The 113,257-nt window shown below is 71.6% G+C and carries 102 protein-coding genes and 1 pseudogene (1 of these 103 cut by a window edge); 41 read left to right on the forward strand and 62 right to left on the reverse strand.

What is annotated here, in order from left to right; translation table 11 throughout:
• Positions 1–119 precede the first annotated feature (119 nt).
• On the reverse strand, positions 120–6,305 hold the full coding sequence (locus tag AB0B14_RS12120; protein WP_357522428.1) for a S8 family serine peptidase: 6,186 nt from the start codon (positions 6,303–6,305) through the stop codon (positions 120–122).
• 247 nt (positions 6,306–6,552) lie between these two features.
• Complete coding sequence (locus AB0B14_RS12125; protein WP_357078245.1) at positions 6,553–9,507, reverse strand: AAA family ATPase; 2,955 nt, start codon at positions 9,505–9,507, stop codon at positions 6,553–6,555.
• Between the two features lie 122 nt (positions 9,508–9,629).
• Here AB0B14_RS12125 and AB0B14_RS12130 point away from each other — a divergent pair, with 122 nt between their 5' ends.
• Positions 9,630–10,400 carry an ArsR family transcriptional regulator gene (locus AB0B14_RS12130; protein ID WP_357522429.1) on the forward strand — a complete coding sequence of 257 codons (771 nt, stop codon included), beginning with the start codon at positions 9,630–9,632 and terminating at the stop codon, positions 10,398–10,400.
• Positions 10,401–10,415: 15 nt separating this feature from the next.
• Entirely contained in the window at positions 10,416–10,811 is a 396-nt protein-coding gene (locus AB0B14_RS12135) for a VOC family protein (RefSeq protein WP_357078251.1), read from the forward strand.
• Between the two features lie 24 nt (positions 10,812–10,835).
• On the opposite strand, the gene AB0B14_RS12140 is transcribed toward AB0B14_RS12135, so the two are convergent.
• Both AB0B14_RS12140 and AB0B14_RS12145 read right to left on the reverse strand, forming a co-directional pair.
• Positions 10,836–11,498, reverse strand: coding sequence for a response regulator transcription factor (locus tag AB0B14_RS12140; protein ID WP_357078253.1), 663 nt, complete (start codon positions 11,496–11,498; stop codon positions 10,836–10,838).
• Complete coding sequence (locus AB0B14_RS12145) at positions 11,495–12,601, reverse strand: sensor histidine kinase (RefSeq protein ID WP_357522430.1); 1,107 nt, start codon at positions 12,599–12,601, stop codon at positions 11,495–11,497. The genes AB0B14_RS12140 and AB0B14_RS12145 overlap by 4 nt, the downstream gene beginning before the upstream one ends.
• 191 nt (positions 12,602–12,792) lie before the next feature.
• On the opposite strand from AB0B14_RS12145, the gene AB0B14_RS12150 reads away from it, so the two are divergent.
• The gene (locus AB0B14_RS12150) at positions 12,793–13,122 is read left to right on the forward strand and encodes a DUF6223 family protein (RefSeq protein WP_357522431.1); all 330 of its coding nucleotides are present in this window, start codon (positions 12,793–12,795) and stop codon (positions 13,120–13,122) included.
• Positions 13,123–13,283: 161 nt separating this feature from the next.
• Here the strand turns inward: AB0B14_RS12150 and AB0B14_RS12155 are convergent, their stop codons facing one another.
• On the reverse strand, positions 13,284–14,132 hold the full coding sequence (locus AB0B14_RS12155; RefSeq protein ID WP_357522432.1) for a hypothetical protein: 849 nt from the start codon (positions 14,130–14,132) through the stop codon (positions 13,284–13,286).
• An 86-nt stretch (positions 14,133–14,218) separates the two neighbouring features.
• Positions 14,219–15,139, reverse strand: coding sequence for a cation diffusion facilitator family transporter (locus AB0B14_RS12160; RefSeq protein WP_357522433.1), 921 nt, complete (start codon positions 15,137–15,139; stop codon positions 14,219–14,221).
• Positions 15,140–15,285: 146 nt separating this feature from the next.
• On the opposite strand from AB0B14_RS12160, the gene AB0B14_RS12165 reads away from it, so the two are divergent.
• A complete protein-coding gene (locus AB0B14_RS12165; protein WP_357522434.1) occupies positions 15,286–15,630 on the forward strand; it encodes a metalloregulator ArsR/SmtB family transcription factor in 345 nt (114 codons plus the stop codon).
• Positions 15,630–16,331, forward strand: coding sequence for a cation transporter (locus AB0B14_RS12170; RefSeq protein WP_357522435.1), 702 nt, complete (start codon positions 15,630–15,632; stop codon positions 16,329–16,331). Before AB0B14_RS12165 ends, AB0B14_RS12170 begins: the two co-directional genes overlap by 1 nt.
• A gap of 67 nt (positions 16,332–16,398) precedes the next feature.
• On the opposite strand, the gene AB0B14_RS12175 is transcribed toward AB0B14_RS12170, so the two are convergent.
• From AB0B14_RS12175 to AB0B14_RS12185, 3 genes are all read right to left on the reverse strand, one after another.
• Positions 16,399–16,653, reverse strand: coding sequence for a hypothetical protein (locus AB0B14_RS12175; protein WP_357522436.1), 255 nt, complete (start codon positions 16,651–16,653; stop codon positions 16,399–16,401).
• Between the two features lie 112 nt (positions 16,654–16,765).
• Positions 16,766–17,239, reverse strand: coding sequence for a hypothetical protein (locus AB0B14_RS12180; protein ID WP_357078393.1), 474 nt, complete (start codon positions 17,237–17,239; stop codon positions 16,766–16,768).
• A gap of 37 nt (positions 17,240–17,276) precedes the next feature.
• Positions 17,277–18,113, reverse strand: a complete 837-nt coding sequence (locus tag AB0B14_RS12185; RefSeq protein ID WP_357522437.1) for a TIGR02452 family protein — start codon at positions 18,111–18,113, stop codon at positions 17,277–17,279.
• Between the two features lie 126 nt (positions 18,114–18,239).
• Between AB0B14_RS12185 and AB0B14_RS12190 the strand changes: the two genes are divergently transcribed.
• On the forward strand, positions 18,240–19,151 hold the full coding sequence (locus AB0B14_RS12190; RefSeq protein ID WP_357078281.1) for a GNAT family N-acetyltransferase: 912 nt from the start codon (positions 18,240–18,242) through the stop codon (positions 19,149–19,151).
• Between the two features lie 175 nt (positions 19,152–19,326).
• On the opposite strand, the gene AB0B14_RS12195 is transcribed toward AB0B14_RS12190, so the two are convergent.
• Together AB0B14_RS12195 and AB0B14_RS12200 are read right to left on the reverse strand one after the other, a co-directional pair.
• Entirely contained in the window at positions 19,327–19,902 is a 576-nt protein-coding gene (locus AB0B14_RS12195; RefSeq protein WP_357522438.1) for a hypothetical protein, read from the reverse strand.
• Positions 19,903–20,312: 410 nt separating this feature from the next.
• A complete protein-coding gene (locus tag AB0B14_RS12200) occupies positions 20,313–20,960 on the reverse strand; it encodes a GAD-like domain-containing protein (RefSeq protein WP_357522439.1) in 648 nt (215 codons plus the stop codon).
• Between the two features lie 163 nt (positions 20,961–21,123).
• Here AB0B14_RS12200 and AB0B14_RS12205 point away from each other — a divergent pair, with 163 nt between their 5' ends.
• Positions 21,124–22,692: a mucoidy inhibitor MuiA family protein gene (locus AB0B14_RS12205; RefSeq protein WP_357522440.1), complete on the forward strand. Its 1,569-nt coding sequence runs from the start codon at positions 21,124–21,126 to the stop codon at positions 22,690–22,692.
• A 32-nt stretch (positions 22,693–22,724) separates the two neighbouring features.
• On the opposite strand, the gene AB0B14_RS12210 is transcribed toward AB0B14_RS12205, so the two are convergent.
• The 3 genes from AB0B14_RS12210 to AB0B14_RS12220 all read right to left on the reverse strand — a co-directional run bounded on the left by AB0B14_RS12210 (position 22,725) and on the right by AB0B14_RS12220 (position 25,182).
• The gene (locus tag AB0B14_RS12210) at positions 22,725–23,228 is read right to left on the reverse strand and encodes a MarR family transcriptional regulator (RefSeq protein WP_357078290.1); all 504 of its coding nucleotides are present in this window, start codon (positions 23,226–23,228) and stop codon (positions 22,725–22,727) included.
• An 8-nt stretch (positions 23,229–23,236) separates the two neighbouring features.
• On the reverse strand, positions 23,237–24,484 hold the full coding sequence (locus tag AB0B14_RS12215) for an NAD(P)/FAD-dependent oxidoreductase (protein ID WP_357522441.1): 1,248 nt from the start codon (positions 24,482–24,484) through the stop codon (positions 23,237–23,239).
• A 164-nt stretch (positions 24,485–24,648) separates the two neighbouring features.
• Positions 24,649–25,182: a hypothetical protein gene (locus tag AB0B14_RS12220; RefSeq protein WP_357078295.1), complete on the reverse strand. Its 534-nt coding sequence runs from the start codon at positions 25,180–25,182 to the stop codon at positions 24,649–24,651.
• A gap of 365 nt (positions 25,183–25,547) precedes the next feature.
• Here AB0B14_RS12220 and AB0B14_RS12225 point away from each other — a divergent pair, with 365 nt between their 5' ends.
• Together AB0B14_RS12225 and AB0B14_RS12230 are read left to right on the forward strand one after the other, a co-directional pair.
• On the forward strand, positions 25,548–25,691 hold the full coding sequence (locus AB0B14_RS12225) for a hypothetical protein (RefSeq protein WP_357522442.1): 144 nt from the start codon (positions 25,548–25,550) through the stop codon (positions 25,689–25,691).
• Positions 25,692–25,752: 61 nt separating this feature from the next.
• Positions 25,753–26,463 (forward strand): siderophore-interacting protein, encoded by a 711-nt coding sequence (locus tag AB0B14_RS12230; protein ID WP_357522443.1) that lies wholly within the window; start codon positions 25,753–25,755, stop codon positions 26,461–26,463.
• 15 nt (positions 26,464–26,478) lie between these two features.
• Here AB0B14_RS12230 and AB0B14_RS12235 read toward each other — a convergent pair whose 3' ends face one another.
• Positions 26,479–26,883, reverse strand: a complete 405-nt coding sequence (locus tag AB0B14_RS12235; protein ID WP_357078301.1) for a helix-turn-helix domain-containing protein — start codon at positions 26,881–26,883, stop codon at positions 26,479–26,481.
• Between the two features lie 54 nt (positions 26,884–26,937).
• Between AB0B14_RS12235 and AB0B14_RS12240 the strand changes: the two genes are divergently transcribed.
• On the forward strand, positions 26,938–27,753 hold the full coding sequence (locus AB0B14_RS12240) for an alpha/beta hydrolase (protein WP_357078304.1): 816 nt from the start codon (positions 26,938–26,940) through the stop codon (positions 27,751–27,753).
• A gap of 61 nt (positions 27,754–27,814) precedes the next feature.
• On the opposite strand, the gene AB0B14_RS12245 is transcribed toward AB0B14_RS12240, so the two are convergent.
• Positions 27,815–29,179, reverse strand: a complete 1,365-nt coding sequence (locus tag AB0B14_RS12245; protein ID WP_357522444.1) for a BNR repeat-containing protein — start codon at positions 29,177–29,179, stop codon at positions 27,815–27,817.
• Positions 29,180–29,454: 275 nt separating this feature from the next.
• Between AB0B14_RS12245 and AB0B14_RS12250 the strand changes: the two genes are divergently transcribed.
• From AB0B14_RS12250 to AB0B14_RS12260, 3 genes are all read left to right on the forward strand, one after another.
• Positions 29,455–33,369, forward strand: a complete 3,915-nt coding sequence (locus AB0B14_RS12250) for a Pls/PosA family non-ribosomal peptide synthetase (RefSeq protein WP_357522445.1) — start codon at positions 29,455–29,457, stop codon at positions 33,367–33,369.
• On the forward strand, positions 33,366–34,709 hold the full coding sequence (locus AB0B14_RS12255) for a M1 family metallopeptidase (protein ID WP_357522446.1): 1,344 nt from the start codon (positions 33,366–33,368) through the stop codon (positions 34,707–34,709). The genes AB0B14_RS12250 and AB0B14_RS12255 overlap by 4 nt, the downstream gene beginning before the upstream one ends.
• 182 nt (positions 34,710–34,891) lie before the next feature.
• Entirely contained in the window at positions 34,892–36,097 is a 1,206-nt protein-coding gene (locus tag AB0B14_RS12260) for an esterase-like activity of phytase family protein (protein WP_357078317.1), read from the forward strand.
• Between the two features lie 108 nt (positions 36,098–36,205).
• On the opposite strand, the gene AB0B14_RS12265 is transcribed toward AB0B14_RS12260, so the two are convergent.
• The 4 genes from AB0B14_RS12265 to AB0B14_RS12280 form a co-directional block, all read right to left on the reverse strand.
• Positions 36,206–36,748 carry a hypothetical protein gene (locus AB0B14_RS12265; RefSeq protein WP_357078320.1) on the reverse strand — a complete coding sequence of 181 codons (543 nt, stop codon included), beginning with the start codon at positions 36,746–36,748 and terminating at the stop codon, positions 36,206–36,208.
• Positions 36,749–36,930: 182 nt separating this feature from the next.
• Entirely contained in the window at positions 36,931–37,692 is a 762-nt protein-coding gene (locus AB0B14_RS12270) for an ABC transporter permease (protein WP_357078323.1), read from the reverse strand.
• 409 nt (positions 37,693–38,101) lie between these two features.
• Positions 38,102–39,136, reverse strand: a complete 1,035-nt coding sequence (locus AB0B14_RS12275) for a beta family protein (RefSeq protein ID WP_357522447.1) — start codon at positions 39,134–39,136, stop codon at positions 38,102–38,104.
• A gap of 178 nt (positions 39,137–39,314) precedes the next feature.
• Positions 39,315–40,547 (reverse strand): MFS transporter, encoded by a 1,233-nt coding sequence (locus AB0B14_RS12280; RefSeq protein WP_357078329.1) that lies wholly within the window; start codon positions 40,545–40,547, stop codon positions 39,315–39,317.
• A 470-nt stretch (positions 40,548–41,017) separates the two neighbouring features.
• Between AB0B14_RS12280 and AB0B14_RS12285 the strand changes: the two genes are divergently transcribed.
• Positions 41,018–42,352: an amino acid permease gene (locus AB0B14_RS12285; RefSeq protein ID WP_357522448.1), complete on the forward strand. Its 1,335-nt coding sequence runs from the start codon at positions 41,018–41,020 to the stop codon at positions 42,350–42,352.
• Between the two features lie 121 nt (positions 42,353–42,473).
• On the opposite strand, the gene AB0B14_RS12290 is transcribed toward AB0B14_RS12285, so the two are convergent.
• The 3 genes from AB0B14_RS12290 to AB0B14_RS12300 all read right to left on the reverse strand — a co-directional run bounded on the left by AB0B14_RS12290 (position 42,474) and on the right by AB0B14_RS12300 (position 44,723).
• The gene (locus tag AB0B14_RS12290) at positions 42,474–43,295 is read right to left on the reverse strand and encodes an alpha/beta hydrolase (RefSeq protein ID WP_357078335.1); all 822 of its coding nucleotides are present in this window, start codon (positions 43,293–43,295) and stop codon (positions 42,474–42,476) included.
• Positions 43,296–43,314: 19 nt separating this feature from the next.
• Complete coding sequence (locus AB0B14_RS12295) at positions 43,315–43,884, reverse strand: DJ-1/PfpI family protein (RefSeq protein WP_357078339.1); 570 nt, start codon at positions 43,882–43,884, stop codon at positions 43,315–43,317.
• Positions 43,885–43,979: 95 nt separating this feature from the next.
• The gene (locus AB0B14_RS12300) at positions 43,980–44,723 is read right to left on the reverse strand and encodes a GntR family transcriptional regulator (protein WP_357522449.1); all 744 of its coding nucleotides are present in this window, start codon (positions 44,721–44,723) and stop codon (positions 43,980–43,982) included.
• 269 nt (positions 44,724–44,992) lie between these two features.
• On the opposite strand from AB0B14_RS12300, the gene AB0B14_RS12305 reads away from it, so the two are divergent.
• The 7 genes from AB0B14_RS12305 (at position 44,993) to AB0B14_RS12335 (ending at position 53,397) form a co-directional block, all read left to right on the forward strand.
• On the forward strand, positions 44,993–46,426 hold the full coding sequence (locus tag AB0B14_RS12305) for an extracellular solute-binding protein (protein ID WP_357078346.1): 1,434 nt from the start codon (positions 44,993–44,995) through the stop codon (positions 46,424–46,426).
• Positions 46,423–47,370: a sugar ABC transporter permease gene (locus tag AB0B14_RS12310; RefSeq protein WP_357078349.1), complete on the forward strand. Its 948-nt coding sequence runs from the start codon at positions 46,423–46,425 to the stop codon at positions 47,368–47,370. The genes AB0B14_RS12305 and AB0B14_RS12310 overlap by 4 nt, the downstream gene beginning before the upstream one ends.
• The gene (locus AB0B14_RS12315; protein WP_357078352.1) at positions 47,370–48,281 is read left to right on the forward strand and encodes a carbohydrate ABC transporter permease; all 912 of its coding nucleotides are present in this window, start codon (positions 47,370–47,372) and stop codon (positions 48,279–48,281) included. The genes AB0B14_RS12310 and AB0B14_RS12315 overlap by 1 nt, the downstream gene beginning before the upstream one ends.
• Positions 48,281–49,348 carry an ATP-binding cassette domain-containing protein gene (locus tag AB0B14_RS12320; RefSeq protein WP_357078355.1) on the forward strand — a complete coding sequence of 356 codons (1,068 nt, stop codon included), beginning with the start codon at positions 48,281–48,283 and terminating at the stop codon, positions 49,346–49,348. Before AB0B14_RS12315 ends, AB0B14_RS12320 begins: the two co-directional genes overlap by 1 nt.
• Complete coding sequence (locus AB0B14_RS12325; RefSeq protein ID WP_357078359.1) at positions 49,348–50,424, forward strand: ABC transporter ATP-binding protein; 1,077 nt, start codon at positions 49,348–49,350, stop codon at positions 50,422–50,424. Before AB0B14_RS12320 ends, AB0B14_RS12325 begins: the two co-directional genes overlap by 1 nt.
• A gap of 207 nt (positions 50,425–50,631) precedes the next feature.
• Positions 50,632–52,092, forward strand: coding sequence for an NAD-dependent succinate-semialdehyde dehydrogenase (locus tag AB0B14_RS12330; RefSeq protein WP_357522450.1), 1,461 nt, complete (start codon positions 50,632–50,634; stop codon positions 52,090–52,092).
• Between the two features lie 87 nt (positions 52,093–52,179).
• Positions 52,180–53,397, forward strand: a complete 1,218-nt coding sequence (locus AB0B14_RS12335; RefSeq protein ID WP_357078364.1) for an iron-containing alcohol dehydrogenase — start codon at positions 52,180–52,182, stop codon at positions 53,395–53,397.
• A 192-nt stretch (positions 53,398–53,589) separates the two neighbouring features.
• Here AB0B14_RS12335 and AB0B14_RS12340 read toward each other — a convergent pair whose 3' ends face one another.
• Entirely contained in the window at positions 53,590–54,510 is a 921-nt protein-coding gene (locus AB0B14_RS12340; protein ID WP_357078367.1) for an alpha/beta hydrolase, read from the reverse strand.
• Positions 54,511–54,590: 80 nt separating this feature from the next.
• Here AB0B14_RS12340 and AB0B14_RS12345 point away from each other — a divergent pair, with 80 nt between their 5' ends.
• Positions 54,591–55,157, forward strand: a complete 567-nt coding sequence (locus AB0B14_RS12345; protein ID WP_357078370.1) for a TetR/AcrR family transcriptional regulator — start codon at positions 54,591–54,593, stop codon at positions 55,155–55,157.
• 30 nt (positions 55,158–55,187) lie between these two features.
• Here AB0B14_RS12345 and AB0B14_RS12350 read toward each other — a convergent pair whose 3' ends face one another.
• Positions 55,188–56,297 carry a HAMP domain-containing sensor histidine kinase gene (locus AB0B14_RS12350; RefSeq protein WP_357522451.1) on the reverse strand — a complete coding sequence of 370 codons (1,110 nt, stop codon included), beginning with the start codon at positions 56,295–56,297 and terminating at the stop codon, positions 55,188–55,190.
• Positions 56,294–56,950, reverse strand: a complete 657-nt coding sequence (locus tag AB0B14_RS12355) for a response regulator transcription factor (RefSeq protein ID WP_357522452.1) — start codon at positions 56,948–56,950, stop codon at positions 56,294–56,296. Before AB0B14_RS12355 ends, AB0B14_RS12350 begins: the two co-directional genes overlap by 4 nt.
• Before the next feature lie 118 nt (positions 56,951–57,068).
• Here AB0B14_RS12355 and AB0B14_RS12360 point away from each other — a divergent pair, with 118 nt between their 5' ends.
• The 3 genes from AB0B14_RS12360 to AB0B14_RS12370 all read left to right on the forward strand — a co-directional run bounded on the left by AB0B14_RS12360 (position 57,069) and on the right by AB0B14_RS12370 (position 60,312).
• A complete protein-coding gene (locus tag AB0B14_RS12360) occupies positions 57,069–58,316 on the forward strand; it encodes a serine hydrolase domain-containing protein (RefSeq protein ID WP_357522453.1) in 1,248 nt (415 codons plus the stop codon).
• Between the two features lie 107 nt (positions 58,317–58,423).
• Positions 58,424–59,086, forward strand: a complete 663-nt coding sequence (locus AB0B14_RS12365) for a VanZ family protein (protein WP_357078376.1) — start codon at positions 58,424–58,426, stop codon at positions 59,084–59,086.
• A gap of 98 nt (positions 59,087–59,184) precedes the next feature.
• Complete coding sequence (locus AB0B14_RS12370; RefSeq protein ID WP_357522454.1) at positions 59,185–60,312, forward strand: hypothetical protein; 1,128 nt, start codon at positions 59,185–59,187, stop codon at positions 60,310–60,312.
• A gap of 25 nt (positions 60,313–60,337) precedes the next feature.
• Here AB0B14_RS12370 and AB0B14_RS12375 read toward each other — a convergent pair whose 3' ends face one another.
• The 3 genes from AB0B14_RS12375 to AB0B14_RS12385 all read right to left on the reverse strand — a co-directional run bounded on the left by AB0B14_RS12375 (position 60,338) and on the right by AB0B14_RS12385 (position 62,959).
• Positions 60,338–61,513 (reverse strand): zinc-dependent alcohol dehydrogenase, encoded by a 1,176-nt coding sequence (locus tag AB0B14_RS12375; RefSeq protein WP_357522455.1) that lies wholly within the window; start codon positions 61,511–61,513, stop codon positions 60,338–60,340.
• Complete coding sequence (locus AB0B14_RS12380; RefSeq protein ID WP_357522456.1) at positions 61,510–61,857, reverse strand: hypothetical protein; 348 nt, start codon at positions 61,855–61,857, stop codon at positions 61,510–61,512. The genes AB0B14_RS12375 and AB0B14_RS12380 overlap by 4 nt, the downstream gene beginning before the upstream one ends.
• A gap of 259 nt (positions 61,858–62,116) precedes the next feature.
• A complete protein-coding gene (locus AB0B14_RS12385) occupies positions 62,117–62,959 on the reverse strand; it encodes an aldo/keto reductase (protein ID WP_357522457.1) in 843 nt (280 codons plus the stop codon).
• A 231-nt stretch (positions 62,960–63,190) separates the two neighbouring features.
• On the opposite strand from AB0B14_RS12385, the gene AB0B14_RS12390 reads away from it, so the two are divergent.
• Positions 63,191–63,769, forward strand: a complete 579-nt coding sequence (locus AB0B14_RS12390; protein WP_357522458.1) for a type 1 glutamine amidotransferase domain-containing protein — start codon at positions 63,191–63,193, stop codon at positions 63,767–63,769.
• Positions 63,770–64,278: 509 nt separating this feature from the next.
• On the opposite strand, the gene AB0B14_RS12395 is transcribed toward AB0B14_RS12390, so the two are convergent.
• From AB0B14_RS12395 to AB0B14_RS12430, 8 genes are all read right to left on the reverse strand, one after another.
• The gene (locus tag AB0B14_RS12395; protein ID WP_357522459.1) at positions 64,279–65,769 is read right to left on the reverse strand and encodes an FAD-binding oxidoreductase; all 1,491 of its coding nucleotides are present in this window, start codon (positions 65,767–65,769) and stop codon (positions 64,279–64,281) included.
• Between the two features lie 146 nt (positions 65,770–65,915).
• The gene (locus AB0B14_RS12400) at positions 65,916–66,644 is read right to left on the reverse strand and encodes an HD domain-containing protein (protein ID WP_357522460.1); all 729 of its coding nucleotides are present in this window, start codon (positions 66,642–66,644) and stop codon (positions 65,916–65,918) included.
• A gap of 91 nt (positions 66,645–66,735) precedes the next feature.
• On the reverse strand, positions 66,736–68,121 hold the full coding sequence (locus AB0B14_RS12405; RefSeq protein ID WP_357522461.1) for a pectate lyase: 1,386 nt from the start codon (positions 68,119–68,121) through the stop codon (positions 66,736–66,738).
• 107 nt (positions 68,122–68,228) lie between these two features.
• Positions 68,229–69,401, reverse strand: a complete 1,173-nt coding sequence (locus AB0B14_RS12410; RefSeq protein WP_357522462.1) for a Gfo/Idh/MocA family oxidoreductase — start codon at positions 69,399–69,401, stop codon at positions 68,229–68,231.
• A gap of 60 nt (positions 69,402–69,461) precedes the next feature.
• Positions 69,462–70,955 carry a mannitol dehydrogenase family protein gene (locus AB0B14_RS12415; protein ID WP_357063256.1) on the reverse strand — a complete coding sequence of 498 codons (1,494 nt, stop codon included), beginning with the start codon at positions 70,953–70,955 and terminating at the stop codon, positions 69,462–69,464.
• Positions 70,946–72,250: an enolase C-terminal domain-like protein gene (locus AB0B14_RS12420; protein ID WP_357522463.1), complete on the reverse strand. Its 1,305-nt coding sequence runs from the start codon at positions 72,248–72,250 to the stop codon at positions 70,946–70,948. Before AB0B14_RS12420 ends, AB0B14_RS12415 begins: the two co-directional genes overlap by 10 nt.
• A complete protein-coding gene (gene uxaC, locus AB0B14_RS12425) occupies positions 72,247–73,680 on the reverse strand; it encodes a glucuronate isomerase (protein WP_357063250.1) in 1,434 nt (477 codons plus the stop codon). Before uxaC ends, AB0B14_RS12420 begins: the two co-directional genes overlap by 4 nt.
• A gap of 25 nt (positions 73,681–73,705) precedes the next feature.
• Positions 73,706–75,034, reverse strand: a complete 1,329-nt coding sequence (locus AB0B14_RS12430; RefSeq protein WP_357522464.1) for a Gfo/Idh/MocA family oxidoreductase — start codon at positions 75,032–75,034, stop codon at positions 73,706–73,708.
• Between the two features lie 238 nt (positions 75,035–75,272).
• Between AB0B14_RS12430 and AB0B14_RS12435 the strand changes: the two genes are divergently transcribed.
• The 7 genes from AB0B14_RS12435 (at position 75,273) to AB0B14_RS12465 (ending at position 81,775) form a co-directional block, all read left to right on the forward strand.
• Positions 75,273–76,388, forward strand: a complete 1,116-nt coding sequence (locus AB0B14_RS12435; protein WP_357063245.1) for a LacI family DNA-binding transcriptional regulator — start codon at positions 75,273–75,275, stop codon at positions 76,386–76,388.
• 35 nt (positions 76,389–76,423) lie between these two features.
• A complete protein-coding gene (locus tag AB0B14_RS12440) occupies positions 76,424–77,761 on the forward strand; it encodes an extracellular solute-binding protein (RefSeq protein WP_357063243.1) in 1,338 nt (445 codons plus the stop codon).
• A 30-nt stretch (positions 77,762–77,791) separates the two neighbouring features.
• Positions 77,792–78,769 (forward strand): sugar ABC transporter permease, encoded by a 978-nt coding sequence (locus tag AB0B14_RS12445; RefSeq protein ID WP_357522465.1) that lies wholly within the window; start codon positions 77,792–77,794, stop codon positions 78,767–78,769.
• Between the two features lie 2 nt (positions 78,770–78,771).
• A complete protein-coding gene (locus tag AB0B14_RS12450; RefSeq protein WP_357064475.1) occupies positions 78,772–79,638 on the forward strand; it encodes a carbohydrate ABC transporter permease in 867 nt (288 codons plus the stop codon).
• Entirely contained in the window at positions 79,622–80,401 is a 780-nt protein-coding gene (locus AB0B14_RS12455; RefSeq protein WP_357522466.1) for a hypothetical protein, read from the forward strand. The genes AB0B14_RS12450 and AB0B14_RS12455 overlap by 17 nt, the downstream gene beginning before the upstream one ends.
• Complete coding sequence (locus AB0B14_RS12460; protein ID WP_357063234.1) at positions 80,398–81,279, forward strand: PmoA family protein; 882 nt, start codon at positions 80,398–80,400, stop codon at positions 81,277–81,279. Before AB0B14_RS12455 ends, AB0B14_RS12460 begins: the two co-directional genes overlap by 4 nt.
• A gap of 121 nt (positions 81,280–81,400) precedes the next feature.
• Positions 81,401–81,775, forward strand: coding sequence for a cupin domain-containing protein (locus tag AB0B14_RS12465; RefSeq protein WP_357063231.1), 375 nt, complete (start codon positions 81,401–81,403; stop codon positions 81,773–81,775).
• Positions 81,776–81,937: 162 nt separating this feature from the next.
• On the opposite strand, the gene AB0B14_RS12470 is transcribed toward AB0B14_RS12465, so the two are convergent.
• The 16 genes from AB0B14_RS12470 to AB0B14_RS12545 all read right to left on the reverse strand — a co-directional run bounded on the left by AB0B14_RS12470 (position 81,938) and on the right by AB0B14_RS12545 (position 96,508).
• Positions 81,938–82,705 carry a hypothetical protein gene (locus tag AB0B14_RS12470; protein ID WP_357063228.1) on the reverse strand — a complete coding sequence of 256 codons (768 nt, stop codon included), beginning with the start codon at positions 82,703–82,705 and terminating at the stop codon, positions 81,938–81,940.
• A gap of 19 nt (positions 82,706–82,724) precedes the next feature.
• Positions 82,725–83,186, reverse strand: coding sequence for a hypothetical protein (locus AB0B14_RS12475; RefSeq protein WP_357063225.1), 462 nt, complete (start codon positions 83,184–83,186; stop codon positions 82,725–82,727).
• Positions 83,183–84,115 carry a hypothetical protein gene (locus AB0B14_RS12480; protein WP_357063223.1) on the reverse strand — a complete coding sequence of 311 codons (933 nt, stop codon included), beginning with the start codon at positions 84,113–84,115 and terminating at the stop codon, positions 83,183–83,185. Before AB0B14_RS12480 ends, AB0B14_RS12475 begins: the two co-directional genes overlap by 4 nt.
• Positions 84,112–84,627 (reverse strand): phage tail protein, encoded by a 516-nt coding sequence (locus AB0B14_RS12485; RefSeq protein ID WP_357063220.1) that lies wholly within the window; start codon positions 84,625–84,627, stop codon positions 84,112–84,114. Before AB0B14_RS12485 ends, AB0B14_RS12480 begins: the two co-directional genes overlap by 4 nt.
• Positions 84,608–87,316: a putative baseplate assembly protein gene (locus tag AB0B14_RS12490; protein ID WP_357522467.1), complete on the reverse strand. Its 2,709-nt coding sequence runs from the start codon at positions 87,314–87,316 to the stop codon at positions 84,608–84,610. The genes AB0B14_RS12485 and AB0B14_RS12490 overlap by 20 nt, the downstream gene beginning before the upstream one ends.
• Positions 87,313–87,747 carry a GPW/gp25 family protein gene (locus AB0B14_RS12495; protein WP_355028744.1) on the reverse strand — a complete coding sequence of 145 codons (435 nt, stop codon included), beginning with the start codon at positions 87,745–87,747 and terminating at the stop codon, positions 87,313–87,315. Before AB0B14_RS12495 ends, AB0B14_RS12490 begins: the two co-directional genes overlap by 4 nt.
• The gene (locus tag AB0B14_RS12500; protein ID WP_357063213.1) at positions 87,744–88,082 is read right to left on the reverse strand and encodes a hypothetical protein; all 339 of its coding nucleotides are present in this window, start codon (positions 88,080–88,082) and stop codon (positions 87,744–87,746) included. The genes AB0B14_RS12495 and AB0B14_RS12500 overlap by 4 nt, the downstream gene beginning before the upstream one ends.
• Positions 88,082–89,674: a contractile injection system protein, VgrG/Pvc8 family gene (locus AB0B14_RS12505; protein WP_357522468.1), complete on the reverse strand. Its 1,593-nt coding sequence runs from the start codon at positions 89,672–89,674 to the stop codon at positions 88,082–88,084. The genes AB0B14_RS12500 and AB0B14_RS12505 overlap by 1 nt, the downstream gene beginning before the upstream one ends.
• Positions 89,671–90,555: a hypothetical protein gene (locus AB0B14_RS12510; RefSeq protein ID WP_357522469.1), complete on the reverse strand. Its 885-nt coding sequence runs from the start codon at positions 90,553–90,555 to the stop codon at positions 89,671–89,673. The genes AB0B14_RS12505 and AB0B14_RS12510 overlap by 4 nt, the downstream gene beginning before the upstream one ends.
• Complete coding sequence (locus AB0B14_RS12515; RefSeq protein WP_357522470.1) at positions 90,555–92,102, reverse strand: hypothetical protein; 1,548 nt, start codon at positions 92,100–92,102, stop codon at positions 90,555–90,557. Before AB0B14_RS12515 ends, AB0B14_RS12510 begins: the two co-directional genes overlap by 1 nt.
• Positions 92,077–92,559 (reverse strand): phage tail protein, encoded by a 483-nt coding sequence (locus tag AB0B14_RS12520; RefSeq protein WP_357063203.1) that lies wholly within the window; start codon positions 92,557–92,559, stop codon positions 92,077–92,079. The genes AB0B14_RS12515 and AB0B14_RS12520 overlap by 26 nt, the downstream gene beginning before the upstream one ends.
• A gap of 1 nt (position 92,560) precedes the next feature.
• Positions 92,561–93,895 (reverse strand): phage tail sheath subtilisin-like domain-containing protein, encoded by a 1,335-nt coding sequence (locus AB0B14_RS12525; protein ID WP_357522471.1) that lies wholly within the window; start codon positions 93,893–93,895, stop codon positions 92,561–92,563.
• A 23-nt stretch (positions 93,896–93,918) separates the two neighbouring features.
• Positions 93,919–94,617 (reverse strand): carboxypeptidase-like regulatory domain-containing protein, encoded by a 699-nt coding sequence (locus tag AB0B14_RS12530; protein WP_357063197.1) that lies wholly within the window; start codon positions 94,615–94,617, stop codon positions 93,919–93,921.
• Positions 94,614–95,222 carry a glycine zipper family protein gene (locus tag AB0B14_RS12535; protein WP_357063195.1) on the reverse strand — a complete coding sequence of 203 codons (609 nt, stop codon included), beginning with the start codon at positions 95,220–95,222 and terminating at the stop codon, positions 94,614–94,616. The genes AB0B14_RS12530 and AB0B14_RS12535 overlap by 4 nt, the downstream gene beginning before the upstream one ends.
• Positions 95,223–95,235: 13 nt before the next feature.
• Positions 95,236–95,571, reverse strand: coding sequence for a hypothetical protein (locus AB0B14_RS12540; protein ID WP_357063193.1), 336 nt, complete (start codon positions 95,569–95,571; stop codon positions 95,236–95,238).
• 142 nt (positions 95,572–95,713) lie between these two features.
• Positions 95,714–96,508, reverse strand: coding sequence for a DUF3153 domain-containing protein (locus AB0B14_RS12545; RefSeq protein WP_357522472.1), 795 nt, complete (start codon positions 96,506–96,508; stop codon positions 95,714–95,716).
• Positions 96,509–96,747: 239 nt separating this feature from the next.
• On the opposite strand from AB0B14_RS12545, the gene AB0B14_RS12550 reads away from it, so the two are divergent.
• Positions 96,748–97,728, forward strand: a complete 981-nt coding sequence (locus AB0B14_RS12550) for an adenosine deaminase family protein (protein WP_357063188.1) — start codon at positions 96,748–96,750, stop codon at positions 97,726–97,728.
• Between the two features lie 9 nt (positions 97,729–97,737).
• Positions 97,738–98,205 (forward strand): NUDIX domain-containing protein, encoded by a 468-nt coding sequence (locus AB0B14_RS12555; RefSeq protein WP_357063185.1) that lies wholly within the window; start codon positions 97,738–97,740, stop codon positions 98,203–98,205.
• Between the two features lie 23 nt (positions 98,206–98,228).
• Here the strand turns inward: AB0B14_RS12555 and AB0B14_RS12560 are convergent, their stop codons facing one another.
• Positions 98,229–99,410, reverse strand: a complete 1,182-nt coding sequence (locus AB0B14_RS12560; RefSeq protein WP_357522473.1) for an FAD-dependent oxidoreductase — start codon at positions 99,408–99,410, stop codon at positions 98,229–98,231.
• Between the two features lie 66 nt (positions 99,411–99,476).
• Between AB0B14_RS12560 and AB0B14_RS12565 the strand changes: the two genes are divergently transcribed.
• Both AB0B14_RS12565 and AB0B14_RS12570 read left to right on the forward strand, forming a co-directional pair.
• On the forward strand, positions 99,477–100,103 hold the full coding sequence (locus AB0B14_RS12565; protein ID WP_357522474.1) for a TetR/AcrR family transcriptional regulator: 627 nt from the start codon (positions 99,477–99,479) through the stop codon (positions 100,101–100,103).
• Positions 100,104–100,244: 141 nt separating this feature from the next.
• Positions 100,245–101,366, forward strand: a complete 1,122-nt coding sequence (locus tag AB0B14_RS12570; protein WP_357522475.1) for an FUSC family protein — start codon at positions 100,245–100,247, stop codon at positions 101,364–101,366.
• An 84-nt stretch (positions 101,367–101,450) separates the two neighbouring features.
• Here AB0B14_RS12570 and AB0B14_RS12575 read toward each other — a convergent pair.
• Both AB0B14_RS12575 and AB0B14_RS12580 read right to left on the reverse strand, forming a co-directional pair.
• A pseudogene (locus AB0B14_RS12575) lies at positions 101,451–101,987 on the reverse strand (phospholipase); the annotation flags it as partial.
• 171 nt (positions 101,988–102,158) lie between these two features.
• Positions 102,159–103,148: a LacI family DNA-binding transcriptional regulator gene (locus tag AB0B14_RS12580; RefSeq protein WP_357522476.1), complete on the reverse strand. Its 990-nt coding sequence runs from the start codon at positions 103,146–103,148 to the stop codon at positions 102,159–102,161.
• Positions 103,149–103,308: 160 nt separating this feature from the next.
• Between AB0B14_RS12580 and AB0B14_RS12585 the strand changes: the two genes are divergently transcribed.
• Positions 103,309–104,568: an MFS transporter gene (locus AB0B14_RS12585; protein WP_357522477.1), complete on the forward strand. Its 1,260-nt coding sequence runs from the start codon at positions 103,309–103,311 to the stop codon at positions 104,566–104,568.
• A gap of 73 nt (positions 104,569–104,641) precedes the next feature.
• The gene (locus AB0B14_RS12590) at positions 104,642–105,538 is read left to right on the forward strand and encodes an aldo/keto reductase (RefSeq protein WP_357522478.1); all 897 of its coding nucleotides are present in this window, start codon (positions 104,642–104,644) and stop codon (positions 105,536–105,538) included.
• A 48-nt stretch (positions 105,539–105,586) separates the two neighbouring features.
• Here the strand turns inward: AB0B14_RS12590 and ileS are convergent, their stop codons facing one another.
• The 3 genes from ileS to AB0B14_RS12605 form a co-directional block, all read right to left on the reverse strand.
• On the reverse strand, positions 105,587–108,733 hold the full coding sequence (gene ileS / locus AB0B14_RS12595; protein WP_357522479.1) for an isoleucine--tRNA ligase: 3,147 nt from the start codon (positions 108,731–108,733) through the stop codon (positions 105,587–105,589).
• A 402-nt stretch (positions 108,734–109,135) separates the two neighbouring features.
• Positions 109,136–109,801 (reverse strand): hypothetical protein, encoded by a 666-nt coding sequence (locus AB0B14_RS12600; RefSeq protein WP_357522480.1) that lies wholly within the window; start codon positions 109,799–109,801, stop codon positions 109,136–109,138.
• Between the two features lie 23 nt (positions 109,802–109,824).
• Complete coding sequence (locus AB0B14_RS12605) at positions 109,825–110,352, reverse strand: hypothetical protein (protein WP_357522481.1); 528 nt, start codon at positions 110,350–110,352, stop codon at positions 109,825–109,827.
• A gap of 137 nt (positions 110,353–110,489) precedes the next feature.
• Between AB0B14_RS12605 and AB0B14_RS12610 the strand changes: the two genes are divergently transcribed.
• A complete protein-coding gene (locus tag AB0B14_RS12610) occupies positions 110,490–111,281 on the forward strand; it encodes an arginase family protein (RefSeq protein WP_357522482.1) in 792 nt (263 codons plus the stop codon).
• Positions 111,282–111,347: 66 nt separating this feature from the next.
• Here AB0B14_RS12610 and AB0B14_RS12615 read toward each other — a convergent pair whose 3' ends face one another.
• A complete protein-coding gene (locus AB0B14_RS12615; protein ID WP_357522483.1) occupies positions 111,348–112,058 on the reverse strand; it encodes a hypothetical protein in 711 nt (236 codons plus the stop codon).
• Positions 112,051–112,632, reverse strand: coding sequence for an RNA polymerase sigma factor (locus AB0B14_RS12620; RefSeq protein WP_357522484.1), 582 nt, complete (start codon positions 112,630–112,632; stop codon positions 112,051–112,053). The genes AB0B14_RS12615 and AB0B14_RS12620 overlap by 8 nt, the downstream gene beginning before the upstream one ends.
• A 118-nt stretch (positions 112,633–112,750) precedes the next feature.
• Between AB0B14_RS12620 and AB0B14_RS12625 the strand changes: the two genes are divergently transcribed.
• The gene (locus AB0B14_RS12625) at positions 112,751–113,086 is read left to right on the forward strand and encodes a hypothetical protein (protein ID WP_357081086.1); all 336 of its coding nucleotides are present in this window, start codon (positions 112,751–112,753) and stop codon (positions 113,084–113,086) included.
• Positions 113,087–113,097: 11 nt separating this feature from the next.
• Here the strand turns inward: AB0B14_RS12625 and AB0B14_RS12630 are convergent, their stop codons facing one another.
• A protein-coding gene (locus tag AB0B14_RS12630) for an MBL fold metallo-hydrolase (protein ID WP_357522485.1) crosses the window boundary here: on the reverse strand, positions 113,098–113,257 show its final stretch. It continues 548 nt past the right edge of the window; only the last 160 of its 708 coding nucleotides appear in the window; its start codon lies beyond the right edge, outside the window; the stop codon is at positions 113,098–113,100.

The following is a 113,257-nucleotide window of genomic DNA, read 5'->3' on the forward strand; positions in this document are numbered from 1 at the left end:
CCGGCAAGGCGGGAATTGGCCCGGATACCGGTGTTGTATCCGGGCCAATTCCCAACGCGGCCGGTCGTCGTCTGGGCCCGCCGCAGGCCGGCCAGAGGGGCTTTGACACACGCCCTAGCTCAGAGGCGCGGATCCTGCTGGACCATGAGGGCGTTGAGGATCGGGTCGTGCTCGCCCTTGTCGCGGCGCAGCTCGATCCTCAGGTCGCCACCGGCGTGCTCGACGGTGACCAGGTTGGTGTCCGCGGTCAGCGTGCCCACGGTCGCCTGTACGTCGTGGTCGTACAGCACGACCTTGCCGCCGACCAGGACGTCGAAGGCCCGCTTGCCGGCCTTGACCTTCTCGATTTCCGCGAAGTCGAGGGCGACCCGGTACTTTCCGGCCGGGGCGTTCTTGAACACGTAGCTGAACGTCTCGCCGGTCCGCTGGCTGCGGAACAGCGCGTCGTCCTTGGTGCCGGCGATGTCGGCCCTGGTGGTGCGCGCCTTGCCGCCGACGTAGCCCCACGGCCGCGAGCCCAGCGCCTGGTCGGGCGCCCAGCCGAAGCCGTCGGTGCCGACGTGCCCGGGCCCGCCGACGTCGACGCCCTTCCAGTAGGCCGAGGTCGCCAGGCGGACCGGCTTGAGCTGGGCTTCACCCTTGCCGGCGTTCGACGCCACGAGCACGTCGCCGACGAGTACGCCCGGCTTGACGCCGGCGTTGTCGGCCGTCGCCGTGACCGTGGTGGACGCGCCGACCGCGAGCGTGACCGTGCCGGTGGCGGCCGCGCCCGTGAGGGTCAACCACGGAAGGTCGGCCGCTTCGTGCCCGCCGTCGTCGGTGCGCTTCTGCTCGCTGATCCGCACGTCGAGCGGGGCGGAGCCGGTGTTGGTCACTGTCACGTCGGCGGTCGCCTTCTGGTCCTTGTCGAGGAGCCAGTCGAGGTCGCCGCCGGTGACGGTGGCGACGCCCGTGGTCAACGCTGTGTTGACCACCTCGGCCTGATCCTTCCTGGCGATGGTCACCGGGTGGCTGGCGGTGACGTAGTTCGGCGCCGAGACCTGAACGGTGTTTCCACCGACCAGCGCCTGGGCCTTCCACCGGCCCAACTCGTCGGTCGTGATGACCCGTTCACCGCTCGGTCCGCTGAGCGTGACGATCGCGCCCGCGATCGGCTTGCCGTCGTTCGCGTTGGTGGCCGTTCCCTCGATCGTGCCCGCCGCCGGGAGGGTGTATTCCAGCCCCAGGCCGGCCTTTAGGACGGGCTGGTTGAAGGAGTACTGACTCGCCGGGTTGCGCGTCAGGCTCTCCACGCCGACAGTCGCCGACGACCCTCGGGTGAGGGGGTTGTCGCCGCCGATCCCGTCGCCGTACCCGATCTGGATCCGCCCGTCCGCGATCAGGGTGACCGAGAAGCTCACCCGAGCCGTCCGGTCACTGTAGAAGGCGACGTCGCGCCACTCGACGACCTGCGCCGCCAGTCCGTCCACCTGCGTCGTGCCGTAGTAGATGCCTGCCTCGTCGTCGACGATGAGGTCGTCCCAGAGCGGGTAGATCGCGTCGATCGGGTACGGCGACGGCAGTGCCGTGTTGTTCCCCAGCGTGCTGGCGCGGTCGAAGGTCAGCGTGCCGTTCGTCGTCACGCACACGCCGTCCCAGGCCGTGTCGTAGAACGGAGCCAGGAAGCTGGAGTCGAACCACAGCGGGCCGCAGAGGTCGTCGCCGTGCCACCCGGACTCCTGCGTGCCCTGGCGGTAGAGCCCGTCGGTCACCTTCACCGAGTACGAGCGGCCGGCGGGAGCCACCGGCACGGGGCCCGGCTCCGGCTGCTCGGGTTGGGGCTCCGGCTCCGCCGCGTCGGCGCGTGGGTCGAGCGTCACCCGCAGCGCGGCAACGGTCGGGGCCTTCAGTCCCTTCGCGCCCCGCAGCTCCACGGTCAACGGACCGCCCTTGTGCTGCACGACGGCGGTGCGCCAGTCGGCGGTGTTCGGCCCCACGGCCGCCGCCGCGTCGTACGCGTACTCCGTCAGCGAGCCGTCCACGACGACGTCGAACACCCGCTTGCCCCTGGCCACCTTCTCGATCTCGGCGAACCCGAGATCGATCGCATAAGTGCCCTTGGGAGCGTCGGGGAAGCGGTAGAACAGCTCCTTCTCCTGGGTGGTGCGCTGCGACTGGAACAGGGCGTCGTCAGTCGTACCGTTGATGGCGGCCTTCGTGGCGGCGGTCTTCGTCCTACCCTCGTAGCCCCACGTCTTCTTGCCGGCGGCCTGGTCGGCGGCCCAGGTGAAGCCGGAGCCGTCGGTGAACGACGGTCCGCCGGCGTTGACGCCGACCTGGTACTTCGTGGTCGTGAGCGTCACCGGGACGTAGGTCTTGGACTGGCGTCCGGAGTCGGACCTGACCACGATGTTCGCGCCGAGGACTCCCGGCTTGGTGTCCTTCGAGGAGACCGAGACCTTGACGGTCGTCGACGCGCCCGGGGCGAGGGTGCCGCCGGTCGAGGAGAGCGACAGCCACGGCAGGTCGGTGATCAGGTCGTCCTCGACGTCGACGAGCACGACGTCATCGGCGATCTGGTCCGCCGCCCACAGCGCCCCGGTCGAGTCGGTTTCGAGGCCGCCGCCCTGGCCCGCCTTCTGCCCCGGGAACCACCACGCGTTCACCAGCGAGCAGTCGTCGGGGTCGACCTGCAACAGGCGGGTGGGCCGGTTCGAGGTGAGATCGGTGTACCAGATGGTGTCGGACGACTGGTTGTAGGCCAGGCCCATCACCTCGGGCAGCGGTGGGGCGCAGAACGACAGCAGCGCACCCGGCTTGTCGTGCGACGTCCCGGCGACGGTGCCGATCATGCCGTTCTTGCGGCCGCCGACGTAGAACACGTCCTGCGTCGGGTTGTAGGCGAGTCCGGTCAGTTGCAGCGTGGACCAGTCACCCTTGATCTGGCGGGTCTCCTTCCCGGTCGTCCGGTCGAAGCAGTGGATGTAGCTGGCCGGGCTGTCCTCCATCTGGCACATGTCGCCGGTCTTGGTGTCGAGTGCCATGTCGAACGCCCGGTACGCGGGGTTCCACGACGCGTCGAAGACCTTCCCGGTCGGCTTGCCGGTCACCGTGTACGCGGTGTTGGTCCGCGCGTTGTAGTCGTGGACCCAGACGTCACCGTCGTACCCGATGCCGGAGGGCTCCTTCTTCTCGATCGTGCCCGGGATGGCGATCCGGGTGATGACGTCACCGCCGGAGGTCGCGCCGACCTCGGCGGCCGCCTGTGCCTCCGCCGCCTTCACCGTCGCCGCCTTGCCGTCGACGTTCGACGGCTTCATGCCGCTCGCACCGGCCTTCCACGCGGTGAGGTCGATCGTGCTGGCCGCACCCTTGCCGGTGCGCGTGGTGGCGCCGGCGGCGTCCAGGTCGGGGTGCCGGGCGGCCTCGCCCAGGTTGTACGTGAGTGGGGCGGAACCGTTGTTGGTGAGCGTCAGCGAGCCCACGCCGTTCTGGTCGGTGCCCAGCACGGCGTCGAGGCCGTCGGCCTTCAGGCCGGCGACGCCCGTGGTCAGCCGCGCGTCGATCTTCGCTTTCGCGTAGAGCTTGTCGAGGGAGAAGGGGTACGCCGCGGTCGGGTAGTTCGGCGCGTCGACGGTCATGGTGTAGTCGCCGACGGGAAGCTGGCGATGCACGATGCCGGTCCCGTTGGTCGTGACGGTCTCCACGAGCCCGGACTTGTTCGTGAACGAGACCTTGGCCCCGGCGACCGGCAGTGCGTCGTTCTTGTCGACGACAGTCGCGTCGAGGTACCCGAAGTCCGGCAGGTCGTAGGTGACGATCATCCCGTCGCGCAGCACCGGGGCGCTGTCGGAGAACCGGATGCCGTCGACGCCGGCCCAGCCCTGGATGCCGGTGACGGCGTGGACGCCGGCGGTCACCGGGTCGTCGGACCCGACGCCGTCGCCGTACCCGAAGATCACGGTGCCGGAGCGGGTGAGCGTGGCCGAGAAGCTGACCGGCTCCGTGTACTCGGTCCGGTCCGGATAGGCCCAGAGTTTGGCGTCGCGGTACTCGACGACGAACGCGTCCTCGCCGTTGACCTTGGTGGCCGCCGTGAAGACTCCCCCGCCAGGGGCGAACTCGACGGGGGTCTCGACGTAGAACGGGAAGATGCCCGCCCCGCCATAGCCGGGTCCGGTGGCGCCGTCCGGGGCGATCACGCCGCGCAGACCGATGCCGAGGGTGTCGTGGCTGCCGTTGTAGAGCGCGATCGGGAACGGCAGCTTCACCGTCGCCCACACGCCGCTGCCGAAGGTGACCGGGTCGGTGCCGCGCAGGTGTTCACCCTCGGAGACGGCGCAGCTGTAGCCGCCCTCGTCGACGACGAGCCCGACGCGGATCTCGCGCGACTCGTTCTGCGCGCCGACGCTCAGCGCGACGCTCGTGGGCGAGAAGCAGGCGTTGGGCGTGACGGTGAGGGTGTACCCGCCCTCGGGGACGGCGCCGATCGTGAACGCGCCGTTGGCATCGGTGCGTACCGGCTTCAGCGGCGTGTCCCGGACGGAGACGTCGGCGTTCGGAACGGGCCGCGACTTGTCGTCGACGACCCTGCCGCTGATGTCGTGCCGCACGGCAGCCGTGAGCGGCAGCTTGACGGAGGTGTCCTGGCCGAGGGTGATCGTGACGTTCGCGGTCGCGGTCAGGTAGCCGAAGACCTTGGTGCTGAGCTGGTAGTCGCCGACCGGGAGGTTCGTGGTGAACCGGCCGTCCTTGTCGGTGCCGATCGACCGGCTGAACGGTCCGCTGATCGTCACGTCGGCGGCGGGGACCGGGGCGCCGTTGGCGGTGACGACGCCGGTGAGGGTGCCGCCCTTGCGGGGCGCGAGTTCGAGCAGCCGGACGAGGTCGAGCCGGCCTTCGCCAAACTTGTTGTTGACGTCGGCGGTGCCGCCGCACTCGGTGTCGTCGACGTCGACGGCCGACTCACCGAGCAGGCGGCGGGTCTCCTCGACCTGCCCGATGAGGGTCGGGTCGTAGCTCCACAGCGCCGCGACGGCGCCGGCAACGTGCGGGGCGGCCATCGAGGTGCCGGACATCTCGACGTAGCCGTTGCCCGGGTACGACGAACGGACACCGTCGCCCGGGGCGGAGATCTCCGGCTTGATCCGGCCACCCTCACCCTCGCCCTTGCGGGAGAACAGCGCGAGCGTGCCGTCCGGCCTGGTGGCGCCGACGGAGTAGGCGCTCTCGGCGGAGCCGGGCGAGGAGACGGTGTCACAGTCCGCGTACGGTGCGGTGTTGCCCGACGACCAGACGCTGAAGATGCCCGCGGCGCTCCAGGCGTCGTCGATGGCCTGGAAGAAGTTGTTGAAGCTGTGCTCTTCGGTCTGGCCCCACGAGTTGTTGATGACGTGCGGGCGCTTGGACGGGTCGGGGTTGTTCCCGTGCACGTCGGTCGGGGCGAGCAGCCACCAGCCGGAGCGCAGCAGCGATTCGACGCCGGTGCTTTCGCAGCAGCCGTTCGTCGCGATCCACCGCGCGTCCGGGGCGACGCCGACGTGGTTGGTGCCGTCGTCACCGACCATGGTGCCCATGGTGTGCGTGCCGTGGCCGTTGTCGTCGCACGGCGCGTCGGCGCACGTGCCCCGGGCGGCCATCCAGTTGTAGTTGTGGTCGACAGTGCCGTCGGTTTTCGTGCCACGGTACTTCTGCAGCAGGGCGGGGTGGTCGAACTGGACGCCCGAGTCGAGGTTGGACACGGTGATGCCCGCACCGGTGGCGCCCATGGCCCAGGCCTCGGGTGCGTGGATGGCGTCCAGACCCCAGGTGGAGGTGCCCGCCTCGGCGGCGGCCTTCGGGGCGGGGCGGGCCTCCTGGTCGGCGGGGCTCTGCTCGTCGACGGGCTTGACCAGCGCGACCTGCGGCGTCGCGTGGATCTCGGCGACCTGCGACTTCGAGGCCACGGTGCGGGCGAGCTTCTCGTTGCCGCCCTTGACGAGCACCGTGTTGGCGATCGGGTAGGAGGTGTACTTGACGCCGGCCCGGTCGAGCTCGGTGGACACGGAGGCCAGGGAGGTCTTCGCCGCCGCGGTCAGCGCGTCGTAGACGAACTGCCCGCGAGCGGTCCAGTCGGTGATCTTCTTCGTCGGCGCGAGGTCGGCCCTGGTGTCGAACGTGATCCAGAAGTCGGACTTCGGCTCCGCGCGGAAGCGGTCCTTCAGGTTCGTGGCGATCTTGTCGGTGGGGGCACCGGGATCCGGTTCGACGGCGGACGCCGGTGGCGCCTGGATCAGGCTCAGGCCGACCGCTACGGCAAGCGTTGCCGCGAGGGCTGTGATTCTCATGAGAGTCCTTCGACCTACAGGGGTTGGTAGGGGTCGTGGTTCATGTGGTCGTCGGTACCGTCGGCGTCATGGGCGTCGGGGGCGCTGACGTGCGGCTCGCGAGGCGGCTCAGGTGGTGGCGGATGCTCGATGGCGGCGTCGTCACGCGCGACTTGTCGCTCAGGCACGCATTGCCCAAGGGCTATGGATCATGCAGCCATGCTCGGCGGGCTCAGTGGCCGTCGCTATCCAGCGGATACGTCAATTTTCACGACGGGACGTCGAGGGAGTCCTCTTCGGCGAACACTCCGGCCTCCACCGCCTTGACCGCGAGCGCGGTCCGGGTGGTCACCTTCAACTTGCGCATCGCCGCACGCAACTGTTGATCCACGGTCGCCGGTGACTTGGCCAGGATCCGGCTGATCTCCCGGTTGGTCTTTCCGGCGACGACCAGTTGGACCACGTCGAGCTCGCGCGGTGAGAGCTGGTCGCCGTACCCTCGTCGGCCGCCACGCCACAGTCGCGGTACCTCGGCGCCGTGCTCGCGAAGCCGCTGTGCGACACGGTCCGCGTCGCCACGGGCCCCGAGCCTGAACAAGTGCTCGTACTGTGCGGCCAGCAACTCTCGGCCGTGGTCGAGCCGGCCGTGCGCGATGAGCGCCTCGGCTTGCCGCTCGCGGGCGAGCATGGCGTCGTAGGGACGCGGCAACGCGCTCCAGGCGCGCGCCGCCCGATCCCACGCTGTGGCCGCCCGGGCGTGGTCTCCGGCCGCGGCGAGCAGCAGGGCACGGCATCCGGCGAGCGCGGCGCGAGGTGCGGGCGCCGTACGGCCCCGCAGCCCTCTGGCGAGCTGGTCACCCAGGCGCGTCGCGGCCCTGAGGTCCCCCGCGGCGAGATGCGCCTCGATCCGGGCGGGGACCAGGTCCGTCGCCCAGATCCAGATGCCCTTCCTCCGGACGGTGTCCATCGGCTCGTTGGTGACCTGCAGCGCCCGGCCGCTGTTTCCGTCCGTCAGCCACAGTCTGGCCAGCGCGGCGGCGGCCTCCATCGTGTCGTCGACCGCGCCGAGACGGGCGGACTCCTCCAGGACCAGGCGGAACTGCTCCTCGGCGGCGCGCCGCCGTCCGGCTGCGGCGGCCAGTCGGGCCGCGAGCCGGATGCTGCCGAGGTAGTGCGCCGGACGGTCGCGGTCCGCGTCGGCGAGTGCCGCGCCCTGTTCGGCGAGACCCTCCCACCGGCCGGTGAGCCACGCCAGGTTGGCCTGTTCGAGTCGGACGTTGTGCTGCAACCGGGACGCCTGCTCGGTCTCGGCGAGGTGCATGGCCACGGCGAGGTGGTCGTCCGCGTCGGCGTACCGGCCCCAGATCACCGCGCCGGTCCCGACGTTCGTGTGGATGCGGGCCACGTCGAGACGCTCCGCCGAGGTCGCGCCGTCGACGGGCAGGCCGGCGACGACGTCCCACGCCTCCTCCTCGCCGAGCATGAGCAGCGCCGCGGCTCGGTTGCCGGCCAGGTTCAGCCGTTCCGCGGGTGAGGCGAATTCGGTGGTGAGTTCAGCGGCGCGATCGAGCCAACGCCGATGGGTCGACGCCGGCCACGGTCCCGCGTAGGCCCAGCCCAGGTAGGTCATCGCCCGGGCCGCCTCGACCGGGTCATGGTCGAGGTTGGCCACCGCCTGCTCAAGCTCGCCGAGTGCGGCCTGCGCCTCACCCGCGGTGATCAGGAGCCGACCCAACGGGTTGCGGATCTCGGCCTGCTGGCGGGCGGAGAGACCGGGGGTTTCCAACACCGAGCGCAGGGTACGGATCACCCGCTGGTGGACCTGGTCGACCGGTTCGCGACGGCCCAGTGCGGCTACTCCGGCGATGCGCGCTATCCGTGCCCGGTCCACCGGCGGCAGCACGGCCCACGACAACAGGTCGACGAGCATGTCGACAGCCTTGGTGTGGTCGCCCGACGCCATGGCCAGCTCGGCACCCTGCTCGGCGTAGCGCGCCCAGGACCGCGTCTCGCCGGCCTCGCGGAAGTGGTGGGCAAGGCGTGCCACCGGCGGCGGGTGGATGTTCTCCAGGGCCCGGCCGGCCAGCAGGTGGACGTGTCTGCGGTCGGTCATCGGGATCGCCTCGTAGACAGCCGTCGCGGCCAGCACATGCCGGAATCGCCACTGGCCGCGGTCGTCTCCGTCCAGGACACCGGCGCCGGCCGCCTCCGTGATGGCGTCGCGACACGCGGCGGGCGACAGGCCGGCGGTCACCGCGATCGTGGCCACCGACGACCGCTCAGCCAACGTCGCCGCGGCTCGCAACACCTGCTGCGCCGTCGGCGACAGACGGCCCACCCGCTCCCGGGTGGAGTCGCGCACCGTCGGCGGCACCCGTAGCTCGCGCAGCTTCAGCCGGACCCACTGCCCGTCGCGGAAGACGAGGTCGGCGCGGTCGTACATGAGGCGAACCGACTCCTCAAGCGCCAGCGGGACACCACCGGTCCGCTCGTGCATGAACGTGGCGAACTCCTGCGATATCGGGTTGCCGTCCAGCATCGAGGACACCAGCGCCGCGGTGTCGTCGGGTCGCATCGGCGCCAGGGCGATCCTCAGTTGGGTCACGCCGGCGGGCAACCGGGACGTCAGCCGCAGCAACAGCGACCCGTCATCCACCTCCTCCGGCCGGTAGGAGATCACGAGGCTGGGCCCGTCCGTCTGCTGCCGGGAGGTGACGAACAGCAGGAACTCCAGGGTCACCTCGTCGGCCCAGTGGGCGTCCTCGAGCACGAGAACGTCGACGTGCAGAGCGCGCAGCAGCTCGTCCAGGGCGCGGAACAGCCGATGCCGGGCTGCCTTCGCGTCGTCCAACGGCGGTAGCGCGGGCGGCAGGTCCGCGGACCATTCCGGGAACAGGGGCCGTAACGCACCCGCGAGCGCGGTGAGCGGCAGTCGCGACACCGGGTGGTCGATCCCACCGAACGCGTCGACGATCGGCCCCAAGGTCAGCGACTCGCGCAGCGGTGGGCACACCGAGACCAGGGCGGTGCGCTGGCCCGGCGCCGCCAACCACTCGCGCAGCAGTCGGCTCTTGCCGATGCCGGCCTCGCCCTCCACCAGCACGATCGCCGGTGGCCGGGCCAGGGCGCCCCGGAGCGCTGCCATCTCCCGAGCACGGCCCACGAAGTCCGGTGTGGAGACCGTCGGCGCGGTCCCGTCGTCCTCGGGCGAGGGGTCGAGCATGCGTGATGATCTCGCTTTTCGCTGCTCGGGCGCAAGTACCGGAGGCAGGTAGCACCCTGCCGCCAATCCATCAAAAACATTTGATGGATCGTCTCTGTCTGATGTATCTTTCGGTTGTGGCGATGTCGAGTCAAACCGCTCCGGCGTTCGTGCGTCTCGCCGCCCATCCGCTGCGGTGGCGGCTGCTGACCGAGCTCGCGGCCAGCGACTACCGGGTCCGAGAGCTGGTGACGCTCGTGGACGAGCCACAGAGCCTGGTCTCCTATCACCTGCGGCTGCTGCGCGACGGCGGCCTGGTCGCCACCACCCGCAGCAGCTTCGACGGCCGCGACAGCTACTACCACCTGGATCTGGACCGTTGCGCCAAGGCGCTGGCCGACACCGGCGGCGCGCTGCATCCGGCGCTGCGCCGGGCACCCGTCGCGCCGCACGTGGTCCCGGTGAACCTGGGGCGCGCACCCCGCCTCGGCGTGCTGTTCGTCTGCACCGGCAACAGTGCCCGCTCACCGATCGCGGAGACCCTGCTCCGGCACCACACCGACGGCCGGGTGGAGGTGACCAGCGCCGGCACCCGGCCCAAACCCCGCCTGCACCCCAATGCCGTACGGGTGGTCCGCGAGGAATTCGGTCTCGACATCACCGGCCAGCGCCCCCGGCACTGGGACACGCTGACCGGTCGCCGGTTCGACTACGTCATCAGCCTGTGTGACAAGGCCCGCGAGGCATGCCCCGACTTTGCGGGCCACCCCCGGCGAGTGCACTGGAGCATCCCCGACCCGGCCCCGGCCGACGTCACCGACCAGGCCGGCTACCCGGCCTTCCAGCGCACCGCGGCCGACATCGCCACCCGCGTCAGACACCTGTTACCCGTCCTCAGCGCCATCCGGCCCTGACGAAGAGATGCCGCCATGACACTGCCCGACCAGCACGCCAGCGTTCGCTACATTGTCGATGACGTCCAAGCGGCCATCGACTTCTACACCACCCGTCTCGGCTTCACCCTGCACAGCAGCGCCGTGCCCGCCTTCGCCGACGTCGTGCGCGGCCCGCTGCGGCTGCTGCTGTCCGGGCCGGCCAGTTCCGGCGCCCGCGCCACCCCTGACGACGTCACCGACGCCGGACGCAACCGCATCCACCTCGCCGTCGATGACCTGGATGCCGAGATCGACCGACTGCGCGGCACGGGCCTGTCGTTCCGCAGCGACGTGATCTCCGGCCCGGGCGGACGCCAGATCCTGCTCGCCGACCCCGCCGGCAACCTCGTCGAGCTGTTCCAACCCGCCCACCGGCCGGACGCACCCTGACCCCCACCACGAGCGGCACACGTCCTAGCTGTCGCGCGGGGTCACCAGACCGGACTCGTAGGCGATGATGACGAGCTGTGCGCGGTCGCGGGCGCGCAGCTTGGCCATGGCCCGGTTGACATGGGTCTTCGCGGTCGCCGGGCTGATCACCAGGCGGTTGGCGATCTGGTCGTTGGACAGACCCCTCGCGACAAGCGTGACGGCTTCCCGTTCGCGGTTGGTCAGGACCGTCAGCGCCAGGCCGGGATCCAGCTGCGGCGGTTGGGAGACGTAGCGGTTGATCAGCTTGCGCGTGATCGCCGGCGCGAGCAACGCGTCCCCCCGGGCGGCGACGCGGACGGCGTGCAGGAAGTCCTCCGGCCGGATGTCCTTGACGAGGAACCCGGCCGCGCCGGCTCGAAGTGCGTCGAAGACGTACTCGTCCAGGCCGTAGTTGGTCAGGATGACGACGTGCACCCCGGCCAGCGTCGGGTCGGCCGCGATGCGCCGGGTCGCCTCGATACCGTCCACGAACGGCATCTGAATGTCGATGAGCGCGATGTCCGGCAGATGCTGCCTGGCCAGCGCCACACCCGCGGCACCGTCGGCGGCCTCGGCCACCACCTCGATGCCGTCCTCGGCGTTGAGCAGTGCGCGGAATCCGCTACGGATGAGCACCTGGTCGTCGACGAGCAGGACCCGGATCACGGCGTGCGTTCCAGTGGAAGTTCGGCCTGGACGGTGAAGCCGCCCTCACTGCGCGGTTCGGCACGGAGGCGGCCGCCGAGGGCGGTCACCCGTTCGCGCATCCCCAGCAGCCCGACCCCGGCCACCGGCACCAGCTCCGGTGTGGCCCCGCCGTCGTCGTCGACCCGGATGGCCACCGTGTCGAGCCGGTAGTCGATCCGGACCGATGCCGTGGCGGCCGCGGCGTGCCGGACGATGTTGGTCAGCGACTCCTGAACGATCCGGTACGCGGTCCGGTCCACCGCGGCTGGCACGTCGGCGCGGTGTCCCTCGACGGTCAGGGTCGCGTCCAGGCCGGTCGTCCGGGCGCGCCGCACCAGGTCCGCGACGTGGTCGAGCCCGCACGACCGCGTGTCCGCGTCGTCGCGCAGCGCCTCCAGGGTCGCGCGCAGTTCGCGGGACGCCTCGCGACCGGCGTCCCGGATCGCCAACAGCGCGTCCGGCACCGGGTCGCCCCGCTTCCGGGCCAGGTGCACCGCGACCTCGGCCTGCACCTTGATCACCGAGATCTGGTGGGTGAGGGTGTCGTGTAACTCCCGCGCGATGTGCAGCCGTTCCTCGTCGGCACGGCGCAGCGCGCTCTCCTCGCGGGTGCGCTCGGCCTCGTCCGCCCGCCGCTCGGCCTGGCGCAGCGCCTCGCCGGCCGCACCCGCGGCGATCAACCAGGCCAGTTCGAGAACGCCTCGGGCCTGCGCGAACGCCTCGCCCGGGTCGTACCGGCCCGACGCCATGGCCGCGACGGGAAGGGCCACCAGCGTGATCACACTGGTCACCACAGTGCCGGTGCGGTGCCCCGCGCGTACGGCGGCGTACACCGCGAACAGGTACGCGACGGCCGGCACGTCGACCCCGGCCCACTGACCGGCCACGGCGCACAGCCCGGTGAACGCCAGCACGGGGATCGGGGCGCGGCGACGCGCGGTAAGTGCCAGGCCCCCGGCCGCCAGCAGCACACCGCCGAACGGTTCGAGGCCGCGCGGTTCGGAAAGCCCGGTGACCAGGACGACGGTCGCCACACCGACCGCAACCGCCCAGTCCCGGACGCCGATGCGGGCCCTGCTCATGTGGGCACTCTAGCGGGGAGTCCGCCCTGGTCGACTCATGCCCGCGCAGGAGTGGCGACCTACCGCACCCGCGGTAGTTCGTCACTCCTACCGCGTCCGCGGCAGCGCGAGGTGACCGCGCCCGCACGACGCCGACGGATGGTGCCGAGGGCCAGGATTGGGCAACGTCCCGCCCGATCGAAGGAGATCGCATGTCACTCCAGCACCTCGCCGCATCCACTGTCGACGCCTACACCCTCACCGGTGGACGCCTCGTGGCCACCACCGCCGCGTTCGTGGCGCTGGCCGGCGCGATTGCCGGCGGACTCGCGCTCGCCCGCCGTGTCGGACGCCGAGGAACGACAGGAGCCCTGGTGGCGGGCATGATCGGGACGGTCGTCGGTGGGTGGGTGGTGGCCACCGCCGACGGAGGTCCCGGCAGCGGCAGCGGAGTCGTAGGTGGCTACGCGGCGCTGGCGCTGGGTGTGCTCGCCGTGGTCCTCGGCGGGATCGCGGCGGCCCGATCCGCGCACCCCGCCTAGGGCGTGTGTCAAGCCCCTGGCCGGCCTGCGGCGGGCCCAGACGACGACCGGCTGCGTTGGAGATTGACCTGGATACAACACCGGTATCCAGGTCAATCTCCGCCTTGCCGGACCGCCGTCTGGACTCCGCCTCGGCTCGACCGAGGACGTTGACACACGCCCTAGGACACTGCCCGATGCCGTTCACCGGCTGGTTCGGTGAGGCCGACGACGAGCAGCAGGTACGCGGTCAACTCGGCCATCGCCGTGAGCGCCGGCATCGGTTGCGGCATGGACAGCGTGGGCGTGACGGCATCCCAGAAGAACCCGACGTTGTCGCTCCACAGGTGCAGGGGCATCGGGACCACGGCGATGCCGCTGTCCATCAGTGGCAGCGCCATGAGGGCCAGCAGCGCCGCGCCGGTCGAGGCGAGCCGCCGACCGTGGCCGAGAAGCGCCGAGGCGAGTGCCAGCGCGGCGATTCCGAGAACCAGGGGCGGCAGGACCGCCATGCTCACGGCCGTCGTCAGATCGGCCACGTCGGTGTCGCTCGCTCGCGGAGGTTCAGCGGCGGCGGTAAGCCAGGTGGCGACAACGCGCACGGCGGCGTACCCGATGACCAGCGCTGCCCCCACGACGGCCGGCACCGCCGTCCGCCAACGCCAACCACCGCGGCGAAACGCGACGAGCAGCACCAGGACCACGGTCAACGAAGCCCAACAGAGGGAGAGGCCGGACTCGAACGCGGACGGTGTCTCCGGGGCCGGGCCCGGCGTGAACATCTGCACGCCGTAGCCAGCGCTGTCCCGAGCGGTCGGCATCGTCCGGACCGCGTCGGCGAGCAGGATCGCGAGGGACACGCCCAGCGCCCAGCGGGAGACCGGCGATCGGCTGACCATGGCGTGGGCAAGGAGCAGACCGACGCTCAGCACCTCGGCGTAACGCCAGATCGGACGGGCCGTCAGGACGCCTGCGACATGGACGGCGGCGCACACCGCCGCGGCGGACAGGAGGAACAGCCGAGGACGCACGGGCGCATCCTGCCACGAGCCGCGTGAGCCGCCGCTGCGCGCCAGCGACCTGGGTGCCGGTCAAGCAGGGGCCTCGATTTCGCGGTTCAGGGGTGAGTGGGGTGTTCGTGATCGGCGTGGCCTGCCGGTTCGAGCTGGAACGTGGAGTGTTCGACGTCGAAGTGCCCGGCCAGGCAGGTCTGCAGGGCGTCGAGCAGTTGTGGGGCGTGGCCGTCGTGGAAGCAGGAGTCGTCGACGACGACGTGCGCGGTGAGGACGGGCAGGCCCGAGGTCACGGTGTGTACGTGCAGGTCGTGCACGCCAAGGACGTGGTCGACGTCGGTGATGTGCTGGCGGATCTGTTCGAGGTCGGCCTCCGCCGGGGCGGCTTCGAGCAGGATGTTGACCGCGTCGCGCAACAGCCGCAGCGCACGGGGGGCGATGACGAGGCCGATGAGTAGGGACACCATCGCGTCGGCGCGGGTGAAGCCGGTCAGCGCGATGACCGCGGCGGCGGCGAGGACGCCGACGGAGGTGGCGGTGTCGGTGGCGACCTCGAGGAACGCGCCGCGCATGTTGAGGCTCGCGTCGCGGGCCCGGTAGAGCAACGCCACCCCGACGAGGTTGCCGACCAGACCGATCGCGGCGAAGACGGCCATGCCACCGGGTCGCACGTCGACCGGTTCGAACAGACGCCGGACGCCCTCGACGAAGACGTAGACGCCCATCCCGGCCAGGATCAGGCCGTTGACGGCGGCGGCGAGGATCTCCGCGCGCGCCCAGCCGAAGGTGCGCCGCCCGGTCGCCGGGCGGGCGGCGAGCATGGCCGCGCCGAGAGCGAGGGCGACACCGCCGGCGTCGGCCAGCACATGACCGGCGTCGGCGAGCAGCGCGAGGCTGTCGGTGAGGACCGCACCGACGACCTCAACCGCGAAGATCACCAACGACACCAGGAGTACGCCGGCCAGGGCTCGGCGGTGCCGCCCGGTCGCCGTCACCTGGTGGCTGTGGCCGTGGTCGTGGCCCATCAGTGGGTCTCCCTCGCCGCTCCGGCACCGTCGCGCCGGCCGATCAGATCGGAAATCATGCTCACATGCGCATACTAAGATGATTGGTTCGCGCCACGTCAAGACTCGTGACCAAATAGTTCAGCATTCTGTTTATTCAGCGAACGATGTACCGTTGCGTGGTGGAGACTCTGACGCACGGGCAGGTCCTGGCCCGCTTCGGTCACGCCCTGTCCGACCCGGTCCGCGCCCGCCTCCTGCTCGCTCTGCGCGAGGGGCCCGGCTACCCGGCGGACCTCGCCGACCTGCTGGGCACGAGTCGGCAGAACCTGTCCAACCACCTGGCGTGCCTGCGGGGCTGCGGCCTCGTCGTCGCGGTGCCAGAAGGCCGGCGCAGCCGCTACGAACTGGCTGACGCCCGACTCGTGCACGCCCTCGGAGACCTCCTCGGCCTGGTCCTGGCCGTCGACCCGGCCGCCTGCCCCGCCGCCGAGTCCGAGGGGTGCTGCTGATGGGCACGCCCCTGCCGTTGGTGTCGCTCGGCCCGTCACCGGCCCGACAGTCGGTCTTGATTCGGCGGGTGCGCCTGTTCGTCGCGGCGACGATCACCTACAACGTCGTCGAGGCGATCGTGGCGATCACCGCCGGCAGGATGGCCTCCTCGACCGCGCTGATCGGGTTCGGCCTCGACTCCGTCATCGAGGTGACCTCCGCCGCCGCCGTCGCCTGGCAGTTCTCCGGACCCGACCACGAACGCCGCGAACGCGCCGCGCTACGCGTCATCGCGTTGTCGTTCTTCGCCCTCGCCGCGTACGTGACCGTCGAATCGGTGCGCGCGCTCGTCGGAGCGGACCGCGCGGAGCACACCACGATCGGCCTGGTCCTGGCCGCGGTGTCCCTGGCGGTGATGCCAGTCCTGTCGGCGGCGCAACGCCACGCCGGACGCGAACTCGGCTCGGCGTCGGCCATCGCGGACTCCAAACAGACCCTGCTCTGCACGTACCTCTCGGCGGTGCTGTTGGTCGGGCTCGCGGTCAACTCGCTGTTCGGCTGGTGGTGGGCCGACCCCGCCGCCGCCTTGATCATCGCTGCGGTCGCGGTGAAGGAAGGCCGCGAAGCCTGGCGCGGCGACACCTGCTGCGCCCCCGGCGCTGCCCTGCGCTCCCCCGCAGGCGGCGACGCCAGCGGGTGCTGCACCACCGACAGTCGCTGAGCGGACCTCCAGGAGGACCGCGTACCGGGGCGGCGACGCCGGCGGGTGCGGTGCCGTCAGGTGCCGGTCATCCCTCGGCGGTGGGTCGGCTGTGCACCACCAACTCGTCGATCTCCAGCCGGCCGACCCGCAACTCGCGCACGACGGCCCGGCGGATCGCCAGCCGCCCGATGGCCAGCGCCCCCACGGCCACGGCCCCGACCGCCAGCGCCCCCACGGCGAGGGCACCCAACGACGCCGCCCCCGCGGCCCGCGCACCCGTCGCCACCGCGCCGTCGGCGCGCGTCCCGGTCAACCGCATCAGGCGTACGTCTCGCTTCATCCCCCCATTGTCCGCGTATCGCCGGCCGCCCGCTGCCCACCCCGAGGCCCTGTCCCCCGTACCGTCCGCTCTGTTCACCTCCCGCTGCCGGGTGACCATCGGCGGCGCGCGTCTAGGACGTCAGCTGCTGGGTCAGCCGGTCCAGGCCGCCCCTGATCAGCTGCCCGTACTGGTCGTCGCCGAGCGCGCCGATCCCCGCCCGTGCCCGCTCGACGTATTCGCGGGCCCGGTCGAGATCGCCGAGCCTGCGGTGGCACTCGGCCAGGCTGAGGTGCAACGACGGATACAGACCCGCCACCGACATCGGCACCCCAGCCTGCGCCAAGCGGGCATCGGTGAGCAGGTCGGCCGCCGCCAGCGCTCGCTCATCCCAGATCAGCTCCTGCTCGACGTCGTCCTGCACGTCGGCCATCGAGTGTGCGAGGACGCAGACGTGCAGAGGATCGCCGCGGTCCCCGCCGATCTCGTCCCAGATCTGCGTGAACAGGTCGCGGGCAGCCGCACGCTGGCCCTGATGATGATGCAGCTGCACAGCGTGGTTGATCCGGGTCAGCGTCGCCTCGAAGGCCGACGGCTGCTCCTGCACAGCATCGTCTCGCGACGAGGGCGTGGATCCGCGCGGCTCACCCACGCTCGCTCCCCACCGCCGGATCCGCGGCGGCCCGCGGGAAGCGTGCCACGAACGTGCGGTACACCGGTGTTCCCGGCACGGTGTCGCGGATGGCGAACACCACGTGGTCGAAGCGGTCGACCTCGCGCAGCGCGTAGGCGAAGGCGTCGGCGACCGTAGCGGGATCGTTGCGGAACACGCCACACCCCCACGCGCCCAACACCAACGTCCGACGTCCGTGCGCGGCCGCGACCTCCAGCACCCGGCGGGCACGCCGGGCCAGCACCGCCGGCACGCCCGCGGCGTGTTCGGGCTGCTCGCGCAGGATCGCGCCCAGGTTCGGCGCCGCGGCGGTCAGGAACGACGTGGTGTACGGCTGGTCGAGCAGATCGCCCTCGTCGTCCCGGAACACCGGCACGTCCGGGGAGAAGATGACGCGGTCGCTGTACCGCAGGTCCCGCTGGTCGCGGTGGAACGCGTAGAACTCCGGGGCGGCACGGAGACACGCGTACAACGCCGAGGAGCGGGCGATGCTCTCCTCCTGCGCCTGCGCTCCACTCAAGAAGCCGCCACCCGGGCTCTTCGCCGAGGCGAACACCAGACAGGCCGCTCCGGGCGCCAGTCGACGGGCTGCCTGCAACGTCGACTCGTCCGTCACCTCCACCCTGCCTCCGCCGGGCTTCGCGTCGCCCGCCGCGGGCACCTCGTCTGGCAGGTGCAGACGAGTGCCGGCGACCGCGGCACGGACATCCTCGCCAACGTCGACCTCGGCACCGGCGCCAGTGCGATAGCGCCCCGAGTCAGCGATGGCGACAGTCTGCCGGGCAATCTCGCGGAGACGGTCGCTCACCCGGCGTACCCGTCCGTGCTGCGACCCTCGATCGTCACAAGCACCACGTTAGGCAGTCCCGCCCCGGCCGGCAACCAGGCCGAAATATCGGTGTCACCGGGGCGGGGCGGTGGCTAACGTACGCGGATGAGCACTGTTCCGATTGCCGGGCTGCGGCTGCGGTTCCACACCGACCCGGGCGAGTTCCTGGCCGCTGCGGGTGACTACCTGGGCGCCGATCCGGTCGTCAGCACGGTCGTGACCACGATCGCGCACCGGGTGCTGTCGCAACGGGCCGAGGGGATCGGACAGCCCGACCGCAACTGGTGGCTCGTGGTCAGCGACGACTCCGGCACGGTGGTCGGTGCCGGGATGCGCACCGCGCCGTACGCTCCCTACCCGCCATTCCTGCTGCCCATGCCCGACGAGGCGGCCGTCGCGCTGGCCCACGTGTTACACCAGCGCGAGGAGGAGGTCCTCGGGGTCAACGGGGCCCTGCCCGCCGCTGACCTGTGCGCCGCCGAGCTGACCCGGCTCGGCGGGGGTCGAGTCCAGGTCACCCAGCACACCCGGCTGCACGAGCTCGGCGAGCTGGCGTGGCCGCCGCCGGTGCCGGGCGGCCTGGTGGTCGCGACCGAGGCCGACGTGGCACTGGTCACCGAGTGGTGCGCCGCGTTCGTGGGCGACGCCGACGAACAGGCGGGCCGTCCGCGCGGTACCAGCGCGCACGAAGTGCCCGACCAGGCCGAGCTGCTGCGCCGGATCCAGGGTGGACGGCTGTGGTTCTGGGTCGACGAGACTGGGGAGCCCGTGCACCTCACCGGGGCCAACCCGCCGTCGTTCGGGGTGGCCCGGTTGGGCCCGGTGTACACGCCGCCGGCCCAGCGCGGGCGTGGTTGGGCCAGCAACGCGGTTGCCGAGGTTTCCCGACAAATCCAGGCCGAGGGCGCGCGGGTCTGCCTGTTCACCGACCAGGCCAACCCGACCTCCAACAAGCTCTACGCCGCCCTCGGCTACCGGCCGGTCGTCGACATGGCCAACCTGATCATCGTCCGCTGACGGCGTGGGCCGGCGAGATCGCCCGCCGATCGTCAGCCGGCGGCGGGCACCGGAAACGTGCGCGTGTACCTCTCCCTGACCGCCACGAAGAGCTTGGACCGCAGCCGGCCGCGAGCGGTTGCTCTGCTCCGGCCCAGCTTCACCCACGTCCGCCGAGAGGTCTTCGCTCCGCACATCATCCGGTCGTTCGACGAAGGTCGGTGAGGCGTTCGGTGTCGGGCGGCAACTGGGCGCTCACCGCTCCTGGCGCGAACGCGGAGGGCAGACCGAGTTCGGTCCGGGCCACCTCGATGAATCGGCGCTCGGCCTGCCACAGGGCGTCGAACCGATCGGCGGGCAACGCCTCGATGCCGCTACCCGCCCGCACGGCCGCCAACAGCCGGGCCTGGCGCACCAGCTCCGACGAGCCACTCACCACCTCTACCTGCCCGGCCACCAGCCGAAGCGCGGTCTTGGTGCTCTCCAGCCGCTCCCGGTAGCGGCTGCCCTCCTCGTCGAAGAACGGCATGAGATCACCGGGAGCACGTGGGCGCGGCACCGCGGTGATGCGGGCCGCCGGGTTGAGGACGAAGGCCACGTACTCCCGGACCGCGCCGATGAAGTCGGTGTACGCGTTCAGCCGGATGTCACGCCACTGGCGATCCTGGTCGCGCCGCCACAGCCGGTCCTGGGCCCGGACGGTGAGCCATCCGCCGATCAGGACCGCCAGCATCGTCGTCGCCGCGGTGACACCCGCCTGGATCAGACTCACCGGCTCCACCGTTCATAGTGATCGGTAACTCACCCTACCGTCCGTTGTCACCCCGCTCCGGCAGTCGCGCGACGGCGGTCACCCTCCTCCGGACGTGTCCTGCACAGCGAGTTGGTCAAACCTGACCCGCGCGGTCCTCGGCGCGGCGTTCCCGCTGGTCCGCACCTTCAGAGTGGCTGTCGGGCCGGGAGTGTCCTCGACGATGACCACGTCCGGCACGTCGGCCGGCAGGTCGGCCGGCCATCCCGCGTCGTCGGTCGGCTCACTGGTCAAGAGGCGCGCGGGACGTCCACTCAGGCCCGTCTCGGTGGCCCGCACCGGCCGCCACCCCGTCGACGCCGGTCCGGTCGGCGCGGCCGTGCTCAGTGGGTGCTCAGCTGCCGTCGGATCGTCGGCAGCGCCTGGGCCGGTCACTTACCGAGCCACATGTGCAGCAGGTCCTCTTTGTCCACGACGCGACGCTCGGAGAGCTCCGCGAGCAACTCCAGGTGGACGGGGCCGTCGAAGATCTCGGCCCGCTCGGGACGCAGCGCCCCGCCGAGGCCCAGGGCCGGGACGAAGCCGTAGATGGTGTCCGGGCCCACCGGGCCACGCAGTGCGCGTACCCGCTCAAACAACGGCTCCCTGTCAGCACCGTAAAGGTCGACACTGCGACGGTCCTGGCACATCAACAGCGCGTACAGCCGGTCATCGCGGCCGTCGTCGGACAGCGCGCGGTCGGAATGATCGGAAGGGATCACCCACCCGTGATGCGCACTGATCGTCAACCGCGAACCCGTCTGCTGCCCCCACACCTGCAGGTCGCCGAACGCACTGCGGCTCACCGCGACCCATCGTTCCGCTCTCGGCAGCTCGAGGCCGTCTGTCCATGCGTCGACCGCCGGCTGCCACACCTCCGGATCACACAACCAGAACGATCCGTTGCCAAAGCCGGCGAATCCGTACTCACGCCAACACGCCAGCAGCAGATCGGGCACGACACCGGCGAACTGAGTCAGCCGATCAGCGCGGACCGGAGCGGAACAGGTGGGAGGTCCCCAGATCTCAGCCAATTCCACTACTTCACCATGCGCCATCGCGTTGCCTTTCCTCGTACCGCGAACCAACTGCCTGCCCGACCAGAACACCGCAGGTCCAGCGGGTCACGGGCAGCAGCCTACGGTGCCACGCGCGAGGGGCCGCGCGTCGAAGACGACGTGGCGTTTGGACTACCCTCGCGCCGTGGAGAGCACCGAGATTGACGCACCCATCGTCGGCGTCACCGTCTACCCGGACCGGGCCCGGGTCACCCGCCGGGGCAGCCCTCGGCTGGCCGCCGGCGAGCACCGGCTACGCGTCGCGCCACTCCCACTCGGCCTGCGGCGCGACTCCATCCGGGTCGGTGGGCGGGGCGCGGCCACGGTGCTCGGTGTGGACGTGACCACCTGGCGGCAGGCCCGCAGCGCCGACCCGCAGATCGTCGACCTCGAACAGCGACGCCGCGAGCTGAACGACGAGTTGGCCGAGGTCGCGGACGCGGACGCAATCGAGGAGCAGCGCGGGGAGTTCCTCACCCGGCTGGCCGAGCGAGCCGGTGGCACGTACGCCAGGGCGTTGGCCTCCGGCGACGCGGCGCCGACCGACGTGGCGGCCTTCAGTGACTCGGTGGCCGGTCAGCTGGCCGAGTCACGCGGCCGGCGGCGCGGGCTGTCTCGGCGGCGCACCGAGTTGGTCGCGGAGTTGGCCGCGGTCGAGCGCGACCTGAACGCGGCGCGTGGCAAGCGGACGCCGGACCGGTTGGCCGCCGAGGTGACGGTCTCGGTGGCGGCCGACGGCGCGGAGGTGGAACTGGAGTTGACCTATCTGGTCGACGGTGCGGTGTGGCGGCCCTCCTATGACCTGCGGCTGGTCGAGGACACGATGACCGTCACCTGGTTCGGGTTGGTCAGCCAGAGCACCGGAGAGGACTGGCCGGAGTGCGAGCTCCAGCTCTCGACCGCCCGGCCTGCGGCGACGACAGGCGTACCCGAATTGTCGCCCTGGTATCTCGACCTGCTTCGGCCGGTGCCGGTCGCGGGCGCGGCGGCGGCCATGCCGGTCGGGATGCCGCCCCCGGCACCGGGTGGGGCGCCGGCACCGTCCGCGGCGCCCCGGCAACGGTTGCAGGAGAGCGTCGCCCAGGTCGAGCAGGGCGTCAGCGCGGCCACCTATCGGCCGGCCCGGCCGGCGGCGGTGCCGGCCGACGGCAGCGCGCACCGCGCCACCATCGCCGTGCTGGAGCTGCCAACCCGACTGGACCATGTGACCGTGCCGGTCCGTGCCGCCGAGGCGCACCTGCGTGCGACGGTACGCAACACGTCGGAGCACACGATGCTGCCCGGTCCGGCGGCGGTCTTCCACGGCGCCGATTTCGTGGCGGCCACCGGGCTGCCGATGTGGGCGCCGGGCGAGGAGATCGAGCTGGGGCTCGGGGTCGACGACCGGTTGCGGGTGGAGCGGAAGCTGCACCGGCGCTCGGAGACCAGGGCCGCGCTCGGGTCGACGCGGCGGCGGGAGGTGGACTACCGGATCACCGTCGCCAACCACACGCCGCGGTCGGCGACCGTCGAGGTACGCGACCAGTTGCCGGTGTCCCGCGACGAGGCGGTGGTGGTGCGGGAGACGAACCTGGCACCGGCACCGGCGGAGCGTACGGAGCTGGGAGAGCTGGCCTGGCGGCTGTCGCTCGCACCGGGCGACAGCGCTGAGATCGCCGTCGGCTTCCGGGTGGAACTGGCCAAGGGGGTGGAGCTGACCGGCTGGCGGGAGTAGGCACCGCATCTCGTCGTCGGGCAGCGGACCGGTCAGGCGATGCCGTCCCAGGCGGAGCGCTGTGCGGTGTCGCCGCTGCCCAGGCGGTCCAACTCGGCGAGGTACACGGCCTGCATGCGGTCGTAGTGCCGGAGCAGCAGCATGACCTCCTCGTCGCCGTAGCCCTCGATGAGCCGCTCCGCCCGCTCGGCGAATCGTTCGTACGGTCGCCTCAACTCGGCGAGCCGCTCCGGCCGCAGGGTGACGATCACCCGCCGCCGGTCCGCCGGATCGCGCTCGGCCAGCACGTAGCCCGCCTGCTGGAGCCGGCGGAGCATGCTGGTCACCGCCCCGGTGGTGAGGTTGGTCCGCTCGGCGACCTGCCCCGCGGTGGCCGATCCGACATCCGCCAGGTAGTCCAGGCACTCCAGGTCGCTCACGGTGAGGCCCAGCCGCTCCGCGATGGCGTACCGGAACACCATGGACAGCCGCGACATCTCCTGCCCGGCGCGCATGAGGTCGGCGATCGCGGACGCCCGGACCGGTTGGTGGGACATGCCCGCAATCATGCCTCCGGGACGGTGACCCGGTGCAGCCGAGGTAACACGCGGGTCAGCACCCAGTGCGGTGCCGCCGCACCCCCGGTGAGGCGGCGCATCAACCCGGCGGCGGTGTCGACGGCGCGGAAGGCGTAGGACACCATCTCGTCCTGGTAGCTGGCGATCGCCTCCTGCACCGGCGCGCCGCTCGCCCGGGCCTCGACCAGCCGGTGGCCGAGCAGGGCGGCGTCGCGCAGCGCCGTGTTGCCGCCGTGGGCGCCGAACGGCGGCATGGCGTGCACGGCGTCGCCCATCAACGTCGCCCGGGGCACCGCCCACCGGCGCGGGCGCCGGCCGGTGGCGAAGAGGTTGAGCACCGTGGCGTCCAGTTCGGCGCTGTCGACCAGCCGCCGGATCAGCGGGTGAAAGTCCGTACCTCTCCGGGCGGCCAGTCTCCACAGCGCCAGCAGGTCCCCGCGCACGTCGACGGGCACCTCCTCCTGCCGGAGCAGCAGTCCCCACATGACGTAGTCGTCGCCGGTGGGCGCATAGCTGCCCGGTGCCAGGCGCGCGAACGCCTCCGACGGGCTCTCGCCGAACCGCATGGAGGTGAAGAAGAAGGCGAGGCCCGGCCGGTCGGCGATGGCCAGGACCCCGCTGGAACGCAGCGCGTCCGGGATGACGCTCACGCCGTTGCGCCGCAGGGGCGACCGGCCGTAGATGCCCGCCATCGGGGTGTTCGCCGGGTCCGCGTCCGGCATGAGCTGCGCGCGCAGCGCCGAGCCGACGCCGTCCGCGCCCACGACGACGCTTGCCGTCGCGGCCCCGCCGTCGGAGAAGCGCAGCCGCGGCCTTGCCGGGTCGCCGCTGTCCACCGCGACGGCGTCCTTGCCGTAGTGGATGCGTCCGTCCAGCCCGGACTGCAGGATCGATCGCAGGGTCAGCCGGTCGACCTGGCGGGTCGCGTGCGGCTCGTCCTTGAAGGTGATGGTGAAGGCGTCCCGCAGCCGACTGTCGGTGAAGCGCAGGTGCCCGCCGGGCTCGTCACCGGTGGTCAGTGCCAGGTTGTACAGCGAGCGGGGCAGGCTCGCGCGCAGTGCTTCCAGCCCGTACCGGTCGAGAATGATCCGGTAGCCCTGCCGCCGGACGAAGGGGCCCGGGTCCCGCTCGTAGACGTGCACGTCGATGCCGGCACGCATCAGGTACTGGGCGAGGCAGAGGCCGGAGAGGCCGGCACCGGCGATCGCCACTGAGAAGTCCGTCGATGCAACCATGCAGTTATCTTAATGACTAAGATGATTTGGGCAAGGCTGCCAGCAGCCTGCCGGCCGTCGTCGGGGTGCCCGCACACCGGACGGCACATCGGCAGCGATCGAGGGCGGGGATGAGCTGTCGACGGCAGCGGGGACGGTCCGGTCTGGACCGCCCCCGCCGGGAATCATTCGGAGATGACGAACTGGGCGGTGCTTGTGGTGTCGTAGTTGACGCCGTTCTTCTCGGCGTGGTGGGTGCAGTTGACCGTGACCGTGCGGGACTGGACGGGAACGCCGGTGACCGGGACGGTCGGAGACCAGAAGGTCACGTCGACGAGGGCGCCGTTGTTCTCGGAGTCATAGTCGTGGGTGGCGTAGCTGAGCACGGTGGCGGAGCACCTGACGTTTATGTAGTTGGCGTCCACCCGGTCGTTGCCCCAGGTGGCGAGCCGGGAGTAGCCGCGGACCTTGATGCCACCCACACGCAGTGGCCAGCTTCCCTCGTGGCCGGTGTCTTCCAGTTGGATGACGCCCTGCAGGTTGTAGGCCGGGGTGGGTGGGGTGCCGCCGCCACCGCCACCGCCACCCTCACCGCCACCGCCACACTCCGAATCGACGGGGCATTCGGGGACCCACGCCTGCGCCGGCATGGCGGTCACGCCGCTGAACGCGAAGCAGGCCAGCAGGGCGACCCCCAGCGTGGAAGCGCGTCTAAGCACGTCATCTCCTGTCAGCAGACGCCCGGGCAGGTTACCCAGGGCGTTCGATTGGACGCGTAGAGTATGGCCACGGTTTTGGGGAGCGCGAAAGGCATTGCGCGCTACGGCGCGACAGGACTGTCCCTTGTTCGCTCATCGGATGTCGTCGGCCCTGCCCCTGCCAGTCGACAGGATCTCGACACGCCCTCGATCGGTGTGCGGCGTCATCCTTTGCCGGAAACGGCGTCAGCCGATTTACGCATTGCTGGATCGACGTGCATCGCGCGGTGGGCGGAATGGCCTGAGGTGGTTGGACGATCCGGCGCACTCTGGGGGCGGGCTCGGGACAGGGGGTGGTCGAGCGTCGCGCGGAGCGGGCCCAATCGATGTGTTCAGCTCGGTCGATCGGGCTGGCCGGCAAGCTCGCGGGCGGCGGTGGTCAGGGCACTGGCATCATCGGGTTGGGCAGGGACGAAGCGGCGGGTGCCCACCTCGGGTTCCGGAGCGAGGAGCCGATCGAGTACGACTGACGAGCTGGCCCCGGCGCGGAAGCAGTTGGCCGCACCACGACAACGCCTGAATTGAGGACCAATGCCCGGACTCGCCGAACGCCTGGCCGACCTCGCCAGTGGCGTGATGCTGGACGACGCCCACGTCACCGGCCTCAGCCACCTCTCCCCCGAGTTCGTCCGGATGACGCTGTCGGCCGAGGCGTTCCGAAAGGCGACCTGGGTGCCCGGAGCGAAACTCCAGCTCCGCCCGCGACGCGGTTCGATGAGCCTGCGCACCTACACACCAACGAGTTGGGACGCCGACCGGGGTGTGACGGAGCTGGTCGCGTACACGCACGGAAACGGTCCGGCGGCGCAGTGGTTCGAGCGGGTGACAGAGGGCCAGACCTGTGCGGTCTTCGGGCCACGGCGCTCCATCGACCTGCGCGAGGCCGCCGGTCCCGTGCTCTTCGTCGGGGACGAGACGAGCGTGGCGCTCGCCCACGCGTTGCGCACCATTCCCGCCGAGACGTCGTATGTCTTCGAGGCACGCGATCCGCTCGCGCTCACCGACGTACTCGCCCAACTGGGGATCACCGAACGAGTGGCGGTCGTCCCGAAGGCCGCCGACCGGGTCGAGCTTCTTCAGCACGGCCACACGGCGGCCGTCCAGGTGCCGTACACCCTCATCGTCACCGGCGACGCGGCGACGGTGCACGCGGTGCGGCGGGACAGCCGTGGGTGGGAGCGGAAACCCCGGCGGGTCATGGGCAAGGCATATTGGGCCGAGGGCCGCACCGGCCTCGACTGATCCGCGCGGGCACCACTACTGGCCAGGGCTGCGACGGTGTTCTTCGATTGTGGAGATGTGCCGCTCGGCCCAGGCCCGGACCACCGCCAGCGGGGCGTCCAGGGAGAGCCCCAGGCTGGTGAGCGCGTAGTGGACGCGCGGCGGCACGCTCGCCTCGACGCGGCGGGTGACCAGGCCGTCGCGGCACAGGCTCTGCAGCGTCTGCGACAGCATCTTGTTCGACACCCCGGGTGCGCGGCGACGCAGCTCCGCGAACCCGAGCTCGGCCGGATGGTTCTCCGCCAGCACCTTGATCAGCATCGACGTCCACTTGTCGCCGATCCGGTCGAGCAGTTGCCGGGTCGGGCAGTCCGGGCTGAAGAGGTCCCCGGTTACTCCGGGCTCACCGGGTGGCGCGAAAGTGCCCTCTTGCCAGGTCATCAGGCATCTCCCATGGTATGCAGGTAACCAATGGTAACCGCCGGGAGATCAGACATGGAATTGCGCAGAATCCGGACAAACGGCACGGAGTTGAACGTCGCCCTGGACGGCGAGGGCCCGCCGGTGCTGCTGATGCACGGCTGGCCGCACACCTGGCAGGTCTGGCGCGAGGTGCTGCCGTTGCTGGGTGGGCGGCGCCGCGTCATCGCACCGGACCTGCGCGGGCTCGGCGACAGCGCTCGCGCGGCGGACGGGTTCGACGCGGCGACCGGTGCCGGTGACATGCTCGGCCTGCTCGACGCGCTGGGGGTCGAGCAGGCCGAGGTCGTGGCCCTGGACGCGGGCGTGCCCGCCGCTTTCCTGCTCGGCGCCCTGCACCCGGCCCGGGTACGCCGCCTGGTGCTGATGGAGGCGACGCTGCCCGGCCTGCCTGGTGGCTTCCCGGCACCACCGTGGTGGTTCGGCTTCCACACGGCCCCCGGGCTGGCCGAGACGGTGCTCGAAGGCCACGAGGCCGAATACCTCGACTTCTTCCTGCTGGCCGGCACCTTCGAGCGCCGGGGGGTGCCCCCGGAGATCAGGGACGCATTCGTCAGCGCGTACACCGGTCGTGCGGCGCTGCGCTGCGGCTTCGGCTACTACCGCGCCGCCGAGCAGAACGCGGCGGCGATCTCCACGGCGGGCCGGCTGACCACGCCCACCCTGGCGGTCGGCGGCAACACCGTCGGCGACCTGCTCTACCGACAGCTCACCCCCATCGCCGACGACCTTTCCGGTGAGCTGATTCCGCACAGCGGCCACATCGTGCCACTGGACCGCCCGGACGCCGTCGCACAGTTGCTCCGCGTCGACTCCGCCACGTCCCGTTAGGGCCCGTGTCAAAGCCCCTGGCCGGCCTGCGGCGGGCCCAGACGACGACCGGCCGGGTCGGTCAGTTCCCGGCGCTTGTGAAGTTCAGGACGTCGATCCGGCTGCCGCCCCTGTGGGGTGCGAACACGCTGGCGATGTTGTTGGACTTCAGCAGGCGGTGGTCGAGCAGCGGATCCGAGGTGAAGCTCGCCGTGGACCGATAGCGGACGGCCCAGTCCGACCAACCCGAGGCCCGGGACGCGGTGGCGATCTGCAGCACACCCGTGTTCGACGCGGCGCTGACCACGAAGAGGTTGTCCTGGGAGTCGACGCCGATGTCACCGCGGCTGACGCCCGCCTGGTAGCCGAGGATTCGCTGGCTCCACTGGCCGGTCGCCGCCGCACGCCAGTAGTGCACGAGCACGGCGCTGGTGCGGGCGTTGGTGAAGACGGCGTCACTGGGCGCCGACGGCGGCAGGTGGGAGGCCAGGACGTGCACGTTCCCCGCCGAGTCCACCGTCTGCGATTCCTGGTTCATCAGGCCGCGGTTCTGCCCGATGCTCCAGAACCGCGCCGCGGCGGTGGTCGTCGAGATCGGACTGGAGTCGGCGGTGCCGATCAGCGCACCCGACCCACTGCGCCACGTTCGGCCGCGGTCCGCGCTGTACGTGTAGAAGAGATCGTGGTTGCTACTCGCGTCGAAGGTCTCCCGGACGGTCCAGGTCAGGTGCAGCAGACCCTGCGCGTCGTACTGGAAGCCGAACAGATAGGCGTTGTTGCCGAGCGTGGTGCCGTTCATGATCTTGCCGACGAAACTCCACGCACCGGCCCGATATTCGAACAGGACCTGGTTGCCGTTACCACTCTCCCCCGTCCGGATCGTCAGTTGCAGGTTGCCGTCGGGCATGGTGGTGAACTGGGGATAGGTCATGACGGCCATGTCGCGCCCGGCGAGGCTGTTCTGCACGGCGCCGAAGATGCCCGGTGACCAGGTGGCGGTGTCCGGCGCGGTGGCGATGCCGGCCACCGACTTGCGGTAGCGGAAACGCTGCGAGTGCATGTCGAACGAGAGGTGGATGCTTCCGTCCACGTGGGAGAGCCCGATGCTGATCACGTTGTGTGAATCGGTGGTGGTGGTGCGATAGTCCGTCAGTCGGATGGTCTGCCAGGTGCCGTTCGTCGGACGCCGGGAGACGTTGACGTAGCCCTGGGCGTCCCAGAACGCCGCGTACTGCCACCGGCGGTGCGAGACGATGCCGTCCTGCTGGAATGATTCGCCGTTCATCAGGCCCGTGTAGCTCTCCGCGGTGCGGCCCTGGGTGGTCAGCGTGGTCGTGGTCGGCGCATTCACCGTCGGCGACGCCGCCGAGGCCGCCGAGCCGCTGGTGGTGACCAGCAGGAGCCCGGCCAGCGCCACGCCCACCCGGTACCGCTGCACAACCGTCATCGAAGATCCTCTCTCGGCTGGGGCTGGTGACCATCATCGCGGCGATGCGGCCATCGCGCTGCCCGCGCCGAGGGCGTGGTGCCGACGGCGCGTCCGCGGCCATGTCGCGGTCGATCGGTGTTCGTGGAAGGGATCGCTGTGGTGGTGGACACGAAGCCGCTACTTCGTCGTCTCTTCCGGCCGGTGCGACGTAGCGTTGAGGGCTGCCCAGGGCGGGTCCGCATGCCGCATGCCTGGTTGACGCCGATCCCTGAGACGAAGATGGTGAACGCCGGGTGCCCGTGACGAGTGAACTCCAGGTGGTTGCGCTACCGCCGACAGCTGCCGCACCGAGGATCCCCGCGGTGTTCCGATCCTCCCCGGCGGCGGCCCGCCGCACGCTCGTCGACATTCTCGACGACTCCGTGCACACGCACGCCGAGGCTCTCGCACTCGACAACGGTGCCACGGCACTGACGTACCGCGACCTGGCCGACGAGGTCGAGGCCGTCCGGCGGTCGCTGGCCGGGCACGGCATCGGTGTCGGCGACCGCGTGGGTGTCCGGATCTCCTCCGGTACGGCCGAGCTGTACCTGGCGATCCTCGGCGTTCTCGCGGCGGGCGCGGCCTACGTACCGGTGGACGCGGACGATCCGGAGGAACGCGTCGAGCTCGTCTTCGCCGAGGCGGGAGTGGCGGCGGTGCTCGGGGACGGGCTGGCGGTGTCGGTGCGGCGTACCCCCGGGGGTCGGATCGCCCGGCCCGGCCCGGACGACGACGCCTGGATCATCTTCACCTCCGGCTCGACCGGCACCCCGAAGGGGGTGGCGGTCAGCCACGGCGCGGCGGCGGCCTTTGTCGACGCCGAGGCGCGGTTGTTCCTCGCCGACGAGGCCAGCGAGGCGATCGGCCCGCAGGACCGGGTCCTGGCCGGGCTGTCGGTGGCGTTCGACGCGTCCTGCGAGGAGATGTGGCTGGCGTGGCGGCACGGTGCCTGTCTGGTGCCGGCCGCGCGGTCGCTCGTCCGCAGCGGTGTCGACCTCGGGCCGTGGTTGGCCGAGCAGCGCATCTCGGTGGTGTCGACGGTGCCGACGCTCGCCGCGCTGTGGCCGGTCGAGGCGCTGGAGGAGGTCCGGCTGCTGATCTTCGGTGGTGAGGCCTGCCCACCGGAGCTGGCGCAGCGCCTCGCCGTCGAGGGCCGCGAGGTCTGGAACACCTACGGGCCGACCGAGGCGACAGTCGTGGCCTGCGCCGCGCGGATGACCGGCGAGGGGCCGGTCCGGATCGGACTGCCGCTGGCCGGCTGGGACCTCGCGGTGGTCGACGCCTCGGGCGCTCCGGTCGCGATGGGTGCGACCGGCGAGTTGGTGATCGGCGGGGTGGGGCTCGCCCGCTACCTGGACGCGGGCAAGGACGCCGAGAAGTTCGCGGCGCTGCCCGCGCTCGGCTGGCAGCGGGCGTACCGCAGCGGTGACATCGTCCGGGCGGAGCCCGAGGGGCTCCTGTTCGTCGGCCGCGGTGACGAACAGGTGAAGCTCGGCGGACGCCGGATCGAGCTGGGTGAGATCGACGCCGCGCTGCAGGCGCTGCCCGACGTCGCCGGTGCCGCCGCGGCGGTGCAGCGCACCGCCGCGGGCAACCAGCTGCTGGTGGGGTACGTGGTTCCGCACGACGGCGTCACGTTCGATGCCGCGACGGCGGCGCTGCGGATCCGTGAGCAGTTGCCGGCCGCGCTCGTGCCGCTGCTGGCCGTGGTGGAGGCGCTGCCGACCCGAACATCGGGCAAGGTGGATCGGGCCGCGCTGCCGTGGCCGCTGGCCACCGGGCAGGACACCGCAGGCGAGCTGACCGCGACCGAGGAGTGGCTCGCCGGCGGTTGGGCGGAAATCCTCGGCGTACGCCCCACCGAGGCGGACGCGGACTTCTTCACCCACGGCGGCGGCAGCCTGAACGCGGCGCAACTGGTGGCCTGGATCCGGCGCCGGCACCCCCGGGTCTCGGTGGCGGACATCTACCTCCACCCGAAACTGTCGCGGCTCGCGACGATGCTCGACGCGCTCGACAGCACAGCGGCGACACGCCGGGAGGTCCGGCCGACGCCGAGGCGCGCGGGGCTGATCCAGGCCGCGCTGATGGTGCCGATGCTCGCGCTGGTCGGGCTGCGCTGGCTGACCGTCCTGGCCGCCCTCGGCAACCTGCTCACCCTGCTCACGCCGGCACCGTGGGCGCCTGCCGTGTCCTGGTGGTGGGTGGCGCTGGGCTGGCTTCTGCTGTTCAGCCCGCTGGGCCGGATCGCCCTGGCCGCCGCGGGAGCGCGGCTGCTGCTGCGCGGGGTACGCCCCGGCAGCTACCCGCGCGGCGGCGGCGTGCACCTGCGGCTGTGGGCCGCCGAACGCCTCGCCGAGCTGACCGGCGCCACGAGCGTCGCCGGAGCCTCCTGGATGATCACGTATGCCCGGGCGCTCGGCGCGTCCATCGCTCCCGACGTCGACCTGCACTCCGCACCGCCGGTCACCGGCCTGCTGAAACTGGGCCGCGGCGCGGCGATCGAGCCAGAGGTCGATCTGACCGGCCACTGGGTCGACGGCGACGTCGTCCATGTCGGCAGGGTCCGCGTCGGCGCGGGTGCCCGGGTGGGTTCCCGCAGCACCCTGATGCCCGGCGCCCGCGTCGGCAAGGGCGCGCGCATCGCCGCCGGCTCGACAGTGACCGGCGCCGTACCGGCGAATCAGCGCTGGGCCGGCTCACCTGCCACCCCCGCTGCCAAGGATCCCGCCGAGTGGCCCGGTCAGCGGCCGGTGCGAACGCGACTGCGGTCTCGCGGTTGGCCGATCGCGTACGCGCTGACCGCCCAACTGCTGGGGCTGCTGCCGGTTGTGGCCGCCCTGCCGGCGCTCGCCCTGCTCGGCTGGACGCTCGCCGTCCGGCCCACTGTCGGCGCGGTGCTGGCCGCCGTCGCGGTGGCGACCGTCGCCTACCTGGTGGGCTATGCGCTGCTGGTGCTCGGGGCGGTGCGGGCGCTCAGCATCGGCCTGCGCGCCGGCTACCACCAGGTGCAGGGTCGGGTGGCGTGGCAGGTGTGGACGACCGAACGGCTGATGGGGATGGCGCGGGTCGGGCTGTTCCCGCTCTACGCCAGCCTCTTCACGCCGGTGTGGTTGCGGCTGCTGGGCGCCAGGGTCGGGCGCGGGGTGGAGGCGTCCACGGTGCTCGCACTGCCGGCGATGACCACCGTCGCCGACGGGGCCTTCCTGGCCGACGACACCATGGTCGCGACCTACGAGCTGAGCCACGGATGGCTGCGGGTCGCCCCGGCCCGCATCGGTAAGCAGGCCTTCCTCGGCAACTCGGGGATGGCGGCACCCGGGCGTTCGGTGCCCAAGCGCGGGCTTGTCGGCGTGTTGTCGTCGGCGCCGTTCAAGGCGAAGAAGGGCTCCTCGTGGCTCGGCGCGCCGCCGATGCCGCTGCGTCGGACCGTGGAAGCGTCCGACACCAGCCGCACCTTCGACCCGCCGCTGCGCCTGAAGCTGGCCCGGGCCGCGATCGAGCTGTGCCGGATCGTCCCGGTGATGTGCGCCGGTGCCCTGGCGGTCGGCGTCCTGGCCGTACTCGCGATCGTCTGGCGGGCCGGCGGGTGGTGGGCGGCGGCGCTCGCCGCCGGGCCGGTGCTGCTCGGCGCGGCGATCACCGCCGCCGCCATCGCGACGGCCGCGAAGTGGCTGCTGGTCGGACGCTTCCGGGTCGCCGAGCGCGCGCTGTGGACCTCCTTCGTCTGGCGCAACGAACTCGCGGACACGTTCGTCGAGGTCCTCGCCGCGCCGTGGCTGGTCCGCTTCGCGACCGGCACGCCACTGCTCGCGGCGTGGCTGCGCACGCTCGGCGCGAAGATCGGCCGGGGCGTGTGGCTGGAGACCTACTGGCTGCCCGAGTACGACCTGGTGCGCCTCGGCGACGGCGCGACCGTGAACCGCGGTTGTGTGGTGCAGACCCACCTGTTCCATGATCGTGTGATGAGCATGGACGAGGTGACACTTGGCGCGGGAGCCGCGCTGGGCCCGCACGGCATCGTCCTGCCGGGTGCGAGCATCGGGGCGCGGACCACCGTCGGGCCCGGTTCGCTGGTGACCCGCGGCGACGCCGTGCCGTGCGACAGCCGATGGTTGGGTAACCCGATCACCACCTGGCCGGCGCCAGCGGCACGGTCGGCATGAATCCGAAGGCGGCGTCGGCGTCGAGCGGCGCGACGCCCGGCGCCGGTCGCTCCGGCGACTCCTACCTGCCCGAGCACGGCAACGGCGGCTACCGGGTGCGGCACTACGACCTCGACCTGGACTACCGGGTCGTGTCCAACCGCCTCGCTGGCCGGGCGGACCTCACCGCGGTGGCCGGGCAGTCGTTGTCGCGGTTCACCCTCGATCTCGGTCGGTTGCGCGTCCAGGACGTCCGGGTCGACGGGCGCCCGGCGAAGTACCTGCACCGCCCGGACAAACTGCAGATCAAACCCGAGCGGCCGATCGGCGCCGGGGACACCTTCCGGGTGGAGATCCGGTACGCGGGAAAGCCGGTGCCCATCGCCGGCCGCTGGGGCACCCTCGGGTGGGAGGAACTCACCGACGGGGTGCTGGTGGCCAGCCAGCCGAACGGGTCGCCGTCCTGGTTCCCGTGCGACGACCAACCCGGCGCCAAGGCCACCTTCCGGGTGGCGGTCACGACCTCCTCCCCGTACACGGTGGTGGTGACAGGTGATCCCGTGCTCCAACGCCGGGCCGCGGGCGGCACGACGTGGGTGTACGAGCGGCGCGAGCCCACCTCGCCGTACCTGATGAGTGTCCAGATCGGCCGCTACGAGCTGGTGGACCTGGCGGTCGGTGCGGTGCCGCAGCGCGCCGCGATCCCGCCCGCGCTGCGCCGGAACGCCGCCCACGACTTCGGCCGGCACGGCCAGATCATGTCGGCGCTACAGCGGCTCTTCGGGCCGTACCCCTTCACGCAGTATGTCGTCGTGGTCGCCGACGACGACCTCGACGATCCGGTCGAGGCGCAGGGCATGGCGGTCTTCGGGCGAAACCACGTCGACGGGCGGCGCACCCACGAGCGGCTGGTGGTGCACGAGCTGGCCCACCAGTGGTTCGGCAACAGCCTCACGGTGGCCGACTGGCGGCACATCTGGCTCAACGAGGGCTTCGCCACGTACGCCGAGTGGTTGTGGTCCGGCGTCTGCGGCGACCTGCCGACAGACGCCCTGGCCGCGCAGTGGCACGCGTGGGTCGCGGATCGCCCGCGGACCGTCATCGTGGCGGATCCCGGCGTCGACCGGATGTTCGACCCGCTTGTCTACAAGCGGGGTGCGCTCGCGGTGCACGCCCTGCGCAAGCGGGTCGGCGACGAGTCGTTCTTCGCGCTGCTGCGCGCCTGGGTCGCCGAGCACCAACACGCGACGGTGACGACCGAGCAGTTCCGGCTGCACGCCCAGCGCTTCGCCCGCGAGCCCCTGGACGGCCTGTTCGCCGCCTGGCTCGACAGCCCGACGCTGCCCCCGTTGCCCCGCTGACCACCGACACGCCTCAAGGGCGTGTGGCAAAGCCCCTGGCCGGGCCGAGGACTTTGCCACACGCCCTAAGGGTCACCGCACGGCCCGGGCGCGGTTTCCCTGTGGTCAGTCCGAGTTCACCGCGTCTCCCTACCTTGCCATCGGATCACCCTGGTCCTTCGTTCCCGACGAGATGAGGATTGATGGCAGTAAGCAAGCGGGTCGGCCTGGGTGCTGCGGTGGCCGCGCTGATCCTGACGCTGCCGGGCGCCGCGTCCGCGGCCGAGCAGAGCACGCGGCACCGGGCCGAGCTGATCAAATTCGCCATGCTGCCGGCGGCGACATTCGTTCCCGGTAGCGAACCGGCCGGCTCGTCGCTGGGCACTGCCCCGATCAACGGCATCATCCCGCCGTTCGCCGACCAACCGGTCCAGGGGTTCAGCGGCGTCCTCCGCAACAGCGACGGCACCTTCGACGTGTTGTCCGACAACGGTTTCGGCAACAAGGCCAACAGTGCCGACTTCCTGCTGCGTGTCCAACGGGTCGCGCCCGGCTTCGCCAGCGGCACCGTCGACGTGGTCGGCGGCATCAACCTGACCGACCCGTACGGCAAGGTTCCGTTCGCTCTCACCCGCGCCGACCGGGTGCTCACCGGTGCCGACTTCGACGTCGAGTCGATCACTCGGACGGCCGACGGCACGTACTGGATCGGTGACGAGTTCGGTCCGTACCTGCTGCACTTCGACCGCGCGGGCCGCCTCCTGCAGGCGCCGGTGCAACTGCCGGGCGTGTTCGCTCCCGAGAACCCGACCCGCGGCACGACCCCGGCCAACCTGTCCAGCAGCAAGGGCTTCGAGGGCATGGCCCAGTCACCGGACGGCGGCACGCTCTATCCGCTGCTCGAGGGCACTGTCGCGGGCGACCCGGCGGGCACCCTCCGGCTCAACGAGTTCGACGTCCGGACCAACACCTACACCGGTCGGCGCTGGACCTACGCGCTCGACGCCGCCGACCACGCGATCGGTGACGCGATCATGGTCGACCGCGACCGCTTCCTGATCATCGAACGGGACAACGGCCAGGGTGCGACGGCGAAGGTGAAGAGGATCTACCTGGCCGACAAGCGCGACCGGGACCGGGACGGGCGCCTCGACAAGACGCTCGTCGCCGACCTGATGGACATCGCCAACCCCCGGCACGTCGGCGGGTTCGGCAGCACCTTCACGTTCCCGTTCCAGACCATCGAGGACGTGGTGATCCTCGACGACCGCACGATCGCCGTCCTCAACGACAACAACTTCCCGTCCTCCTCGGGCCGCACGGCCGGTCAGGCGGACAACAACGAGTTCATCGTGATCAAGTTGGACCGCGGCCTGGACGCCGACAAGCGCGTCCTGCGTCGCTACTGACCCGGACCCCCAGGGGGTGGGTGGCCTGTTCCGCCGCCCACCCCGCACCGGGACACCAGCCAGCGCATCCGCCGACAGGGGCCTCGGCGTGCGGCCCGGCCGGCCGGGTCACCTCCCCCGGGCGGGAGGCGTCACCCCACCGCAGGCGCCGATCGTGCGCGCGGCCGCGGCCTGGACCTGCGGGGACGGATCGGACAACGCCGCGGTGGCCGTGGCCAGCAGCGTCGGCACGATCTGCCGGCAGCCGAGTACGGCCCGGACATAGAGGGCGCCCTGCAGCCGCCCGTCCTCCCAGATCCCCTCCTCGTCGCCGTCGCGAAGTGCCTCGGCCAGAGCGGCGTCCACGTCGAAGTCCGGCTCGGGCAGGTCCCGGTCCGTGCTGCTGCCCGCCTCGGCCACCGCGGCCAGGAAGTTGAGCAGTTCGGCGCGCAGGTCGGGATCGGTCACCCGCGGGTCGACGAGCAGCGCGGCCACGTCGAGGGCGGCCGGCGGGGTCGCGGTCCACGGCGTTCCCTGGTGGACGATCGCCGACCGTAGGTGCTTGATCGCCCTCGCGCGGGCCGCCGGGTCGTCGCCGGCGAGCGCCGCCAGATGGCCGGGGGTGTCCCCGGCGAGGCCGTAGGCATGCAGCAGAGCGGCGTACTCGGTCACGCCTGGAAAATACCCGGCCGGCACCGCAACTGGCATCCGCGCACGCCGGTGAGCGGGAGTCTGGTCGGAGCCGCTCGGGCCGCCCCCTCCGGCGCGACACAGCGTCGTCGCCTGCTCGGCCGCCGTGTGTCGATGTCGCCGCGCGCCCGGTGCACACACCTGAGCGGCGAGTGGGGCGAAGGTCAGTGACCGGGCTGCGATCCGGCGGGCCGGAGACGGTCGCGGGCCACCAACTCGACGGTGAGGACGACGGCGACAGCCTCCACGGCAAGGAGCCCGACGAGCACCACCAACTGCGTCACCCCTGCGACGAGAGGGCTTCCTCCACCGAGCAGCACCCCGACGAAGGCGCCGGGCAGGGTCACCAGGCCCACCGTCCGGGTCTGGTCAAGCGCCGGGACCAACGCCTGTCCGGCCGCCGGACGGCACACCAGCAGCACCGCGTCGCGCGGCAGCAGGCCCAGGGCCAGGCCGGCCTGCACCTCACCACGCCGGCTGGTCAGCTCGTCAAGCGCACGACGACCCGCCAGCGACGTCGCGGTCATCGCCCCGCCGATCAGGATCCCCGCGACCGGGATGATCGCGATACCGCGCATCGGCACCAGGCCCGCCGACAGCAGCCCCGCCACCACCAGCATGCTGCCCGCGACAATCGGCGCACCCGCCCACCAGCCCCGGCCACCGCCGGTGACCCGCCGACCGGACGTGACCGTCGCCACCACGCACATCAGAACGACAAACGCGGCCGTGGCCCACAGCGACACCACGATGCCCACGATCAGCAGCGACACGGCACCCAGTTGGATCGCCGCACGGACGGCGGCGACCACGACCTGCCGACCGTGACCCAGCTTTCCGAGGGTCACGACCGCCGCCGCCACAAGGGTCAGGACAACCAGCGCGACACCGAGCTTCGGGCCGACCACGAGCATCGTCGAGGACATGCGACAAGTGTCCCTTCGGGCCCGGCCAGGGACGCACGCGCCGCCCACCCCAGCGGACCCGTTGGGCGATCGAGGAGTGCACTTGTTCTGTGCGCCCACGCCCACCTCATCGCCACCGAGGACGACGACGGCCGCATTTCTTGCACCTCGGCGAGGTCCGCGGACGCCCGGCCCCGGCGCGCTGGCGACCGGCCAACAACGCGATCAGCTCCTCGGTGCCGGAGGCATGAGCGGTGGTGCTGCATTCGCCAGAATTCGGCGTTGGCTGTCGGCACCTTGGTCGTCCTGGAACCCAGCGAGGACGCGGCCAACCTCAAGGTGGACCAGTCCCCCGGGCTGAGGTGATCATCGCCGCCACCACCCTTCCGTCTGCGACCACGCCGGAAGGTGCACCGTTGTTGGTGCGAGATCAGAATTTGGAGCGCAGGTCGCTGTATCCGGATCTGCCGAGTTGATCCATGACCTGCGCGAGGTGGTGCGAGGTTGTCCAGGCGCGCCAGTTCGCGGCGTTACCGGGCCCACCGACGCCATCGGCCCGCGTGGCGATCTCACGATCTCCCCAGGAAAAGCCTCGTCCTTGTGTAGGCCAATGGTCGGAGGTAACCAGTTCCTTGCACAGGTCGTACATCGGGTGCCTGTCGATCGCGCCTCGGGGCCAACGGTAGATCCACCACACCTCGTCATCGCTGTAGCGGAGACTGGGCATAGGCCGCCAAGTCGCTCCGCCCATCCCGGGATGGGCGATGCTGTAGTCCGCGTACTGGATGCCGAGGTCCTGCACACGTTGCCACAGCCGTAGGTCCCAGCGCCGCAGGGCTGTTGGTGTGTAGACCGGGAGTTGGGAGATGCTCTGCGGCATCGCACCTGCCGCGACCGTGACCGAACGCCAGGGGTAGCGCTGAGCACAGGACACGCATTTGCGGACGACCGGTTCGACCCTGGTCAGGTCGCGTTCGGATCGCACCTCGAAAACATCAAGGACCACGTGGCAATGCTCGATGTTCAGACCGATCTCGTTCCTAAGGCGTTCCAACGCCTCTTCGGCTTCCCCGTCGTCGGGGTCGCGGGTGTCACTGCCCAGCCGGAGAATCATCTGGCCGTTATGGAGGTCGGCCGCGTGTCGCACGTCCGCCAACCGTGCCGCGGTGTCGTACAGGTGGAGGACTGGCAGCATCGGGATCCCCCAGGCGGCGAGGTCTTCGGCGATGTCGCGCAATGGCCGACGCGCGCCGCCGGTTGGGTCGGTGAGATGCCGAACATCAACGGCGATCGTCAGATCGGCCGGCGCTGACTCGCGCACCTGGTTGGTGAATCGGTAGGCGTCCCTGATAGAGCCGTTGCCGCTCGGGACCACCTCAAAGATAGGCAACATGTGCCACACCAAAGCGGCGGGCAGTTGCGCGATCGCCCTGAACTCGCCTTCCCTGCCTTTGAGGATGGGCATGTACGTGACCATGAGTCCGCCCTTGCCAGTTTCATCCTGGGTCAGTCGCCTCCATCCATGGTCAACGATAGGTAGCAGGTTGACAACTCATCGTGACAAGTTGGCGGGCAGGCGGCGTGCTCGCGCGGGTGAGGTGATCGGATCACGGCATCACGTTTACGCGCTCCGATCTCGGGCATCAACCGACCGTCAGGTCGCGCATACCCTCGGGCCGGGTCGGCACGCGTGATGCCGAAGCGACGTCCCGATCCGCGCGACGCCAGAGGGCAATGGGCAGGGCGGCGAACAGGACGCTCGCAATCCCGAGCAGGCTGATGGCCGCACCGACGCCGAGCAGATCGGCGACCAGCCCGGCGAGGGCCGCGCCGAGTCCGTGCGCGGTGAGGTTCGTGGACGCCGCCAGGCCCAGCCCCCGGGCGCGCTGGCTGGCGGGGAGCAGTTCCGCGAACGCGGACACCGAGATGACGATGAGCACCGCCCACGCCGCACCGCTGAGACCGAAGACCAGCATGATCAGGTACGGGTCGTCCAGCGCGATGACGGCCAGCAGTGGCAGGCCGGGCGCCACGCACGCCATGGGGAACGCCCGCGGGTCATGTGCCACGACGGCGTACCTGGCGAAGAGGCCCAGGGCCACCACGGCGAACAGTCCGGCCGAGGCCATGAACAGGCCGACCCACCGCGGGCTGAGGCCCACCTCGGCCGCGAGCGCCACGGCCAGCGCCTCCGGGGCGATGAGGAACAGCGCCGAGAAGGTCATCAGGAAGATCGCGCGACGGGCCGGCGACCGCCAGATGAGGCCGAGCGTCGAGGTGATCGTCGTCGGCTCACCCGCTGTCGCGGCGGCCGGCCGACGCCTGACGAACAGCAGGATGACGATCGCCGACACGGCGAACGTGAGGCCGTCGACGACCAGGCAGATGGCCGGCGTGAAGGCAGTCGACAGGAAACCGCCGGAGGCGAACCCGGCCAGCGTCGCCCCCTGGTTCACCGACTGCCGCACGGCCATCCCGGCGCCGTACCGCTCGGGCGGCAGGATGTCGCGCAACAGCGCGAGGCGGGCGGCCTGGTAGGGGCCGCTCAGCAACGCCGACGTCGCCACCAGGCCGCACAGCAGCGGCAGCGGAGCACCGGGAATCGCCATGGCGAGGACGACCGCCGCCCGGATCCCGTCGATGACCACCAGAACCTCGCGGCGAGGCCGGCGGTCGGCCGTCGACGAGAGCAGGACGCCGCCCACCACGGTGGGCAGGTAGGTGAGCCCGTAGGTGAGCCCGCTGAGCCCGGCCGACCCAGTTCGTCCGAAGACCAGCAGGGCCAGTGCCACCCGGGCGAGCTGGTCACCGAGCACCGACAGCAGCTCGGTCACCGTGACGGCACGGAACTCCCGGTCCCGCAGCAGCGGCTTCATGGTGGCGTCCTTCCGGTCCCGACCCGACACCCCGGACGCTTCCATCGACCACTGCAGATTCACTGACGGCCAGGCGGGTGTCGCGTTCAGTGCCTGTCAAGTCGCCGACGGTTGACTCCGACTCAGTCGACGACGTCGAGGAGGTGGCCATGAAGAAGAAGTTCACGCCGTACTGGTGACCCGGAATGCAGCCGAGCCGGCCGGCGGAGTCTCCCTCCCGGAGACGCCGCCGACCGCGCTGCGGGCGGTCGAACGGGGGTTGACGACGACCGCGTTACCTTCGCACTCGTCCGGCGGGGCAAGGCTCGGGCGATGCGGGCTATCCTCGACGGCACCGATCCCGCCTGACGTCCTGCGTTATTTCCTTCGTTGTTCGGCCCCTACCAGCTTGTTTGCATGGTGGCATGGTCATGTCACCTTCTGTTGTCACGTCATCGCTCCATCGCGGCCTCACGTCGGGCCAGATCGGGATGCTCACGATCGGCGGGGTCATCGGCACCGGGCTGTTCCTCGGCTCCGGCCTCGCCGTCTCCATGGCCGGACCGACCGTGCTGCTCACCTTCGTCGTCGGTGGGCTTCTCGCGATCGCCCTCACCTACGCCGCCACCGAGATGGCGGTCGCCCATCCCGACCTGCACGGGTTCGGCGCGCTCGCCCACCGCTACCTCGGCCCCCTCGCCGGGTTCACCCAACGCTGGCTGTACTGGGGTGTGGTCGCGATCGGCGCCGGCACCGAGACCGTCGCGGTGGGAATCTACGTTCGGTACTGGTGGCCGCAGGTGCCGCTGTGGATACCGGTCACGCTCGCCGCCGCGGCGGTCATCACGGTCAACGTGTTCCCGGTGCGGGCCTTCGGCACGGTCGAGTACTGGTTCTCGTCCATCAAGGTCGCCGCGATCGTGGTGTTCCTCGTCCTCGGCGCTGTGCTCCTCACCGTCGGACTGCCCGACCGGCCGGCGACCGGCCTGTCGGCGGTCACCGACGCGCCGTCCTATCTGCCGCACGGACTCACCGGCCTCGTGGTCGCGCTGATCGTGGCGACCTTCAGCTTCGGCGGCACCGAGGCACTGGCGCTGACCGCCGCCGAATCGGCCGACCCGGGGCGCGACCTACCGCGCGCCGCGCGCGGGACGATTCTGCGCGTATGCCTGTACTACCTGCTCAGCATGGTGGTCATCGTATCGGTGTCGCAAGCCGTCGGCCGAGCGCCGGACGGCGCGCTGACCACGAGCCCGTTCGTGCTGGTCTTCGAGTGGACCGGGCTGCCGGCCGCCGCCGCGGTGATGAACTTCGTGGTGCTCACCGCCGCGCTGTCGGCCCTCAACACGGCCTTCTACGTCTCGACGCGCACGCTGCACTCGCTCGCGGTCGACGGCCAGGCGCCGGCCTGGGCAAGACGCGTCAACCGTCACGGCGTGCCGGTGAACGCGGTCGCCGCGTCGGCCATCGGGCTTCCCCTGGCGGTGACGGTGTCCCTCGTCTCGCCCGACGACGCGTTCGCGAAGCTGCTCGGCATCGCGTTGTTCGGCGTCGCCACGACCTGGGTGCTCATCTTCGCGACCCACGTGGCCTTCCGCCGCCGCCGGCGCACCGCCGGCGACGAGGCGCACCGGTCGCCGCTGTCGCTGCCCGGCGGTTGGCACACCAGTGCCGCGGCGGCGGTCGCGATGGCGCTGGTGGTCGTGAGCATGCTGTTCGTCGGGACGTTTCGGGTCGCGTGGACGGTCGGCGCGCCGACCGTGGCGGTGATCGTGGTGACGTACGCGTTGACCCGGACGGTACGGCGCCCACGCCCGCGACGGTAACCTGCGACGACATCGCCCTCTCCGGTCCGCAGCCGCGCCGCTTACCGGAGAGGGCGATGTCGTCGATCCAGTGGGCGTACTCGCCCGGCGTCGTGCCGCTCTGGGGAAGCTGCCGGTGTGTCTAGTGACCCCGGTCCCGGCCGAGGAAGCACGACAGCAGTTGCCTGAACTCGTGCGGGTGCTCGATCGCCGGCACGTGCCCGCAGCGGCCGAACACGTGCAGACGGACATCGGCCAGGTGGTCGAGCAGGGGCTGGGCTGCCGTCCCGAGCGGGGTGACCCGGTCCTCGGCGCCGTGGACGAGCAGCACTGGCGCGCGTACCGCTGCCAGCGTCTGCGCCGAGAGGGTGAGATCGTCGACCCAACGTGCCCTGGGCGGAGGGAACAACGACGCGTACGCCGCCTCCCCCGCTCGCATCGCGGCCGCACGGGCATCGACTGCCGAATCGGTCACGAGCGCCTGGTCGAGGACGAGGCGACTCAGCATGTCTCGTGCCCCGAGCGGGCCGGCGGGGGCGGCCCAGAGCGCGTCGAGATCGGCGGACAGCGGTGCCCCGGGGGCGCCCATCGTCGAGACCGCCACGACACGGGTGACCTGCTGAGGGCGCGCGGCCGCCAGCGCCAGCGCCACGGCACCGCCCATGGAGTGGCCCACCACGGCGTAGTGCTCGACGCCGAGAGCATCCATCAGGCCCGCGGCCTGCTCAGTCCACAGCCGCAGCCCACCCCTGGAGCCCGCCGGGACAGGTGTACGGCCGAACCCCGCCTGGTCAGGAGCCACCAGGTGCCAGGACGTGCCCAGTGCCTGCGCTGTCGTTGCCCAGGCACCGGACCCGGTCGTGCCGGGTCCGGAGCCGTGCAGCATCAGCACCGCGGGCCCGGCGCCGCCCTCGAGGACGTGGACAGGGGAGCCGTCGACCGTGACGGTCCGAAGTGCTGTCACCGGGGCAGGCCGGAAGCGCTCATGCCGATGCGGAGTTGACGGACTTCGCGAAGAGCTCCATCATCGCCCTGCCGAACTGCGGCATGTCGGGCCATCCCCGGCAGGAGACGAGGTTGCCGTCCACGACGTCGGGAGCGTCGATGACCGTCGCGCCCGCGTTCTCCATGTCACCGGTGATCGGCGGGAAGCAGGCCGTCTTTCGACCCTTGAGCAGGCCGTACACCGCGGGCACCTGCGCGCCGTGGCAGACCAGCGCGATGGGGAGGTTGCGCGCGAAGAAGTGCTCGGTGATGCGCCTGACGTCGGCGTCGACCCGGATCCACTCGGGAGCACGGCCCCCGGGGATGATGAGGGCGTCGTAGCGCTCGACGTCGACCTCGGCCCACGGCACGTCGACCGGCAGCTTCCGGCCGTTCTTCTCCACGTAGGCGTCGGAGTTGGGGTCGAACTCGTGGATGACCAGTTGCACGTCACGCAACGTCCGTGACGAGACGTCGACGTCCCAGCCGCCCTCCTGCACGCGATAGTAGGGATACATGGTGTCGAGCTCCTCGGCGGCGTCGCCGGTCAGGAGCAGTGCTCTGGGCACCTGCTTCTCCTCGCGTCCGGTGGTGGGTGAGGTGAGGTGAATCCAATCCGATCCGATCCGATCGATTGATAGCATTCCTCGGCCCAGCCCGCCCGTCAAGCCTCTACCGCCATTCCGTCCGCGGCCTTGACCTCGTCGAACAATCGTCGGAAACGCTCGCCGGATCGCAGGATGTGCCGACGCATCGCGTAGGCGGCGGCGTCGGGGTCACGCGCGGCGATCGCGGCCACCACCTCCTCGTGCTCGGCCATGGCCAGGTGGGTGACCTGGATGTCGTGGTGCAACCGGAAGAGGTGCACGTGACTGTGCAGGCGGGCGAGCGCTTCGCGGATGACCTGGTTCTCCGCGCTCAGGGCGACGAGATCGTGAAAGGCGGCGTCGCGTAGCCCGAAGGCGCCGTAGGCCGTGGGTCCGTTGCCCCCCTCCAGCTCCGCCATCTCCTCCAGCATTCGTCGCAGACCGGCCACCTGCGCGGAGGATGCGCGTTCGGCGGACCTCCGCGCCGCCGCCGGCTCGAGGAGCAGGCGAACCTCGAGCATGTCCTCGAATCGGTGCCGGGTGATTTGAGGGGGAATGCGGTAGCCGGCGTGGGGCACACGCACGACCAGGCCCTCGGCCTCCATCCGGTTCAGGGCGTCTCGGATGGGTGTCTGCGACACCCCCAGCTCGCGGGCCAGGACGTCGATCGTGACGCGCGAGCCAGGCTCGATCCGTAGCGACATCAGCTGTCCGAGCAGCGTGTCGTACACCTCGTCGGCAAGCCGGCCGCCAGCTCTTCCCGGCGGCGTTCCGCCCGGCACGGCCCTACGGCCCCGCGCGCTCATCGCTTCCTCGACCATCGTGACGTGAGGTCCTTTCGTGCGCCTTCGGGAACCTGTTGACATCAGTCACAACGCTGCGGGATGCTGACGCCCCCACGGGATCGTATAGGAAAAGTGCGGGATGCTCGCCATCCTGCACCATCGCGGAACCACCCCGCCAGCGCTCCACCTCGATCACCCGGAACTCCCCCGCGACAGCCCGGCAACACGCCTGAACAACCCAGCACCTGCTCGGCGAAGCACATAGCGAGGCTCTAGAAGTCCCCACTCAGAAAGCAGGCGAGAAGATGCGGCATCCGAAGCGCATAGGACGAATATCCGCTCCCGGGCGGAAGGTGCGGCTGGCGACGGCGGCCCTGCTGCTGGTGGCCACGACCGTGACGGCCTGCGGCGACGGCAAGGACGACGGTACGAAGGCGAGCGCCCCCAAGGCACCGGCGACCATCCCGGAACTCACCAAGGACCCGCTGACCCTCAGCTTCATCTGGTTCGACTGGCCGCCCGCCAAGGCACTGGAAGCCTTCGCGAACGCGGAGTACAAGAAGGAGCGGCCGAACGCGACCATCAAGGTCAACACCGTGCCGAACGCGAACTGGCACGATGCGATGTTCACCCAGTTCGCCGCGCGCAAGACCGACTTCGACATCGCGATCCTGGACTCGCAACACATCGGCGAGGCCGTGACGAACGGCAACATCCTCGACCTCACCGACTTCGTCAAGAAGAACATCGACGTCACGGCCTACAACCCGTACCTCCTGGCGGCCTACGGCCAGTACCCCCAGGCGGAGACCGGCAAGCGCGACGAGAACGCCAGCCTGTACGGACTGCCGCTGCTCGGCGACACCTGGACGATGATCTACCGCAAGGACCTGATCGGCGACAAGCCGCCGCAGACCTGGGACCAGATGATCTCCGCCGCCGAGAAGTGCCAGACGGAGAACCCCGGCGTCAGCGGACTGGCCTTCCACCAGGCCAACGGCTCCGACGCAGCGGCCGTCACCTACAACACGGTCAACGGCGTCTACGGCGGCAACCTCTGGGACCCCAAGGCGCGCAAGATCGAGGGCATCCTCAACGACACCGCGGGCCAGGAGGCGATGGACGTCCTGGTCAACAAGATGAAGCCGCTGACGGCCAAGGGCTCCGGCAACTGGTTCATCGACGAGGTGAACGCGGCGGTCGCCCAGGGCAAGGCCTGCATCGCGTTCAACTGGATCGCCGCGAGCGGCGGCCTGCTCGATCCGAAGGAGTCGACGCTCGGCACCACGCGGGAGCAGATTCTCGACAAGCTGGGCTTTGCCACCCTGCCGACCCAGAAGACGAACCTGGTCCCGCTCGGCGGTATGGGGATGCACGTGTCGGCCTACTCCTCCGCGGCGAACCAGGCCGAGGCCCTGAACTTCATGGAGTGGTTCGAGCGGGCCGACATCCAGAAGAAGTGGGCCGCGGCCGGTGGCGTGCCATCGCGTACGGACGCCCTGGAGTCGCCCGAGTTCCTCAACGCCGGGCCGTTCAACCAGGTGTACACCGACTCGGTGCCGCGGATGCGGGACATGTGGAACGTCCCCGAGTACGCGCGTCTCGTCAACATCGAGAACACCAACGTGAACGCGGCTCTCAATGGCGCGAAGAAGCCGAAGGAAGCGCTCGACGACATCGCCAAGGAGCAGCAGGGCGTGCTCGACACCGGCAACCGCAAGGGTGGCGGCGGACTGTGAGTGACTCCGTCCCTCTGACGACCGACCCCGGGCAGGTGGCGTCCGCGACGCCACCTGCACCGGGGCGGTCCCGCCGGCTGAGCGACCGCGGGCTCGCCGTGGCCTTCATCTCCCCCGCGCTGCTGCTGCTGCTCGCGATGTCGGTGTTCCCGTTGCTGTGGGCGTTGTACCTGTCGTTCACCGACTACTCGGCCACCCGCGGCGGGCCGGCCAACTTCGTCTGGTTCGGGAACTACACCGCCATCCTGACGTCGGCGCAGGTCCACACGAGGGCCCTGACGACGTTGATCTACGTGGTCGGCGCGGTCGGCCTGCAGACCGTGCTCGGTTTCGGCATCGCCTACCTGATCTCCCGGCGCACGCACGGGCGAGGAGTGCTGACCACGCTGTTCCTGGTTCCGATGATGCTGTCGCCGGTCGTGGTCGGGCTGTTCTGGCGGTTCATGCTCGACGCGCAGTTCGGCGTGGTCAACAGCATGCTCGGCTCGCTCGGGGTGGGGCAGGTGGAGTGGCTCACCCGGCAGCGAACGGCACTGATCTCCCTGATCGTGGTCGACACCTGGCAGTGGACGCCGTTCATCATGCTCATCGCACTCGCGGGTCTCACCGCGGTTCCCAAGTACCTGTACGAGGCCGCCTCGATCGACCGGGCGTCCGAGTGGTTCCGGTTCCGCACCATCACTCTTCCGCTGGTGTGGCCGCTGCTCCTCATCGCCGTGTTGTTCCGGGCCATCGAGGCCTTCCGGCTGTTCGACCTCGTCTACATCCTCACCAACGGAGGCCCGGGCGTCTCCACCGAGACGTTGTCGTTCCACATCTACAAGGTCGCTTTCCTGGGCTTCAACACCGGCACCGCCTCGGCGTACGGGATCCTCATGGTCCTCGTCGTCATCGTCCTCACGCAGCTCTACCTGCGCTACCTGAACAAGCTCAAGGAGGGCTGATGGCCGTCTCCGTCGACGAGGCCGTGGCCACAGGTCCGGCCCGGGATCACACGCCCCCGACGCGACGCCTGGGCGGCCGGGGCCGCTCGGTGCTGGAGATCGCGTTGCTGACCGTGCTGGCCGTCGTGATGCTCTTTCCGGTGCTGTGGATGATCGAGACGTCCATCAAGGAGAACCGGGACGTCTACGCCATCCCAGCCAAGTTCTTCGACTTCAGGGTCACCCTGGAGCACTACAAGGACGTGTTCGTCGCCCCCGGCGGCGGTCGCTCGGCCTTGTCCGTGGCGTTCCTCAACTCCGTCGTGGTCGCCGGGGTCTCCACGCTGCTGGCCACCCTGCTGGGAGTCCCGGCGGCCTGGGCCTACTCGCGCTTCGCGGTGAAGGCGAAGAAGGACCAACTCTTCTTCATCCTGTCCACCCGCTTCATGCCGCCCGTGGTCGTCGTGGTCCCGATCTTCCTCATGTACCGCCAGGTCGGGCTCATCGACAGCAAGCTCGGCCTGATCCTCATCTACGCCGCGTTCAACGTCCCGTTCACGATCTGGATGATGAAGGGGTTCGTCGACGAGGTGCCCGCCGAGTACGAGGATGCCGCCATGCTCGACGGCTACACCCGCTTGCAGGCGTTCCGGCTATTCACCCTTCCCCTGCTCGTGCCCGGCATCGCCGCGACGGCGGTCTTCGCCCTTATCTTCTCCTGGAACGAGTTCGTGTTCGCCACCTTCCTCACCTCCAGCGACGACGTCCGGACGGCCCCACCCGCCATCGCCGGCCTGATCGGCGGCACCACCACGGACTGGGGTCTGGTGGCCGCCGCCTCGGTGGTGTTCGCCCTGCCGGTGCTCGTCTTCGCCTACCTGGTTCGCAAGCACCTCATCGCCGGTGTGACGCTCGGGGCGGTGCGACGCTGATGGCGGGCATCGAGGTGACCGCGCTGCACAAGCGCTACCCGGACGGGACGGTCGCGGTAGAGCATGTGGACCTGTCCATCGGTGACGGCGAGCTGTTCGTCATGCTCGGCCCCTCGGGTTGCGGCAAGACGACCACGCTGCGGGCCATCGCCGGCCTGGAGAGGCAGACGACTGGCGACATCCGCATCGGCGACACGCTTGTCAACGACCTGCCGCCCGCCGAGCGGGACATCGCCATGGTGTTCCAGTTCTACGCTCTCTACCCGCACCTGAAGACCCGCGACAACCTGGCGTTCCCACTGCGCGCCGAGGGGCTGCCCAAGGCGGAGGTGCACAAGCGGGTCGAGGAGGCCGCCCGGCTGATGCGGCTTGGTCCACTCCTGGACCGGCGACCACGCCAGCTGTCCGGCGGGGAGCAGCAGCGCGTCGCGCTCGCTCGTGCCCTGGTGCGACGACCGCGCGCATTCCTCATGGACGAACCTCTCACCAATCTGGACGCGGAGCTGAGGGCGGACATGCGCACGGAGATCAAGCACCTGCAGGGGGAGCTGGGGGCGACGATGGTCTACGTCACCCACGACCAGGTCGAGGCGATGTCGCTCGGCCACCGGATCGCCATCCTCAACAAGGGCCGCGTCGAGCAGATCGGCACGCCACTGGAGGTCTACGACCGTCCGGCGAGCCTCTTCTGCGCCGCGTTCATCGGCTCCCCGCCGATGAACCTCATCGAGGTGGAGGTGGCCGACGGGGAGCTGCGCGGTCAGGGCGGCCTGGTCCTCACGCCACCGCCCGGCCTGCCCCGCGACCGTCGCCTGGTCGCGGGCGTCCGGCCGGAGGCGCTGGAGGTCACCGCACCGGGGGCGGAACGGTCGGTCCCGGCCCGCGTGGTCTCGGCGGAGTGGCTGGGCGACGAGATCATCTACGTGGTCGACCACAGCGGCCAGCGGGAGGTACGGGTTCGGATGCCACCGACCGTCCGTTTCGCCGCCGACGCGAAGGTCGGGCTGCGGCACACCGGTGGGACCCCGGCGGTCTACGACGTGCGCACGGAAGAGCTGGTGGCCTGATGGGAACCGTGGCAGTACAGGGGCTGTGCAAGTCCTTCGGTAAGGTCCAGGCCCTGGACGGGGTGACGCTGGACGTGCCGGACGGCTCGTTCTTCGTCGTGCTCGGGCCCTCCGGGGCAGGCAAGACGACGACCCTGCGAGCGATCGCCGGGCTGGACAAGCTCGACGCCGGGTCGGTGCATCTGGACGGCAGGGACGCGACAGGTGACACCCCGGCCGCACGCGACCTGGCCATGGTCTTCCAGAGCTACGCCCTCTATCCGCGACGCACGGTGTACGAGAACATCGCCTCGCCGCTGCGGGCACGCCGCTGTTCGTCGAGTGAGATCGCCGCCGCCGTCGAGCAGATGTCGAACCTGCTGCACATCGAACGTCTGCTGCAGCGTCGTCCCGCGCAGTTGTCGGGTGGTGAGATGCAGCGGGTCGCCCTGGCCCGGGCGCTGGTGCGTCGACCGCGCGCGTTTCTCATGGACGAGCCGCTGACGAACCTCGACCTCAAGCTCCGCGTCGAGATGCGTACCGAGCTCACCCGCATCCACCGCAGCCTCGGGGCGACCTTCGTCTACGTGACGAACGACCAGGTCGAGGCCCTGTCCATGGCCGACCAGGTCGCGGTCCTCAAGGAGGGGAAGGTGCAACAGGTCGGAACGCCGACCGAGGTGTACGAGCGTCCCGCCAACAAGTGGGTCGCCGGATTCGTCGGAAGCCCGCCGATCAGCCTGCTCGCCTGCCACGCCAAGGGAGATCGTCTGGTCGGTGCGCAGGGCTGGACCCTGCCGCGGCCCCGCTGGACCACGGCCGAGGACGGTCGTGCGCTTCTGCTGGGCGTGCGCGCGGAGGACCTGTCCGTCGAGCAGCGTGGGGACGCGTCGTTGTCAGGGGAGCTCTACGGGCTTGAGCCGCTCGGTGACCGCACGGTGGTCGACGTCCTCGTGGGGACGGAGATCCTCAAGGTCAAGGCACGACCCACAGTCACCGGTACGCCCGGCGAACGGCTGCACGTCACAGTCGACCTGGACCGTGCGCACCTGTTCGACGCGGGCACCGGGCTGTCGCTGTCCGAGGCTGGGCGCTAGGGCCTGTGTCAAAGCCCCTGGCCGGCCTGCGGCGGGCCCGGCGACATGCGCCAGCACGTGGCGGTCGAGCCTCGACGGACCGTCACCGGTGCGCACGACCTGACGACGCGGGGACGGCTGTGCTCCGACAGGGCGATCGGCGGCGCGGGGCGTCGCGATCGCTGAGGCACGCCGGACAGCACCAAGAAGATCACAGGAGGCGACGCAGTGAGTGACCCGATGAACGTCCTGCCCCCCGAGTACCGGCGGCTCCGGATCGGCGACGCCTGGCGCGACGCCGCGAGCGGAGCCACCTTTGCCGTCGAGGACCCGGCCACCGGCAAGACCATCGCCGAGGTGGCGGACGCCGGCGTCGTGGACGGCCTCGCCGCTCTGGACGTGGCGAGCAGGGCAATGGCGGAGTGGGCGGCGACACCGCCACGGAAACGGTCGGAGTTGTTGACCGCGACGTACCGGGCACTGACCGAGCGGTCCGAGGACGTCGCCCGGCTGATAACGCTCGAGATGGGCAAGCCGCTCGCCGAGGCTCGGGGCGAGGTGGCCTACGGCGCCGAGTTCTTCCGGTGGTTCGCCGAGGAGGCGGTACGCGTCGAGGGGCGCTACAGCACCGCTCCCACGGGTGGATATCGCATCCTCACCGTGCCGAAGCCGGTCGGACCGTGTGTCTTCGTGACGCCCTGGAACTTCCCGTTGGCCATGGGTGCCCGCAAGATCGCTCCTGCGCTGGCGGCGGGCTGCACGACGATCACCAAGCCAGCCGGCCAGACACCACTGACCATGCTGTTGCTGGCCCGCATCATGGAGGAGGTCGGCGTTCCCCCGGGCGTCGTCAACGTGGTGACCACCAAGCGTTCCGGTGAGGTGGTCTCCGCGCTGCTGGCCGACCGGCGGACCCGCAAGCTCTCGTTCACCGGGTCGACCGAGGTCGGGCGCGTGCTGCTGCGCCAGGCCGCCGACAACGTGCTGCGTACCTCCATGGAGCTGGGCGGCAACGCGGCCCTGATCGTGTGTGCGGACGCCGACCTGGACGTCGCGGTCGACGGTGCCATGGTGGCCAAGATGCGCAATATCGGGGAGTCCTGCATCGCGGCCAACCGGATCTACGTCGAGGAGCCGGTGCGCGAGGAGTTCACGGCGCGCTTCGTCGAGCGGATGGGTGCGCTCTCGGTGGGCCATGGTCTCGACGACGGCGTGCAGGTCGGGGCGTTGATCGACGAGGCCTCGGTCGCCAAGATCGACGAGCTGGTCGCCGACGCGGTCGAGCGCGGCGCCCGGGTCCTGGTGGGCGGCGAGCGACCGGACGGGCCGGGCCACTTCTACCGGCCCACGGTCCTCGTCGACGTGCCCGACGACGCGCGGATGCTGGCGGCGGAGATCTTCGGCCCGGTGGCGCCGATCATCTCGTTCACGTCCGACGAGGAGGTGCTGGCGAAGGCCAACGACACCGAGTTCGGCCTGGTCGGCTACGTCTTCACCCATGACCTGCAGCGCGCGCTGCGGTTCGCCGAGGGGCTGGACACCGGGATGGTCGGCATCAACCGTGGTCTGATCTCGGACCCGTCGGCTCCGTTCGGCGGCGTGAAGCAGTCCGGGATCGGCAAGGAGGGGTCGCACGAGGGCATCCTCGAATACCTCGACCTCACCTACGCGGCGATCGACCTACCGTGACCGGCCTGCTGCTCCGGGCGCCCGCCGAGGATCACCGCGCCCCGTGCGCCCCGCACATCGCCGCCGACGTTCCGGAGAGGCACCGACATGCTTGAGACCGTCCGCGGACCACGCCAACTGATCGTGGGCGAAGGGGTCGCGCAGAACATCCCGCGAGTGGTGGCCGAGAGTGGCTCGCGCGTCCTCATCGTGACCGACCAGGTTCTCTTGGGACAGCCGGGCGTGGCCGAGATCGTGGCCGCCGTGCGGGAGAAGGTCCAGGCCGTCGAGGTGTTCTCCGACGCGACGCCGGACGTGCCACTCGCCGATGTCACCCTGGCCGTCTCGGCAGCCGCCGAGGTGGACGCCGACGTGATCCTCGCCATCGGGGGTGGCACGGTGATCGACCTGGCCAAAATCGTCGGTGTCATCCGACGCCACGGTGGGACACCGCGCGACTTCTACGGCGAGTCGAAGGTGCCGGGGCCGACGATGCCTCTCGTCGCGGTCCCGACGACGTCCGGCACCGGCTCCGAGCTCACCCCCGTCTCGGTGTTGACCGACCCGGACCGCGAGCTGAAGGTGGGGGTCTCCAGCGTCCACATCGTGCCCGACTTCGCCATCGTCGACCCCGAACTCACCTACAGTTGCCCGGCGACCGTCACCGCCCACTCCGGCATCGACGCGTTCTGTCACGCGGTGGAGAGCTACACCGCGCGACCGCGGGCCCACGGACCGCGCGACCCGGTGGAGCAGGTGTTCCTCGGCCGCAACCCGATCACCGACCACTACGCGCTCCTGGCCGCGGAGCGGATCGCCCGTAGCCTGCGTCGGGCGGTCCGGGACGGCGGCGACACGGACGCGCGCGCGGACATGTCCTACGGGTCCATGCTCGCCGGGCTCGCGTTCTCCCACGCGGGCAACGCGGCCCCGCACGCTCTCCAGTACCCCATCGGCGCGGCCACGCACACGCCGCACGGCCTGGGCGTCGGGCTGCTCCTGCCCTACGCGCTGGACGCGGCCAGGGATGCCATCGCCGACCGGTTGGCCGTCCTCGCCGGGGTGTGCGGGCTCGACGTGGCCGACGCCTCGCACGCCGAGGCCGCGGACACGTTCCTCACCTGGCTCGACGGGCTCCTTGCCGACATCGGCATCCCTCCCACCCTGGCGGACATCGGCGTGGCACGCGCCGACCTCCCGCGCTTCGCGGAGATGGCCAGTGGCGTCACCCGCCTGATCCAGAACCATCCGGGCCCGACCGACACCGACAGCCTGACCGCGATCCTCGAAGCGGCCTGGGCCGGGGACCGGACCCGAAAGTCCTGACGTCGAGCAGGACTGACCGGACCGGCCGCGGTGGGTGCCCGCTCACCGCGGCCGACCCAGGGCTCGATCGACCATGTGAAGGCCGTGGTGTTGCGGACGGCCCATCCGGCGAAGGTGCGGGCCGGCCGGCCGAGGATCCGTTCGACGTGTGGGCTCACCTGTTGCTCGCCGATTTTCGGCGTACCCAGAATGTCAGCGGTGCGGCACGGCTGCTACCGGTTTGCCACCGAGGAAGTCCTTTAGGATCTCGGTGAACCGCGCCGGCTGCTCCTCGGCCGCGTAATGGCCGCAGCCGTCGATGACCATCCCGGTGACGTCGTCGGCCGCCAGCCGCATCGTCTCGGCGACCGCCGCGCCGGTGTACCGCGCGCCGCCGACAGCGAGCACCGGCAGCGTCAGCCGGGTCTTCTTGCGCTGCTCGTTCTGCGCGATCGTCTCGTCCAGCGCCCGGTAGTACGCGAAGCTCGCCCGCAGCCCGCGAGGATCCGCGACGATCGCATCGACGTAGACGTCGACGGCGTACGTGGGGATCGCGTCCGGGCTGGCGGCCTTATTGGCGAACTGGTAGCCGAAGAAGAGCCGCTCTCTCCCCCGGACCAGCTCCTCGTTGAGGTCGGTGAGGCGGTTGAAGCCGAAGTGCCAGAGCCGCTGGTTGACCGCGGCCGGGCTGAAGACCGACGGGGTAGGTGTGAGACCGGGGATGATGGCGTCGACGACGGCGAGCCGGCCCACCCGCTCGGGGTGATCGGCAGCGAGGGCGTATCCGGTCCACATGCCGATGTCGTGGCCGACCACGTCGAACCGGTCGTGCCCGAGCGCGGCCATCAGCGCGACCAGATCGGCGGCGAGGGTGCCGGCGTCGTAACCGTCGTCGGGCTTGTCGGAGAGCCCGGCCCCGCGCGAGTCGACGGCGACGACGGTGTGCTCGCGGGCGAGGGCGGGCATCACTTCCCGCCAGGCGTACCAGGTCTGCGGCCACCCTCCGACCAGCAGCAGCGGCGGGCCGTCCCCGCCGGTGACGGCGTGCAGCCGCAGCCCGTTTGCCTCCACGAGGCGGCTGGTGAAGACGTCGGTGAACCCGTCGGGCAGCCGTAGCGAACTCAGGTTTGTCATGCCGGTGACCATACGCATCTTGGAACGATCAGTACAAGACCCTTGGAACGATCGGTACAAGATGTGTAGACTCACGAACCATGGCGGGCCGCAAGCAGTTCGACGTGGACGAGGCGCTACGACGCGCGATGCACGTCTTCTGGCGCTGGGGATATTCGGAAGCGTCGATCGACCGCCTGACCGAGGGCACGGGTCTGGGCCGGGGCTCGCTCTACGGCACCTTCGGCGACAAGAGCACCCTCTTCCGCAAGAGCCTGCAACGGTACGCGCAGACCTACCACCCGCTGTACGAACAGGCGCTGTCCGGCCCCCACCCGAGCCCGAGCGCCGTTGTGGCCGCCTACCTGCAGGTCACCCTGAACCGCATCGCCGACCCAACGGTCCCGGACGGCTGCCTGCTCACGGTGTCGGCAACGCAGTTCCCGGCCCTCGACGCGGAGAGCCAGGTGGCGGTCCGCGCCATGATCGACGGTGTGCGGGCGATGCTGCGGCAGGCGTTGCTGGCGGCCGGGGCCGGTGAGCAGGAGGCGGCCGAGTTGGCGTTGTGCACACTGGCAACGAACAAATCCCTGGCGGTGCTGAGCCGCACCGGCTTCTCGGGCGAAGACCTGGCAACCGTCGCCGCAGCCGCCGCCCGTCACCCCTAGGGTCCGTCGCGGACATGCCGCGCCGAGGCCTCATCCGGAAGGACGCGCCTCCAGAGCCGGCGGCAGGTGTACGGCGATGTCCAGCCCGCCGGTCGGCCGTGCGGCGCTGGAGATCTCTCCACCGTGCGCGGTAACGACCGCCCGGACGATGGACAGGCCGAGCCCGGCCCCGCGGGTGCCGTTGCCGGTGCCCCGGACGAACGGCTCGAACAACCGCCGCTCCTCCTCCGGCGTGACCAGCGGGCCGGTGTTGACCACCCGCAGGAACGCGAGCCCGTTCGCGATGCCGGAGGTCACCGTGACGTCTCCGCCGGCGTGGTTGTAGCGCAGCGCGTTCTCCAGCAGGTTGCCGACCATCCGTTCCAGCAGCACCGGCTCGCCGCTGGCCGGCGCCGGCCGCAGGTCGGTACGGAGGGTGACGGCACCGTGCGCCGCCCGGTCGGCGGCGCCGGCAACTGTCGCGGCGACGTCGGCCAGGTCCACTGGCGTTCGGCGGGGCGGGCCGGCCTGGCTGCGGGCCAGGACCAGGAGTCCGTCGAGGGTGCGTTTGCTGGTCTCGACGGCGGTGGCGATGTCGCCGGCCATCGCGACGAGTTCGGCGCGGTCGGGTTCGCCGTCGAGGGTGACGTCGATGGCGGTGCGCATGGTGGTGAGCGGGGTGCGGAGCTCGTGCGCGGCGTTGGCCACGAACAGGCGTTGGCTGTCGAGGACCCGGTCGCGTTCGGTGATGCCGTGCTGGATGCGGTCCAGCATGCCGTTGATGGTGGCGGCCAGCGTGGCGAGTTCGTCGGCGGGTCGGTGGACCGGTATCCGTTCGGACAGTTTCTCCACGGACAGCCGGTTCGCCGTGCCGGACATCGTCCGGATCGGCCGCAGTATCCGCCCGGCCACCAGCCAGCCGGTCACCCCGGCCAGCGCGGTCACCACCAGCAGCGCCAGCGCGGCCCGCGCCACCAGATCGGCGATCACCTCCTCCCGCAGCCGCCCACCGATGTCGCCGTCCGGACCCGGGGAAGGCAGCCGCAGGTCGCCCCGCACCAGCAGCACGTACGTCAGCGCCAGGAGCAGGAACCCGGCGGCCAGCACCAGGCCGGTGTACACGAGCGTGAGCCGGCTGCGGGCGGTCAGTCGGCGGATCATGGGGCGATCCGGTACCCGGCACCGGTCACGGTCTCGATGAGCTGTGGATCACCGAGCTTGCGCCGCAGGGTGCTGACGGTGATCCGCACGGCGTTGGTGAACGGGTCGGCGTGCTCGTCCCACACCTTGTCCAGCAGCGTCTCCGCGCTCACCACGGCACCGTCGGCGGCGAGCAGCCGTTCCAGCACCCCGAACTCCTTCGGGGTCAGCGACAGCAGTCGGCCAGCCCGGTCGACGGTGCGCCGGGACGGATCGAGTTCGACATCCCGCGCGCGCAGCACCGGAGGGCGGGCCGGCGTGCTGCGCCGGGCCAGCGCACGTACCCGGGCGACCAACTCGGCGAACGCGAACGGCTTGGCCAGGTAGTCGTCGGCGCCCAGGGCCAGCCCGTCCACCCGGTCGGACACGGCACCGGACGCGGTGAGCATCAGCACCCGGGCTGCGCCGCGCTGTGCCAACAGCCGGCACACGGTGTCACCGTGCACGACCGGAAGGTCCCGGTCCAGGACCACCACGTCGTACGGGATGATGTCGCACTTGTCCAGCGCGTGCTGACCGTCGTGTGCCACGTCCACGGCGCAGCCATGCTTGGTCAGCCCGGCCGCGACGTACGTGGCCAGGGGTTGTTCGTCCTCGACCAGCAGCACCCGCATCCGCCCAGTATCCCCAGCAGCGCATATGGGTGGTGTATGGGTCGGCGATCGGTTGCCGATGCGCGGTCGTCGGTAGACCTGCAACGGTCCGTGTGTCGATCGGGAAAGGACCGTGCTCATGGAATCGACTTCGGTAGGTGGGATCGACCGGCGGCGGCTGGTCGGCTGGGGCGGTTTGGCCGCCGTCGGCGCGGTGGCCGGAGTGCCGCTGGTGGGCGCCGGGGTCGGCCACGCGGCCCCGGCCGCGACCGGCCCGTCCGGGCACGACCGGATCCCGCCGGACGCCCTGCCCGGCGGGGCCTACGACCGGTACGTGGCGCAACTGGCCGCGGAGGGCAGGTTCTCCGGCGTGGTGCTGCTGTCGCACCGGGGTCTGACGGTGCTGTCCCGCAGTTACGGCATGGCCGACAGGGAGAAGGGGATCCGTAACCACGAGGGGATCGCGTTCAGCCTCAGCTCGGCGGGCAAGCCGTTCCACGCGGTGGCCATGTTGCAGCTCGCGCAGCAGGGCAGGGTGCAGCTGACGGACCCGGTGGGCAGGTACCTGACGGGCTTCACCAAGGACATCGCCGAGCAGGTGACCATTCACCACATGCTGGCCGGCAACTCCGGGATGAACACCCCGGCCGAGGACACGGATCGCGTCTTCCAGAGCCGGGACGAGGTGCGCGAGTACTGCGAGCAGTGGGCCCGGCAGTCGAAGCTGGTGGCCCCCGTCGGCACTCCCACCGACCACGCCGGCGCCGAGGTCGCCATCCCCGCGCTGATCATCGAGGCCGTGACCGGCAGGACATACTGGGACTACGTCCAGGAGAACATCTTCCGGCGCTGCGGCATGACCGGCACGGCGTTCTCCACCAGGCCCCAGTGGCTCACCGACCGGCACCTCGCGCACCCGTACATGATGTTGGCCGACGGCAGCCGGGTCGACGCCGTCCGCAACCTGGACAAGAGCAGCCCGTACCTGGCCGGCAAGAACCCGGGCCGGGCCTTCATCGACGCCCCCGGGGACGGCGGCTTCGCCACCGCGCCGGATCTGGTCCGGTTCGCGCACGCGCTGGGCGACGGCACGGTGCTGAACCGGCCCTGGGCCGACCTGCTCACCGCGGCCAAGATCCCGCACGGGCCGGCGTCGTTCGGGTCTTACACGATTCCGGTCCGCATCGTCAACGGCCAGTGGATGTTCGCGCGTGCCGGCGGCAACCCCGGTGTCGGCGCCAGTTGGAGCATCTACCCGTACACCGGCTGGGTCGGCGTCATCCTCAGCAACAGCGACGGCGCGCCGCTGCAGGAGATGAGCCAGCGGGAGATGCGGGCCGTCACCGGGGGTTCGCCCGACGGCGGCGGGCCGGGTGGGGGCGGCTGACGCGACTCTCCGAACATTTCGTGGGTGGTTCAGGCCCGGGCCAGGAGCGGTTGGCTGGGCCAACCGCCAAGCAGGGGCCCGGGTGTACGGACGGAAGCGGGGTTGGCATGCGCATGGACTGGCACGACTGGATCGGCACCTTCACCGGCGTGGTCCACACCACGGTGGCCGCACTGCCCCTGGCCGCGCTGGCGGTGTCGGTTCTGGCACGCCGTCGCATCGCCACCGGCGCCACGCCCGCGCGCGCGTGGCGGATGTCGCTGGCGGAGGTCGGCATCGTCTACGGGACGGTGCCGTGGGTATGGATGATCCTGTTGCCGGGCACCCGGGCCGGGACGAGCCTGGTGCCACTGCGGGACCTGCTCACGATCCTCACCGACCGAGGGCCGGTGGCGCTGACGGGCCAGGTCGTCGGCAACCTGATCGTCTTCGCGGCACTGGGATTCTTCGCCCCGCTGCGGTTCGCGGCGCTGGCGTCGGTGCCGCGGATGGTGGCGCTCGCGGCGGGCTGCTCGGTCCTGGTCGAGACCGCGCAGTACGTCCTGCGGCTGGATCGGGTGTCGTCGGTGGACGACGTACTGCTCAACGCCGCCGGCGCCGGGCTGGCCGCGCTGGCGTCGCGTCGCTGGTGGCGCGCCACGGCCCGGGACCAAGCGCGGCAACTGGCTAGCAGAAACCACGCGAGAGGGCTGACCCACGTCGGCATGCCCGAGGTCCCGACGACGGCCAGCCGGGCGTCGGACGAGCGCCATCGACCAGCTTCCGACTAACCGTGTGCCTTCCTCCGAATCCGCCGCAGCCGTCGGGGTGGTCTCTTAGGCTGCGTTCACCGCCGGCGGCCGGGCCCGCCCAAAGGTGAGGAGCACCGATGACCCACAGCGAACGCCATCGCCCGGAGATCGTCGTCGGGCTGGTGGCAACCCCGCCGGACCACCCCGCCCGGGTGGCCGCACCGCTCAGGGCCGAGCTGGCCGGTGGGCTCGCCGAGCGGGTTGACGCAGACGTACGGTGGATCGTCCGGGAAGGCTGGGGCGACGTGGCGCCGCGCCGCGACCACGGCATTGAGGCACTGCTCGACGACCTTGCCCAGCGGCGCGCCGACGACCAGTGGGACGTCGCGATCTGTCTGACCGACCTGCCGCTGCATGCCGAGCGGGTGCCACTGGTCGCGCAGACCTCCGCTCGGCGTCGAGTCGCGGTGGTGTCCCTGCCCGCGCTGGGGCTGCGCCAGCTGCGAGCGGCCCGTGCGGCCGTCCCGGACCTGGTGAACAGGCTACTGACCGATGCTTCCGACAAGCGGGTGCCTCCGACCGGCCAAGCACCGGCTGAGATGGCACGCCGGATGCCCGCCGTTCACCGAGTGGTCGGCGAGGCCGACGCCGGCGAGCGGCGCTACGTCGCCTCGGGGCTGATCGGACGGGCGCGGCTGGTGACCGGCATGGTCCGCGCCAACCGCCCGGGGCGCGCCCTGCTGGGCCTGTCCAAGCTGCTGGTCGGCGCATTCGGCACGGCCGCGTTCGCGCTCACCACGGACACCATCTGGCAGATGGGCGATGCCCTCGGCGGACTCCGGCTCACCGTGATCATGCTGCTCGGCCTGGCCGCGTTGGTGACCTGGCTGATCGTCGCGCACGACCTCTGGGAAAAGCCAGGCCGCCGGACACCGACCGAGCTGGCACGGCTGTTCAACCTGGGTACCACCCTCACCCTCACGCTGGCCACGGCGGTGTCCTACGTGGTGCTGTTCGTGGGAACGGCGCTCGTCGGCGCGCTGCTGATCGACACCTCCGTGCTGGAACAAACCCTGCAGCGACCTGTCGACTGGACCGACTATCTGACGCTCGCCTGGATCACCAGCTCGCTGGCCACCGTCGGCGGCGCGATCGGCTCCGGGCTGGAGAACGAGGAGACGGTCCGGGCCGCCGCGTACGGCTACCACCCGCAACCGGATGGCTGGCGGGACGAGCAAGGCGGGCAGTCCCACCGCGGCAGGTAGGCGGCACCCATCCGAGTCGCGACGGTCAGCTGGTGGGCTGGAAGACGGCTCGTACGCAGCCGTCGATCTTCTGTTTGAACATCTCGTAGCCGCGCGGCGCTTCGTCCAACCGCATGGTGTGCGTCGCGAGATGTTCGGTGACCAGCTCACCGCGGGCCATCCGCTCCAGCAGCATGGGAATGTAGCGCTGTCCGTGCTGCTGTGCGCCGCGCAGCGTCAGCCCCTTGTTCATCACCGCTCCAAGCGGAAACTTGTCCACCAGGCCGGCGAAGACGCCCAGCACGAACACGCTGCCGCCCTTGCGACAGTTGTAGATCGCCTCGCGGGCAGCGATCGGGCGGTCGGACTCGATGCGCAGCTGCTGCTTGACCTGGTCGTACCAGAATTGCGGACCGCTGCTGTGCGATTCCATACCGACTGCCTCGATGCACACGTCCGGGCCTCGACCGCCACTGCGTTCCAGCAACTCGCCGCTGACGTCCTGCTGCTCGTAGTTCAGCGTTTCGACGCCGAGGTGCGTCTGGGCCATCTGGAGCCGGTTGTCGAGGCGGTCGATCACGATCACCCGGTCGGCGCCGAGCAGCACGGACGCCCGGGCCGCCATCTGTCCTACCGCACCGGCGCCCCAGACCGCCACGACATCACCCGGTTTGACCCCGGCGAGGTCGGCGCCCATCCAGCCGGTCGGCGCGGCGTCGGAGGCAAACAGCGCACGCTCGTCGCTCACCCCGTCCGGGACGGTGAAGGCACCCTGGTCGGCGTAGGGGACGCGGATGTACTCCGCGTGGCTGCCGGCGAAGCCCCCGAGTGCGTGCGAATAGCCGTAGCAGCCGCCCGGCGCGGCACCCCAGACGTTCTCGGTGATCATCGGGTTCGTGTTTCCGTTGTCGCACAACGAGAACTGTTGTTGCTGGCAGTACCAGCACTTGCCGCAGGAGACGAACGAACAGACGACGACCCGGTCGCCGACCTTGTGGTTGCGTACCTGCGGACCGACCTCGACGATGTCGCCGAGGAACTCGTGCCCGAGGACATCGCCGCGTTCCATGAACGGGATGTACCCGCCGAGCAGGTGCAGGTCCGAACCACAGGTCACCGTCCGACGGACCCGGACAATGGCGTCCTGCTCGTTGCGGATCTGCGGGTCCGGGACCTGCCGGACCGCGAGCTCGTTTGCTCCCTCCCACACCAGCGCCTTCACAGTCGTCCCTCCCGCCGACCCTGTTGGGTGGCCATCCGCAGTGGCTTGTTCATCGGAGTCGGCTCGGTGGTGGGTGGATAGTCCGGGTGCAGGACCTCACTGGTCTCGATCAGCTGCTTCGACTCTCGCAGCGCGGCCCGGATCGCCTGCTCCGGATCCCGGCCGGCGGCCCTCCGGGCGGCGGCGGCAACCGGGAGCCGGGCACCGTCGCGCAGCCGTACCGCGATCTCTGTCCCCCGGCCGCCGGGGGCAGGCCGGACCTGGACCTCGACGGCGTCGCCAAGCCCCGCCAGCGGCTCGGGGAGCTGTCCACCGGGAGCGACGTCACCGGCTGGTCGATTCACCGTCGCCACATGCCACCGCGGCCCGTGCCGCCGTGCCTGACTCCCTTGCCGGTGATCGTTGCCCTGGGCAGTCCCACCGAGCAGACGCCGGACGACCATCCCGCCGCCCACCACGACCGCCCCGCCGATCAACCACCTCATGTCCGCCCCCGTCGCTTGGCCAGCTTGGATGAGTGCCGTCGATATCCGCAGCCTTCACCGCAAACCCTTTCATAAAGGGCGGACCGCGCAGGGGTGTTTCTGGCACAGGAGCGAGTACCTACAACATCTCGAGCGGTTGCGGGCCAGCCGGCGGCGGGAACGCCGTGTCCAGTGCCGCCACGTCCTCCTCGGTCAGCTGCACGTCGTGCGCTTCGGCGTTCTCCCGGGTGTGTTCGGGCCTGGACGATCGGGGGATGGCCGCGACCGTCTCCTGACGCAGCAGCCAGGCCAGCGCGACCTGGGCGGGCGTGGCCTCGTGCCGGGCGGCGACCTCCGCGACCTGGGGATGGCCGAGCAGTCGACCCTGCTCGATCGGCGAGTACGCCATCACCGGGATGCGGTGCTGGCGTAGCCACGGCAGAAGGTCGTACTCGGGACCGCGGCGGGTGAGGTTGTACAGGATCTGATTGGTCGCGCAGGCGTCACCGCCCGCATCCAGGAGGTCCGTCATGTCTGAAAGATCAAAATTGCTCACGCCCCACTGCCCGATGTCACCGGCATCGACGAGTTCGGTGAACGCCTCGATCGTCTCCGCGAGCGGATGCGCGCCGCGCCAGTGCAGCAGGTAGAGGTCGATGTGGTCGACGCCCAGTCGTTGCAGGCTGCGGCGGCAGGCCTGCCCGGTTCCTCGTCGGCTGGCGTTCGACGGAAGCACCTTGTCGACCAGAAAGACGTCGGGTCGCCGTCCGATGATCGCCTCGCCAACGAGTTCCTCGGAAGCGCCGTCACCGTACATCTCCGCGGTGTCGATCAGGGTCATGCCCAGGTCGAGCCCGGCACGCAGGGCGGCCAGCTCGTCCTGCCGCCTTGCCGGGTGCTCGCCCAGATACCACGTTCCCTGGCCGAGCACGGGCATGGTCTGGCCGGTCGGCAATTCGATCGCATCGGCGGGCAGCGTCATGTCAACCTCTCCGGGTAGCAGCAAGTGGCCTGGGTTACCCGCCGCGACAGGCAGCACACGCGGGCAGCGCGGCCCTCTGCCCGCAGGCAGGCGCTGTGCCGCGGGCACGCCCGGGATTGTCCACCCCCGATCGGGCTTCGCCGCCAGTTTGCCGGTTCCCGCACCGGGAAGGCGACGGCGCACCAGCGATGCGCCGTCGACGGGGCGGCGCCGCAGAGGGAGGCCGCAGAAATGGCGCAGAGCCAGCCACTGACCGGCAAGCGGGTCGCTTGCCTCGCCGCCGACGGAGTGGAGGACGTGGAGTACACCCAGTCCCGCGCCGCCGCGGAGCAGGCGGGAGCCGAGGTTCACCTGATCTCGTTGCAATCCGGCGAGATCCAGTCGATGAACCAGGACATCAACCCTGCCAACCGCTATCGGGTGGATCGGACCGTGAACGACGTCAACGCGGCCGACTACGACGCCCTGTTGCTGCCGGGCGGGACGGTCAACCCCGACCGGCTCCGGATGAATCCGCAGGCGATGAACTTCGTCCAGGCGTTCTTCCAACAACACAAACCGGTGGCGGCGATCTGCCACGGCCCCTGGTCGTTGGTCGAGACCGGCATGGTCAACGGTCGGACCCTCACCTCGTTCCCCAGCCTGCGCACAGACATCCGCAACGCCGGCGGGAATTGGGTGGACCAACAGGTGCAGGTCGACAACGGTCTCATCACCAGCCGCAGCCCCAGCGACCTTCCGGCCTTCTGCGCCAAGATGGTCCAGGAGTTCGCCCAGGGCGAAGACGTCCCCCAGATGGCGACGGCCTGACCGATGGGGCTCAGGGGCCGGAGGATCAGGCCGGGTCCTGAGCCCGTGGCGGCGCGGGACGGCGGGCTGAGCCGCGGGACAGCGCCTGCCTCGCCCCGTCCGGCCGGCCGGCCCCGTCCGGCCGGCCGGCCCCGCGCGGCCCGGCGACGGTCGGCGGTCCCCGCGTCCTTTGCTCTGCACCCGCGGAGGCACCAGCTACAGACCGTGAGTGTCGCCTCCGCGGGTGCAGAGCAAAGGACGCGCCCCAAGGTGGGGTGGGGAAGGGCTGCGCAGAAGGTGGGTTGGGGTTGCGGCAGGGCTGGGCTGGGCCGGGCTGGGCCGGGCAGGGCAGGGCAGGGCAGGGCAGGGCAGGAGTAGGGGCAGGGCGGGCCGGGCCGGGCCGGGTCAGGGCGGGATGGGGTGGGGTGGGGTGGGGCCGCGCGCAAGCTGGGGTGGGGCTGGTTGGTGGGGGCGAGGTTGGGGGTGGCCGGCGGTGCGGGTGGTGTCACCCGGGCCGCCGGCCATCCAGGTCAGTGGGTCGCGGGTGGGATGCTCTGCTCGTACTGGAAGACGTTGTGCGGGTCGTACTTCGCCTTGATCTTGCGCAGCCGCGGGAAGTTGCGCCCCCAGTAGGCCTCCTCCCACTCCGCCATGCCGATGTTCGGCACGTTGACGTAGGCGCCGTCCACGTAGGGCCGCAGCGCCAGGCTGAACTCGGCGATCCAGGCCTGGGCGATCGGGGTGACGGCGTCGTCGCTGTCCGGCTCGCCGCGAGTGCCCCAGCCCGCGCCGGGCTCGGAGTAGAAGAGCGAGTCGCGGTGCGCGAACGCCGCGCCGCCGAAGGGCTCCTGCCGTTGGGCTCCCCGGCCGAAGGCCTGGGCGAAGAAGTTGCTGTCCGGCGACGGTGCCTTCTCCATGAACCGGCGGACGATGCTGATTGCCTCTGCCGGGAAAGGCTCCCTGGTGAACTGTGAGTAGAACTTCCACTTCCCCGGATCTTCGTCGCTCGGGACCTGGAATCCGGCGTACGTCTCGCCCCAGCCGCCGACCCGCACGGTGACCTCGGGGTTGCCGATCGAGAGGAGCGGCTCCAGCAGCCTCCTCGCCTCGGCCTCCGAACCCTCGGCGAGCACCGCGAAAAACAGGATCTCGCCCGGGTGGACCTCGACCTGGGTGCCGAGACGGGGGTCGGCGAACGGCGCGGTGTGCTGCCAGAGGTCGAAGATGTCGTGCAGGTTGTCGAGGCCCGGCCAGGTCGCCTGCAGGTAGGCGACGCTCTCCAGCGGAGCCACCTGGTAGGTCAGGGACGTGACGATCCCGAAGTTGCCGTTTCCGGCGCCGCGCAGCGCCCAGAGCAGGTCCGCGTGGTTCCACGGGTCCACCTGGAGCACCTTGGCGCCGTCGGCCCCCGCCGCGACGACGATCTCCACGCCGATCAGGTTGTCGCAGGCCATGCCGATGTAGCGGGTGAGGAAACCGAGACCGCCCCCGAGGGTCGCACCGGACAGGCCGACGGTCCCCTCGCCTCCGGTCGTCGCCGCGAGGTCGTACTCCCCGAGTGCGGCGACCGCCTCGGACTGGGTGAGCCCCGCGCCGAGCTTCGCCTTGCGGGCGGCGGGGTCGATGTGGACGTCCTTCAGCTCACTGACGTCGATCACGATGCCGTTGTCGACGTTCGACCAGCCTTCCAGACTGTGCCGGCCGCTGCGTACCCGCAGCGCCACGTCGTGCTGCCGAGCCCAGGTGAGTGCGTTGACGACGTCCTGGGTCTCCTGAGCGAAGACGATCACCAGTGGGTAGCGCACGAACAGTTCGTCCCAGCCGAGGCTCGCCGCCGCGTAGTTGGGGCTCTGCGGACGGACGATCCGGCCGGTCAACGTGGCGGGCGGGAACTTCTCACCACCCAAGGACGGGCCGTCCGCCGCCAACGCCGAACTGCCGGCAATCACTCCGGGGAGGGCGACCGCTCCGGCGCCGACGGCCGTCGCCTTGAGCAGGTCGCGACGAGAAAGGTCGCGCATGGTCCGAGTCCTCTCGATCGGGGTTACGTCAGAACTTCGATCGAGAGGACTTATGCCTCCCAACTGACGCAAAACCACCGTAATGCCGCAGGTTGCGGCAAAGATCCGAGAACTTGTCACGGAACCCGGTCGGGTGATGCGGCAGCTCAGTTGGGGTGCGCGGGCTGGTCCAGGATGGCGCTGAACCGCTCCTCGGCGAGGTCGAGCTGGCCGAAGATGTGCCGCTTCACCGCCGGCGACAACGGAGTGTCCGGCCGGCCGATCAGGTCCCGGAAGAGCGGCACCAGCGGCCGGTACTTCCGGGCCGACGAGACGACCTTCGGCCCGACCGTGTGGATCACCCCGACACCGTTGTCGGTGAAGTCCGACACCTTGATCACCCGGGCCCAGGGCTCCCGGTCCAGGCTGACCGCCAGGTGCTCCCGGTACTGCGTGTTGCGGTCCCGCTCGGGGTCGTACACCGGGTTGGTGACGGCGGCGACGAGCGTCGCGACGCGCGTCCCGAACCGCGCGGTGAGCGCGGCCAGCGCGGCCGCGGTCGGGTCCGGGCCGGGGTGGCCGTCGGCCAGCTCGGCCGGGTGGTCCTCGACGGCGTCGTGCAGCAGGCCGGCCACAATCACGTCCACGTCGCGCACCTGGTAGTGGTGCATCAACCGGATCGCCACCCGCAGCAGGTGGTTGAGGTACGGCTCACGAACGCGCCGGTCGTCACGGTGCAACTCGGCGGCCAGGTCGAGCGCGGCGGTCAACCGCCCGCGGACGGCGTCGTCGAACTGCTGGACCTCCAACCGGAAGCGCTCCAGCAGGCCCGGTTCGCCGTGGATCTCGGTGATCGCGTGCATCGGCATGCTGCCCAGGTGCGGCGGGAAGTCCATGCGTCACTTATAGCCGATCTTCACCACATCGATGAGCCCTTACGTCGCCGACCCGACCGCGCGATCAACGGCTGGCCGCGTGGTGCAGACGTCAGAGCGGCAGCCAGTCGGCGCCCGCGAGCGGATTCACCACGAGCGGAACCAGCGGCGTCGGGAGGACGGGATCACGGCGCAGGGTGGGCGTCCAGCCCGCGTCGGCGCCCAGGTCCGGGTCGTGGGTCGCGTTGTACGCCGCCAGCAGGTCGACCGGCCGGGCCGGACCGCCGCCCCGGCGCACCCAGGAGCCCCGCTCGGTCAGCGCGGTGCCACCCCAGTCGTAGAGCAGGTCCGCCGGGTCGAGCGACGGGTCCAGGGAGAAGAAGTTGTTCTGCGCGTGGATCGCCGACTGGACACCGACGCCGAGCGCGTACTGGAAGTCGTCACCACCGAGCCGGTAGTGGTTGTTGTAGACGTCGACCTGACCGAAGCGCACCCGGGGCAGCCGTTGCAGGACGCCGTCAAAGAGGTTGTGGTGCAGGGTGACCCTCAGCCGGCCCAGGTCCGGCCCGACGGTGTTGGAGGAGCCGATCAGCATGAGCTTGTCCCGCCCGGTAAAGCGGTTCCAGGACGCGGTGACGAGGCTGGCGGTGTGTGTGACGTCCAGCGATCCGTCGTGCACCTGGTAGCGACGTCCGAAGTGGACCGGCTGGGTACTGTCCGGGTTGTCGCCGTCGGAGAAGCTGTTGTGGTCGACCCAGACGTTCTCGCTGCGGCGGACCGAGATCTGGTCGTACTGGCTGTTCCAGTTGCCGTTCTCGCCGTCGGTCGGAGACCAGGCGGGGAAGCAGTCCCGGGTGTCGACGAGAGTCAGATTGCGGACGATGACGTTCGACGCCCGGTCGATCATGAGGGTGAGCCCGGTCAGTCGGGCGCCGTGCAGGCCGACGATCGTGGTGTTCGGGCCGACGTTGATCTGGGTCTGGTGGGTCTGGTTGGTCACCGAGCGCACCCGGGCCTCCTCCAGCGGCCCGCTCGGCGCCACCCGACCCCACACCGCCGGGTCGTACGCGGCCAGGTAGGCGTCCAGCCGGTACGCCGGGTCGGCCAGCTCGGCGCAGCTCAGCGGGGTGCCGTCTGGCCCTTCGAAGCCGTCGATGGCGCCGTCGACGTAGATGAGCTTCGGCGTGGCGTCGGTGGCGTTGCTGGCATTGTCGCCGCCCAACGCGGCGATCAGGTCAGCCCTGCTGTGGACCACGCGGGTCCGTTCGGGGGTGGCCGCCGAACCGCCGGTCGTGCCGGCGCCCTCGGCGGCCCAGCCGTCCCGCTCGGGCAGGGTCTGCCGTCCGAGTTGGCGGGCCAGCCAGGGGAGCCGGTCGACGGCGGATGGTGCGAGTCGCGGGACGGGGCCGGGCGGTGCCTCGGCGCGGACGGCGGCGCTGGCCGGGGCGGCACCGAGCAGGAGGGCGATCACCGTCGCGCCGGTGAGGGTTCTGCGCATCGACTCTTCCCATTCGCTGGTGGTGACAGGGCAGTCACCAGGAACGGTAGGTTCGCAGTTTTATGCAGGTCAATATGAATAGTGTGCAGGAATGTTGCAGTCGTCTCCTATCCCGCCAGCTCGGCGCGGTACGCGGCGGCCGCCCACGGCACCGCCAGTTCGCTCGGGAGAGCCCCCCGCTCGGCCGCCCGGCGCAGCACGTCGACCACCCCCCGCAGGTGGCGAACCCGCTGCCCACCCGCACCGACAGTGGTCACCAGGTCGCCGTCGAGCAATCGGGGCTCCGGGGCGGCCCGCAACGCGTCCAGCAGCGCGGTGAACGGCGCGGTCCGGGCCAGCGGGGCGATCAGCGGCACCCCCGACGGGTCGACCCGGTGCGCGAGCAGGTTCTCCAGCAACCCCTGCCGCCCCGGCACGCGGCGGGTCACCACGTCCCCGGGCATCCGCAGCCGGTCGGTCGGGTATTCCAGCACCGCCTGGCCCGCCGTGCCGGTCACCACCACCTCGCCCGCCACGAACTCCTCAGCCGCCAGGGTCACCGCCACCAGCACGGGTGGGCCGGCGCGGAACAGGACCCGCAGCACGGCGGTGTCCTCCACCTCGATCGGCCGGACCCGGTAGCGCTCCACCTCGATCACGGCCGGCCAGGGCGTCGCCCCGCCGAGCGCCTCGCCGATCGCCAGGCACTGCATCACGGCGTGCGCGAGCGGGTTGACAAGTGCGCCGTCCAGCACCGGCCGACCGTCCAGGCTCCGTCGACCGGCCCAGGGGGAGCGGGCGTAGTAGGCGTCCGGCCGTTGCCAGGCGGCCACGCTGGAGATGCCGGTGACCGTACCCAGCCGGCCGGCGGCCAACGCGTCGGTCAGCGCGGTGAGCGCCGCCGAGCCGAGCGCCTGGAAACCGACCTGGGCGACCCGGCCGGCGGCGGCGAGAGCCCAGGTCAGCTCCTCGTGCTCGGCCAGCGACAACACCGGCGGCTTCTCCAGCAGCAGGTCAGCACCGGTGGCCAGGGCGTCCCGGGCGATCGCCAGGTGGGTGTGCGGCGGCGTGCAGATCACCACCACCTCGGGGCGGGTGGCGGCGAGCATCACCCGGTGGTCGGTGAACACCCCGACCCCGGGCGGCACCGGCGCCGCCGGATCGTCCTCCACGGGCCGGACGTCGACCAGGGCGACCAGCCGTAACCGGCCGGTGGCGTGCAACGGCGCGAGCACCCGGCGGTGCCAGCGGCCGTGCCCGTTCGCCCCGATCACCGCCACCCGCGGCGGCGTCGATCTCACCCCGCCGCTCACCGCGCACCGGCCGGCCGTGGACTCACCGCGCACCGGCCGGCGGTGGACTCACCGCGCACCGGCCAGGGTAGCCTCGACACCGTGTCGTCCCAACGCGGTCAGCCAGGCGGTCACCTCGGCGCGGACCTCGTCGTCGGCGGCCACCTCCGCCGGGATGACCTCGCCCAGGGCGAAGACGGCGTCCACCGCGCCGGCCGGGGTCTGCGCGCCGGCGTCCAGGGCGGCCCGGATCGGCCCGGCGAGGGGGTCCTGCAACGGCAACGGTCGGCCGTCGTCGGCGTACCCCAGCGCGAAGCGCAACCAGGACGCCACGACCAGCGCGCCCCAGCGCGCGGACCGGCCGGACGCGCGCAGGTCGACGATGGTGTGCAGGATTCGTTGCGGCAGCTTCTGCGAGCCGTCCAACGCCACCTGCAGGGTGCGGTGGTGGATCGCCGGGTTGCCGAACCGGGCGAGGACCTGCTCGCCGTAGTCGACGACCCCGACCCCGTCCGGCGGGGTGAAGCTGGCCGCGACGTCCTCGGCGATCAACCGACGCAGCACGTCGGCCAGGTGCGGGATCTCCAGCGCCTCGGCGATCGTCTCCCGACCGGCCAGGGCGCCGAGGTACGCCACGGCCGAGTGCACGCCGTTGAGGGCGCGCAGCTTCAACCGCTCCCACGGGCCGGCGTCGCCGGTCAGCACCGCGCCGGCGTGCTCCCAGCCGGGCCGGCCGCCGGGAAAGTCGTCCTCGATCACCCACTGCGCGTACGGCTCGGCGGCCACCGCGGCCAGATCGGTCACGCCGAGCGCCCGGCGGGCCGCCTCGATCGTCTCCGGGGTGCTGGCCGGCACGATCCGGTCGACCATGGTGCCCGGGCAGGTGACGTTGCCGGCCACCCACTCGACAAGCCCGGCGGGCACCTGAGCGGCCCGGCCGACCGCCTGGTCGAGCATGCCGCGCAGTCGTCGCCCGTTGGCCGGCAGGTTGTCGCAGCTCACCAGGGCCACCGGCCCGGCGTCCGCGGCGGCCCGCGCGGCCAGCCCCCGCAGCAGCAATCCGGGCACGGTGGTTGGCGGTCGACCGCCGGCCAGGTCGGCCGCGAGCGCCGAGTCCGGGGACAGCCGGCCGGTCACCGGGTCGAGCTGGTAGGCCTTCTCGGTGACGGTCAACGTCACCACTCGCACCGCCGGGTCGGCGAGCAGCGCCACCACGGCGTCCGGGTCGCGAGGGGCGTGCCGTACGCCGCTCAGCGCGCCCACCACCCGGGTCTCACTGGCGGCGGCGGAGAGTGTGCTGACACTGAACAGGTTGTCCTGGGCGGCGAGCGCCTCGACCACGGCGGTGCTGCGCGGTGCGACGGCCACGATGCCCCAGTCGCCGCCGGCCGCGCCGACCGCCGCCTCGGTGTAGACGGCCTGGTGTGCCCGGTGGAACGCGCCCAGCCCCAGATGGACGATGCCGGCCGGCACGGTGCCCGGCCGGACCAGGGGGCGGGCCTCGGCGGGCAGTCGGCGCAGCACGCCCAGGCCGAGTCGGGAGGCGCCGAGTGTCACCGCCATGCCGGACCGTCCGGGAAGCGGAACTCGGCGATCGACGCCGGTTTCATGGTGGCGCTGTAACCGGGCCGCTCGGGCGGCAGGTAACGGCCACCGCGGGTGCGGACCGGGTCGACGAAGTGCTCGTGCAGGTGGTCGACGTACTCGATCATCCGCCCGTCCAGGCCGGTGCCCACCCGCAGGTAGTCGAAGATCGCCAGGTGCTGGACGTACTCGCAGAGGCCGACGCCACCGGCGTGCGGGCAGACCGGCACCCCGAACTTCGCCGCCAGCAGCAGCTCGGCGAGGACCTCGTTGACGCCGCCGACCCGACACGCGTCGACCTGCATCACGCCGATCGCCTCGGCCTGCAACAACTGCTTGAAGATCACCCGGTTGGCGGCCACCTCGCCGGTGGCCACCCGGCACCGCCCGCCGGTCAGCTCGTCGACCGCGCGGGCGATGCGGGCGTGCCCGAGGATGTCGTCGGCGTGCGTCGGCTCCTCGATCCAGTACGGATCCGCCTCGGCGAGTGTGGCCATCGCGGTGATCGCCTCGTCCACGTCCCAGACCTGGTTGGCGTCCATCATCAACAGCGCGTCCGGGCCGATCTCCGCCCGGATGATCCGGGCCCGCCGCAGGTCGTCGGCGAGCGGACCGCCGACCTTCATCTTCATCGCCCGCCAACCGTCGTCGTACGCCTGCCGGGTCAGCGCCCGCACCTTGTCGTCGGGGTAGCCGAGCCAGCCGACCGAGGTGGTGTACGAGGGGAAACCGTCACGTTCGAGCGTCGCCAGCCGGTCGGCCAGGCCGTCGCGCCCCTTGTCCAGGATGGTGGCCGCCTCGTCCGGGGTGAGCGCGTCGCTGATGTGCTTGAAGTCGACGCTTGCCACGAGCTCGTCGGTGGGCAGCTCGGCGAGGAACCGCCACATCGGCTTGCCGGCCAGGGTGGCCCGCAGGTCCCAGACCGCGTTGACGAGCGCACCTGTCGCCATGTGGATGACGCCCTTCTCGGGGCCCAGCCACCGCAGCTGCGCGTCGGCGCTGAGCGCGCGGCAGAACGCCACCGGCTCGGCGGCGATCTCCTCGATCGTGCGTCCCCGCACGTGGTGGGCCAGGGCGCGGACCGCCGCGCAGGTGATCTCGTTGCCGCGACCGTTGGTGAAGGTGAACCCCGCGCCGGTCGCCCCGGCGTCGGTGCCCAACTCCACGTACGTCGCCGAGTAGTCGCCGCGGTTGATCGCGTCGGAGCCGTCGCCCCGGGCGGCGGTCGGGAACCGCACGTCGTGCACCTCGACGGAGGTGATGGTGATGCTCACGTGTTGATGCCTCCGAAGTTGAAGACCCGTTTGGGCAGCCGGTACGCCAGGTCCACGATGGTCTCGGCGGCCTCGTCCATCGGCAGTCGGTGCTCGGCCACCAACCGGGCCAGGAAACCGGCGTCCACCCGACGGGCCACGTCGTGGCGGACCGGAATGGAGCAGAACGCCCGGGTGTCGTCGACGAACCCGGTGGTGTTGTAGAAACCGGCGCTCTCGGTGACCGTCTCCCGGAAGCGGCGCAGCACCTCGGGGGAGTCCAGGAACCACCAGGGCGCGCCGAGCAGCACCGCGGCGTACCCACCCGCGAGGGGCGCCAGCTCGCGGGTGAAGGTGTCCTCGTCCAGGGTGTAGAGCACCAGCCGCAGCCGGGGATCGTTGCCGTAGCGCTCCAGCAGTGGGGCGAGCGCGTGCACGTACTCGGTGGCCTGCGGGATGTCGCCGCCGACGTCACGGCCGTGCCGGGCGTGCAGCCACCGGTTGTGGTTGCGGACCGCGCCGGGGTGCAGCTGCATGACCAGGCCGTCGTCGAGCGACATCCGGGCGAACTCCACGAGCATGTGCGCCCGGAACGCCTCCGCGTCGGCGGCGTCGGCCGCGCCGCGCCGGCCCCGGTCATACAGCCGCTCGGCCTCCTCGGGCGTGAGGTCCAGCGTGCGCGCGGTGGGGTGGCCGTGGTCGGAGGACGTCGCGCCGGCGGCGATGAACGCGGCCCGCCGGGCCCGCAGCGCGGCCAGGTAGCCGGCGTACGTGCCGGTGTCCTCGCCGGCCCGCTCGCCGAGCCGGTCCACATTGCCCGCCCAGCCGTCGTACTCCATGTCCACCACGTCGTCCGGGCGGAACGTGGTCACCACCCGCCCGCCCGGCCCGCCCCAGCCGTCGGCGGCGAGCTTGGCGTGCTGGCTCAGGTCGTCAAGTGGCGACTCGGTGGTGGCGAGGACCTCGATGCCGAAGCGCTCGAACAGCGCCCGGGGCCGGAAGTCCGGCTCGGCGAGCCGGGCCGCGATCTCGTCGTAGAGGGTGTCGGCGGTGGTCGGGCCGAGCGGCGTGTGCACCCCGAACACGGTGCGGAAGGTCTGCTCCAGCCAGAGCCGCGACGGGGTGCCCCGGAACAGGTGCCAGTGCGCGGCGAAGCGTCGCCAGATCACCCGGCCGTCGGTCTCCACCGGGCTGCCGTCGCGGGTGGGCACACCCAGCTGCGCCGAGGGGACGCCCTGGCTGAGCAGCATCCGGGTCAGGTAGTGGTCCGGCACGATGAGCAGCCGTGCCGGGTCCGGGAAGGGTTCGTCCGCGGCCAGCAGGGCCGGGTCGACGTGCCCGTGCGGCGAGATGATGGGTTGCTCCGCCGCGAGGGCGTACAGCTCCCGGGCCAGGGCGCGCTGGCCCGGTTCGGAGGGCAGGAGCAGGTCGGTGTGGTCGGACGTCGGCACGGGGGATGGGCTCCTCGTCTCCAGGTCAGTGGGGGGTGAGCAGGTCGGCGACCCGGACCGGTTGGCCGGTCTCGAAGGACCGGTTGGCCGCCAGGCCGGTGAGCAGGGCCAACGCGCCGTCGTCGGCGGTCGCGGCGCGGTCCAGCGGGTCGGGTCGACCCCCGAGGAGCACCCCGGTCATCCGGGCGTCGGCGCCACCGTGGCCCTGCCGGGTGCGGCCCTCGACGGGGATCTGCCGGGGCGGTGCCCAGAACGGGCGCAGGGTGAGTGTCGCGCCACCGCCCTCGGCCGGCGCCTCGGTGCCGTGCAGGGCGGCACCCTTGACCGCGCCGGCGGTGCCCCGGTCGACGAAGTCGTTCTCGGTCACCTCCAGCTCCAGCCGGCCGCGACTACCGTTGATCATCACCCGGTAGCCCTCCCAGGGAGCGTAGGCGGTGAGGTGGTACGTCATCGTGGCACCAGTGGAGTAGCGGGCGAGCACCGCCATGTCGTCCTCGATGGTGACTCCGGGGGCGAACACGTTGCGGTCGCGTTGGTAGCCGTCCTCGGCCTCGGCATCGAGGTACAGCTCGCGCAGCCGGGGGTGGGCGTCCAACCGCAGCGCGAACGGGTCGTCGACCGCGTCGGGGGAGCCGTGCGCCCGGTCGTAGTCGCGGGCGTAGCCGTGCCGGCGGCCACCGTCGCCGTAGAAGAAGAGCCGGCCGGCCGCGTACACCTGCACCGGGGTGGCCGCCAACCACCAGTTGACCAGGTCGAAGTGGTGACTGGCCTTGTGCACCATCAGCCCGCCGGAGGTGGCCTTGTCGCGGTGCCAGCGGCGGAAGTAGTCCGCGCCGTGGCGCACGTCGAGCAGCCACTCGAAGTGCACCGAGCCGATCTCGCCGACCGCGCCCTCGGCGAGCAGCCGGCGGACCTGCTCGTGCAGCGGGTTGTAGCGGTAGTTGAACGCCACAGTCACCCGACCGCCGGTCTCGGTGACGGCGTCCAGGATGCGCCGGCAGCGCGGCGCGTCCACGGTCATCGGCTTCTCGGTGATCACCTCCCGGCCGGCGCGCAGAGCGGCCACCACGTACTCGTCGTGGGTGACGTCCACGCTGGTGACCAGGACGACGTCGACGCGCTCGGAGTCCAGCATGGCCGCGAAGTCGCCGGCCGGGTAGGTCGGCACCGGGCGGTGGCCCAGCTCGGCCAGCCAGCGGTTGTGCGCGTCCATCCGGGCCTGGTTGACGTCGGCGAAGGCGACCAGCTCGGTGGTGTCGGCGTGGTCGAGCACCAGCGCCCGCACGAACATCTCCGCCCGTGCGCCGGTGCCCACGATGGCGTACCGGACCCGCCCGTCGGCTCTCGGTGACATGCGCTCGCCTTCCCGGTGATGCTGCAAAGGTTTGCAGTGAAGTAATCACGATCAATGTGATCGCGTCAACGAGGGAGCGGCAACCGGTGGTAAATATCCGCGTTTGTGGGGCGGAACGTCACGGAGTGAAACATGGGCGTAGCACGGCCGCAGACATTGACCGTTGACACTGGCGCAACCGTTTGCATTAATGGGCCACACCCGCGTCACCGCCACCACATCGGACGAAGGGCCCGCCGTGCCAGTCACCATCCGGGACGTCGCCCGGGCGTCCGGTGTGCACATCTCCACCGTGTCCCGCACCTTCTCCGCTCCGCACCTGGTCAACCCGGACACCCGGGTCCGGGTGTTGGCGTGCGCGGAGGATCTGGGCTATCGACCCAACCGAGCCGCCCGGGCACTGATCACCGGGCGTACGCACAACATCGGGCTGATCATCGCCGACATCGCGAACCCGTTCTTCCCACCGCTGATCAAGGCGGCGGAGAGTCAGGCCCGCCGCCGCGACTACCACGTCTTCGTGGCCGACACCAACGAGGACCCGGCCACCGAGGAGGAGTTGGTCCACGCGTTGGCCAAGCAGGTGGACGGTGTGTTGCTGTGCAGCCCGCGGATGAGCAACAGCCTGATCGAGCAACTCAGCCGTGAGGTGCCACTGGTGGTGGTGAACCGCCAGGTGACCGGCCTGCCCTGCGTGCTGATGGACGTCGGGCAGGGCGCCCGCGCGGCGGTCGAGCACCTGGTCGGCTTGGGTCATCGCCGCATCGCGCTGCTCGGTGGCCCGCGCAGCTCGTGGACCAACCGGGAGATGCGCCGGGCCGCCGGCACGGCCGCCCGGGCCGGCGGCGCGGAGCTGACCGTGCTCGGCCCCAACGCGCCCACCGTGACCGGCGGTTCCGCCGTCGCCGAGCAGGTGCGACGCAGTGGTGTGTCGGCCGTGCTCGCCTACAACGACCTGATGGCGATCGGCCTCATCGAGGGGCTGGACGCGCTCGGGGTCCGGGTGCCGCAGGAGGTGAGCGTCGTCGGGGTCGACGACAGCACCCTGAGCCGGCTCACCCGCCCCAAACTGACGACGGTGGCCACCCCCACCGCGACCGCCGGCCGGACGGCCGTCGACATGCTGCTGCAACAGGACATCGAGTCACCGCGCGGCGCGCGGGGGCCCGGTGCCGGCACGGCGCTCGACGTCCGTCGTACCACCGCACAGGTAATGCTCCAGACCGACCTGGTCATCCGCGACTCGACCGGCCCGGGCCCGCACGCCCGACCGGCCCGTCCCCCGGCCGCGCCGCTCGGCCCGGACCCGCGTCGCCCCGCGGGCCCGAACAATCCCGAGCACGGCCACCGGTGACGTCGTCGCCTCCTACCGCCGAGGAGTGAGCGCACATGCACCCCACCACTGACGCGCCCGTCGGGCGCATCGACCGTACCCCGCTGTCTCGGCGGCGTCTGCTGCGCGGCCTGCTCGCCCTGACGGTCGCCGCGCCGCTGCTGGCCGGGGCCGCCGCGTGCGGCGACGACGACGGCGGTGCCGCCGACCCGAACGCCCCGGTCAAGCTCTCCGTCTTCTGGTGGGGCGGCGACGCCCGGGCCAAGCTGACCGAGGATGCCCTGGCGCTCTACACCAAGAAGCACCCGAACGTGACATTCGAGACGACCTGGCAGGCCAACCAGGGTTACTTCGACAAGCTGGCCACGCTCACGGCGGGCGGCAACCCACCGGACCTGTTCCAGATCGACGACAACTACCTGGCCGAGTACGCGGCCCGCAACACCACGCTCGACCTGACCTCCTACCAGAAGTCCGGAAAGCTGGACACCTCCAGGTTCCCGGAGAGTCTCTGGCAGTACGGCGTGGTCGACGGCAAGCTCGCCGGGCTGGCCTCCGGGGAGAACACCCAGGGCCTGGTCTACAACAAGACGCTGCTGGCCAAGCACAACCTGCCCGAGCCGACCACCGGGATGACCTGGGAGCAGCACATCGCCTGGGCCGAGCAGGTCACCGCCACGACAAAGGTGCCCGGCACGCAGGACCCGAGCGCCGACTACAAGGCGTTCTGGGTGTGGCTGCGGCAGCAGGGCAAGGATCTCTACAAGGGTAAGGAGCTGGGGTTCACCGCCGAGGACGTGACCACGTGGTTCGACCTGTGGAAGGGCGCCCGGGACCGGAGGGCCACACCGACCGCCGACGTCATCCACGAGGGCAACTCCAGCGACGTCACCAAGCAACTGGTGGTCACCGGCAAGTCGGCGACCTCCTGGGTGTGGGCCAACCAGATGCCGGACCTGAAGAAGAACACCAAGGACGAGTTGGGCGTCATCGCGTACCCCGGTGATCCGAGCGCCCAGTGGGCGCGGGCCTCGATGTACTGGTCGGTGTTCCGGGGCAGCAAGAACAGGGACGTCGCCGTCGACGTGATCAACTTCCTGTACAACGACCAGGAGGCGGTCACGCTGCTGGGCACCGACCGGGGCCTGCCGTCCAACCTGGACCTGCGCCGGCTGGTCAGCGAGGGCACCACCGACCCGGCCATGAAACAGTCGATCGCCGTCGAGACCGAGCTGACCCAGAAGTTCGGCCCCTCGCCGCAGGTGCCCATCAAGGGGCACAGCAAGGTCAAGTCCGAGCTGATCAAGGCCGCCGAGAACGCGCAGTACGGCCGCGCGAGCACCGCCGAGGCCGCCGCCCAGTTCCTCGAGGCGTGCAAGTCCGCCATCGCCTGAGTGCCCACCAGCCGAGGAGAGGAGCCGTTCGTGGCGTTGACCACGGCGCCCGACCCGACCCGACGCGGCCCCGGAGCCGCCCGCGCCCGCGGCCGAGGGCCCGGACGCGTCCGGCACGGCGAGGGTCGGGCGGGGTACGTCTTCCTGTCGCCGTGGCTCGTCGGCCTGCTGGGGGTCACGGCGATCCCCATGCTGCTGTCGCTCTACCTGAGCTTCACCAACTACGACATCCTCACCCCGTTCGCCGAGGTGCAGTGGGTGGGGCTGGCCAACTACGAACGGATGTTCACCGCCGACCCGTCGTACTGGCAAGCGGTGCGGGTGACAGTGACCTTCGCGCTGATCGCCGTACCGCTGAAGCTGGCCGCGGCGCTCGGCGTGGCGCTGCTGCTCAACCGTGCCTGGCGCGGCGTCGGGCTCTTTCGTGGGCTGTTCTACCTGCCGTCGCTGCTCGGCGGCAGCGTCGCGCTGGCCATCGTCTGGGTCAGCATGTTCAACCGCGACGGCGCGTTCAACTCGCTGCTGAGCCTCGTCGGCATCGAGGGCAAGCCGTGGGTCAACGACCCGGACTGGGCCCTGGAGACGCTCATGGTGCTGGCCATCTGGCAGTTCGGCGCACCGATGGTGATCTTCCTGGCCGGGCTGAAGCAGGTGCCCACCGAGCTGTACGAGGCGGCGTCGGTTGACGGCGCCGGCCGGTTCCGACAGTTTCGCAACGTCACCCTGCCGATGCTCTCCCCGGTCATCTTCTTCAACCTGGTGCTGGAGACGATCAACGGGTTTCAGGGCTTCACCGCGGCGTTCGTGCTCAGCAACGGCACCGGCGGCCCGGTCGACTCCACGCTGATGTACACGCTGAACCTCTACATCACCGGCTTCACCGATCTCCAGATGGGTTACGCCTCGGCGATGGCCTGGGTGTTCCTGCTCGCCATCGCGGTCATCACCGCGATCTTCTTCAGCACCGGGCGGTTCTGGGTGCACTACTCCGACGCGGAGGACCGGTGACGGTGACCCAGGGGCCGGTCGCCCCGCGACGCCCGACCGGCCGGCCGGTGCTGCGACTGCTGATCCTGGTGGCGATCCTCGCCGTGGTGCTCTACCCGCTGATCTGGATGGTGGGCACCTCGGTGAAGTCCCAGGAGGAGATCGTCAACAACGTCGGCCTGCTGCCGGAGCGCTTCTCCCCGGGCAACTACACCGCCGGGTGGTCCAACTTCGACGTGAGCTTCGGCCGGTTCTTCCTCAACAGCGCGATGGTCAGCCTGCTCACCGTCGTCGGCAACGGGCTCTCCTGCCTGCTGGCCGCGTACGCCTTCGCCCGGCTGCGGTTCCGGCTGCGCGGGGTGTGGTTCGCCGTCATGATCGGCACGCTGCTGCTGCCGCAACACGTGCTGATCGTGCCGCAGTACATCCTGTTCCGCACGCTCGGCCTGGTCGGCGGCGAATGGCCGTACCTGCCGCTGCTCATCCCGCAGTTCCTGGCCACCGAGGCGTTCTTCGTCTTCCTGATGGTGCAGTTCATGCGCGGCATTCCCCGCGAGCTGGACGAGGCGGCCCGGATCGACGGCGCCGGCCCGTACGGCATCTTCCGGCACATCATCCTGCCGCTGAGCCGCCCGGCGCTGGTCACCACCGCGATCTTCTCGTTCATCTGGACCTGGAACGACTTCTTCCGCCAACTGGTCTTCCTGTCCGAACTGGGGGACTACACCGTGCCTGTCGCGTTGACCCTGTTCATCGACTCGACCAGCCAGAGCGCGGTCGGGCCGATGTTCGCCATGTCGGTGCTGTCGCTGCTGCCGGTCTTCCTGTTCTTCGTCGCCTTCCAACGGATGCTCGTCGAGGGGATCAACACCGGTGGCATCAAGGGCTGAACCGGCGGAAACCGGCGGCCGGCGGGACTGGCGCGACGTCCTGCGCGACGCCGCCGACCTGGCGTTGCTCGGCATCCTGCTGACCCTCGCCGCGGCACCGCTGCTCACCGCGGCGGCGTCGGCCGGCACGGCCAGCGCGGCGGTGCACGACTGGACCCGTACCGGAAGCTGGCCGTCGGCACGTGTCACCCTGCGCCGGTTTCGTCGCGCGGCGCTGCCCGGCGTGCCGGTGAGCCTGCTGGCGCTCGCCGTGGCCGGGCTGCTCGCCGCCGACCTGGCGGCGTTGGCCACCGGCCGGGTGCCGGGCGGCCCGCCGGCGCTGGTGGTGACCGCGCTGGTCACGGCCGGTCTGACCGGGTACGCCGGGCTGGTCGTCGTCGAGGTAGGCCGCAACGGGGGTGGGCGGTGGCGGGCGGCGGCCCGGTCCGCCGCCCGTGCCTGCCTCGACGCGCCCACTCGCTGGGCCGCGTTCACCGGGGTGACCGCGCTGGCCGGGCTGCTCGCCGTGCTGGTCACCCCGGTCGCGGTGCCGATCCTCGCCGGCTACACCGTGGCCGCCCTGCACGCCGTCGCAGCCCGCCGGCCAGTCTCCGCCGGTCTCGTCGCCCGCCGGCCGGTCCCTGCCGGTGTCGTCGCCCGTCGGCCGGTCCCTGCCGGCGGCGTCGCCCGCCGGCCGGTCCCTGCCGGTGTCGTCGCCCGTCGGCCGGTCCCTGCTGGCGGCGTCAACCGTCGGCCGGCTACCGCCGACCCGGAGTCGCCGTGAGCGCCGAGCGGGAGCCGGTACGGCTGGTGGTCGGGGCGACGGAGGTGGCCCGGTACGTGGTCGACCCGGCGCTGGACGCGCGGCACGGGCCGCGACCGTACCTGCATCCGGTCCGCACCCTGGGTGGCACGGTGGTCACCGACGCGCTGCCCGCCGACCACGTGTGGCACCTCGGCGCCTCCCTCGCCGTGCAGGACGTCAACGGCAGCAACCTCTGGGGCGGGCGCACCTACGTCCGCGACGTCGGCTACACCTGGCGCGACGACCACGGGCGGATCGCGCACACCGGCTGGGCGCAGCGGTCCGCCGACCGGCTGGCGCACCGACTGGAGTGGCGCGACCCGCACGGGGCGGTGCTGCTCACCGAAGTCCGTCGACTCGACGCCGTCGCGCTGACCGGGGACGTGTCGGCCTGGCGGCTGGACCTGGACTACACGCTGCGGGCCCCGGCCGGGCAGGACGTGCGGCTGGGCAGCCCGGCCACCAACGGGCGCCCCGACGGCGCCGGCTACGGCGGGTTCTTCTGGCGGGCGGTCTCGAGCGGGCCCGCGTCGGTGTTCAGCGCCTCGGCGACGGGGGAGGAGGCGGTGAACGGTTCCGCCGAGTCCTGGATCGCGCTGGTCGGGACCGGGCCGGACGGGCGGGCGTACACCCTGGTTTTCAGTGGTCTCGGCGACGGCGACAGGTGGTTCACGCGGACCGCGATGTATCCGGGCGTCGGGGTGGCGTTCGCGTTCGAGCGGCCGGTGACCATCGCGGCCGGCACACAGCGGCGGGGCCGGCACGCGGTGGTCGTCGCCGACGGTGCCCTGGACCGCGCCACCGCCGCCGCCCTGGCCGCGAGACCGGGGCCGGCGCCGCCGCGTCCCGCGACCTGACCGGGGTACGGGGCTCGCTTTCTCGGCATCCCCGCCCCGACGGGTCCGCGGCCACCTATCCTCGGGAGGATCGCCAACCGTGGGCGGGTGCCGTCCGCACGGCGGCGTGCAGGAGGCCGAGATGAGTGGGACAGATCGACCCGAGGGCATCAGCCCGACAGCGGTGCAGGGGGCACCGGGACTGTGGCGCGTCGATCTCCAGAAACACGATCTCAGCATTCCTGGCCGGGAGGTCATCCAGAGTCGGGTGGAGTTCACCCCCGACTCGCCGCCGTTCAAGCATTTCCATCCGGGCGAAGAGATCATCTGCGTTCTGCAGGGCACCCTGGAGTACACCCTCGAGGGCCAGCCGCCGATCGTGTGCAATGTCGGCGACGCGCTGACCGTCCCCTACGGCGTCCACCACCAGGCCCGCAACGTAGGCGACGGCATAGCGGTAGAGCTGGCCACCTACGTGGTGGAAAAAGGCAAACCCCTCCTAACCAAGGTGGACTAAACCCGCCGCCGGGCCACGCGTCTCGCGCGTCGATCATGGAGTTGTTGCCACGACACGCCGCTCGGGAGGGCAATAACCTCATGATCACCGGGGGCCACCGGGGGCCACCGGGGGGACCGGGGGGACCGGGGGGACCGGGGGGCACTGGGGGCGGGAGGCGGGTTACCGGGGTGGGTGGGTGGTTGGCAGGGCGGCTGTTACCCGGACGGCCTTGACGATCGCCGGGATCGACCCGATCAGCAGCACCAGCCCCCAGATGATCGCGATCACCGCGAAGACCAGCGCCGCCACGTCGTCGACGATGCTGACCAGGATCACCGGTACCAGGTGGTGCAGGAACTCCAGGACGACAGTGCACAGCAGGGTGGTGAGGATCAGCAGGACGAGGCCCTTGTTCTGCAGGAAGCGCGGCTGGGCCAGCACCAGCAGCCCGGCCCACACCAGCTTGAGCAGCAGCACCAGCCCGAGCAGCACCGCCGCGTCGCCGACCGGGAAGAAACCCCACAGCGCCAGGTACGCGAGCGTGCCGAACGGGACAGCCAGGAACAGCGACACCATGATCATCAGCTCCACGAACGCGATGACGAGCGCGACCAGCCCGACGATGATCAGGATGATCGAGAAGATCAGGCTGGCGACCCCCTGCACCCGACCCTGGACCCGCTCGGGCAGCAGCATGCCCAGGCAGAACAGCCCGGTGCTCCAGACCGCCACCGCGTCGATCAACGCCAGGTAGCCGGTGCCCCGGCCGGACGGTTCGCTGACCCCGGACACCTCGTCGAGGTCCACGTCCAACGCGCCGGCACTGTCGGCCAGGGCCGCGCCGGCGTCAGCGCCGCCCAGCAACAACCCGGCACCCACCTCGACGCCGAGCGCCAGGACGATGGCGAGCATCGCCAGCAACAGGAACGGCTTGCGCAGGTCACCCATGTCGGCACCTTCCCTCGGGTCAGGACGTGGCCACGACGACCGTGCAACCACCGAGGCCGGGGCAGGTCAGGCCCACCTCGGTGGCCCGGTCGACGGCGACCTTCGCCACCGCCCCGGTGCCGTCGGACGCCGGCTCGACCTCGTCGCGGATGGTGAGCTCGGCGTCGCCGGGCGCCGGCGCGACGACCGTGAACCGCGCCGCGCTGCGCAGCACCAGAGTGCGCAGCCCACCCGGGTCGGCGACCCGCACCACGCACCTGCCGGAGAACGTCAACCGGCCGTTTCCGTCGGCGCAGTCGGCGTCGACGGTGGCCGGGTCCACCGCCGCGCGCTCGCCGGCCAGCGCACCCAACCGGTCGACCAACCCGTGTCGGGCACCCGGGTCACCCCGGTCGTCGCGGCCCGCGCCCACCGCGACCACGAACAGCGCCACCAGCAGCACGGCGAGCAACCCCAGCAGCGTCTTCTGCCGACCACTCATCGCGCCACGGCCTGCGCCACGACCTCGGTGAACCGGATCGTGTCCACCCCGGCGAAGTAGGAGCTCGTGCCCTGTGTCTTGCCCACCACCAGCAGCGTGACCTGGTGCGGCCCCTTGGCCAGCCGGACCGTTCCGACGTCCAGGAAGTCCGTCTTCTGCACCTTCGGGGTGAAGCCGAGGAACGTGCCGCCGACCTGGTTGCCGTCGATGGTGAAGACGGTGTTGGCGTAGTCGGGGGCCGTGGTCCGGGCCGTGGCGAACCGCCAGGTGCCGTCGGCCGGGATCTGCACCGTCACCGTCACCCGGTCGCCGATGGCCAGCCCCGTGAAGAACAGTTGCTTGTCGTCGGACCAGGTCACCCCGCAGCAGTTGGGCTGCGCCCCCACGGCCGCCTTGCTGTTCGGCGGCGACTTGACCACCACCGCGCCGTCCACCAGGCTCTCCGCCTCGACCGTGACCACCCGCGGCTCGCCGGGGGCCGGCTCGCCGTCGCGGGTCAGCAACACCACCGCCACGGCCACCACCACCAGCACCAACGCCGCCGCGGCGGCGATCCACAACCAGGGGGTACGCCGTGGCGGCGCGACCGCCCGCACCTCGTACGTGACCCGGCCGCTGGACCGGGAGCTCTCCTCCGGCGCGGTGTTCGCCGAGTACGCGAACCCGGTCATGTCGTAACGCCGCGGTGGCGTGCCCGCCGGCACGGCGAGCGTGACCAGGAACGACACCGAGCCCTGGCCGGGCACCACCCGCTGCGGCTCGGCGACGGTGAACCACGCCCGCTGGGAGCCGTCACCGGGCGCCACGTCGAACACCACCGTGTCCGGTGCGGTGCCCGGGTTGGAGACGGTGAAGGTCAGCTCGCCGCTGTTGCGCGGGTCGAGGGTGAACTGCTCGGCGGCGGCGACGACCGCCCATTCGGTGGTCATGACGACTCCTCTTCCAGGACGATCTCGACGGTGGTGGAGGCGGGTTTCTCCGCCTCGACGATGCGGGTGAGCACGGCGAGTTGGCCGGCGGCGGCAGCCGGGACCCGCACCACGACGTGGAACGGCTGCTCGGCCGGCTCGTCGATCGCGAAGCCCGGCACCCCGGTGGCCAGCTCCAGGGCCCGCCGCATGCCGTACGGGGTGCCGCGCCACCGGGCCAACAGCGCGGCGTTGGCCACCAGGTCGCGCAGCCGGCCCACCGGCAGCGGCAGGGGCGCGTCCGGCCGGGGCGAGGCCACCACGTGGTCCATCGCCACCCAGCGGGTCAACCGCACGACCAGCCCGTCCGGCGCCCGGTACGGGTCGAACAGGGCATCCACCTCGGCGAGGATCGCCTCGTCCGGGGCGTGCAGCCCCTCCATCACGTCCAGCAGTGCCCAGAGCACGCTGCCGGGCACGCAGGCCCGCTGGTAGGCGGCGGGCAGCAGCCGTTCAATCGCCGAACGTCGCATCCTGGCGCACCACCTCTATGTCGTGCTCGCCGGAGCAGAGCAGCCAGGTGTCCGGAACGGTCACCACGTCGGCGGTGGCCTGGTTGGCGCTGGGCGTCCAGTCCACGGCGGTGGCGCTGCGGTGCACACCGCGTTCGCCGCCGGCCAGGATCAGCCGCTCCGCCGCGCCGGAGCCGCCGGCCGTACCCCCGCCGGCCGTGCCCGTCGTGCCGCCGCCCGTGCCCGTCACGCCGGAGCCGCCGGCCGCACCGCCGGCGGTCGGACCGCTCACCGCGACGGCGTCGACAGGCACGAACCGGGTCCGGTCCCGCAGCGGCAACCCGCAGTTGACCGACACCGACTGCCACTGTGGCTGCGCGCCCAGGGTGTCCAACCGCAGCACCCCGCCGCTCTGCGTCGCCGCCACCGCGAGCTGGCCGGCGAACGCCAGGTCACGGCAGGTGCCGCCGACCCAGCCGGTCTGCACCGGCTGCCACTTCACGTCGGACTCGAACAACCGGGTGCGGTGGCAACCCTGCCCGGGCTTCTTCGGGTCCGGCTCGCCGGCACCGCTCCACAGCAGCGTCGCCGGGCCGTCGTACTGCACGGCGAGCACCCGGTTGTCCACGTTGGCCAGACCGACGTGCGCGAAGCTGCCCGGTCGGCCGCCGGCGGTCGACAGGTACACCCCGAAGCTGGCCTGCGCGGCCACCGCCACCCCCGGCGCACCCCGCTCCGAGACGAACGCGCGCACCGCGTAGAACCCCCGGTCGGCGTCGGTCGGGTCGACCAGGATCTGCAACGGCACCGCCCCGGGCAGCAGTGACACCTCGTACAGGCCGGTGTCGGTGGCCACCAGCAGCGCGCCCGCGCCGTCGCGGTCCAGCCAGGCCACGTCGGAGATCCGCGCGTCCAGGTCGGTCAGCAGCGACCAGGTCTCGCCCAGGTCGGTGCTCAGGTGCACCCGGGAGCCGCCGGAGGACCGCAGCGTCACCACGGCCACCGAACCGGGGCGCGCGACGATGCCCGGGCGCACCGGCGCCGGCGCGGGCGCCACCCGCAACACCGTCTCGTCGTCGAACCGGCCGGCCGGCTCCCACCCCGCGCCGCCGTTGCTCGAGCGGAACAGCACCGGGCCGCGCCCGGCGTACCAGGTACGCGGCTGGTACTGGTCGACGGCGAGGGCGCGTACCTCGGCGTCGGGGGCCTCGTCGACCACGAACCGCACCGACTCGACGTAGCGCACCCCCGGCTCGGCCTGCTCCAACAGTCGGTACACGTTGGACGCCCGCAGTGGCTCCCCGAACGGCCAGCCGGTCGGGTTCAGCGCCGTCGGCAGCGGGCTCAACGTCTGGTGCAGCCGGTCGTGGATTCGGCGGCGCACCGCGTCGGCGTCCTCCTCCCGGCGGACCACCACCCGGGCCCGCACCGACACCGCCTTGAACCGCGCCCAGGTGGCCCGGGACCGGATGCCGACCATCCGGCGTTCCTCCAGGTCAGCCTCCACCCGGCGACGTGCCTCGGGCACCTCGTGTTCGCGCAGCACCGCCACCGGCAGTCGGCCACCGGGGCGGGCCGCCGACGGCACGTACGGCACCAGCACCACCTCGACCTCACCGGGCCGGGCGAAGCTGTACACCGCCGCGCGGGTGAACGCCCGGGCCCGCGCCACCGCGCCGGAACTGGTGGCGAGGACCTCGAAGTCGCGGGCGGTGACCGCCCGTTGTTGGGCGAAGAACTCGTACGGGCCGCGCAGCAGCACCGACTCCAACGCCTCCATCTCCCGGCCGCCGGCCGCCGGCGCGGGGTTGTCGACGCGTACCCCGGGCAGTGGGTCGCGCAGGCTGGTCAGCGTGCCCGCCGCCACGTTGCCGGTGGGCCCACCGCCGGCCCGGTACCAGAGCCGGACCTGCCGCCCGGCCGGCGGCACCGCCGCCACGGTCACCGGGACGGAGGGCGGTGCCGGCGCCGTGTCGCCGGCCGTTGCCGGCGGTCGCAGGTCCAGGGCCGGGGCGAAGGTGACGGTGCCCGAACAGCGGTCCACCAGGTACGCCTTGGCCTGCGGGCCGAGCCCGGCGAAGCTGTCCACCGGTCGCCAGATCTCGAACGTGCGGCCGTCGTGCTCGCGGGCGGCCGCGCCCAACTCGACGGTCCCGGGCGGCACCTCCACGCCGAGGAGCAGGTCCAACGCCTCGGCGGTGTGCGTCAGCGGGGCGTGGGCGGCGCGCAGCACCTGGCCCGGTTGACCGGTGCCCACACCGAGCAGCTCCGCGTCGACGAGTTCGCAGTGGTGCATCCGTACCGTCACCGACGCCTCGTCGGCGGGCAACAGGGTCGGCTCGGTGGTGACGAACACGACCGGCCGGGGGTCCGCGCCGCGCGCCGCCGCGACCCGCAGGCCGGCCGGGATCCGGACCGCGGCGCGGTCGGTGCCGCCGCGGGTGAACCGGACGTCCGCCCAGGCCGCGGTGGGTGCGTGCCGGGTGACCCCGAGCAGGTTCAGAAACGAGACGTACGCCTTGTCCGGCAACTGGTTCAGCCGGTAGATCATCACCTCGGTCAGGTGCGCGAACGCCTCCACCAGGGCCATCCCGGGGTCGTGCGCCGACAGGTCGGTCCACGCCGGGCAGGACTGCCGGATCCGTTCCCGGGCCTCGGTGACGAGGTCGAGGAACCCGCGATCGTCCAGGTGCGGCACGGGCAGCGTCATGAGGGTCCTCCCTGCGCGGGTTCGTCGGCCGGGAGCAGGTCCACGGAGAACACCAGTTGCCCGGGGGTCAGGCTGGCCCGCACCCGGTAGTCCAACCGGATCACCAGCCGCCACGCGTCGTCCGGGTCCGGCCCGGCGTCCACGTCGATCACCTCGACCCGCGGCTCCCACCGGGCGATGGCCTGTCGGACGTAGTGGATGGCCAGCCCGGCCGTGGTGTCGTCGTTGGGCGCGAAGACGAGCCGGTGCAGCCGGGAGCCGTACCCGGGTCGCATCAACCGCTCGCCCGGCGTCGTCGACAGGAGCAGGAACAGCGCCTGCCGTACGCTCTCGTCGCCCTCGGTCATCGCCAGGCCGCCGGCCGCGGTGAGCGCCAGACCGCCGCCCCGGCCGGCGTCGAAGCCGGCGCCGACGAACCGGAAGGCCCTCACCGGTCCGCCCCCACGAGGCGCTGGCGCGGGTCGCGCACGACGTGGTCTACCGCGTTGGGCGGGGTGCCGTTGGTGAACCCCTTCAGGTTGTCGAGCACCACCCGGTGCCCGTCGACCCGCAGCCAGTCGCTGTAGCCGACGCGGAGGCTCTCCGTCCTCGTGCACGGCTTCACGGTCGGGCCGTAGTTCGGGCAGGCGACGATCGTGCGTCCCTCCGGGTCGTCGTCCACCAGCACGGGCACACCGGTGACGGTCACCCACTGCTGCGAGGGTCGGTTCTCGACCCGGCCGTCGTGATCGCAGGTGATCACGGAGTCACGGTGGATCCAGCGCATCAGCCGCCTCCTTCGTGGTGGGCGCGGGCCAGCGAACGGGCCTGCCGCGCCGCGGTCGTCGGATCCTCGGTGGACTCGGCTCGCAGGAAGTCCACGCTGCGGGCGCGGACCACCATGGACCGGCCGGGTGCGGAGATCACCAGATCGGACGCCGCGTGCAGAGTGGCCAGGTCCGGGGCCAGTTCCAGGAAGCTGCCACCCTCGGTGGCCAGCCGCAGACTGCGCCGCACGTCGTCGACGACTATCGACTGCCCGCCGGCGGTGCGCAGCGTCCAGCGGCGGGCCTTCCCGTCGTCCACACCCGTGTCGTACGGCTCGACGGTGCCGAACAGCGAACCGAGCACGATGCCCGCGGCCGGCTCGCCACCGGGCAGCACCACCAGCACGGTGTCGTCCGGATCCGGCAACGCCACCAGACCCTTGCCCCGCCCGGCACCGGGGCAGAGCACGGCGAGCCAGCCGGCGTCCAGATCCCCGTAGGCCGGCAGGGTCAGCCGGACCCGGCCCAATCCGTCCGGGTCGGCGACGTCGGTGATGGTGCCGAGGGTGACCACCGCCGCGCCGGGCGGGGCCGCCGGGGTGGCCGGCGGCACCGTGGAGAACCGCGTCAGGTGCCCGTTGCCGTCGACGGTGTGCACCACCTCGGTCAGCACGTACGCCCCGGCGACCGGCTCGGGCACCCCGCTCAGGTCGATCCGTCGGCCCGGCCGCAGTGCCGGATCACCCTCGGCCACCCCCTCGGCGGTGACCAGGGTGGCCGCCCGGGTGTCCAGCCGCGCCTGGGCCAGCGCCGCCAACTCGTCGTCGCTGCGACCCGGTTGGTCCACGGCGGTGCGGACCCCGTCGGCGCCCACGTCGGCCGGGTCCGGTCGGTCGAACGCCGGCCGGCCACAGCGCGCCTCGTCGACCCGCTGGCTGATCACCTCGGCCCGCTGCGGGTGCCAACCCAACGCCGCGCTGGCACCGCTGGCCTGGTCGGCGTTCGTGGACAGGCGCAGGGTGTGCACGTCCGCGCCGAGGGTCAGCGCGACCGGCTCCCCGTAGCCCGCGAGAGTGACCAGCCGGACCCCGTCGCCGTCGGCGGCCAGGTGCAGCCCAGCCCGGCCGGCCACCTCACGCAGCAGCTCCAGATCGCTGTGCCGGTGCTGCGACAGCCGCTCCAACCGTGGCCCGTCGACCTCCGCGCTCACCTCCAGCCCCACCGCACCGCACAGCTCCCGGGCCAGCTCGACGGCGGTCACCGAGGTGAAGACCCGCAACCCCTGCCGCTTGCGCAACCGGTGCAACCGGTCGTACGCCCGCAGCCGCAGCACCGCCGCCCCGTCACCGGCGTACTCCGCCTCCACGGCGGTGACCTCCCCGCCGAACAGGGCGTCGGCATGATCGGCCAGCCGTACGTCGAGGGTCGTCCCGAGGCGCACCGCCGGGTCGAACGCACCGACACCGGCGGCGGTGGCGAGCACCAACTCCGCCTGCGTGGGCTGGTCGAGCCGCGCCGCCACCCGCAGCGAGCGGACCCGCTGACGGGCCGCGCCGGCCAGCTCGACGCCGTCGAGCAGGACGACCAACGCCGGGGGCGCGACGCTCGTCACGGCGTACCCCCGGGGTTGGTGCTGGTGGCGGTGGGGCCCGACGGGCCCCAGGCGGCGGGCGCGGTGGCGATTGAGGCCCCGACGAACGATGCGCCGGCACCCACCGCGCCGGCCAGCGCCCGCGCGACTCCGGTCACCGCGTCCACCATCGATCCGCCGCCGCTTGGCGCACCGGGTGGTGGCACGGCGAGGGTGGTGCCGGCCGGCACGGCGAGGGGGTCGGTGATCCGGTTGTGTTCGGCCAGCAGACGCCAACGCAGCGGCGAACCGAGGGCGTCGTTGGCCAGCAGGTCGAACCGCACACCGGAACGACCTGGCTCGGCCGCGCCGTCACCGGCCGCGATCACCGCGCTGCCCGGCGCGGCGGTCGGGGTGTTCGCGGCGGCCAACTCCTCGGCGAAGCCGGCCTCGGCCTGGTCGGCGGTCTCGGCGGCGCGGACCAGCTTCAGCCGCAGCCAGGAACGCCGGGGCGAGCCGGTGCCGGTGAACGCGTCGAACCGTTCCGCCACCGCGACGATCACACCGGGCACGTTCCAGGTCTTTCCCCACACCAACCGGACCAGCGGCGGGCGCAGCCACCCATGCTCGGCTGTCGAGTTCTCCGCGAGCATCCACAACGGACGGGTGAGGACCCGCACGTCGGCCGGCCGAACCTGCGTCTGGACGAAGTCGACGTCGAAGAGCAGGTCGAGCACCAGCTCGGTCCGGCCGCCGCCGGTGAAGACCAACGGATCGTCGGCCAGCCCGGCCCCGGAGAGCTGCCCACCGGCGACACCCCGATGGCGTACGCCGGCGAGCCGGGTCACCTGCACCGTCTCCGGATTCAGCAGGCAGTCGACACGTTCACCGGAGGAGTCGATGAGGAAGGCGACACGTTCCATCAGTCGCCCGCCTGTTCCCGATCCAGCCGGCTCAACTGGGCAGTGTCCAGCGCCGCACCGGCAACCGACCACAGTGTGGTGTCGTCGGGCAGCGCCGGCCACCTGTCGAACGCCGTCGCGTCGGCCTGGTACGCCGCGCCGTCCGGCCCTCGGCCGCCGCCCTGATCGCGGTGCGTCGAACCGATCCAGGGCACACCCACGCCCGGACCGGTGCGGGGTGCGGCGTGCTGCCCAACCCGCTCGCCAACCTGCTGCCCCGACCGTGCCCGCTCGTCTGGCAGGGCCGGCCAGTGACCGCCGCCAGCCGCCGCCCCACCGCTGGCTGCCGTCCCGCCGGCGGCTGATCGCCCGTCCCGAGCTGCCGCACGGTCCGGCCTCGCCCCGCCGACATCGGCGGAGTCGGTTGTAGACCTTGGAAGGAAAGTGCCCTTGGAGGGGCCGAAATCTTCCAAGATCTCGGCAGGGGAGGTGCGGAGGCGAGAATTGGCCGAGGTGGTTGGCTCTCCGAGTCGGGGCCGCTCCTTCGTGTCGGTGGCCGGAAAGTCGTCCGGCGCCGGTCCTGTCGCCGCGCCCCGTCGGGCTGCGCGCAGGCGCCAAGCGTCAAGCAGCCGGCCCGGCGAACGTCGGCCCGCACCCGGTGCGAGGGGCGTGTTGGCGAACACCGCGACGGCGGAGGCATCGTTGCCGCCCCGGGGGCTGGTGCCACCCATCCGTGGGCCACCGGACCTGTCGTCTGCCATCGACGCGTACGTCGACCTTCCGGTCGCGCCCGTCGAGCGCGACCCGTCCGGCCTTCCCACCCCCCTCACCGCCTCCGGCCCGTCGACGCCGTACGCCACGTCCACCGTGCCGTCGTGCCCGACCGTGCCGTCACCCACCGTGCCCGCTCTGGCAAACGCCGGGCGGTCACGCCGGTAGGAGTGCGCGTCCGGGTCCGGGCCGCTCACGCTGGCTCCGCGGCCGTGCCCACCACCCGTGCCGTGCCCACCACCCGTGCCGCGCGCATGACGGCCCACCATGCCAGGGGCACGACGACCCACCGGGTCATCAGGCAACCAGGCATCCTCCCCGGCGGCCCGAGGTGGTTGCGTCACCGCGGTCCACCGGTCCGGTCCGCCGCTATCGACTCGATCGCCGAAGCCCGAGCCCGAGCCCGAGCCCGAGCCGGAGCCGGAGCCGAAGCCCGAGTCGGAGCCGGAGCCGGAGCCGAGGCCGAAGCCCGAGTCGGAGCCGAAGCCGCCGGTCGGGTCATCGCGCCCCTCCGTCGGTGCGGCAGCGGGCCGATCGAGGTCCAGGTCGTGCAGCAGGCCGGGCGCGTGGGCGGCGACCAGGTCCAGCCAGTGCTGTGGTGGTTCCCCGAAGCGGCGCGGTGAAGCCGCGGGCGTCTCCGGCGATGGCTGCGGCACCCGGTCCGCGGCGGGCGCCCAGTGCCCGGCGGGCGCACGGTCCTCGGCGGGTTCGACCCGCCCGGCGAGGCGCTGCGCCGCTCCGGCCGCCGCGCGTAGCCGGCCGGCCAGCCAGTTACGCGGGTGTCGGCGCGGTGGCACCGCCGGTCTCCAACTCCAGACTCTCGTAGCGCAGGGTCAACGCGGCGATGGCGATCTCGTGGCTGAGGGTGTTGAGGTGCGCGCCGCGCCACCGGGTGGGCCAGGCGTCGATCAGGTTCCACCGCAGCACCTCGGCGGTGCCGACCGAGTCGAGCAGCACCACGGAGACGTTGCGGCGGTTGAGGGTGCCCTGCGCGGTGGCGTTCACCCAGTCCCACAACTCGCGGGAGGCAGTGAGGCCGAAGTGCAGCGTCACCGGCTCGTACTCGGCCTGGCCGGGCACCATCCGCATCCGGCCCAGGCCGTGCTCCCGGTACGGCTGGCCGGGGATGTTCACCTCCAGCCCGGTCATCTCGGTGAAGTGGCCGTTGGTGACGCCGTTGATGAGCAGCCGGAAGTGGTACGCCCGGTACGGGTCGGCCGGCGCGCCGGGCTGCGGGGTGGCTGTGGTGGGCATGTCAGCCTCCGATCGTCTCGGTCTCGGTGCCGCCGGCCCACTGGCTCAGCTTGAACACCACGAACTCGGCGGGCTTGACGACGGCGATGCCGATGTGGGCGATCACCATGCCCGCGTCGCGGACGTCGACCGGGTTGGTCTCCTCGTCGCACTTGACGAAGAACGCCTCCTCCGGGCTGCGCCCGAGCAGTGCGCCGTCGCGCCACACCCGGGTGAGGAACGCCCCGATGTCGCGCCGGATCGAGCGCCAGAGGGTGAAGTCGTTGGGTTCGAAGACCATCCACCGGGTGCCGTTGGCGATGGCCTGTTCGATGGCGATGCTGAGTCGCCGGACGTTGAGGTAGCGCCACTCGCTGGCCTCGGCGGCGAGCGTACGGGCGCCCCAGACGCGGATGCCCTCGCCGGCGAAGTAGCGGATCACGTTGACGCCCTTGGGATTGAGCACGTCGTGCTCCGGTCGGGTGACCAGGTAGGCCAGGTCGACGGCGCCCCGTACGGGCTCGTTGGCCGGTGCCTTGTGCACGCCGCGCAGGGCGTCGGTGCGGGCCCAGATGCCGGCCAGGTGCCCGCTCGGCGGGGTCAGTTCCAACTCGCCGCTGATCGGGTCGCGGACCCGCAGCCAGGGGTAGTAGAAGGCCCCGAACTCGGACTGCCGGGGTCGGTACGCGGCACCCTCGTGCCCACCGGAGCCGCCCGGCTGCGCCGAGCCGCCGCCCGAACCACCGCCGGCACCGCCCGAGCCACCGCCGGCACCGCCCGAGCCACCGCCGGCACCGCCCGAGCCACCGCCGGGGCCGCCCGAGCCACCGGCCGTACCCTCGGCGGGTTTGGGGGGTTTGCCGGAGGACGGGGTGGCGACCCGGGTCAACGCGGAGATGTCGTCGATGTCCGGTGCCGGGTCGCAGATCGCGACCATGGTGCGGGTGCGCTCGGCCATGCTCAGCAGCGCCTCGTGCGACACCACGTCGTGGAAACCGGGCGCGGCGATGATGGAGATCTCGTCGATGGCCTCCAGCAGTTGCAGGCCACCGCGGCGTTGTCCGGTGCCGGTGATCGCGCCGCCCGCGCCGACGTTGACCACCCAGCAGCGGGCGCCCCCGTTGTCCAGGAAGCCGAAGACCGCCCGCGCCAGCGGCGTGCTCTCCACCCGTTCCCCGGCGGCGAAGAGTCGCAGGAACTCCGTCCAATTGTTGACCGGCACCGCCCTGCCCAGATGGGCGTCGCGGTCCGGGGCGAGGCCGACGAACGCGGCGATGCTGGTGCTCGCCGGGCCGATCGGTCGGGCGCCGCTCGGGACCTCCTCGACATAGATGCCGGGGGAGAAGTAGCTGGGCATCGGTCCTCCTGTGCGGGTGGGCGTCAGTGGGTCGGTGGCGCGCAGACGATGACGATGTCGTCCTCGTCCGCGTCGACGTCGGCGGTGAGGACGAGCCCGCGCCCGGTCAGCCGCAACCGGACCGGGCTCGGGTGTTCGGGGTCGTGCGGGACGCCGACGATCCGGAACCGGCCCTGTGGGTCGGTGCGGGTGGCGGATCCGGTGCCGGGAAGCTCGACCCGCATCGCGGCCAGTGGTTGGTCCTCGGGACCGACCACCCGGCCGGCGAGGGTCCGCACCTCGAGTTGCCGCAGCCGCAGCGGTCGTAGCACCGGCGGCGCGGCCGGGGTCGGGTGGTCCACCTGCGCGGCCACGTCGATCAGCAGCGCCGGTCGGGGTGCCGTGTCGAACGCCGTCCAGAGTGGTGGGTCACCCGCCTCCAGGACGACCGCGTAGGTGCCGTCGGTGGTCGTGGCGGTGAGCACCCGGTCCAGCCGGGGCAACCCGCCCGGCCCGGTCACGCAGAGCAGGAAACGGACCGTGAACCGGTACGGCTCGCGGACCGCGCCGCTGGAGCGGGTCTGCCGGGCCGGACGCAACTCCAACGGCCAGAGGGTCAGCCCGTCGGCGTCGTCGAACGGGCGGGGCGGGCCGATCGGGACGGGTTGCCCCGCCGAACTGGTCAGCCAGGCGGCCAGCTCGGCGGTGGCCGTCTCGATCGGCCCGCGCCCGTCGGTGCTCATCGCGGCGGCGTCCCCTGGATCCGGTACGCGATGGCCTCGTTCCACACGTGCGGGTAGACGCCGATCTCGAAGTACCTGGTGAACCGGTTGATCGGGGCGTTGGTGTGGTCGTGGTAGAGCAGCCACACCGGGGCGATGGTGAACAGGACGTAGTTCGCCAGCACCAGCGGGATGTAGAGCGGCCCGAGCAGGCGGCCCTGGAAGATGTGGACGTCCTCGTGCCGTTGGATGCCCGAGCTGGAGCCGGCGCAGACGGTGCCGATGGTGGTGGCGTAGCGGGGCGAGACCCCCTGCACCACGCTGACCCGGCCGCTGCCGGCCGAGGTGGGCCGGTCCAGCGAGTGCCCGAAGACCAGGTGCACGGTCAGGTAGATGGCGCCGACGACGGTGTTGAGCAGACTCCAGGTGTGGTCGACGACGAAGAGGAAGATGCCGCGGGCGTCCGGGGCGTACACCCCGGCGGAGGCCACCGCCCAGCCGAAGATCGCGCCGACCAGCAGGCCCACGACGGTGCCGACCACGAGCCCGATCGGGCCGCCGGCGAGGAAGCCGAACAGGGCGCCGAGGATGACCTGGACCGCCGCGCTGAGAACTCCGAAGACCATGACGTCACCCCCCTCAGACCCAGGAACGGAAGACTCGGGGCTCGCGACCGCTCGCGACCTGGGTGGGTGTCGCCTGCCGGTTGCCGGGCGGGAACTGGTTGACGCCGAGCGCGGCGGAGAAGATGACGAGCGCGTTGAAGAACGCGATGACCCACTTCTCACCGCCGGCCTCGTCGGCGAACGCCGCGGTCAGGTAGGACAGCAGCAGCGCGATGGCGATGGCGATCCACTTGCGGAGTTTGTCGCCGCTCGGGCCGATCAGCCCGCCGATGACGTTGGTGGCCAGCAGGGTGGCGGCGCTCGCGCCGGCGATGGTGCCCAGGGCGGCCCAGGTGAAGAGATCGTTCATGGCGATCCCCCTTTTCTGCGATGGTGCGACCGGGATGTGGTGGAGGTGCGGTGCTCCCTCGGGGGAGCACCGGGGCCGGTCGCCGTCGTCTCTGGGGGCGGCCGGGGCCGGGCGTGGCCGGCTCAGCCGGCCACCGGGTGGATCAACCGGGCCCCGGGGCGCCGGCGGGTGGCCCCGGCGGTGTCGGACCGGGCACGGTCGGGCCGGGGGCGGCCGGCGCCGTGGGGTGCCGGCGTCGCAGCAGGAGTACGCCCACCGCGGCGAGCACCAACAGGAGCAGGAGTACGCCGCCGAGGATCAGCGGCCAGCCGATTCCGCCGTCGTCGTCACCGGCGGCGGCCGGCGAGGCGGACGGTCGAGGTGGCGCCTCGGCGACGGCGCGCAGCTCGGTCGGCTTGTCCTGGTTGGAGTTGACCTTCCAGCTGACCGACCGGCCGTTGACGGTGCCATTGCTGTCGATCACCCGGCCGGGAAATGTCACCGAGATCTCGAACGACATCAGCTTGAGGAACGCCTGCTGTTGCTGCGGATTCTGCTGCGCGACCTTTCCGCCGTATTTCGACGGGTCGAGCGGCAACGTGAAACGGTACAGGTCGCCGTCCCGGACCAGTTTTACGCTCTCCGTGTCGAAGCCTGCCAGCGGCGCTTTTCGATAACTGATCTGGGAGCCGAAGAGTTTGTCGTCCTCGTAACGGGTCTCTTCTCCCGCGGGTAGGGCGGGAATGTTCTGCCGAAGCTCCGCGAAGGCCACCGGGATGTTCTTGTTGCGCGAGGTCAGCAGGGACTTCTCGGCGGTCAGCAGGAGCTGCCCATCGACCGTGTCGTCGGCGTTGACGGTGAGCCCCATGTTGAGTTGCATGCAGCCGCTGAGCGCGGCGACCAGAAGGAGACACACCGCGACGCGGAGTGCCTTACCGCGGTTGACGCTCCTGTTCATGGGCTCAGTGTGTGTGATCCATTTCACCACGAGCAGTCAGCGATCAGTCACAAACCAGTCGCCGATTGTACCGACGCGCTGTCATATGTGACCGAGGCGAATCGGGAGGCATTTGACTACTCTGGAGCTTTGGGGCCAAGAACAGTTTCCCGGTGATGATCCCCCGTGTGGGGGTGGTCGGCCCGCGCCGGGGTGCGGCAGGCTGGATCGCACCTGTTCGACCACCCCCGAGGACCACGATGACGCCGGCTCAGCGCCACACCCCGAAGATCGAACTGCACGTCCACCTGGAGGGAACGGTCCGCCCGGCGCTGCTCGCCGCGCTGGCCCGCGGCCATCACCTCCCGGTGCCGGCCGAGACACCCGGCCGTTTCGACGACCTGTACGACTTCATCGCCACCTGGAACGCGATGACGGCCGTGCTGCGGACACCGCGGGACTACCAGCGGGCGTTGCTGGCCTACGCCGCGGAAGCCGCCCACGACGGCGCCGTCCACCTGGAACCGATCGTGGACGCCGAGGAGCGGATCGGGTTGCCCGGCTGGGCGGACGTGCTCGCCGCCCTGGTCGACGCGGCGGCCGAGGCCCGCGAGTCGTACGGGGTGTCGATCGGGTTGACCCCGCAGGTCTGCCGGGGTCACGACGTCGACTTCACCGAGGGCGCGGCCCGGGTCGCCACCCGGTTCGCCGGGCGGGGCGTGGTCGGTTTCGGGCTGTCCGGTGCCGAGGGGCGGCACCCGACCACGCCGTACACCCGGATGGTGGAGCTGGCCCGCGACGGCGGCCTGCCGTTCGTGCCGCACGCCGGCGAGGCGGCCGGGCCGGAGGCGGTCCGCGAGGTGCTGGCGATGGGCGCGGTCCGGATCCGGCACGGGGTGCGGGCCGTGCAGGATCCGGAGTTGGTCGCCGAGTTGGCCGGGCGGGGCGTCGTGTTGGACGTGACGCCCACCTCCAACCTGCGCCTCGGCGTGGCCCGAGCAGACCTCCCGCACCCGTTGACCGTGCTGACCGACGCCGGGGTCGCCTGCTCGGTGTCCACCGACGACCCGGCCATCTTCGACATCACCCTGGCCGACGAGTACGCGTTCGCCGCCCGGCTCGGGGTGGACGCCGCGACCGCCTACGCCGCCGGCCTGCGCGGCCTGCTCGGGGACGCCGCCGACCGCGCGCGACTGGTGGCGCTGGGGGAGCGGGCGTACCGGGGCGGCACGCCCGCCTAAGCTGAGCCGGTGATCGTCGTCGCGTGTGTGCTGCTGGTGGATCCCGAGGGGCGGCTGCTGCTGCAACTCCGCGACGCCGACGCGATGTACCACCCCGACGTGTGGGGGCTGCCCGGCGGCCACGCGGAGGCGGGGGAGACGCCGGAGCAGACCGCCGAACGGGAGCTGTGGGAGGAGACCGGCCTGCGCGCCGACGGGCCGCTGCGCCTGATCACCGTGCAGCCGCGACCCGAGCTGGACCGGGAGATGCACTACTTCCTCGGCCGCACCCGGGCCCGACAGGAGGACGTGGTGCTCGGTGAGGGCGCGGCGATGGTCTTCGTGCCCGGCGACGAGGTGCTCAACGGTCGCCCCTGGACGCCGGGCACCCAGGAGGTGCTGACCCGCTTCCTCGCCGCGCCCGACCACACCGCGGCGTTCACCGGCCGCCCGCCCACCGAGCCCACCGGGCCGGCCGAGCTGGCGGAGCCGGCCTAGCCCACCGAGCTGGCCGGGCCGGCCTAGCTGGCCGAGCTGGCCGAGTCGGCCGGGGGGCGCCAGTCCGCGTACCGGGCCATGCTCCGCAGCATGACCCGGGCCGGGGTGATCCGCAACGCGGTGTTGCGCGCCGCGAAGGCGATCGGGTTGTGCAGCTGCTGTCCGAGCCGCCCGGCGACGTGGGAGGCCCGGGCGACGGACTGACTGCGCCCTCGACGCTGCCTGTCGTACGCGGCCAGGGCGGCGGGCACCCCGCCGGCGCCGTCGGCGCAGACCGCGCCGAGCACCACCGCGTCCTCGATCGCCTGCCCGGCGCCCTGCCCGAGGTTGGGCGTCATCGGGTGGGCGGCGTCGCCGAGCAGCGCCACCCGTCCGCACACGTACGAGGGCAGCGGGACGGGCAGGTGGTGGATGTCGTTGCGCAGGACGACGTCGGGTGGGGTCGCCGCGAGAAGCGCCGGGATGGGGGCGTGCCAGTCACCGAAGTGCTCCCGCAGGACCGCCAACTCGTCGGGGGCGCGGCCGCCGGGCGGGGCGTTCAGTGCGCCGTACCAGTAGAGTTGGCCGTCGCCGATCGGCACCATGCCGAACTCGGCTCCCGGTCCCCAGGTGATGGCGGCCGGGATCGGGTGCGGGAACGCGATGGCCGCCCGCCACGTCGTCGAGCCGGCGTACACCGGGCCGGGGTGTCGCGGCCAGAGCTGGGCGCGGACCCGGCTGCGCAGGCCGTCGGCACCGACCACCAGGTCGGCTTCGAGGGTGTGCGGGCCGTCGGGTCCCTGGTAGCGCACCTCGGCGTGGTCCGGGCCGGACTCGACGTGTTCCACCTTGGCGTCGGTGTGCAGCCAGGAGGCCGGCAGGGCCTCGCGCAGGGTGCGGTGCAGCGTGGCCCGGTGCACGCCGAGCGCCGTGGTGCCGAGCTGCCGGATCATCTCCGCGGCGTCCACCCGGGACAGCCACCGCCCGTGCCGGTCGCGGATGCCGCCGGGCGCCTCGCCGTGGCCACCCCGGCGCAGGGCCGGGCCGAGGCCGAGGGCGTCCAGTCCGCGCACCGCGTTGGCCATCAGGCTCAGGCCGGCACCGACCTCGCGCAGCTCGGCGGCGCGTTCCAGGACGGTGACCCGCCACCCGCGCCGGTGCAGGGCGAGCGCCGCGCTCAACCCGCCGATTCCGCCGCCCACCACGACCGCGTGTGAGTCGTTCATGTCGACCACCCTTCTACATCTGTAGAAGAGCGATACTACCTGCGGACCCCGAGAAGAAGGAGTGCCATGACGGCGCGGGCGAACCGGATCGCGACGCTCACCGACGCGGCCATCGAGTTGATCGCCGAGGGTGGCATGCGAGCGCTGACCCACCGTGCGGTCGACGGCCGCGCCGCGATGCCACCCGGCACCACCTCCGCGTACCTGCGCACCCGACAGGCGCTGATCGAGGCGGTGGTGGGTCGGCTCGCCGAACGGGACCGGGCCGACCTGGCGCGGCACGACCTACCGACCGGCCCGCCCCCGACAGCCGCACCCCGACTCGACGGAAACGATCTCGACGACCTCGCCGCCGGCGTCGCCGAGGTGCTCGACCGCTGGTTGACCACCGGGCGCAGCCGGGCCCTGGCCCGCTACGCCTGCCTGCTGGAGGCGGTGCACCGGCCCGAGCTGCGCGGCATCCTGCAACACGGCACCGGTCTGCGGGTGCAGGCCCGGGACCTGCTCACCCGGGCCGGGGCCGCCGACCCCGATCGGCAGGGCGACCAGTTCGTCGCGTTCGTGGACGGCCTGCTCTTCGACCGGTTGGTCGGCGCGGGCGCGCTCAGTGCCCCACAGCCCGGAGGCGCGGCCAGCCGTGCCGACCTGAGCGCCGCCGTCCGTACGCTGCTGCGCGCCCTCACCGGCAGCTGACCCGCCGTCCCGGTCGGCGATCGCGCCCCCGGCTTCGTGGTGTAGTGATCAGGTGATGAAAAGTAGGTCGAAAGAACTCCTGGGACCTACTTTTCATCACCTGATCACCGTTGGCGGCGGGTGGGGAGGAGGGTGGCGGTGATGCGGTTCAGTGGCCTGCGGACGGCCGGTGGGCGGCTGCGGCACGGTTGGCGGCCGGTGCTGGAGGCGACAGTCGCGGCGACCGTGGCGTGGCTGCTGGCCACCCGGCTGCTCGGGCACCCGCAGCCCTTCTTCGCACCCGCCGCCGCGCTGATCGTTCTCGGTCAGGCTCGTGGTCAACGGATCCGCCGGGCCGTCGAGGTCGTGCTCGGCGTCGCCGCCGGGGTGCTCGTCGCGGACCTGGTGGTGCAGGCACTCGGCCCGGGCAGCACCTGGACCGTCGGCACGGTCATCCTGCTCACCGTCCTGCTCGCGGTGGCCTTCGGCGCCACCGGTGTGACGCTGGTGCAGGCCGCGGTCTCCGCGCTCTACCTGGTGGTGGTCGCCCCGCCGGACGGGTCGTTGGTGCCGTTCCGCTTCGTCGACGCGCTGGTCGGCGGTGCGGTCGCGCTCGCGGTCAGCCTGCTTGTCGACGCCCGGCACCCCCTCGCGCCGCTGGTCGCCGAGGTGCGGCGGACCTTCGACGACCTCGCCGGGCTGCTCGTCGAGATCGCCGACGCGCTGGACCAGCGCGACGAGGCCGCCGCGGTCGCCGCGCTGACGCAGGCCCGCGGGATGGACGCCCGGGTGGACGGGCTGCGCGACGGGGTGCTGGCCGCCGGTGAGGCCCTGCGGCTCAACGTACGCCGACGTCGGCACATCGGCCGGCTGAGGTCGGTGGACGAGTCGATCCGGCAGATCGACTACGCGGTCCGCAACGTCCGGGTGCTGGCCCGTGCCGGCGTGACGCTCAGCCGGCTGCACACCCCGGCGCCGCCCGAGCTGGGCGCCGCGCTGCGCTCGCTGGCCGAGGCCGTCCGCCAGGCCGGTGCCGCCCTCGCCGCCGACCTCGACGGCCAGGACGAGACCGCCGACCGGCACGGCACTCGCGCCGACGAGGCGGCGTTGGCCGCCGTGCACACCGCCGGGCTGCTCTTCGGCCCCACGCAGACCCTGCCCCTAGCCATGATCATCGGTCAGGTCCGGGCCACGGCCATCGACCTGCTGCGGGGCGTCAACCCGGAGGACGACGCCGCCGTCCTCGCCCGCGTCGACGAAGCCCTCGGCCTGCCCGCCGTCTGAGGGCGGCACGGGGACGCCCGGAGGGTGGGGTGCGGCGGTGAGCCATCCGGTGGCACGGTCGCGAACCGGTGCGGGGATCTCGTGGCCGCCCGGGAACTCCTCGTAGGTGACGTCGTAGCCGAGGCCGCGCAGGTGGGGAACGAGACGGCGGCTGCACACGTCGACGGGCAGCACCCGATCGTCGACACCGTGCGCGACGAACAGCCGGGGTCGGCCGTGGGTGGTCGGGGGCGCGGCGAAACCGGGGGAGAAGGCCACCACCGCCTCGACCAGGTCGCCGTTGGCCAGGCCCAGCGACAGCGCGTACGAGGCGCCGTCGGAGAAGCCACCGAAGGCCACCTCGCGTACCGGGTAGCTGTCGAAAACGGTCGTCAACAGCCCGTCGACACGCGTCACGTCCGCGCCGAAGCCACCGGCGACCAGGTCCCAGCTGGCCGCCGACGACTGTGGCGCCACCAGCAGCAGGTGGTGCGCGTCCGCGACGGGCAGCAGCAGGTCCAGGCCCTGCCGCGCCGAGCCGCCCGCACCGTGCAGCAGCAGCACCAGCCGGTACGCGGACCCGTCGGTCGCCGGCCGTGGGGCGTACGCCATCGCCAGCCGTTCACCGTCGGGGCCGGTCATCGGCACCAGCCCGGTGGGCCCCGGTGCCACCGGTGGGTGGGGACGCGCGGTCAACCGCCCGAGCCGGGGATCCCGGCGCGGCTGCGCGGAGTCGGACACGGCCTGCGCTCCTCGCGGTCGGCGGAAGGTCCGACGCGGTTACCCGGCCCGCCAGGGGTTAACCGTCGAGGCTCAGGTGCTGGACCGGGCCACCAGGGTGGACGGGAAGAGGGGCACCCGGGTGGCCGGACGCCCGTCCAGCAGGGCGGTGGCCGCGGCGGCGGCGATCCGCCCCACCGGATGGCTCGCGGTGGTCAGCGCCGGTGCGGTCATCCCGGCCAGCGGAATGTCGTCGAAGCCGGCCACCGCGACGTCGCCGGGCACCTGCACGCCGACGTCACGCAGCCCGGCGATCACCCCGAGGGCGCTGTCATCGTTGATCGCGTAGATCGCGTCGACGTCCGGCCAGCGCCGCAGCGCCACGCCAGCCGCCGCCCGACCGCGTGCCGCCGTGAAGTCCCCGGGCAGCACCCGCTCCGGCAGGCCCGCCTGGTGCATGAGTCGGCGGTACGTCTGGACGGGGCGCTGCGCGCAGGGCAGCCACCGGGGGCCGGTCACCATGGCGATCCGGCGGCGACCCGTGGCGTACAGGTGGCGCAGCACCGCCTCGGCGCCGGCGGCGTTGTCGACGTCGAACGACGGCACGGTCGCCGAGCCGTAGCCGATCGAGACCACCCGACCGCGCAGCGACGCCGGCACCGCCGCCAGCAGGTCCTCGGTGGTGTTGACCAGGAGCACCCCGCAGACGGTGCGATCCTCGCCGAGTTGGTGCAGGCCACGGGTGTCGCCGAGCGGCAGCCAGTGCAACGCCACCCCGACACCGGCGGGCGTGCACACCCGGGCGGCCGACCCGACCACCTGATGCATGTACGGGTCCTCCAGCACCGCCGCGCTGGTGCCCATGACGGTCACGACCAGTCGGAGGCCGCCGCCGCGGACCAGCGCCCGGGCGGCCGGGTTCGGCACGTAGCCGAGCTGGTCGACGGCGGCCGCGACCTGTTCCCGGGCGGCCGGCGACGCGAACCCGCTGCCGGCGATCACCCGCGACGCGGTGGACCGCGAGACCCCGGCGATCCGGGCGACGTCCTCCAGCGTGGCCGGTCGCTGTGCCGCTGTCGTCATCGTCGCCTCCCCGCGCCGGCCCGTCCGGTCGGACAAACGCCTGTTCACATCATGCCCCGGCCGGTCCACCGCCGGTAAGGGGCGGTGCCCGGTTGTGGTGGTAGCGCTCTCAGGTGTGCGATCGTGCCAGAAGATCACCCCGAGGAAGAGGACCGACCCCGTGAGCGCCCCCACCAGCAGACCCGTATCCCCGGACACCGCACCGCCCGCGCGGGCGGTGCTGATCGCCCGCAACGGTGTCGCCGTCACCTTCACGCTCAACGGGCTGGCCGTCGGCAGCTGGTTCTCCCGGGTGCCGGCGGTCCGCGAGGCGTTGGACCTCTCCGCCGGCCGGCTCGGGCTGCTGCTGCTGGCGATGAGCGTCGGCGCGCTGCTCGCCATGCCCACCTCCGGCCTGCTCGCCCAGCGACTCGGCGCGGCCCGCACCGTGACCCTGGCCACCGTGCTGGTCGCGGTCGGCCTGACCGTGGCCGGGCTGGGTGCCACGCTGGCCGGGTCGTTCGTCGTCGTCGCCGTGGGGCTGGTCGCCCTCGGCTACGGCTCCGGCGCCTGCGACGTGGCGATGAACATCGAGGGCGCGGCGGTGGAACGACGACTCGGGCGCACGATCATGCCCCGTTTCCACGCCGGGTGGAGCCTCGGTTCGGTGGCCGGAGCGGGGCTCGGCGCCGCGGCGGCCCGCTTCGACGTGTCGGTCGGCGTCCACCTCGCCGCCGTCGCGGTGGTCGTGTTGACCGGCACCGCGCTCGCCGCCCGGACGTTCCTCCCCGCCGCCGGCGATCACGCCGGCGACCCGGCGGACGCCACCCCGGCCGGCCGCCGCCGGGCGCAGCTCGCCGCCTGGCGGGAGCCGCGCACCCTGCTGATCGGTCTGTTCGTGCTGGTGGCGGCGTTCACCGAGGGCGCGGCCAACGACTGGCTCGCCGTCGCGTTCGTGGATGGACGGGACCTGAGCGAGGCGGCTGGTGCCGCGGTCTTCGGTGTCTTCGTCGTGGGCATGACCGCCGGGCGCACGGCGGGCACCGTCGCGTTGGACAGGTGGGGTCGGGTGCCGGTGCTCAGCGCCACCATCGGGCTCGCCGTGGTCGGTGCCGGCCTGGCCGTGCTGGCCGGTCCGGGGCCGCTGGCCATCGTCGGCGTCGCGCTGTGGGGCCTCGGTGCGTCGCTGGGCTTCCCGGTCGGGATGAGCGCGGCCGCCGACGAGGAGGCCCACGCGGCGGTGCGGGTGAGTGTGGTCGCGGTGATCGGCTACACCGCGTTCCTGGGTGGGCCGCCGCTGCTGGGGCTGCTCGGCGACCAGGTCGGCACGCTGCGCGCGCTGCTGGTGGTGCCGCTGCTGCTGCTGCCGACCCTGCTGTTGGTGCCGGTGCTGCGTGCCCCGCACACCGCCGAGCCGGCTCCGCCAGTACACAAAAACTAGCCCACAACGCCGCCGGGCGGTATCGGGTGCGCGGCCGACTGCGCCGCGTACCCGCGCTGGTTAGGGTCGCCGAATGCCAATCGACGAGATCACCGCCGCCGCGGCGGGCACCTGGACCCTTGGCGACCGCACCGTGCGCCGGATGGGCTTCGGCTCCATGCGGATCACCGCCAACCCCGACCCGGACCAGGCCGTGGCCCTGCTGCGCCGCGCCCTGGAGTTGGGCGTCAACCACATCGACACGGCCGCGTTCTACGTCTCGCCCGGCGGCACCCTGCGGGTCGGCACCGGCCCGGCCCGCTACGCCACCGAGCTGATCCGCGCGGCGCTCGCCCCGTACCCGGACGACCTGGTGATCGCCACCAAGGTCGGCTTCGGGTACGACCCGGAGGCCGGCTTCACCGAGGCGTTCACCCCGGCGCAGTTGCGCGCCCAGGTCGAGGAGAACCTGCGGCGGCTGGGCCGCGACCAGCTCGACGTGGTGAACCTTCGCCTCGGCCGGGGCCCCGGCGCGGTACCGCTCGTCGACCGGTTCGGTGCCCTGGCCGAGTTGCGGGCCGCCGGGCTGATCCGGCACCTCGGGCTCTCCGGTGTCCGGCCCGAGCAACTGGACGAGGTGGCCGGCATCGCGCCGGTGGTCTGCGTGCAGAACAACTACGGGGTGGACGCCTATCGGGCGCAGGACGGGCTCGTCCGGCTCTGCGGTGCGCGGGGGATCGCCTTCGTGCCGTTCTTCGCGGTGGCCGGCACCGGTCGGGAGAGGGGCGCGAGCGCCGCGCAGAGCGAGGCCGTCGAGGCCGTCGCCCGCGCCCACGGCGTCACACCGCAGCAGGTACGCCTGGCCTGGACGCTGCACCAGGGCCCGCACGTGCTCGCCATCCCCGGTACCGCGAACCCGGACCACCTGGCGCAGAACGTGGCGGCCGGAGCCCTCCGCCTGACCCCGGAGGACCTGGTCCAGCTCGGTTGAGCGCCCACCGTGGCGAGGCGCACGGTGGGCGCCCGACCTCCCGCCCGGTCAGGCCCGCACGACGTGCACGACGATCTCCTGGCCGTCGCCCACGGTGCCGGCGAAGCCCTCCGACAACGCGTTGACCACCGTCAGCGTGCGCGCGAGGGTCTCGTGCGCGATGAGCGACTGGTGCGTGGCGATCGCCGCCGCGACGTCGGCGGGTGCGGCGATCGCCACCGTGATCCGGTCGGCGACCTCGAAGTCGGCGTCGCGGCGGGCCTGCTGGACGAGGCGGACGACGTCGCGGGCGACGCCCTCGGCTGCCAGCTCGGGGGTGATCTCGGTGTCCAGCGCGATCGTCACCCCGCGCTGGGACTCCACGACCCAACCGGTGCGCGGCACCTCCGTGACCAGGATGTCGTCCAGGCCCACCTCGACCGGGGCGCCGTCGACCGACAGCGGGAACGTCCCGTTCGCCCGGACAGTGTCGACCAACTCCCGGGGAGCCACGGCGGCGATGGCCTTCGCGACGTGCTGGGTGCGGTTGCCGTACCGGCGGCCCAGGGTCCGGAAGTTCGGCTTGACCCGCACGTCGATGACCCCGCTCTGCGGGTCGAGCAGATCGAGGACCTTGACGTTCAACTCGTCGCCGATGTCGTCGAGCAACACCTGCGGCAGCACGGTGCCGGCCGGCAGTCCCACCAGCGCCCGGCGCAACGGCTGACGGATCCGCAGACTGCTCGTCTTACGCGCCGACCGGCCCGCCTCGGCCAACGCCCGCGCCGTGGCCACCTGGGCCGACAACTCCGTGTCGATCAGGCTGCTGTCGGGTGTGGGCCAGGTCGCCAGGTGCACCGACTCCGGTGCCGAGGCGTTGCCGCGCCGGACGACCTGCTGCCACACCTGCTCGGTGACGAAGGGAACGAACGGCGCGAGTAGCCGGGTGAGGATGTCGAGGCACTCGTACAGGGTGGCGAGCGCGTCGGGGTCGCCCTCCCAGAAACGCTGCCGCGACCGCCGGACGTACCAGTTCGACAGGTCGTCGATGACGTCGGCGAGCAGCCGGCCGGCGCGCGCCGTGTCGTAGTGGCGCATCCGGTCGTCCACGGTGGCGGCGAGGGCGTGGACCTCGCCGACGATCCACCGGTCCAGCACCGGGCGTTGGGCGACCGGCTGCGCCAGGTGCGGCGCCCACGTGCAGTTCGCCGCGTAGAGGGAGAAGAACGCCGCGGTGTTCCAGTAGGTCATCAACACCTTGCGGACGATCTCGTCGAGTGGGCCGGGCCCGATCCGGCGCGGCGACCACGGCGAGCCGGAGCAGGCCATGAACCAGCGCACCGCGTCGGCGCCGTGGGTGTCCATCAACGGGATGGGCAGCAGGATGTTGCCCAGGTGCTTGCTCATCTTGCGGCCGTCCTCGGCCAGGATGTGCCCGAGGCAGACGACGTTCTCGTACGGGGACCTGTCGAAGACCAGGGTGCCCACCGCCATCAGCGTGTAGAACCACCCCCGGGTCTGGTCGATCGCCTCGCAGATGTACTGGGCCGGGTAGGTGCGTTCGAAGGCCTCCGTGCTGCCCGGCACGTGGGGGTATCCCAACGACGCGAACGGCATCGCCCCGGAGTCGTACCAGGCGTCGATCACCTCGGGTGCCCGGGTCGCGACCTGGCCGCAGTCCGGGCAGGCGAAGGTGATCTCGTCCACGTACGGGCGGTGTGGATCCAGCTCGGACAGGTCGGCGCCGGCCAGCTCGCCGAGCCTCCGGCGGGAGCCGACGGCTGTCACGTGGTCGTCCGGGCAGCGCCACAGCGGCAGCGGGGTGCCCCAGTATCGGGAGCGGGACACCGCCCAGTCGATGTTGTTCTTCAGCCAGTCGCCGTAGCGGCCGTGTTTGATGTGCTCCGGGAACCAGGTCGTGTTCTCGTTCTCCCGGGTCAGCTCGTCGCGTACGGCGGTGGTTCGGATGTACCAGGACGGCTGGGCGTAGTAGATCAGCGGGGTGTGGCACCGCCAGCAGTGCGGGTAGGGGTGCTCGAACGGCTCGTGCCGGAACAACCGACCAGAGGCCCGGAGTCGGTCGATGAGCAACGCGTCGGCGTCCTTGAAGAACACCCCTCCGACCAGGTCGATGCCGTCGTTGAACCGCCCGTTGGGGGCGACCGGGTTGACCAGCGGCAACCCGTAGGCGCGGCAGACGGCGAGGTCGTCCGCGCCGAAGGCCGGTGCCTGGTGCACCAGGCCGGTGCCGTCCTCGGTCGTGACGTAGTCCGCGAGGACCACCCGGTGCGCGTCCGGGATGTCCACCAGGTCGAACGGCCGCTCGTAGCGCAACCCCTCCAGGACCGACCCCGGCACCGTCGCCAGGATCTCCGCTTCGTCACCGAGGACCCGCCGGGTCAGCGGTTCGGCGACGACGAACGTGCCCCGCTCGGTGCGCGCGAGGGCGTACGTCACCGTGGGATGGACGGCGACGGCGGTGTTGGACACCAGAGTCCACGGGGTGGTGGTCCAGATCAGCAGCTCGACACCGCTGTGGCCGGCGACCGCCCCTTGCACCGGGAAACGCACGTACACCGACGGGTCGGTGACCGTCTCGTACCCCTGGGCCACCTCGTGGTCGGACAGGGTCGTGCCGTCGCGGGTGCAGTACGGCGCGACCCGGAAATCCTCCACCAGGCGCCCGCTGTCGTGGATCTGCTTCAGGGACCACCAGACGCTGTCCACGTACTCCGGTGACATCGTCTGGTACGGATGCTCCAGGTCGATCCAGTAACCCATCCGCTCGCTGAGCTCGACGAACTCGTCCACGTGCCGGAGCACCGAGGCGCGGCACCGGGCGTTGAACTCGGCGACGCCCAACTTCTCGATGTCGGGCTTGCCGCCGAGCCCCAGCTCCTTCTCCACCGCGAGCTCGACCGGCAGGCCGTGGCAGTCCCACCCGGCGCGGCGGGGCACCGAGAAGCCGCGCATGGTCCGGTACCGGGGAAAGAGGTCCTTGAAGACCCGCGCCTCGATGTGGTGGGTGCCGGGCGTGCCGTTGGCAGTCGGCGGGCCCTCGTAGAACACCCACGGCGGGCCGTCGGCGGTCTGCGCCAGACTCCTGTTGAACACGTCGTTGGCCTGCCACCACTGGATGACCGCGCGGTCCAGCGCCCCAAGATCGATCTTGGTGGGCAGTGGCACGAATGGTGACTTCGACGGATCGTCCGTCATCGACGCTCTCCCTACACTCCACATCCGCTGGCGTGGGCATCAACGCACCGCCCACGCGGGGACGAAGTGTCGGGCGTATGGCCAGGACTCCGCGGTACCACCCCGCTTGCGCCCCGATGGTGCGGGCGCCGCTCAATTCCCACGACGTGACGTGCCGCTACGTCCGGGTCTACTGGGGCGGTTGAGCTGCCCGTTCTTCCGGAGGCTCCCCGGTGATGGCCGGATCGGTGCCGATGCCGCCCAGCATAGCCGTCGGAAGGCGGACCCAGGGCGTCGAGGGCGCGGACCCAGGGCGTCGAGGGCGCGGACCCAGGGCGTCGAGGGCGCGGACCCAGGGCGTCGAGGGCGCGGACCCAGGGCGTCGAGGGCGCGGGCGGCAGCGCGCCCGGTGCGCCCGAAGCCCTAGGGGTGCAGCCAGACGCGCAGCGGGCCGGTGGGGGTGAAGCCGGTTTCCAGGGCGGGGGCCAGGTCCGCCGCGGTTTCGTAGCCGACCAACGCCGCGCCGGGCACGGTGGCGCACACCGCGCGCCAGATGTCGTGGGCGCGGTCGGTGCGGGCGAACAGGTTGGAGACGCCGCACGGGCCGTCGCCGCTGAGCACCGCTCCGCCGGTGAGCACGCCCCGATCGTCGTGGTGGGCGAGCACCCGGACCCGGGGGTCGGCCAGCAGCGTGGGCCGGAACACCTCCCCGCCGCCGTGGGCCGCCGCCCAGGCCGTCAGCTCGTCGGCGGTGGTGACCGGGGTGAGCGGTTCGCCTGCCCCCGGCGCAACCGGTGGCCGGTAAATCCACTGCGCGTCGAAGAGCACCCGGAACCCGTACCCGGACAGGTCGACGTCGGCGAAGCTGTCCTTCACCGACGCGCCGGGCCCGACGTCGATCCGGGCCAGCAGGGCCCCGGCGTCGACACCCGGCCGCAGGGTGACCGCGTCCGGGTACCACGGTGGCGAGCGGTGGGGGACCGACCAGGCGTCGGCGTCGGTACGGCCGGCCAGCCCGTGGCTGCCGCAGACGATGTCGCACCACTCGGCGTTGTTGCGGGCCGCGGCCACCCGCGCGTCCTCCCGCACCCCCGCAAGCCTAGGGCGCGCGGTCACGGGGCGTAGACCAGGTCCATCGTGTCGGTGTGCCCGGACCAGCGCAGGTCGAGATGCCAGCATCCGGCCTGCGGCATGTCGATGATCGACGGCCCCGGACCGCCGGCGACCTCCCGGGTCACAGTGGTGTCGGTGCCGTCCAGCGTCGCGGTGATCACCAGCGTCGCCGGTGCGGTCGGGTTGGGCGAGGTCGTGGCGGCGCGGGCCACCCACAGGATCTTGTTGTTGGACCCGTCCTCGCGGACCTGGCGCAGTGGATGAGCGAACAGCACCGCCACGATGTCACCGGTCTTGCCGAAGACGTGCGGGACCTGGCTGCCCCCGTGGAACCCGGCGTCCGCCCAGTCGGGCAGCGACGTCGTCTCGACCGGCGAGTGGCAGCCCGTCGCGGCGCTCGCGCTCGCGGCGCTCGTGGTGCTCGCCGTGGTGGCGCTCGGCGCGGCCGACCCGCCGCTGGCCGTGGTCGTACACCCCGCCAGCAGAACCACAGACGCTGCCAGCAGCAACCCGCCCCGTGAATCCATCTCGCCCCTTCCGGTACGCCTCGACGGCTCGTCGCATTGTCATGACACCGGTCGCGCCCACCAGGTTCCGAGGCACGCTCCGCGATACCGAGAAAGTGATCTGGTTCTCCGCGGTCAACGTCTCGTAGTGTCGCCGGATGACGACAGTGCTCTGCGTTCCACAATGGCAAGGCTCCGCATCCCCCAAGGCGTCACAGTTGATGGTCGGTGCCCGTCGTGCTGCCACACTCGTTCCGGCCGCCGAGGTGGTCACCGTTCCGGTACTCGAGACCAGTGGGGAGAAGATCGCCGGGATTCGAGCGCTAGACGTACTCGTGCAGAATCAGCGGCTGACGCAGAAAACCCTGGCCGGGATCGATGACCAGGTGATTACGGTGGGCGGCGACTGCTCGGTCGACATCGCGCCCATCGCCGCGGCCCGCGCCCGTTACGGTGACGCCTTGCGGGTGCTCTGGATCGACGCACATCCGGATGTGTACAGCCCGCAGACCCTACCGTCGGGCGCCTTTCACGGGATGGTGGTGCGCGCACTGCTCGGCGATGGGCCGGCCGGGCTCACACCGGATCAGCCGCTCACACCACAGCAGGTGATAATCGCCGGGGAGCGGGCGAATGTCCCATCCGAGCACGCCTTTCTGGCGAAGACCGGCCTGCGTAGGCACGGCGTAGACGACCTGGACCGGGCACTCGACGATCTCCGGGGCCCCGTCTATGTGCACATCGACCTCGACGTGTTGGAGCCAACGGTCTTCGGTTCGACCTGCTATCCGGAGCCGAACGGCGTACAGCCGCAGCACTTGATCGACCTGGTCACGCACATCGACGACATCGTCGGCGCCGCTATCACCGAGCACGCGCCAGCCGACGACGTTGTCGACGCGGGGGAGTCCGAAGTGATCCGCCGGTTGGCCGCCGCACTGGCACGCTGACGGCCAGCCCTCTGGCCGGTCACACCTGGTGAACACCAGACGATCGCACCGTCAGGCATCAATGATCTACCGCAGCGAGCGGGCGATCTCGATCGCCTCGGCCTGGGTGAGGGCGCCCTCGATCCGGTAGCTCACGTCGGCGTCCTGCCAGATCAGGGTCGAGGCGGCCAGCCGGGCGCTCTCCTGGCGGACATTCCCCGCCCGGTCCACGTACGACAGCACGTGCGGGCCGTCGACCCACACGGCGAAGTCGCCGTTGACCTGGACCCACTCCGCTCCCGGCGGGGTGACCTCCTTGTGGAAGGACAGGTTGAGGCGACCGTCGAACGCGTCCACGCGCAGCGCGCCGCCGTCGTAGAGCAACGTCGCCACCCGGCAGGTGCCCGTGGGGTCGGGGTCGGCGACCAGCACCCGCTCGGGCGGCCCCAGCTTCGCCGGCAGTCGGATCGGGAACCGTACCGCCCGCTGTGCCTCGTCCAGGCCGGCGGGGCGCTGCCCCGGCAACGGCGAGGCAGCACCGCTGGGCAGCGTCGACGGGGGCGAGGTGGCGATGCTGACGCCGGCGAAGCGCAGCAGCCCCGTGACGGCGTCGGCGACGGCGGCCCGGGTCGGCGGCAACACCGCCACGATCAGGGCGGCGAGCGCCGCTGCGGCGAGCGGGCGCCACCGGCGCACGGGCCGGTGCAGCCGTACGCGGACGGGGGCGCGCACGTCGGGCGGCTCGGGCGTGTCCAGCCAGGCGGACAGCTCACGCAGCTCCCGTTCGAGGTCACCCATGCCGGACCTCCTCCCGATCGAGCAGGCCGCGAAGCTTCGCCAGCGCCCGGGAGGTGCGCGACTTCACCGTGCCCCGGGGCCAGCCCAGCGCCGCCACCGTCTCCTCCTCGCTGAGATCGAGGAAGAACCGGCAGACGATCACCTCGCGGTCCCGTACCGGCAGTTGACGCAGGGCCCGCACCAGCGCGGCGCGGCGCTCCCCGGCGAGGACCGCGTCGACCGCCCCATCCTCGGTGATCTCCGACATCGGGTCCGCCGCCGCCGCCCGCAGGACGAGTCCGTCGCGTCGGCCCCGGGAGCGGTGCAGGTTGCGGGTCTCGTTGGCGACGATCGCGAGCAGCCACGACCGGAAGGACGACTCGCCCCGATAACGGGACAGCTTGCGGTACGCCTTCACAAACGCCTCCTGGATGACGTCCTCGGAGTCCGAGCCCGCGCCGAGCAGCACCGCCGTCCGGTAGGCGGACGCGGTGTGCCGGGCGACCAGGAGGTCGTACGCCTCCAGGTCACCGGAGCGGGCGCGGGTGACGAGCGCGTCGTCGTCCAGGGGAACCTCCGTTCGGATCACACTCATGACACCGCCCACCCGCCGCGGGTTCCAGCCCTCGTCGGATCAGCTGTCTCCCATCGGGCGTGCAGCGTATTGCCAGGAATCGGTGCTGCACTGGAGGGCGTCGAGGGAAGGGGTTGGCATGAGCTGGTTCAGTCGCCGGTCACGGGGTGCCGAGGCGACCCCGACGAAGCTGGACCGGGAGGCGACCCGGGACGATCTCGCCGCCCTGGAGGCGTTCGTCACGAGTCGGCGCGGGGTGGAGTTCTACCTGGAGCCGGAGACCACCGCGACGGACACCACGGTGGTGGCGATCGCCCACGACGGCGAGTGGATCCGTCGCCGTACCGGCACACCACGCGCGGCCGGGTCCATCGCCCGCAAGCACGCGGTGCCGCTGTACGAGGCGGGCCGCACCGGCTACCCGGAACGGATGCGGGTGTGGAACCGGGCCCACCCGGAGCGCCACGCCCGCTGAGGCTCGACCGCTCAGCCGGCGCCGACGGCCGCGCGGGCCTGCTCACGTGTCATCGGCTCGGCGTGGCTGGAGACGTACCAGTGGTAGGTGTCGTCGAGCAGTCGCCGGACCAGGGCCAAGTCGAGGCCGTCTTCCGGGCGGCGCAGGTGTGCCGGCGGCGGGTAGAAGCAG

The organism is Micromonospora sp. NPDC049171, assembly GCF_040648275.1.
Lineage (GTDB): Bacteria > Actinomycetota > Actinomycetes > Mycobacteriales > Micromonosporaceae > Micromonospora.

Excerpts from the sequence above, each read along its gene's own strand:
- AB0B14_RS12120 (WP_357522428.1), bottom strand. The coding sequence starts at position 6,305 with ATGAGAATCACAGCCCTCGCGGCAACGCTTGCCGTAGCGGTCGGCCTG.
- AB0B14_RS12125 (WP_357078245.1), bottom strand. The coding sequence starts at position 9,507 with ATGCTCGACCCCTCGCCCGAGGACGACGGGACCGCGCCGACGGTCTCC.
- AB0B14_RS12130 (WP_357522429.1), top strand. The coding sequence starts at position 9,630 with ATGTCGAGTCAAACCGCTCCGGCGTTCGTGCGTCTCGCCGCCCATCCG.
- AB0B14_RS12135 (WP_357078251.1), top strand. The coding sequence starts at position 10,416 with ATGACACTGCCCGACCAGCACGCCAGCGTTCGCTACATTGTCGATGAC.
- AB0B14_RS12145 (WP_357522430.1), bottom strand. The coding sequence starts at position 12,601 with ATGAGCAGGGCCCGCATCGGCGTCCGGGACTGGGCGGTTGCGGTCGGT.
- AB0B14_RS12150 (WP_357522431.1), top strand. The coding sequence starts at position 12,793 with ATGTCACTCCAGCACCTCGCCGCATCCACTGTCGACGCCTACACCCTC.
- AB0B14_RS12160 (WP_357522433.1), bottom strand. The coding sequence starts at position 15,139 with ATGGGCCACGACCACGGCCACAGCCACCAGGTGACGGCGACCGGGCGG.
- AB0B14_RS12165 (WP_357522434.1), top strand. The coding sequence starts at position 15,286 with ATGTACCGTTGCGTGGTGGAGACTCTGACGCACGGGCAGGTCCTGGCC.
- AB0B14_RS12170 (WP_357522435.1), top strand. The coding sequence starts at position 15,630 with ATGGGCACGCCCCTGCCGTTGGTGTCGCTCGGCCCGTCACCGGCCCGA.
- AB0B14_RS12175 (WP_357522436.1), bottom strand. The coding sequence starts at position 16,653 with ATGAAGCGAGACGTACGCCTGATGCGGTTGACCGGGACGCGCGCCGAC.
- AB0B14_RS12190 (WP_357078281.1), top strand. The coding sequence starts at position 18,240 with ATGAGCACTGTTCCGATTGCCGGGCTGCGGCTGCGGTTCCACACCGAC.
- AB0B14_RS12210 (WP_357078290.1), bottom strand. The coding sequence starts at position 23,228 with ATGTCCCACCAACCGGTCCGGGCGTCCGCGATCGCCGACCTCATGCGC.
- AB0B14_RS12215 (WP_357522441.1), bottom strand. The coding sequence starts at position 24,484 with ATGGTTGCATCGACGGACTTCTCAGTGGCGATCGCCGGTGCCGGCCTC.
- AB0B14_RS12225 (WP_357522442.1), top strand. The coding sequence starts at position 25,548 with ATGTGTTCAGCTCGGTCGATCGGGCTGGCCGGCAAGCTCGCGGGCGGC.
- AB0B14_RS12230 (WP_357522443.1), top strand. The coding sequence starts at position 25,753 with ATGCCCGGACTCGCCGAACGCCTGGCCGACCTCGCCAGTGGCGTGATG.
- AB0B14_RS12235 (WP_357078301.1), bottom strand. The coding sequence starts at position 26,883 with ATGACCTGGCAAGAGGGCACTTTCGCGCCACCCGGTGAGCCCGGAGTA.
- AB0B14_RS12240 (WP_357078304.1), top strand. The coding sequence starts at position 26,938 with ATGGAATTGCGCAGAATCCGGACAAACGGCACGGAGTTGAACGTCGCC.
- AB0B14_RS12245 (WP_357522444.1), bottom strand. The coding sequence starts at position 29,179 with ATGACGGTTGTGCAGCGGTACCGGGTGGGCGTGGCGCTGGCCGGGCTC.
- AB0B14_RS12255 (WP_357522446.1), top strand. The coding sequence starts at position 33,366 with ATGAATCCGAAGGCGGCGTCGGCGTCGAGCGGCGCGACGCCCGGCGCC.
- AB0B14_RS12260 (WP_357078317.1), top strand. The coding sequence starts at position 34,892 with ATGGCAGTAAGCAAGCGGGTCGGCCTGGGTGCTGCGGTGGCCGCGCTG.
- AB0B14_RS12270 (WP_357078323.1), bottom strand. The coding sequence starts at position 37,692 with ATGTCCTCGACGATGCTCGTGGTCGGCCCGAAGCTCGGTGTCGCGCTG.
- AB0B14_RS12275 (WP_357522447.1), bottom strand. The coding sequence starts at position 39,136 with ATGCCCATCCTCAAAGGCAGGGAAGGCGAGTTCAGGGCGATCGCGCAA.
- AB0B14_RS12280 (WP_357078329.1), bottom strand. The coding sequence starts at position 40,547 with ATGAAGCCGCTGCTGCGGGACCGGGAGTTCCGTGCCGTCACGGTGACC.
- AB0B14_RS12285 (WP_357522448.1), top strand. The coding sequence starts at position 41,018 with ATGCTCACGATCGGCGGGGTCATCGGCACCGGGCTGTTCCTCGGCTCC.
- AB0B14_RS12300 (WP_357522449.1), bottom strand. The coding sequence starts at position 44,723 with ATGGTCGAGGAAGCGATGAGCGCGCGGGGCCGTAGGGCCGTGCCGGGC.
- AB0B14_RS12305 (WP_357078346.1), top strand. The coding sequence starts at position 44,993 with ATGCGGCATCCGAAGCGCATAGGACGAATATCCGCTCCCGGGCGGAAG.
- AB0B14_RS12315 (WP_357078352.1), top strand. The coding sequence starts at position 47,370 with ATGGCCGTCTCCGTCGACGAGGCCGTGGCCACAGGTCCGGCCCGGGAT.
- AB0B14_RS12320 (WP_357078355.1), top strand. The coding sequence starts at position 48,281 with ATGGCGGGCATCGAGGTGACCGCGCTGCACAAGCGCTACCCGGACGGG.
- AB0B14_RS12325 (WP_357078359.1), top strand. The coding sequence starts at position 49,348 with ATGGGAACCGTGGCAGTACAGGGGCTGTGCAAGTCCTTCGGTAAGGTC.
- AB0B14_RS12335 (WP_357078364.1), top strand. The coding sequence starts at position 52,180 with ATGCTTGAGACCGTCCGCGGACCACGCCAACTGATCGTGGGCGAAGGG.
- AB0B14_RS12340 (WP_357078367.1), bottom strand. The coding sequence starts at position 54,510 with ATGACAAACCTGAGTTCGCTACGGCTGCCCGACGGGTTCACCGACGTC.
- AB0B14_RS12345 (WP_357078370.1), top strand. The coding sequence starts at position 54,591 with ATGGCGGGCCGCAAGCAGTTCGACGTGGACGAGGCGCTACGACGCGCG.
- AB0B14_RS12350 (WP_357522451.1), bottom strand. The coding sequence starts at position 56,297 with ATGATCCGCCGACTGACCGCCCGCAGCCGGCTCACGCTCGTGTACACC.
- AB0B14_RS12355 (WP_357522452.1), bottom strand. The coding sequence starts at position 56,950 with ATGCGGGTGCTGCTGGTCGAGGACGAACAACCCCTGGCCACGTACGTC.
- AB0B14_RS12360 (WP_357522453.1), top strand. The coding sequence starts at position 57,069 with ATGGAATCGACTTCGGTAGGTGGGATCGACCGGCGGCGGCTGGTCGGC.
- AB0B14_RS12365 (WP_357078376.1), top strand. The coding sequence starts at position 58,424 with ATGCGCATGGACTGGCACGACTGGATCGGCACCTTCACCGGCGTGGTC.
- AB0B14_RS12370 (WP_357522454.1), top strand. The coding sequence starts at position 59,185 with ATGACCCACAGCGAACGCCATCGCCCGGAGATCGTCGTCGGGCTGGTG.
- AB0B14_RS12385 (WP_357522457.1), bottom strand. The coding sequence starts at position 62,959 with ATGACGCTGCCCGCCGATGCGATCGAATTGCCGACCGGCCAGACCATG.
- AB0B14_RS12390 (WP_357522458.1), top strand. The coding sequence starts at position 63,191 with ATGGCGCAGAGCCAGCCACTGACCGGCAAGCGGGTCGCTTGCCTCGCC.
- AB0B14_RS12395 (WP_357522459.1), bottom strand. The coding sequence starts at position 65,769 with ATGCGCGACCTTTCTCGTCGCGACCTGCTCAAGGCGACGGCCGTCGGC.
- AB0B14_RS12400 (WP_357522460.1), bottom strand. The coding sequence starts at position 66,644 with ATGGACTTCCCGCCGCACCTGGGCAGCATGCCGATGCACGCGATCACC.
- AB0B14_RS12405 (WP_357522461.1), bottom strand. The coding sequence starts at position 68,121 with ATGCGCAGAACCCTCACCGGCGCGACGGTGATCGCCCTCCTGCTCGGT.
- AB0B14_RS12415 (WP_357063256.1), bottom strand. The coding sequence starts at position 70,955 with ATGGCGGTGACACTCGGCGCCTCCCGACTCGGCCTGGGCGTGCTGCGC.
- AB0B14_RS12430 (WP_357522464.1), bottom strand. The coding sequence starts at position 75,034 with ATGTCACCGAGAGCCGACGGGCGGGTCCGGTACGCCATCGTGGGCACC.
- AB0B14_RS12440 (WP_357063243.1), top strand. The coding sequence starts at position 76,424 with ATGCACCCCACCACTGACGCGCCCGTCGGGCGCATCGACCGTACCCCG.
- AB0B14_RS12465 (WP_357063231.1), top strand. The coding sequence starts at position 81,401 with ATGAGTGGGACAGATCGACCCGAGGGCATCAGCCCGACAGCGGTGCAG.
- AB0B14_RS12470 (WP_357063228.1), bottom strand. The coding sequence starts at position 82,705 with ATGGGTGACCTGCGCAAGCCGTTCCTGTTGCTGGCGATGCTCGCCATC.
- AB0B14_RS12475 (WP_357063225.1), bottom strand. The coding sequence starts at position 83,186 with ATGAGTGGTCGGCAGAAGACGCTGCTGGGGTTGCTCGCCGTGCTGCTG.
- AB0B14_RS12480 (WP_357063223.1), bottom strand. The coding sequence starts at position 84,115 with ATGACCACCGAATGGGCGGTCGTCGCCGCCGCCGAGCAGTTCACCCTC.
- AB0B14_RS12485 (WP_357063220.1), bottom strand. The coding sequence starts at position 84,627 with ATGCGACGTTCGGCGATTGAACGGCTGCTGCCCGCCGCCTACCAGCGG.
- AB0B14_RS12490 (WP_357522467.1), bottom strand. The coding sequence starts at position 87,316 with ATGACGCTGCCCGTGCCGCACCTGGACGATCGCGGGTTCCTCGACCTC.
- AB0B14_RS12500 (WP_357063213.1), bottom strand. The coding sequence starts at position 88,082 with ATGCGCTGGATCCACCGTGACTCCGTGATCACCTGCGATCACGACGGC.
- AB0B14_RS12510 (WP_357522469.1), bottom strand. The coding sequence starts at position 90,555 with ATGGAACGTGTCGCCTTCCTCATCGACTCCTCCGGTGAACGTGTCGAC.
- AB0B14_RS12520 (WP_357063203.1), bottom strand. The coding sequence starts at position 92,559 with ATGCCCACCACAGCCACCCCGCAGCCCGGCGCGCCGGCCGACCCGTAC.
- AB0B14_RS12525 (WP_357522471.1), bottom strand. The coding sequence starts at position 93,895 with ATGCCCAGCTACTTCTCCCCCGGCATCTATGTCGAGGAGGTCCCGAGC.
- AB0B14_RS12530 (WP_357063197.1), bottom strand. The coding sequence starts at position 94,617 with ATGAGCACCGACGGGCGCGGGCCGATCGAGACGGCCACCGCCGAGCTG.
- AB0B14_RS12535 (WP_357063195.1), bottom strand. The coding sequence starts at position 95,222 with ATGGTCTTCGGAGTTCTCAGCGCGGCGGTCCAGGTCATCCTCGGCGCC.
- AB0B14_RS12540 (WP_357063193.1), bottom strand. The coding sequence starts at position 95,571 with ATGAACGATCTCTTCACCTGGGCCGCCCTGGGCACCATCGCCGGCGCG.
- AB0B14_RS12545 (WP_357522472.1), bottom strand. The coding sequence starts at position 96,508 with ATGAACAGGAGCGTCAACCGCGGTAAGGCACTCCGCGTCGCGGTGTGT.
- AB0B14_RS12550 (WP_357063188.1), top strand. The coding sequence starts at position 96,748 with ATGACGCCGGCTCAGCGCCACACCCCGAAGATCGAACTGCACGTCCAC.
- AB0B14_RS12560 (WP_357522473.1), bottom strand. The coding sequence starts at position 99,410 with ATGAACGACTCACACGCGGTCGTGGTGGGCGGCGGAATCGGCGGGTTG.
- AB0B14_RS12565 (WP_357522474.1), top strand. The coding sequence starts at position 99,477 with ATGACGGCGCGGGCGAACCGGATCGCGACGCTCACCGACGCGGCCATC.
- AB0B14_RS12570 (WP_357522475.1), top strand. The coding sequence starts at position 100,245 with ATGCGGTTCAGTGGCCTGCGGACGGCCGGTGGGCGGCTGCGGCACGGT.
- AB0B14_RS12580 (WP_357522476.1), bottom strand. The coding sequence starts at position 103,148 with ATGACGACAGCGGCACAGCGACCGGCCACGCTGGAGGACGTCGCCCGG.
- AB0B14_RS12590 (WP_357522478.1), top strand. The coding sequence starts at position 104,642 with ATGCCAATCGACGAGATCACCGCCGCCGCGGCGGGCACCTGGACCCTT.
- ileS (WP_357522479.1), bottom strand. The coding sequence starts at position 108,733 with ATGACGGACGATCCGTCGAAGTCACCATTCGTGCCACTGCCCACCAAG.
- AB0B14_RS12605 (WP_357522481.1), bottom strand. The coding sequence starts at position 110,352 with ATGGATTCACGGGGCGGGTTGCTGCTGGCAGCGTCTGTGGTTCTGCTG.
- AB0B14_RS12610 (WP_357522482.1), top strand. The coding sequence starts at position 110,490 with ATGACGACAGTGCTCTGCGTTCCACAATGGCAAGGCTCCGCATCCCCC.
- AB0B14_RS12615 (WP_357522483.1), bottom strand. The coding sequence starts at position 112,058 with ATGGGTGACCTCGAACGGGAGCTGCGTGAGCTGTCCGCCTGGCTGGAC.
- AB0B14_RS12620 (WP_357522484.1), bottom strand. The coding sequence starts at position 112,632 with ATGAGTGTGATCCGAACGGAGGTTCCCCTGGACGACGACGCGCTCGTC.
- AB0B14_RS12625 (WP_357081086.1), top strand. The coding sequence starts at position 112,751 with ATGAGCTGGTTCAGTCGCCGGTCACGGGGTGCCGAGGCGACCCCGACG.